The sequence below is a fragment of the Roseovarius sp. genome (genome assembly GCF_040223625.1).
Lineage (GTDB): Bacteria > Pseudomonadota > Alphaproteobacteria > Rhodobacterales > Rhodobacteraceae > Roseovarius.
Genome location: NZ_JAVKFX010000071.1, coordinates 1 through 111,951, shown reverse-complemented (window position 1 = coordinate 111,951; position 111,951 = coordinate 1). Strand labels below are relative to the sequence as shown.

Here is a 111,951-nt window from a genome sequence, read left to right as displayed (position 1 = left end):
CCTGGGCCACCGCGCCCGAGGCCACGGCCGAGGATATCGACCGGGCGGTGCGGGCGGCGCATGCGGCCTGTTACGAGGGCCCCTGGTCGCGCATGACCCCCACCGAGCGGGGCCGCTGCCTGCGCAAGCTGGGCGACCTGCTGGCCGACCGTTCCGAAGAGCTGGGCGAGATCGAGACGCGCGACAGCGGCAAGATGTTCAAGGAAACCCGCTGGCAGGCCAAGTACATCGCCGAGTTCTTCCACTTCTACGCCGGCGCCGCCGACAAGATCGGCGGAGAGACCCTGCCCATCGACAAGCCCGATCTCTTCGTCTTCACCAACCGCGAACCGCTTGGCGTCGTCGCCGCCGTGGTGCCGTGGAACAGCCAGCTGTTCCTGACCGCGGTCAAGATCGGCCCGGCGCTGGCGGCGGGCAACAGCGTGGTGCTGAAGGTCTCGGAACAGGCGCCCGCCGCGATCCTCGCCTTCGGCCGGCTGATCGCCGAGGCGGGCATTCCCGACGGGGTGGTCAACATCGTCTCGGGCCATGGCGACCCCTGCGGCAAGGCGCTGACCTCGCACCCGCTGGTGGCGCGGATCAGCTTCACCGGCGGGCCAGTGGCGGCGCGGCATGTCGTCATGAACTCGGCCAGCAACTTTGCCGAGGTGAGCCTGGAACTGGGCGGCAAGTCGCCCTTCATCGTCTTCGATGACGCGGATCTGGAAAGCGCCGTGAACGGCTCCGTGGCCGGGATTTTCGGCGCCTCGGGGCAAAGCTGTGTCGCCGGTTCCCGCCTGATCGTGCACGAGGATGTGGCGGACGACTTCATCGCCCGGATGAAAGGGATCGCCGAGGGCATCCGTATCGGCGACCCGATGGCGGAGGAGACCGAGATGGGCCCGCTCTGCACGAAGGGCCAGATCGAGACCATCGAGCGCGAGATCGCCGGCGCGGTCGGGGAAGGCGCGACCGTGGTTTGCGGCGGCCAGCGGGCCGAGGCGGGGGAGATGTTCTTTCAGCCCACGATCATCGACTGCCCGTCGCCCGACCTGAAGATCGTTGATACCGAGCTTTTCGGCCCGGTCCTTTGTGTCCTGCGCTTCCGCACGGAAGAGGAGGCGCTGCGCCTTGCCAACGACACCGAGCATGGGCTGGCCGCCGGCATCTTCACCCGCGACAGCGCCCGCGCCCTGAGGATGAGCCGCGCCGTGCGCGCCGGGATCGTCTGGGTGAACACCTACCGGGCCATCTCGCCCGTGGCCGCGTTCGGCGGCGTGAAGGCCTCCGGCTATGGCCGGGAAAGCGGGTTCCAGGCGGTCTACGACTACACCCGCCCCAAGACCGTGTGGATGAACATGTCGGACGCGCCGGTCGGCAACCCGTTCCAGATGCGATGAGAAGGAGAGAGTGATGAAGTTCCATTTGGCAATCAACCTCGAACGCATGAGCCCCGAGACGGACATGCGCGAGGTGCGCGACCACACGCTCGAGATGGTGAAGATGGCCGACGCGGCGGGGTTCGAGATCGCCTGGGCGGCCGAGCACCACGCGCTCGAGATGACCATTGCGCCCAACCCGTTCCAGATCCTCACATGGTGGGGCGAGCACGCCAAGAACATCCGGCTGGGCATCGGCGTGGTGAACGCCGCCTACTGGCACCCGATCAACCTGGCCGGCGAGGCGGCGTTGCTGGATCTGCTGAGCGACGGACGGCTGGAATTCGGCATCGGATCAGGCGCCTACCAGCGGGAGTTCGACCGGATGAAGCCCGGCCTCGACCAGAAGGACAGCTGGCGCTACATGCAGGAAATGCTGCCCGTGGTGCAGAAGCTCTGGGCGGGCGACTATGCCCATGACGGGGAGTTCTGGCAGTTCCCCACCGCCACGTCCTGCCCCAAGCCGGTGCAGCAGAAAGTGCCGGTCTGGGTCGCGGCGCGGGCGCCCATCACCTTCGACTACGCGGTCGAACATGACTGTGACATCCTGAGCTGGCCGCTGACCATGCCGCTGTCGGAGGTGCAGACCTATCGCCGCCGGCTTGACGAGGCGGTCGAGAAGGCGGGCAAGCCGTTCAAGGGCACATGGGCGGTGATGCGCCATACCGCGATCTACGAGACGGAGGAGGACCGGCAGGCGGCGATGGGGGCCATCCGCCACGTGCTGGGGCAGTTCGGCAACCTGATGATGAAGAAGGGCGAGGTCACCAACGGCTTCCCCGACCAGGTGCCGCTGGCCGAGCTTGACGGTAACGCCCGGGTCGATCCCGCGATGCTGGAGGAGAACCTGATGTTCGGGTCGCCGGAACAGGTGATCGGGAAACTGAAGGCGCACGAGGCCGTGGGCGCCGATGCCTTCGTCTACTACGCCTCGATGGGCATGGACATGGCGCAACAGAAACGCTCGCTGAAGCTTTTCATCGACAAGGTGATGCCCGAATTCGCGGAAAAGGAGGTGGCCCATGCCGGTTGAGATCAGGCGCACGCTTCTGCAGGTGCAGACCACCTACAAGGAAGGCTGGAAGGAGGTGGCGACGCCCACCAAGCTGGTCGCCGCACTGGCGGTGATCCGCAACCCGTGGTTCGGGCAGGAGCATGTGGAAGACCTGAGCCCCGAGGTGCAGGATATCTGCCCGCAGATCGGCAGGCTGCTGACCGGAATGCTGCTCGACGTGACCGGCGAAACGCTGGAAGGCTGCGGCAAGGCCGCGGTCGTGGGCATGGGCGGCGAGGTCGAACATGCGCAGGCGCTGACCCATTCGCTGTGGTTCGGCAACCAGCTGCGCGATGCGATCAAGGCGAAGTCCTACCTCGCCTTCACCAATGGCCGGGGCGGGGCAGGGCAGCCGATCATGATCCCGCTGATGCACAAGGACGATGCCGGCATGCGCTCGCACTACCAGACCATCCATCTCGACATCCCCGACGCGCCGGCCCCCGACGAGGTTGTCATCGCGCTCGGCGCCTCGGTGGGCGGCCATCCGAACCACCGGATCGGCGACCGCTATGCCGATCTGCGGGCGATGGGGCATGATGTCGACAACCCGGCTGGTGTCTGACGGCGGCGGCGGGGCGCGGGTATATTGCCATTCCTTGCAAATGGCCGGTATATAATCCCGCGCTCCGCCTCTTCCGCCCGGCGGCGGCCGGGCGCCGGAGAGACGATTGTACGGGACGAGTATGAGCCAGACTTCACTGCCGCAGGCGGCGATGCAGGACCACGCCGCATTCCTTGCGCAGCGGCATGATTTCCAAACCGATATCGACCGGATCGCCGGCAGCGATACCGTCGGCACCATCCTCGAGACGGTGATGCTGGCGACGAACATGCGCTTTGCCGCCATCGCCCGGGTCACCGCCGATCGCTGGGTGGCCTGCCGGACGGTGGACGAGGTGAATTTCGGGCTGGCCGAGGGCGACGAGATCGACATCGAGTCGACCTTCTGCCAGATCGTCCGGACCAGCGCGGAAAAGGTGCTGTTCAATGACAGCGGCACCGATCACATCTACAAGGACCATCCGATCGCGCGGAAGTTCGGCATCGTCAGCTATGCCTCTATCCCGATCTATCGCAGCGACGGCAGCTTCTTCGGCACGCTCTGCGCCATCGACACCGAGCCGCGCGACGTGAAGGATGCGCGCGTGGTGGCGATGCTGGAGATGTTCGCAGACGTCATCGGCCGCAGCCTCGAGACCGAGGAGCGGCTGGAGGCGCAGGAGCACAACCTCGCCCATGAAAAGGAACTGGCCCGCCTGCAGGACGAGCTGGTGGCGGTGCTGGGGCACGACCTGCGCAACCCCGTCGCGGCCTTCTCGGCCGGCATCCGCCAGCTCGAGCGTGAGCCGCTGAATGACAAGGCGCGCATGATCCTGCCGCTGATGCGGTCGTCGCTCTTCCGCATGAACGACCTGATCTCGAACATCATGCTGCACGCCCGCGCCCGGCTGGGCGGCGGCATCCGCGTGACCGCAACCCCCGACGCGCCGCTGGACGAGGCCGTGCACCAGGTGGTCGAGGAGATCCGCGCGGCCGAGCCGGAAACCACGATCAATCTCGACCTCACCTTTACCCGTCCGGTCGCCTGTGACGCGCCGCGGGTCGCGCAGGCGGTGTCGAACCTGCTGTCGAACGCGGTGCGCCACGGCACCCCCGGCTCACCGGTCGAGGTTCGGGGCACGACGGACGATCACGAGGTGTCGATCACCGTCAGCAACCGCGGGCTCGCCGTGCCCGGCGACCTGCGCGACAAGCTGTTCCACCCGTTCGAGCGGGGCACCCATGCCCAGGGCGAGGGGCTTGGCCTTGGCCTCTATATCGCCGCAACGATCGCCGAGGCGCATAACGGCCGGATCGGTGTGACCTGCGAGGGTGGCACCACCACGTTCGCCTTCACGCTGCCGCTGTCGGAGGCTGCGGCCTGACAATTGCCCGCGCGGGCGCCGTCGCGATGAGCCGGCATGCAGAAGGCGCCGCTGCGGGGCAGGGCGCCTTTCCATGATGACCCCGAAAGGTCTTTCGCCGGCGGGCCGGTTCAGCCCTTGGCGGCTTCCTGAACCTGCTGGGGCTTCTGCTGGTTCTGCTGACCCTGCTGGCCGCCACCGCCGCCCTGCTGCTGCTGGTTCTTGGCCTTCGAGTTGAGCGGGTCGTCCTGCCGCTGCACCGAGCCTTCGAAATGCGCGCCGGATTCGATGGCGATGGTTTTGTGGATGATGTCGCCTTCGACCCGCGCGGTCGAGGTCAGGCGCACTTTCAGGCCACGGACCCGGCCGACGATGCGGCCGTTGATCACCACGTCATCGGCAATCACCTCGCCCTTGATCGTGGCGCCTTCGCCGATGGTCAGCAGGTGGGCGCGGATGTCCCCCTCGACCGTGCCTTCGACCTGGATATCGCCGGTGGTCTTCAGGTTGCCGGTCACGTGCAGGTCGGAGGACAGCACCGATGCGGGCGGCTTGGCCTTGGGAGCGGTCGCCTTGAACTCGTTCGACGGTGAGTCGTTGCGCGCGGTGTCGGGCTTTTCCGGGATTGCCGGTTTGGCCGCGGCATCTTGCTTGGGGGCGGGATCGTTGATTTTGCTCTTAGAAAACATTTCTCGCAGCCTTGATGTAGATCATGGGGTTGACGGCCTTGCCGCCGACACGGACCTCGTAGTGTAGATGCGTGCCCGTGGAACGTCCAGTGCTCCCCATATCACCAATACGTTCCCCGCGCGAGACCCTTTGACCTTTTTCGACCCGAATGCGCGACATATGGGCGTATCGCGTCTCGATGCCGAACTCGTGCTGGATCTTCACGAGCCGGCCATAGCCCGACAGCCACTCCGCATGGGTGACGATCCCGTCGGCGGTGGCATAGATCGGCGTGCCGTGCTTCGACGCGAAATCGGTGCCCGAATGCATCCGCCCCCAGCGCATGCCGAAGCCCGAGGTATAGCGGAAGGTCGACTTCACCGGAAGGGCGAAGGGCGCCTTTTGGGCGGCGATGCGGTAGAGGTTCAGCCGGTCGAGCTGGTTCAGGATGCGGTTGGCGCGCATGGCGTCCGGAGTAGGCTCCTCGCCCCGGGTCGAGAACGACAGCGGCATCAGCGGCCCGCCCTGGCCCGAATAGCCGCGGCGCACGGTGTCGAGCATGTTGTCGGTGTCCATGCCGGCGGCGGTGAACATCTTGTCGAGCGGTTCGACCGAGATCGTCATCGCGTCTTCGAGCTGGCGGAAGATCTGGTCGTTCTGGTCCTTCATGAGCTGGATCTGCGCGGCCATCTCGTCGGCCTCGAGCAGGGCCAGCTCGGCGTCGTTGCTGATCTTGTCGCGCTGGCGGGCGGTTTCGGACAAGGCAGCGGTCAGGGTTTCCAGCGTCGCCTCGGTGCCCATGCCCTCCTCGTCGGCCAGGGTGCCGGGGGCGGTGTCCTTCAGCGCCAGCGTCAGCTCCTCGCTCTCGGCGCGGGCGGCGTCGCGTTCCTTCATGGTGCGGCGCAGGGTCGACTGGATGACCTCGATCCCGGTCTCGAGCTCGCGCCGGCGCGTTTCCGAGGCCAGCAGGTCGGATTGCATGGTCGAAATCTGCTTCAGGGCCGAGTTGAACCGTTCCTGCGCGGCCGCCGCTTCCTCGGCCCGGTTGTTGCGCTCGGCCTCGAGCGCATTGAGCCGCGCCTCGTAGGTCCGCTGGTCGCGCTTGGCCTGTTCGCGGAAGTTGCCCGAACCGATCGAGTCCATCAGCAGCACGGCGGTGGCGATGATCGTCCAGGCGACCACGGCCGAAACGCCAACGAAGGCAAGCAGTTGAGAGCCGGGTTTCAGGCGGATGAACCGCGTGTCGTTATCTGACCGGAGGAAAACCCTGCGTTCCGGGAAATATCTTTCCAGAAGCGCATGAAACTTGATTGCGAGTCGTGTTCGCACGAATACCCCGTCCCTGTTGCCCCATCCCCAAGGCGGCATCGCCGTTCACTTTTTCTTTCACCGATGCCTCCGGTGTGATTATCGGCTGGCGTTCCGATGAGCAAGGTTTTTGGACAACACCGTCCAGAAATCCGGCAATTTACCGCACAGACGGCAAAAAATTGCCGATCTCAATGGGTTGGCGCTAACAACAGGGCAAGAATCAGCCGGTTGTTTCCGTCAGCGGCCAGTAGAAGTCCGGCGGCAAACCGGCCTCGGCGCGCTTTTCCTCGTTGAAGGGCGGCTTCAGCAACCCGTGGAAATAGCGGCGCACAAGGGTATGGAACGCCTCTTTCGGGTCCTGCTCGTGGCGGCCGCAGAGGAAATGAAACCACTTTGAGCCATAGGCCACGTGGTGCACCTCCTCGGCATAGATTACCTTCATAGCCTCGACCGCGCCGGTCTCGCCGGCCTTCTCGAAGAGCGCGATCATCCCCGGCGTCACGTCGAGCCCGCGCGCCTCGAGCACCATGGGCACCACGGCGAGCCGGCCCATGAAATCCTCCGCCGTGTCCGAGGCCGCGCGCCACATGCCGGCATGGGCGGGCATCGCGCCGTAGTAACTGCCCTGCGCTTCAAGGCAGTCGCATATCAGGTTGAAATGCTTCGACTCCTCGTCCGCCGATTTCACCCAGTCGTCGTAGAAGCCCACGGGCATGGGGACATCCGCAAACCGGGCGATGATGTCCCAGTGCAGGTCCACCGCGTTCAGCTCGATATGCGCCACCGCATGCAGCATCGCCAGCCGCCCCTTGGGAGAACCGGGACGGCGGCGCGGCACGTCGCGCGGGTCGAGAAGCTCGGGCTTGTCGGGCCTTGCGGGGAAATCGGGCGGCGCGGCGCGGCCCAGCGGGATCGTCTCGCCCGCCTCGCGTGCGGCAAACCACGCCGCCGCGTGCCGGCGTGACAGGGCCGTCTTCTCGCGCCCGTCGGCGGTGGTCAGAACCTCCACCGCCATCCGTGACAGCGTCTGTTCCGTCAAAGCGCCTTCACCGCCTCGAGCACCACCTCGGCATGGCCCGGCACCTTCACCTTGGGCCAGACCTGCACGACCTTGCCGTCGCCGCCGATCAGCACGGTGGTCCGCTCGATCCCCATGAATTTCCTGCCGTACATGCTCTTTTCCTTCCAGACGCCGTATTGCTCGCACACGTCGGACTCGGCATCGGACAGCAGCGGAATGCCAAGCTCGTGCTTGTCGCGGAACTTGTCGTGCTTGGCGACGGTATCCTTCGAGATGCCGAACACCTTCGCGCCGGCCGCCTCGAACTCCTGGCCCAGCCCGGTAAAGGCGATGGCCTCCTTGGTGCAGCCCGAGGTGTCGTCCTTGGGATAGAAGAACAGGACGACGGGCGCAGGGCGGAGATCGGACAGGGTCACATCCCCGCCGCCATCGCGGGGCAGGGTGAAATCGGGGGCGACGTCGGCGGGTTTCAGCATGGGGATTCTCCTTCCACAAAGAATTGAGTTTCATATTAGGACGCGAGCCGCCAGAATAAACAACCAGAGGCAGGTCACCGTTTGAAGACAAGAATGACCGATGAAAAACAGGAACGGCCGCGCGCCCGACGCCTGAAAAGGGCCGGGTTATGGAGCGGCGGGCTGTTGGTCGCGCTCGTCGTGGCCGCTGCCGTTACTGTCATGTCATTGGTCGGAACGCGGCTGTCGGCGCCCGACTGGCTGCGCACGCGGATCACCGAAAGGATCAACAGCGACGTTCAGGGCCTTTCGATCGGCTTTGCCGACGTGTCGATCGTGCTGGAGAACGACTGGGTGCCGCGGCTGGCGCTGCAGCGGGTGACGATCCGCGACGAGGCCGGCACGCCGGTGGCGCAACTGTCGGAGGTGCATGGCGCCGTGGCGCTGGGGCCGCTCCTGAAGGGCCAGTTGCAGCCGGGGCGGATATCGCTGAACGGGGCCCGCGTCACGCTGCGGCGCGCGGATGACGGGGCGGTGGGCGTCAGCGTGGGCGACACGCCCGACCCGGTGCAGGAGGCCGAGACGGTGACCGCGCTGATCAAGCGGGCGGATACCTTCTTTCAACGCCCGCATTTCTCGGCCCTGACGGAAGTGTCGGCCGACAACCTGACCCTGCGCTTCGAGGATGCCCGCGCCGGCAAGGCCTGGACGGTCGATGGCGGGCGCATCCAGATGCAGCGCGACGGGCAGGAGCTTTTGATCCGCTCCGATTTCGCGCTTCTGGGCGCGCGCGACTATGCCACGACGCTGGCCGTCGCCTATTCCAGCCGGATCGGCGAGACCGCGGCCGAGTTCGCGATCGATTTCGAGGACATGCCAGCCGGCGACATCGCCGGGCAGTCGCCGGCGCTGACATGGCTGACCGCGCTCGACGCGCCGATATCGGGCTCCGTCCGCGCCGCGGTCGACGAGGAGGGCCAGCTCGGCCCGCTCGACACCAAGCTCGAGATCGGCAAGGGCGTGCTGCACCCGAACGAGGCCGCCCGGCCGGTGGCCTTTGACCACGCCAGCACGCATTTCACCTTCGACCCGGCCGACGACCTGATCCGCTTCCACGCGCTCGATGTGCAAAGCAAATGGGTCAGCGCCCGGATCGAGGGCCAGACCTACCTGGCAGGGATGGAGGACGGCTGGCCCAACGCGCTGGTCTCGCAGTTCCAGGTGCGCGACCTCTCGGCCAACCCGCTCGAGATCTACGACGCGCCGGTCGCCTTCGAGGGCGCGACGATGGACATGCGGCTGACGCTCGATCCGTTCCGCATCACGCTGGGCGAGCTGAGCCTGTCGGATCAGGGCCGCAACCTCGTCGTCTCGGGCGATGTGCAGGCCCGGTCCGATGGCTGGTATGTCAGTGTCGACGGCCGCCTGCCGGGGATCGAGCCCGACCGGCTGATGGCGCTCTGGCCCGAGGGCCTCGAGCCCAAGACGCGGACCTGGATCGAGGAGAATATCGTCACCGCCAGGCTGAGCGACATCCAGATGGCGCTGCGCTCGGTTCCCGGGCACAAGCCCGACGTGTTTCTCGGCTTCGACTTTTCCGAACTGACCTCGCGCTTCATCAAGAACGTGCCGGTGATCGAGGACGGGCGCGGCCATGCCACCATCTATGACAACCGCTTCGTGATCGCCGCGCACGAGGGGTACGTGACCGCCGCGCAGGGCGGCAAGATCGACATTTCCGGGTCGAGCTTCGACATCCCCGACATCGGCATCAAGCGGGGGCCCGGCACGGTGCGTCTGAAGACGCGCAGCACGATCACCGCGGCCCTGTCGCTCTTGAACGAAGAGCCGTTCCGCTTTCTCGACAAGGCCGGGCGCCCGGTCACGCTGGCCGACGGGATGGCGGAGCTGGAAGGGCAGCTCGATTTCCTCGTCGTCGACGACCTGCAGCCCGAGGACGTGGCCTTCCGGCTGACCGGGACGATGGAGGACGTGCGCAGCGAAACGCTGGTCGACAACCGGGTGCTGGCCGCCTCCGAGCTGAAGATCGATGCGACCAGCGAGGGGCTGAACATCTTCGGAGAGGGCCGCGTCGGTCGGGTGCCTTTCGGGGGCACGTGGTCGATGCCGCTGGTGGAGGGCAGCAACGGGCGGTCGCATGTGGATGGCTGGATCGAGCTGTCGGAACGCTTCGCCGACGAGTTTCGCATCGGCCTGCCGCCGGGCAGCATTTCCGGGGCCGGGCGCGGGCAGATCGAGATCGATTTCGAGAATGAAAAGCCGCCCGTGTTCAGCATGTCGTCGGACCTGTCCGGCGTCGCCTTGCGCCTGCGTCCGCTGGACTGGGCCATCGGAGCCGACGCGACCGGCCTGCTGGAAGTCGACGGCGCCCTCGGCCAGCCGCCGCGGATCGACCGTATCCGGCTTGACGCCGCCGGTTTGCGGGCCACCGGCTCGGTCACTCTCAACGATGACGGCACGCTGCAACAGGCCAATTTCGGGCGGGTGCAGCTTGGCTCCTGGATCGATGCGCCGGTCGATCTTGTGGGGCTGGGGCCGAACACGCCCCCGCTGGTGCGGGTGACGGGCGGCGAGATCGACCTGCGCCAGACCTCCCTGGCCGCCAAGGGCGACGGGCCGCGCGGCGAACAGGGGCCCGTGTCGCTTCGGCTCGACCGGCTGCAGATCTCCGACAAGATCGCCCTGACCGATTTCAACGCCGAGCTCGACATGTCCCGCGGCGCGGACGGAAAGTTCACCGGCAAGGTCAACGGGGGCACCCCCATCGTCGGCCGGGTGGTGCCCCGCGACGGGCGCAGCGCCTTCCGCATCACCTCGCAGGATGCGGGCGGTGTACTGCGGTCGGCCAATGCGCTGAAACAGGCGCGCGACGGATCGCTGACGCTGGTGCTGGTGCCGGGGCAGGGGGAAGGCACCTATGACGGCAAGCTCACCGTCGACAACCTGCGGGTCAAGGACGCGCCCGCGATGGCTGCCCTGCTCAACGCGCTGAGCGTGGTGGGCATCCTCGAGCAGCTTGCCGGCGAAGGGCTGCATTTCAACCGTGTCGAGGCGGAGTTCCAGTTGAGCCCCGACCGGGTGACGCTTTACAGCGGCAGCGCCGTCGGCGCCTCGCTCGGGATCTCGATGGAAGGCTATTACTGGCTCGAAGCCGCGCAGATGGATATCGAGGGGGTGATTTCCCCCGTCTACGCGGTCAACATGCTGGGTGGCCTGTTCTCGCGCCAGGGCGAGGGGCTGCTGGGGTTCCAGTATTCGCTGAAGGGGCCCACCAGCGACCCGAGGGTGCACGTCAACCCGCTGTCGGTTCTGACGCCGGGGATGTTCCGCGAAATCTTCCGCCGCGCTCCGCCCCAGCGTTCGGGTGTTGCGTCCAACGAAGAGGAAAGCGAAACACGCGAGGATACGACCAGGACCCAGGACCGCTAGGCATGAAGCTTTCCGATTTCGATTTCGATCTGCCCGACCGGCTGATCGCCACCCGGCCTGCGCGGCCCCGAACCTCGGCCCGCCTGCTGGTGGCCGAGGGCGACGCGATCACCGACGCCACGGTGGCCGAGCTTGGCCAGTGGCTGCGCCCGGGCGACCGGCTGGTGCTGAACGACACCAAGGTGATCCCGGCGCGGCTGTCGGGGGTTCGGCCGCGCGCCGGTGCGGCCGGCGAGACCGAGGCGCGGATCGAGGTGACGCTGCTTGACCCGGCGCCGGGCGGGGGGTGGCGGGCGATGGTCAAGCCGCTGAAGAAACTGCGCGAGGGCGAGGTCGTGCGCTTCGGCGCGGGGCTCGAGGCGACCTGTCTCGCGAAGGAAGACGGCCACGCGGTGCTGGGTTTCAACCTCGAGGGAGACGCGTTCGACGCGGCGCTCAACGAGGCGGGCGCGATGCCGCTGCCGCCCTACATCGCCGCGCGCCGGGCGGCGGACGCGCAGGACCGCGAGGATTACCAGACCGTCTGGGCCCGCAACGCGGGCGCCGTCGCCGCACCGACCGCCTCGCTGCATTTCGACGAGGCGCTGCTGACATCCCTTGCGGAAATGGGCGTGGCCTTCACCCATGTCACCCTGCATGTTGGGGCGGGCACCTTCCTGCCAGTCAAGGTCGAGGACGTGACCACCCACAAGATGCATGCCGAATGGGGCGAGGTGAGCGAGGCGGCCGCCGCCGAGATTGCCGCCACCAAGGCGGCGGGCCATCGGGTCATTCCCGTCGGCACCACCGCGCTTCGCCTGATCGAGAGCGCCGCGCAGGAAGGCGGGCAAATCGCGCCGTGGCGGGGCGAGACCGACATCTTCATCTATCCCGGGTTCACCTTCCGGGTCACCGACGCGTTGATGACCAATTTCCACCTGCCGCGCTCGACCCTGATGATGCTGGTCTCGGCGCTGATGGGGCCGGCATGTATCCGCACGATCTATGAGCACGCGATTGCCGAGGAGTACCGTTTCTTCTCGTACGGCGACGCTTCGCTGTTGATCCCCGGCTGAAAGGCTGTCAGGGCGGCGCGGGCAGACCAGCGCGAGTCGGCTTTGGCCCTGACACCTGTGTCGTGCTAAGGCACTCTTGCCGGGTCTGTACGGGAGGCACAGTTCATGTTTTCGGTCTTGTCCAGCGCATGGGCGCTGCTTCTTGGAATGATGCTCTTGCAGGTCGGCAATGGCATGCAGGGCACGCTCCTTGGCATCCGTGGCGAAATCGAAGGCTTCTCGACGCTCGAGATGTCGCTGGTGATGTCGGGCTACTTCGTGGGCTTCCTGTTCGGATCGCGCATGGCACCCGATATGATCCGCCGCGTGGGGCATGTGCGGGTCTTCGCTGCGCTGGCCTCGCTCATCTCGGCGGTCATGATCCTCTACCCTACCTTCGCCGACCCTTTCGCATGGGGCTTCGGGCGCATCCTGATCGGTTTCTGCTTCTCGGGCGTCTACGTGACCGCCGAAAGCTGGCTCAACGAGGCCGCCAGCAACGAAAACCGCGGCAAGGCGCTGTCGCTCTACATGATCGTGCAGATGGTGGGGATCGTGTCGGCGCAGGCGCTGATGCTGGTGGCCGACCCGGGCGGGTTCGTCCTGTTTATCATTCCCTCGGTGCTGATCTCGCTGGCCTTTGCGCCCATTCTCCTGTCGATCAGCCCGACGCCGGCCTTCGATACCGCCAAGCCCCTCAGCCTGCGCCAGATCATGAAGATCTCGCCGCTGGGCTGTGTCGGCATGTTCCTGCTGGGCGGCGTCTTTTCGGCCCAGTTCGGCATGGCGCCGGTCTATGGCGCCGAGGTGGGGCTGTCGGTGGCGCAGATCTCGACCTTCGTGTCGGCCTTCTTCGTGGGCGCCCTGGTGCTGCAATTCCCCATCGGCTGGCTGTCGGACCGGATGGACCGGCGGCTTCTGATCCTGATCGCCGCCGCGGTCTGCGGGGCAGGCGGCATCGTGGGCGCGCTGTTCGGCGGGTATTTCCCGGCGCTGCTTCTGGCGGGGCTGATGGTGGGGGGCATGTCGAACCCGCTCTACTCGCTGCTGATCGCCTATACCAACGACTTCCTGAGCCACGAGGACATGGCCGCCGCCGCCGGCGGGATGGTGTTCATCAACGGTCTGGGCGCCGTTGCCGGGCCGGTCGTGACCGGCTGGCTGATGGGACAGCTTGGCGCATGGGCGTTCTTCCTGGTGATCGCGGTGCTGTGTTTCGCGGTCACGGGCTATGCCGCCTACCGTATGACGCAACGCGCGGCACCGTCGCCGGACGAGACCGACAGCTTCACCATGGTGTCGATGTCCGCCTCGCCGCTGGCCGTGAACTTTGCCGCCGAGTACGACTATGAAACCGCACAGGACGAACAGGAGGATGGATAGCGCTAACGAGTTATCCACAGTCACGGACTGTTGCCGATGTTACAATTTTTTACTGTCCATGAAAGAGGATATGGGAATAATCGTTCCTATATCGGGTGTGGGAAAATGAGGAGGCACCAATGACGACCCCTGAGGAGGTCCTGCAGTTCTGGCTCGATGAGGTCGGACCTCAGGGTTGGTACGAGGCGTCGGACGAGCTTGACGCCAAGATTAGCGACAGGTTCCGGGATACATGGGATCGGGCGAGAGAGGGCACCTACGGCCTCTGGCTGACCTACCCGAGTGGCACGCTGGCCTATATCATCGTCATGGACCAGTTCTCGCGCAACATGTTCCGGGGCGAGGCGCAGGCTTTTTCCACCGACAAGCACGCCGTGGCCGCCGCCAAGGCGGCGATCCACCGGAAATGGGACCTGCGCATCGACGAACCCGCGCGGCAGTTCTTCTACCTCCCCCTGATGCATTCCGAGAACCTCTGCGACCAGGAACGCTGTATCCGGCTGGTGATGGAGCGCATGCCGAAGGGGGGCGCGGACACGCTGCTGCATGCCCGTGCGCATCGCGAGGTGATCCGCATGTTCGGCCGTTTCCCCTACCGCAACGACGCGCTGAGCCGCAATTCCACCGAACCGGAGCTCGATTATGTCGAGCAGGGCGGCTACGGCTCGACGCTTCAGGCGCTGCAGAAAGCCGATGCCGCCTGAAAGGGGGCGGCAAAATAACCTGTTCCGTGAAGCTTTTACAGGCGCCCCCGTGACATTGCGCTGCGGGGTGCGTTTGGCGCGTTGAATGGGGGCGGCAGATAGTTTAATATCAAACTAAATCCCGGGACACACCCAGACGGAGATGGAAATGGCGGCAAAATCCTTTGACATGATCGTTATCGGCGCGGGCCCGGGGGGCTATGTGGCCGCCATTCGCGGGGCGCAGCTTGGCCTGAACGTCGCCATCGTCGAGCGCGAGCACATGGGCGGCATCTGTCTCAACTGGGGCTGCATTCCCACCAAGGCGATGCTGCGCAGTTCGGAAGTGTTCCACCTGATGCACCGCGCCAAGGAGTTCGGGTTGAAGGCCGACGGGATCGATTACGATCTCGACGCCGTGGTGAAACGCTCTCGCGGGGTGGCCAAGCAACTCGCCTCGGGCGTGGGCCACCTGATGAAGAAGAACAAGATCACCACCGTGATGGGCGAGGCGACGCTTCCGGCCAAGGGCAAGGTGTCGGTCAAGACCGACAAGGGCACCGAGGAGCTTGAGTCGAAGGCGATCGTGCTGGCCACCGGCGCCCGGGCGCGCGAATTGCCGGGGCTCGAGGCCGATGGCGATCTCGTCTGGACCTACAAGCACGCGCTGGTGCCGCCGCGGATGCCGAAGAAGCTTTTGGTCATCGGATCGGGCGCCATAGGGATCGAATTTGCCAGCTTCTACAACACGCTGGGGGCCGACACGACCGTGGTCGAGGTGATGGACCGCATCCTGCCGGTCGAGGATGCCGAGATTTCCGCCTTCGCCAAGAAGGCGTTCCAGAAGCAGAAGATGAAGATCATGGAGAAGGCGACGGTCAAGAAGCTGGACCGCGCCAAGGGCAAGGTGACCGCCCATATCGAGACCGGCGGCAAGACCGAGAAACTCGAATTCGACACCGTGATCTCGGCCGTCGGCATCGTCGGGAACGTCGAGGGGCTGGGGCTGGAAGAGCTGGGCGTCAAGGTCGACCGCACCCACGTGCTTGTCGATGAGTATTGCCGTACCGGGGTGGATGGGCTCTATGCCATCGGTGACGTGGCCGGCGCCCCGTGGCTGGCGCACAAGGCGTCGCACGAGGGCGTCATGGTGGCCGAACTCATTGCCGGCGGGCACCCGCATCCCGTGCGCCCTGACAGCATCGCCGGCTGCACCTATTGCCATCCGCAGATCGCCAGCGTCGGCATGACCGAGGCGCAGGCCCAGGAGAAGGGCTACAAGATCAAGGTCGGCCGCTTCCCCTTCATCGGCAACGGCAAGGCCATCGCCCTGGGTGAGGCGGAAGGCATGATGAAAACCGTCTTCGACGAGAAGACCGGCGAATTGCTGGGCGCCCACATGGTCGGCGCGGAGGTGACCGAGCTGATCCAGGGCTACGTGGTCGGCCGGCAGCTCGAGACGACCGAAGAAGACCTGATGCACGCCGTCTTCCCGCATCCGACGCTCAGCGAGATGATGCACGAGACGGTGCTGGATGCCTATGACAGGGTGATCCATATCTGAAACGCCGGGAAGCAGGCCACAGATCGGCAGGTTTTCGAGCATGGCGGGAAAAGAATCGCCGTCCTGACAGAGGTTGTCAGGCGTTCTCTATATGTTCGCAGTTTGGGCTTGGAAGATCGACCCTGCTCCACTATCTCTTAACCAGTGTGAACGGGGGACCGGATGGCCGAGCTCAAGCATATCGAAGTGCGCGGCGCGCGGGAGCATAACCTGCGCAATATCGACGTGGATATTCCGCGTAACGAGCTGGTGGTGATCACCGGCCTGTCCGGCTCGGGCAAGTCGTCGCTGGCCTTCGACACGATCTATGCCGAGGGGCAGCGGCGCTATGTCGAAAGCCTGTCGGCCTATGCGAGGCAGTTCCTCGACATGATGGAAAAGCCGGATGTGGACCATATCAGCGGTCTTTCCCCGGCGATCTCCATCGAGCAGAAGACGACCAGCAAGAACCCGCGCTCGACCGTCGGCACGGTCACGGAGATCTACGATTACCTGCGTCTGCTTTTCGCGCGTGTGGGTACACCCTATTCGCCCGCGACGGGCCTGCCCATCGAGGCGCAGCAGGTGCAGGATATGGTCGATCGCGTGCTGGGCATGGAAGAGGGCACGCGCGCCTATCTTCTGGCGCCCATCGTGCGCGACCGGAAAGGGGAATATCGCAAGGAATTCCTCGAGTTACGCAAGCAGGGGTTACAGCGGGTCAAGGTCGACGGCGAGTTTCACGAGCTCGACGATCCGCCCAAGCTCGACAAGAAGTTCCGGCACGATATCGACGTGGTGGTCGACCGGCTGGTGGTGAAGGAGGGGATCGGCACGCGGCTGGCCGACAGTTTCCGCACCGCCCTGGACCTGGCCGACGGGATTGCCGTTCTCGAAACCGCGCCGAAGGAGGGGGAGCCGGAGCGGTTCACCTTCTCCGAGAACTTCGCCTGTCCGGTCAGCGGGTTCACCATTCCCGAGATCGAACCGCGGCTGTTTTCGTTCAACGCTCCTTTCGGGGCCTGCCCGGAATGCGGCGGGCTCGGCGCCGAGCTGTTCTTTGACGAGCGGCTGGTGGTGCCGGACGAGCAGTTGCGCATTGCCGATGGCGCCCTGGCGCCGTGGCGGAAGGGGAAAAGCCCTTATTTCCTTCAGACGATCGAGGCTATCGCGCGGCATTACGAGTTCGACCGGAAGGCGCGGTGGAAGGACCTGGACCCCCATGTGCAGCAGGTGTTCCTGTATGGTTCGGGCGACGAGGAGATCCAGTTCCGCTATGACGAGGGCGGGCGCGTCTACCAGGTGAGCCGGGTCTTCGAGGGGGTGATCCCCAACATGGAACGCCGGTATCGTGAGACGGACAGCGCCTGGATCCGCGAGGAATTCGAGCGGTATCAGAACAACCGGCCATGCGGCGCCTGTGGTGGCTATCGCCTGCGGGACGAGGCGCTGGCGGTGAAGATCGCCGGGCTGCACGTGGGGCAGGTGGTCGAGATGTCGATCCGCGAGGCTTACGCTTGGTGCGAGACGGTGCCGGACAGCCTGACCGCGCAGAAGAACGAGATTGCGCGGGCGATCCTGAAGGAAATCCGCGAACGTCTTGGATTCCTTAACAATGTCGGGCTCGACTACCTGACGCTGTCGCGCAGTGCCGGCACGCTTTCGGGCGGTGAGAGCCAGAGGATCAGGCTGGCGAGCCAGATCGGGTCGGGGCTGACCGGGGTGCTTTACGTGCTGGACGAGCCGTCGATCGGGTTGCACCAAAGGGACAACGGGCGGCTGTTGCAGACACTGCAGAACCTGCGGGACCAGGGCAATACCGTGATCGTGGTGGAGCATGACGAGGAGGCGATCCGGACGGCGGATTATGTATTCGACATTGGTCCGGGGGCCGGGGTGCATGGCGGGCAGGTGGTCAGCCACGGCACGCCAGAACAGATCGCGGCCGACCCGAACTCCGTTACCGGGCAGTACCTGTCGGGCCAGCGGGAGATTTCCATCCCGGCGGAAAGGCGCAAGGGGAATGGGAAATCTGTCAAGGTTATCAAGGCGGAAGGCAACAACCTTAAAGCCGTCGATGCGGAGTTTCCGCTGGGCCGGTTCGTCTGCGTGACAGGCGTTTCGGGGGGTGGCAAGTCGACCCTGACGATCGAGACGCTGTTCAAGACCGCGTCGATGCGGCTCAACGGGGCAAGGCAGACGCCGGCGCCGTGCGAGACGATCAAGGGGCTGGAGCATCTGGACAAGGTGATCGACATCGACCAGCGGCCCATCGGGCGGACTCCGCGTTCGAATCCGGCCACTTACACCGGGGCTTTCACGCCGATCCGCGACTGGTTCGCCGGGCTGCCGGAGGCGAAGGCGCGGGGGTACAAGCCGGGAAGGTTCTCGTTCAACGTGAAAGGCGGGCGGTGTGAGGCCTGTCAGGGGGACGGGCTGATCAAGATCGAAATGCACTTTCTGCCCGATGTCTATGTCACCTGCGAGACCTGCAATGGCGCGCGGTACAATCGTGAGACGCTGGAAATCACGTGGAAAGGCAAGAGCATAGCCGACGTTCTTGAGATGACCGTGGAGGATGCGCAGGAGTTCTTCAAGGCGGTGCCGTCGATCCGGGAGAAGATGGATGCGTTGGCGCGCGTCGGCCTGGGCTATATCAAGGTCGGGCAGCAGGCGACGACGCTGTCGGGCGGCGAGGCGCAGAGGGTGAAGCTGTCGAAGGAATTGTCGAAACGTTCGACGGGTCGGACGCTGTACATCCTCGACGAGCCGACCACGGGGCTGCATTTCGAGGACGTGAAGAAACTGCTGGAAGTCCTTCATCAGCTTGTGGAAACCGGCAATACGGTTGTGGTGATCGAGCATAATCTCGACGTGATCAAGACCGCAGACTGGCTGATCGATATCGGCCCGGAGGGCGGCGATGGCGGCGGTGAGATCGTGGCCGTGGGCACGCCCGAAGATGTGGCCGAGGAGCCGCGGAGCCATACCGGACGCTACCTGAAGGAGATGCTGGCGGCACGGAAGGTGGCGGCCGAATAGGGCCGGATTTCAACGTCGGTACAACGTCGGTATTTTGTCGGTATTTCGTCGGTGCGGGTGGCGGTGTCCGCCACCCGGGTCACGACCGGCAGGCAATATTCTGGCCTGATAGCAAGGTGCCGGCCCGCCGCGGGCAGGCCGGGCCGGCGCGCCGATTGCTGCCTAGCTGTGGCCGCGCTTTTCGAGGCGGGGAAGCATGGCGGAGAAGTCCTTGCCGGCGCCGTCCTCATTCTCGACGAACTGCTCGTAGAGCTTCATCGCCGCCTTGCCGAGCGTGGTGTCGGCATCGGCGGTCTCGGCCGCCTGCATGGCGAGGCGCAGGTCCTTGAGCATCAGGTCGGCGGCGAAGCCCGGCTTGTAGTCGTTGTCGGAGGGCGATTTCGGGCCGACGCCGGGGGCGGGGCAGTAGGCGTTCATCGACCACGAGTAGCCCGAGGAGGTGGAGACCACGTCGAACATCGCCTGCCGGTCGAGGCCCAGCTTGTCGGCGAGCGCGAAGGCCTCGCACGTCACGATCATGGTGGCGCCGAGGATCATGTTGTTGCAGATCTTGGCGGCCTGGCCATTGCCGGAGGGGCCGCAATGGACGGCCTTCTGGCCCATGATGTCGAAGAGCTCTTTCGCGGTGGCAAAGCCCGCCTCGTCGCCGCCGACCATGAAGGTGAGCGTGCCGCCGGCGGCGCCGGCAATGCCGCCGGAGACCGGCGCGTCGAGCGCGGAGAGGCCGGCGGCCTGCGCGGCCTCGGCCACGGCGCGGGCGCTGTCGACATCGACGGTCGAGCAGTCGAGATGCACGGCGCCCTTGTCCATCGCCGGGTGGATTTCCTCGGCGACGGCGCGAAGGATCTTGCCGTTGGGCAGCATGGTGATGACCACGTCGGCCCCCTTGGCGGCCTCGGCCGCGGAGGCGACGGTGGTGACGCCCTCGATGCTGACCTCGGCGGTGTCGAAGCCGGTCACGTCATGGCCGGCCTTGGCGAGGTTGGCGGCCATCGGCCCGCCCATGTTTCCAAGTCCGATGAATCCGATCTTCATGGCGTTATCCTTCCTTTTCGAATGTCAGGGCGTCGGCCCCGAGGGGCGTCAGCATCGCGTCGGCCGCCTGTTGGGGCGGGGCGTCGAGATCGTGCTGCCATTTGGGCGAGCGGTCCTTGTCGATCACCGCGGCGCGGATGCCTTCGAGGAAATCGCCCTGTTCCATGGCGCGATGGGTGAAGCGGTATTCGAGGTCGAGCGCCTGCCGGATATCGGTGCCGGGCCCTTCGAGACGGTGCAGCATCTCGATGGTGCAGGCCATCGAGAGCGGCGAGCCGCGGGAGAGGGCCTTGAGCGTGGCGGCGGCGAATTCGCTGTCGGAGGATTTGAGGGAGGCGACGATGTCGCCGAGGGTGTCGCCGCTGAAATGGGTGTCGATCTCGGCGGCCTGCGCGCTGACCGTGCCTTCGGGCGGGGTGGCGCTGGCTTGTTCGATCAGGGAGAGGTCGCCGGTTTCGGAGAGCTTCGCGATTAGGTCGGCCCATTTTTCCTGGGGGATGAAATGGTCGGCGAAGCCCGCGTGGATGGCGTCGCCCGCGTTCATCCGGGTGCCGGTGGTGCCGAGATATTCGCCCAGCCGCCCCGGCGCCTTGGCCAGCAGGTAAGTGCCGCCCACGTCGGGCACCAGGCCGATGCCGCATTCGGGCATGGCGATCTGGCTCGACTCGCAGACGATGCGGGGGTGGCCGTGGCAGGAGATGCCGACGCCGCCGCCCATGACGAAGCCCTGCATGAACGCGACGTAGGGTTTGGGATATTCGGAGATCTTGGCGTTGAGGCGGTACTCGTCGCGCCAGAAGCGGCGGGCGTATTCATAGTCGCCCTTGGTGCCGGTCTCGTAGAGCGCGGCGATGTCGCCGCCGGCGCAGAACGCCTTGTCCCCTTCGGCGTCGATGATGATCAGTTCGACCGTGTCGTCATCGGCCCAGGCATCGACCGCGTCCTCGATGGCGATGCACATCTCGTAGGTCATGGCGTTGAGCGCCTTGGGGCGGGTGAGGGTGATGCGGCCCGCCTTGCCGTCTTTCCGGATCGATATGTCTGTCATTTCTCCGCCAGCATGTGCCGCGCCACGATCAGGCGCATGATTTCGTTGGTCCCTTCGAGGATTTCATGAACGCGCAGGTCACGCACGAGTTTTTCGATGCCGTAATCGGCGAGGTAGCCGTAGCCGCCATGGAGCTGCAGGCAGTCGTTGCAGATCTTGGAACCCGCTTCGGTCACGAGTTTCTTGGCCATGGCGCAGAACTTGGTGGCGTCGGGCGCCTCGGTGTCGAGTTTCCACGCCGCTTGCCGCAGGAAGGTGCGGGCGGCCTGAAGCTCGATTTCCATTTCCGCGAGGCGGAACTGGAGGGCCTGGAACTGGTCGATGGACTGGCCGAAGGCCTTGCGCTCGGCCATGTAGTCGCGGGTGAGGTTCATGGCGGTCTGGGCCGCGCCGAGCGAGCAGGCCGAGATGTTGAGGCGGCCGCCGTCGAGGCCGGCCATGGCGTAGGAGAAGCCGCGGCCTTCCTCGCCGACGAGGTTCTCGGCGGGGATCTTGCAGTCGTCGAACTGGACCTGGCGGGTGGGTTGCGAGCGCCAGCCCATCTTGTCCTCGAGCCCGCCGAAGGAGAGGCCGGGCGTGCCATCCTCGACATAGACGGTCGAGATGCCCTTGGGGCTGTTGTCGCCGGTGCGGACCATGACGACATAGGCGTCGGAATAGCCGCCGCCGGAGATGAACGCCTTGGTGCCGTTGAGGGTGTAGCCCTCGTTGGATTTCTCGGCGCGGGTCTTGAGCGCCGCCGCGTCGGAGCCGGAGCCGGGCTCGGTGAGGCAGTAGGAGAGGACGGTTTCGAGCGAGATGACCTTGGGCAGGACGCGCGCCTTCATGTCGTCGGAGGCGAACTTGTCGATCATCTTGGCGCACATGTTGTGGATCGACAGGAAGGCCGCGACGGAGGGGCAGGCCATGCTGAGGGCTTCGAAGACGAGGGTGGCATCGAGGCGGGAGAGGCCGGCGCCGCCCGCTTCTTCCGAGACGTAGAGGCCGCCGAAGCCCAGCTCGCCCACCCGGGGCCAGAGCTCTTTCGGGATGGTGCCTTCCTTTTCCCAGTCGCGGGCGTGGGGGGCGATCTGTTCCTGCCCGAAAGCGTGGGCCATGTCGAAGATGGCCGACTGTTCCTCTGTGAGGGCGAAATCCATTTGGGTGCCTCCTCCTCCTGGCGTTCGTCTAATTGAACGTGTGTTTAATTAACGGAGGGGAAGGGGGAAATGCAAGGTGGATTTGCGCAGGACGGTTTTGCAGGGATGGGGGAGGTGGGTTGACAAAGATTGCCAAGGGGACAAGATATCAGACATGGCCACGATGAACATATCGCTTCCCGATCACATGAAATCCTCGGTCGAGGCGCGCGCCAGGGGCGGGCAATACAGCAATGTCAGCGATTACGTGCGCGACCTGATCCGCAAGGACCTGGAGCGGCAGCGGGCGATCGGCGAGATGCAGGGGCTGATCGACGAGGGGCTTCGGAGCGGAGAGCCGAGGGCGGTCGACATGGCCGAATTCATCGAGAGAAAGACGCGCGGGCAGGGCGGGTGAGCCGGCAGGTATTGTGGCGCCCGAGGGCCGAGGCCGATCTGGACGATATCTGGCGATACACGGTCGAGACGTGGTCGGAGGGGCAGGCGGTGGCCTACCTGACCGGGTTGGAGCGGACGTTGCGGCTGTTGGCGGAGTTTCCGGAGACGGCAAGGCTAAGGGAGGAATTCGTGCCGCCGGTGCGGGTGCATCCCTATCGCGCTCATCTCGTCATCTTCCAGAGCGATGAGGCCGTGCTGGACGTGGTGCGGGTGGTGCATGCGCGGGCGAACTGGCAGGCGTTCCTGGCGGAGTGAGGGGGGCGTGCTCGTCAGCCTTTGCAGGCTGCCTCGCCGGGGAGGGTGAGCGCTCACTCTTCCCGCCCGTGGGCCTTGAGGCGGGCGTGGAGGGTGGCGGCCTCGGCGGCGCCTGCCTCCAGCGCGAAGATATAGGCGTAGGTGAGGAAGAAGCAGGCCGCGTTGACATCGTTGGTGATGTCGGCGGCCTGGGTGTAGAGCCGGATCAGGGCGAAGCGGTCGTCGCCGTCATGCGCGGCGAGGAGCTGCGCGTCGAGCGTATCGACCATGCCGATGCCCTGATCCGGCAGGGCGGTCATTCGGCGGCGCGGGCCTGGCCGCGATGCGCCTCGACCTTGGCGGCCACCCAGTCGTGGAAGCAGTGGGTCGGGCTGTCCATCACCGGCGAGAAGCGGCCGCCGTCGAAGCTGCTGGCGTGGCGGCCTTTCTGCATGCCCTCGACCACGAAGATATCTTCCTCGAACACGGTCTTCCAGAGCTGGGTATTGCGCATGCGCAGACCCTCGTCGCTGTCGGGGACGGAATAGTAGAGGTGGATATGCTCGACCGTGCGGTCGTGGCCGCGGGGCTCGAGGATGATGGCGAAGGCGTGGTCGCGGTGGACGCCGAGCAGGACGTTGGGGTAGACGGCGATGTATTCCGCCTGTTCGTTCCATTTCGAACCGACATCGGCGAAATCGGGGAAGGTCTCGCCGTTCTCGTTGGTGAGCTGGCGATAGACCATGGTGCCCTGGCCGGAGAATTCGCCGGGTTTCTCGATGTGATAGTGGTCTTCCAGCTTGGAATAGCTGTTGAGGCCGGGATGGACCCAGGGCAGGTGGTAGCTTTCGCAGTAATTCTCGACCGCGAGTTTCCAGTTGGTCTTTACCTCCAGCGTGATCCGGCTGTCATGGCCGCCGTGGTAGAGGGGCAGGTCGAACTCGGACCAGCGGGCGATGATGTCGCGCATGGCCTCTTCGAAGGCGGGGGCGTCGCCGGAGACGTTGATCCAGACCACGTCGCGCCAGATATGGGAGCGGACCTCGATCAGGCCGAGATCGTCGCGCTTGATGGTCTCGTGCGTGTTGTGCCCGGGGCCGCCCACATGGGGGGTCGAGACCAGCTTGCCCTTGGTCGAGTAGCACCAGGAATGGTAGGGGCAGCGGATCGCGCCCTCGATCTTGCGGGGCTCCTCGACCAGGATCATGCCGCGGTGGCGGCAGATGTTCTGGAAGACGCGCACGTCCCCTTCCTTGTCGCGGATGAGCAGGAGGGGCATGCCGAGGAAGTCCATCGGCACGGCGTCGCCCGGTTCGGGCACGTCGGCGGCCACCGCGAGGCCCGCCCATTGCGAGAAGAGCAGGGCCTGGCGTTCCTCGGCAAAGACGGCCGGGTCGATGTAATGCGCGTTGGGCAGGCCGTGCGCCTTTTCGACGGGCTGGCGGACGTGGCTGAGATCGGTCAGGGTGGCGGACATCGCGGGTCTCCATGCGTTGGCTGGAAAGAGCTACGCATGAAAAGGCCCGCCGCGGCCGACCGGCAGCGACGCGGATTATCTCAGGGCGACAAATTGCGGGGCGGCGCGGGTTAGCGGAAATCCTCGTCCGGGCGCAGCAGGTGGCGGTAGAAGCGCGGCACCTTGTCGATCGGCACGACCCCGGTTTCGCGGGCGGCCTGCAGGATGCGGGTGGTGGAATTGCCCAAGTGTTCGTAGACCATCCGGGTGGCGCGGTTGCCCGACACCTTCTCGCGCACGGTGCGGGAGGCGTAGCCCTCCCACAGGTTCGACTGGAACGAGGTTTCCGGTGTCAGGAAGTTGAACGAGCAGGAGAGCGAGGCGCGGTGGGTGACCACGGCCATGATCCCCTCTTCCTGGCGCATGACGATGCCGCGGTATTCGCGGGTGTGCGGATCGGTCGAGAGGCCCTGTTCGCGCACGCCCTGGCGCGGCTCGAACCCGCGCAGGAAGGTGTAGCCGTCGCCGCGCTTGATCAGCACCAGCCCCAGCACGAAGCGCGAGGCGTCGACGAAGCTCTTGCGGGCAAAGCGGTAGAAGCCGCTGGGGAAGACATCGGTGGAGACATCGACCGTGGGCTTGCCGAAGAAGTCGGCGAGGAAGGGGTGGTTGAGGAGGTCGTTCGGCGCCGGGGCGAGGGCATCGACCGGTTCCAGCAGGATGCGGGCATCGGTGCCGAAGAAGGCGCAGATGCGGTGCAGCACGTCGGGGCGGGGAAAGCTTTCGCCGGACATGTAGCGGTTGAACTGGGTGCGGTTGATGCCAAGCTCGCGGCAAAGTTCGGACACGGAGGGGTAGCGCGCGCAGAGGCGGCGCAGGTTATCGCCGAAGACTTCTCGGAGCGCTGCCGGGTCGCTGTCGCGCTTCCGCGAGTCGGCTGTGCGTTGTTGTGTCAAGGAAGGACATGCTTTATAGTTGCAAAGGTGGGGATATCATCACGCTATCGGAGATTCCCGGGCGTTTCCACAAGAATCGACGCTAATCAGGGTCAACCGTGACGCGACTTGGCGTCAGCTTTGCCCCGGCTTGTCACAAATTGCCGGCGGTGCAGGGTCAATCACCCCATTCACTTTTATTCAAACTCTTTCAAAATCAGAGGTGAGCAAGAAGATTGGGGTCACCATGTACGGCGTAGTTCTTTGGAGTGATAAAAAGCATAACCGGGCGGTCATCTGGTGCGAGGATCACCGCAACCTGGCCTTTTACAAGGACGAGGAAAACCTGTCGGAGGCGAGCTGTTTCGTGCCCGGCGACCTGGTCGAGTTCGACCTGCGCGAGGTGGATGACATGCGCCTTGCGGTCGACCCGAGCATCGTGTCGAAGCACGAGTTCGCCAGTCTGCCGGGGGATCTGAAGATGGCCAAGGCGAACCTGCGCCGCAACAAGATCGCCCCGCCGAAGACGGGTTCGGGCCGGCAGAACGTTGTGGTGCTGCATCCGCGCGGCACGCCCGGGGCACACCGCGCGGCGGAGCCTTCCTACCGCTGATCAGGCGCCGCGCGAGAGCGCGGCGATGCCTGTCCGGGCGATCTCGGTCAGGCCGAGGGGCCGCATGAGATCGGCGAAGGCGTCGATCTTCTGCGGCGTTCCGGTGATCTCGAAGACGAAGCTGTTGAGCGTGCTGTCGACCGCGTTGGCGCGGAAGATGTCGGCAAGGCGCAGCGCCTCGACCCGTTTTTCCCCCTCTCCCGCCACTTTCAGCAGCGCCAGTTCGCGTTCGACGGAATGCCCCTCGACCGTGAGGTCGTGGACGTCGTGGACGACGACGATGCGGCCCAGCTGTGCCTTGATCTGTTCGATCACCTGCGGCGTGCCGGTGGTGACGATGGTGATGCGCGACATGTGGCCGGTATGGTCGACCTCGGCCACGGTGAGGCTGTCGATGTTGTAGCCGCGGCCCGAGAAGAGGCCGATCACCCGGGCCAGCACGCCGGGTTCGTTGTCGACGATCACCGCCAGCGTGTGCGTCTCGGCCTTGTCGGAGAAGGTCGGGCGCAGGTTGTAGGCGGAATGCTTGGTCGAGCCTTTCTTGATCTTGAGCGCTGACATTGGGTCTTTCCTTCAGTGGGTTTCTTCGGGGGTGGCCGGGGCGGCCGCAGGGCGGGGCCTGAGCAGGGCGTGCCACAGGCAGGTGAGAAGCGCGGCGAGGGCGAGGGGCAGGAAGACCGGGCGGAAGACATCGGCCGCGCCGGACTTGAGCAGGACGAGGGCCGAGGGGCCAAGGCTGAGCCACATGGCGAGGCCGAGGAACACGGTCAGCGGGCGCCCGGGCATGACGATGCCGGCGCGGGTGAGGAAGAGGGCGGCGGGGGCGAGGAGCGCGGATTCGTAGTGCCACAGGTAGGGCGAGGCGAGCGGGATGGCGCAGAGCAAAGTGGCTGCGCGCAGGTCGAAGGAGGTGGAGGGCGCGCGCCAGGTCAGGAAGACGGCGGCGGCGCAGAGGGCGGTGAGGGCCCATTGGGCGGCCAGCGCGGTGGCTTCGGCGAGGCCGAGGAAGGTGAGGGTGGCGTAGGCGCTGATCATCAGGTTGAGATCGGCGATGGCGTTGCGGACGGTGTCGCCGTGCTCGCGCATCATGGCGAGCATCTCGGGCCAGTATGCGGTGCCGAAGAGCGCGGTGGGAACGGCGGCGAGGAGGAGGGTGGTCACGGCGGCCGAGGCAATCGCGCGCCACTGGCCGGCGGCGATGAGGGCGAAGGGGATGAGCAGGCCGAGCTGGGGCTTCAGAGTCAGGAGGCCGATGAAGACGCCGGCGAGGATCGGTCTTTCGGCGCGCAGCGCGGCCAGCGCCGCCATCAGCCCGGCGAGCCAGAGGATGGTGGTCTGGCCCACCAGCAGGCAGGGCAGGATGGCCGGCGCCAGCGCGGTGCCAAGGAGGACCTGCGTGCGCCCGGCGGTGAAGGGGCGGGTGGCCAGAAGGAGGGCGGCGCAGGAGAGGGCCATGAACACCGCCCAGGCGGGCGCGAAGGGCAGGAGGCCCAGTGGCATCACCAGCAGCAGGAAGCCGGGCGGGTAGGCCCAGGGCATCCAGTCGTCATGGGTGACGGCGGCCATCTCGGCGATGCGGGTGACGTCGAAGGCGTCGAGGGGCAGGCCCTGAAGGGCGAGCTTGGCGGCGGCCCAGAAGACGTAGAAATCGACCGAGACCGAGATCAGGTCGGTATTGTTGACCTCGACGATGCCGCCGATGATGAAGATCGCCCCCAGCATCACCGTCACGAGCGCGCCGAGGAGGCCGAGCTGCCAACCGCGGCGGCTGTCGAAGATCGCGAGACGGGCGTCTGCGGCGGCGTGGGGCGTCATGCGGCGGGTCCTTGCGGGGCGCGAAGGCGAGAGGGGGTGTGTTTCACCCACCCTGCGGGGCGGGGGGCGTGGTGGGTTTCACCCACCCTACGGCAGGGTGGGTGAGAGAAGGTCATCAGACCAGAACCGCGCCGGAGGTGCTGATCGCGTCCTTGGTGGAGGCGTTCTCGCCCAGCAGCATCTTGTTGTGCGGCTCGCCCGACGGGATCATGGGGAAGCAGTTCTCGTGCTTCTCGACCAGGCAGTCGAAGATCACCGGCCCGTCATGCTCGAGCATCTCCATGATCGCGTCGTCGAGCTCGGTCGGGTCCTTGCACTGGATGCCCTTGGCGCCGAAGGCCTCGGCGAGTTTCACGAAATCGGGCAGGGCCTCGGACCAGGAATGCGAATAGCGCTCGCCGTGCAGAAGCTCCTGCCACTGGCGGACCATGCCGAGGCGTTCGTTGTTCATGATGAACTGCTTGACCGGCAGGCGGAACTGCACCGCGGTACCCATCTCCTGCATGTTCATCAGCCACGACGCCTCGCCCGCGACGTTGATCACCAGCGCGTCGGGGTGCGCCATCTGCACGCCGATGGAGGCCGGGAAGCCATAGCCCATGGTGCCCAGGCCCCCGGAGGTCATCCAGCGGTTGGGATCATTGAAGCCAAGGTACTGCGCCGCCCACATCTGGTGCTGGCCGACCTCGGTGCAGATATAGCGGTCGTGATCCTTGGTCAGCTCTTCAAGACGCTGGAGGGCGTATTGCGGCTTGATGGTCGGGCCAGCCTGTGTGAAGGCGAGGCAGTTGACCTTCTTCCAGTTGTTGATCTTCTTCCACCATTTCGCGATCCCCTCGCTGTTGGTCTTGCGGCCGCGCGATTTCCAGATCTTCAGCACGTCTTCCAGCACGTGGGCGATGTCGCCGACGATGGGGATGTCGGTCTTGATGACCTTGTTGATCGAGGAGGGGTCGATGTCGATATGCACCCGCTTGGAATTGGGGCTGAAGGCGTCGACGCGGCCGGTGATCCGGTCGTCGAACCGGGCGCACACGTTGATCAGCAGGTCGCAGTCATGCATCGCCATGTTGGCCTCGTAGAGACCGTGCATTCCGAGCATCCCGAGCCAGTTGTCGCCCTTGGCCGGGTAGGCGCCGAGCCCCATGAGCGTCGAGGTGATCGGCACGCCCGTGGCGTCGACCAGCTCGCGCAGGAGCTGGCTGGCGGCGGGGCCCGAGTTGATCACGCCGCCGCCGGTGTAGAAGACCGGGCGTTCGGCCTGTTCGAGCGCCTCGACCAGTTCGGTGATCGCTTCCATGTCGCCCTTGACCTGCGGCTGGTAATGCGAGGTCTTGGCCTTCTGCGGAGGCGTGTATTCGGCGCTGGCGAACTGCACGTCCTTGGGGATGTCGACCAGAACCGGGCCGGGCCGGCCGGAGGTGGCGACGTGGAAGGCCTGGTGCAGGACGTTGGAGAGGTCCTTGGTGTCGCTCACCAGCCAGTTGTGCTTGGTGCAGGGGCGGGTGATGCCGACGGTGTCGGCCTCCTGAAAGGCGTCGTTGCCGATCATGAAGGTGGGCACCTGCCCGGAAAGGACGATGAGCGGGATCGAATCCATCAGCGCGTCGGTGATGCCGGTGACCGCATTGGTGGCGCCGGGGCCCGAGGTGACGAGGCAGACGCCGGGCTTGCCGGTCGAGCGGGCATAGCCTTCGGCCGCGTGCACCGCGCCCTGTTCGTGGCGGACGAGGACGTGGCGAATGTCATTCTGCTGAAAGACCTCGTCATAAATCGGTAGCACGGCCCCGCCGGGGTATCCGAATACGACGTCCACACCCTGATCCTTGAGGGCCTGAACCACCATTTTCGCTCCGGTCATGTGACGTGTCATCTTGATTTGCTCCGTTTATGACGTGTCTGTCGCTGCGCATAAAAAAGCCCCCGATTTTCGGGGGCGCATGGGGTACCGTTATGGTGTCCGTTACCGGCCCATGCGCCATTTACCTACCAGAATTACGATCGAACCGATCATCGGAAGCTCCTGTCTGCGTGCGCGGGACATTATGGCGGGGGACGGGACCCGTCAACCGGTGACATCGGCGTTTGGTGAAAAAAATGTCGCAGGCCGGCAGGTTTGCTTTCCGGATGTTGCGCGGGAGCGGGGGTTGCCGACAATGCTTGTCAGGCCGTGGGGGTAGGAGAGGGGGCGAGATGGCCTGAAGCGGAGGAAAGCGGCATGATCAAGTATTATTATCCCAGCGGCGACCATTGTTACCGGGCGCTGCACACGGCGCATGCGGTCTATCATGACGCCGAGGGCCGGCTGATCGCGCGGGCGATGCGGGCGGATAACAGCGCGCTCTATGAGTTCGAGATCGTGGCGTTCGAGCTGGTGGAGGCGGGGGTGCGCTGTACCTGAGGCGGCGCCGATCCGCGCAAGGCGGGTATTTTGCCGGTCAGGGGCGGTTTTTGCGGAAAGGGACACATGGATTTTACAGGAATCACCCAATGCAGGGGCGACAGTCTTGTAAGCAAGGGAGATGCCAGCCATGAAAGACGCGCAGGGAAACCGGATATCCGCCGACGATTGGGACGAGCTGAACGATCCGCGCCCCGAGGGGTGCGAGTTCGACGAGGTGGTCGAGCGCGCGCTGTCGCGGCGCGGCTTCCTTGGCGGGGTGATGGCCTTCGGCTCGGGTGCCGCGGCGATGGGCACGGCGCAGCTGTTCGGTTCGGCCGCCGAGGCGATGGAGGTCTCGCGCTTTGCCTTCACGCCGATCGGGGCGCAGACCGATGCCACGGTGCATGTGCCCGAGGGCTACAGCTGGGACGTGCTGGTGCGCTGGGGCGATCCGCTGTTTTCAGACGCGCCGGCGTTCGATCACGCGACCGGCGGCGATGCCGAGAGCGCCGACCGGGTGTTCGGCGAGAACACCGACGGGATGGAGACATTCGTGCATGACGGGCACGAGCTGATCGCGGTGAACCTCGAATACACCAACCAGGATATCAACCTGCCGCAGGCCGAGGAGGGGGTTCCGGCCGGTCTCGACGACGTGCGCAAGCTGCAGAAGCTGCAGGGTGTGGCGGTGATCGAGATCGAGAAGGGCGAGGGCGGCTGGGGCGTCGTGGTCGACAGCCCCTATAACCGGCGGATCACGCATCTCACGCCGATGACGATTGCCGGGCCGGCGGCGGGGCATGAGCTGCTGAAGACCGAGGCCGACCCGAGCGGGGCCGAGAGCCTTGGCACGTTCAACAATTGCGGCTCGGGCAAGACGCCGTGGGGGACGTACCTGACCTGCGAGGAGAACTTCAACGGGTATTTCGGTGCCACCTCCGAGGGGGATGTGCCGGAGGCGGTACAGGCCGGGTACGAGCGCTACGGGATCGGGGCCGATGGCTGGGGCTATGATTACCACAAGTGGGATGACCGGTTCGACACGGCGAAAAACCCCAACGAGCCGCATCGCGCCGGCTGGGTGGTCGAGATCGACCCGGCCGATCCGGAGAGCACGCCGGTCAAGCATACCGGGCTGGGCCGCTTCAAGCACGAGAATGCCGCCGTGGTGCTGGCGCCCGACGGGCGCGTGGTGGTCTACATGGGCGACGACGAGCGGGGCGAATTCATGTACCGCTTCGTGTCGGACGCGGCCTATGCGCCGGGCGGGTCGACCGAGGGGCTGCTGGACGAGGGCACGCTTTTTGCCGCGAAGTTCAACGATGACGGCACCGGCGAGTGGCTGGCGCTGACGCCGGAGAGCACCGGCATGGAAAGCCTGGCCGAAGTGCTGATCTTTGCCCGGATGGCGGCCTCGGCCGTCGGTGCCACGACGATGGACCGGCCGGAATGGATCGCGGCCAACCCGCATGCCGTGGAGGCCTATTGCTGCCTGACCAACAACAAGAACCGCGGCGTCAAGCCCAATGCGGGCGGCGACGAGACGCCGGTGAACGGGCCCAACCCGCGCGAGACCAACAATTACGGCCAGATCGTGCGCTGGCGGCCGCATGAGGACGATCATGCCGCCGATGCGTTCGACTGGGATCTCTACGTGATGGCGGGCAACCCGGACGTGTACCAGAACGTCTATGGCGGCTCGGAGAACGTGACGAACGGCAACATGTTCAACTCGCCCGACGGGATGGCCTTCGACAGCGCCGGGCTGGTCTGGATTCAGACCGACGGCGACGACAGCAACGAGGGCGAGTTCGCGGGCATGGGCAACAACCAGATGCTGGCGGGCGACCCGGTCACGGGCGAGATCGCGCGGTTCCTGACGGGGCCCAAGGGGTCGGAGGTGACGGGGCTTGCGTGGTCGGCGGACCGGACGGCGATGTTCGTGGGCATCCAGCACCCGGATGCGCCCTTCCCCGATGGCGAGGGCAAGCTGCCGCGGTCGTCGGTGATCGTGGTCCGGCGCGAGGATGGCGGGCTGGTCGGCTGAGCCCGGGAAAAAGACGGCCCCGGTGTTTCGCGACGCCGGGGCTTCTTCTGGCCCGAAATATCCCGGGGGAGACGTTGAAATTCCAAGGGAATTTCGACGTCGGGGGCTGGCCCCCCGCCACGCCCACTAAAGCGACACGCCTGTTCCCTGAAGCATGCCGTGTTCCATGGCATAGCGGGTGAGGCCGGCGGTCGAACTGATGCCGAGCTTGCTTTTTATGTTCTTGCGGTGGGTTTCGACCGTGCGGATCGAGATGTCGAGATCGAGCGCGACCTCGCGGTTCGACCGGCCCTGGGCCAGTTGCAGCAGGATGGTCTGTTCGCGGTTGGTAAGCTGTTCGCGCCCGCCCCCCTCGCGCGGGGCGAGGGAGCCCTGCGCGCCGGTGCAGAGGTAGCGGCGCCCGGCCATGACCGCGTCGATGGCGCGCTTGATTTCCTCGGTGGGCACGTCCTTCAGCACGTAGCCCACGGCGCCGTGGCTGAGCGCGGAGGAAATGTATTCCGGGCTGTCATGCATCGACAGGATCAGGATGCGCGTCTCGGGGCGGCGTTCGAGGATGATCTCGGTGGTCGAGAGCCCGCCGATGCCGGGCATGTTGAGGTCGAGCAGGATCACGTCGGGCTGCAGCATCTCGACATTGTCGATGATCTGCTGGCCGGTCGAGAGCGTGGCGATTACCTCGACGTCGTCGTAGCTTTCGAGGATCGACTGGATGCCTTCGGCGACCATCGGATGATCGTCGACGATGACGATGCGGGTGGGCGTGTCGGTCATGCACTGGCCTTGGTACTGGTGTCGGTGCGTTCCTGCGGCGGCAGGAGGTGGGTGAGGGGGACGGAGGCCTCGATCGCGGTGCCGGACTTGCTGGACAATATTCTGAGCGTGCCGTCAAGCTGTTCGATGCGTTCCTGCATGTTGCGCAGGCCGAGCCCGCCATTGCCGGTGCTGTCGGGGCGGCCCGACTGATCGAGCCCGCGGCCGTTGTCGGTGATCCTGAGGGTGGCGCCGCGGGCGTGGCCGCGCAGGTCCATCGAGACGCGGGTCGCGCCGGAATGGCGCTCGACATTGGTCAGCGCCTCCTGCGCGACGCGGTAGAGGGCGATCTTGGCGTCGCCGTCGAGCCGGTTGCGGAAGACCACGGTGTCGAACTCGATCTCGACGCCGGTGCGCTGGCCGAAATCCTCGATCAGCGCCTTCAGCGCCGGCCCGAGGCCGAGATCGTCGAGCACGCCCGGGCGCAGGTCGCGGCTGATGCGGCGCACCTCCTGGATGGCGCCGGAGAGGTAGGCGATGCCCTTGTCGAGGTTCTCGGCGGCGCGGGTGTCGCCCGCCGCCATCCGCCGGCGGGTGGTGTCGAGCGCGTAGCGGACGCCGACGAGGATCTGGCTGATCCCGTCATGCAGCTCACGCGCGACGCGGCCGCGTTCTTCCTCCTGGGCGTCGAAGACCCGCTGGGTCAGTTTCTTGAGCTTGGCGTCGGCGAGGCGGCGTTCGCGGATGTTGATGAAGAGGCCGGTGACGAAGACCAGCAGCAGGGCGGCGAGGGTGATGGCGCCGATCCAGAGGAAGGTGCGCTGGATGCGGGCCTCGACCCCGGCGCGGGCGGCGTTGACGGTGGAGACCACGTCATCGACGAAGACCCCGGTGCCGACGGCCCAGCGCCAGTCCTGCAGGCCGATCACGTAGGTGACCATCGTCGCCGTCTCGCCGGTGGAGGGTTTCGGCCATTCGAAGCTGTGATATCCGCCGCCGGTGCGGGCGAGGCGGATCAGCTCGTCGGTGACGGGCGTGCCATGCTCGTCCTCGAGCCCGGCCCAGTTGCGGGTGATGAGCTCGGTCCGGCGCGGGGCGACGAGATTGGTGCCGTCATAGTCGAAGACGAAGAAGTAACCGTCCTGCCCGTAGAGCATGGCCGAGAGGATCTGTGTGACGGCCAGTTTCGCCGCCTCGTCATCCGGCGCGGCGCGGCCGTAGATGTTGACGAAGGCGGTCCGGGCGATGGACATGTAGTTCTTGAGCTCGTCGCGCTTGGCGGCGATGAGCTGGTCCTCGAGATTGCGGATCTCGCGTTCGGCGAGCTGCCGGGATTCGAGCGTGACGATGACCGAGATGAGGACCGCCGCGACGACGAGCGGCAGGGTGGCGACGAGGAACAGTTTCTGCCCGTAATTGAGACGGAGTCTGCTGTGTAAAGCCTGCATGGCGAATCGATATAGCGAATCGCTGCGGTTGCACAGACTCATATCGTCGCGGGGCACCAAAGCCTGATTATTAAGCGCAAAATCCGGGGCCGGGGCGGGTTTCTACGCAGAACTTGGTATTCCCATGTTACCGCGCGCACGCTAGGGTCGTGCCACTTGAAACGATCCGCGCGCGGGACGCCAAGAGCCCGCGGCGCTCAAATTGTATCGGGAGGAAACACCACATGGATCGTCGTTCATTTTTGAAAAATTGCGCACTCGGCGGTGGCGCAGCCGCCGCGTCGGCGCTGGCCGCGCCGGCCTATGCGCAGGGCAACCGCACGCTGACCATGGTCACCACGTGGGGCCGGGGCCTTGCCGGGGTGCATGACAGCGCCCAGTACTGTGCCGATGCCATCACCGCGATGAGCGACGGCCAGCTGACCATCGATCTCAAGGCCGCGGGCGAGCTTGTCGGCGCGTTCGAGGTGTTCGACGCGGTGTCGTCGGGCCAGGCCGACCTGTATCACGGTGTCGACTATTACTTCATGGGCCAGCACCCGGCGCTGTCGTTCTTCAGCCAGGTGCCGTTCGGCATGAACTTCCAGGAATTCAACAACTGGTACTACCATGACGGTGGCGCCGAGATGGCCGACGAGCTGTACGGCATCTTCGGCATGAAATCCTTCCCCGCCGGCAACACCGGCCCGCAGTCGGGTGGCTGGTTCAGCAAGGAAATCAACAGCCCCGAGGATTTCCAGGGTCTGCGGTTCCGGATGCCGGGCCAGGGCGGCCAGGTGCTGGGCAAGCTGGGCGCGAGCGTGCAGAACCTGCCGGGCGCGGAAGTGTACCAGGCGCTGGCCTCGGGCGCGATCGACGGGACCGAGTGGATCGGGCCGTGGGCCGACGAGAAGGCGGGCTTCCAGGAAATCACCAAGATGTACTATACCGCCGGTTTCCACGAGCCGGGCCCGAACCTGAACCTGAACATCAACCTCGACATCTACGATGACCTGACCGCCGCGCAGAAAGAGATCATCAGCCAGGCCGCGCGGGCGTCGAACCTCTGGACGATGTCGCTGTTCATGGCCAACAACTCGGCCGCGCTGCAGCGTCTGCAGTCGGGCGGCGTTCAGATCCGCCACTTCCCGGACTCGGTCTGGGATGCGTTCGGCACCGCCGCCGAGGAAGTCGTGCAGGAGCCGATGGGCGACGAGATGTACGCGCGTTTCCACGACAGCTACATGGAATCGCTGCGCAGCTCGGCCGAATGGATCAGCCGTTCGGAAGACGAGTTCACGCGCCAGCGTAACCGCGTCGTCGGTATCTGATCGGGCCTCGGCCTGACAAGACAGGCGGGTCCCCCGGCGGGGCCCGCCGCCATTTGGGCCAGCGGCCCGTATAACAGTCCCGGGGGGAGCGATGCTGGATGCAGTCGCCTGGTTCTTCCAGAATATCGGCCTGGCCTTTTACAACTTTTTCTACGCGATCAGCCATCCGACGCTCTGGCTGGACTGGTCGGACAAGGAAGCGATCATGCGTTTCGTCTACTACGGCGGGTCGATCGAGTTCTTCTTTGTCGTCTTCACCGCGATCCTGATCCTGACCGCCGTCGGCCTGTGGAAGAACAGCGTCATGTGGGGCTGTGTCCGGGTGCTGGAGGGCTTTGCCAACGTCGTCGGCCGGTTCTTTGCCTGGGCGGGGCTGATCATGGTGCTGCAACAGGTGATCATCGTCTTCGTGCAGCGCATCTTTGCCCGGCCCGACATCTCGATCGGGTTCGGCATCCCGCTGGAGATGGACATAAGCTGGTGGTCGGAGGAGCTGAAGCTCTACAACGCGCTGGTGGTGGCGCTGTGCTGTACCTACACCTTCGTGCAGGGCGGGCATGTGCGGGTCGACCTGATCTATGCCACGGTCAGCCACCGCAGCAAGCGGATGATCGACATGGTGGGCAGCCTGCTGTTCATGATGCCGATGGCGATCCTGATCTGGATGTATGGCTGGTACTTCCTTTGGCGGCACCTGATCACGCCCAAGCCCTCGGCCTCGGACACGCTGGATCGGCTGCTGATGAAGGCCCGGGCGGTGCGCTGGAATGTCGAGACGATCGGCTTCAGCCCGAACGGGTTCAACGGCTACTTCCTGTTCAAGATCCTGATGGTGGCCTTTGCGGGCATGATCTTCATCCATGCCATCGCGTTCTTCTACCGATCCTACCTGGAGTGGAAGGAAGGGCCGGAGAGCGAAGACAAGTACCTCGACAAGGATACGCTTGGCGATGGCGAAGAAGCCTTTGAAGGCACGCATTAAGGGGACAGGGGATAATGTTATTCGGACTTGATGGCGTCGAGATCGGCCTGATCATCGTGTTCCTGTGCCTCTTCGGGGGCATTCTGTCGGGCTTTCCGGTGGCGTTCGCCATCGGCGGGGCCGGGGTGATCTCGTTCGCGATCATCGCCGCGCTCGACAGTGCGGGGCTGCTTATTCACCAGGCCATCGACACCTCGTCGCAGGCCTACCGGGACCTCGTGCAAAGCGGGGTGAAATCCGAGAGCATATCGGTCTTCCGATACCCGGACCTGCCACGCATCGGCATGCCGGTCTTCGACCGCGGCTGGGAGATGGCGCTGGACAGGAACATCTCGTTCATCGTCAACCGGATCAACGAGCGCGTGCTGGCCGGCCAGTCGATCGAGACGCTGCTGGCGGTGCTGATGTTCGTGATGATGGGCATCACGCTGGAGCGGTCGAAGATCGCCAACGACCTGCTGACCACGATGGCCCGGGTCTTTGGCCCGCTGCCGGGCGGGCTGGCCGTGTCGGTGGTGGTCGTGGGGGCCTTCCTGGCCGCATCGACCGGGATCGTGGGCGCGACGGTGGTGACGATGGGGCTTCTGAGCCTGCCCACCATGCTCAGGCACAATTACAGCCCCGAGATCGCCACCGGCGTGATTGCCGCGTCTGGTACGCTGGGGCAGATCATTCCGCCGTCGATCGTGATCGTTCTGCTGGGCACGCTGGCGGGCGACCTGTATTCGGTGGCGCAGGAGAACCGGGCGATCGAGGCCGGGTGTTCCGACGCGCTGACTTACCTGGGCGAGCCGGCGGTGGTATCGGTTGGCACGCTGTTCCAGGCGGCGCTGCTGCCGGGGATCCTGCTGGCGCTGCTCTACGCGCTGTATGCCTTCGGTTACGCGCTGTTCAACCCGAAGAAGGCGCCGGCGGTCGATGACCTTGGCCGGACCAATGCCGAGCCGATCACGCGGGGCGAGAGCTTTACGTGGTTCATCGGCGTGCCGGTGGCGTTGGTGGCCGGGATGCTGGTGCTGTCGGAATTCGGGGTGATCGGGTCGCAGAACCTGAATGTCGCCCGCTATTCCGACCGCGGAGAGGCGGCGAGCCTGCGGACCAATGTCAGCCCCGATTGCCAGGAGGCGATGATCGAGCTGCACGGGCAGGCGGCCTGGGACCAGGCCGTGGCCGAGCAGGCCGCGATCGACGAGTCCGGCGGGATGACCGAGGCGCAAAAGCTGACGGACGAGCAAATCGCCGAGCGACGCGCGGCCAAGATCGCCAACGCGGCCCCCATCGGGACCGGGGTGGCGACGATCCTGCTGCTGTTCGGGCTGGTGCTGGCGGTGGCGCGGGGGATCATGCCCTCGGCCAGCCCGGCGCCGCTGCTGGTGGGGGGCGTCGGCGTGGTGCTGGGCCTCTTGGTCGATTTCCTGCTGATCGGGCCGCAATGGAGCGCGGGCGGATCGCTGATGGTGCTGCTCATCCCCTATGCGCTGGCGTTCTATGGCTGTGTTCATGCCGCCATCAGGATGTCGAAGAACGAGCTGATCCGCGTGGTCTTTCCGCCGCTGATCCTGATCGTGGCGGTGCTGGGCTCGATCCTTGGCGGGATCACCAACCCGACGCCGGCGGCCGCGCTTGGCGCGGCGGGCGCGATCATGTTGGCGGCCTATCGCAAGCTGCGTGACGAGGAACGCTCGGGCAGGATCATCATCTTCGCCACGCTGGCCATCGTCGTCGCCATCCTGATCGGCATCAACTTCGACCTGCGGATCAACAATGCCGACGTGAGCTTTGACACCTGGGTGGCGTTCTTCTTCGCCTATGCCGCCTATATCTATGCGGCGTTCGGGTTGTTCTTCGCCTGCTGGGTGCTGTTCACGGGCGGGGTTCTGACGCCGGTGGTGCGGGAGACCGCGAAGGTGACCTCGATGGTGTTCACCATCCTGATCGGGTCGCAACTGCTGAACCTGGTGGTGATCTCCTTCGGGGGCGAGCATTACATCCAGCAGTTCCTGCGCAGCTACGACAACGAGTTCACGGTCTTCCTGATCGTGATGCTGGTGCTGTTCATCCTGGGCTTCGTGCTGGATTTCCTCGAGATCATCTACATCGTGATCCCGATCGTGGGGCCGGTGATCTATGGCGGCACGTTCGACCCGAAATGGGTGACGATCATGATCGCGGTGAACCTGCAGACCTCGTTCCTGACGCCGCCATTCGGCTTTGCGCTGTTCTACCTTCGGGGCGTGGCGCCGAGGGAGGTGACGACGGGGCATATCTATCGCGGGGTGGCGCCCTTCGTGCTGATCCAGGTGGTGGGGATCGCGATATTGTGGTTCTTCCCGTGGATCGTGACAATCGTGCCGCAGCTGATCGGCTGATAAGGGGCGCCCCGGCCGCCGCGGAAACAGGTGTTTTCCGCGGCGGCCGGGGCGCTGTCATTGCGATGATACTGGAGGTGGCGGACGCCCGGCGAAGCCTGATCAACCGGTTTGGCGGCCGTGTCTTTCCTGAAATGACGTCCGGAGCGTTCGGGGCCTCAGCCCCGCTGCGGCCCGCGGAGGGGGCGGCTGTCGGGCAGCGAGATGTTGGCCACCTGCTCGGCGATCGGGTCGTTCGAGAGGGGGTGGCGCTTGGCGTGGTAGTCGGCCGGGTCGCGCATCTTTTGCCATTCGCCGGAGGAATAGACCTCGAGCCCCGAGAAGGCGGCCTTGTAGCCCATCTTGGCGCTGCCGGGCACCCAGTAGCCGAGATAGACATTGGGCAGCCCCGCCTCGCGGGCGATGTCGATATGGTCGAGGATGATATAGGTGCCGAGCGACTGGCGCGGCAGGTCGGGTTCGTAGAAGGAATAGACCATGCTGACCCCGTCATCGAGCACGTCGGTCAGGCAGACCGCCACCAGCTCGCCCGTCTCGCGGTCGGCATATTCGACGACGCGGGTGCGGATCGGGGTTTCCTCGATCATGGCGGCGAATTCGAAGGCGTCCATGTCGGCCATGCCGCCCTGGGCGTGGCGCTCCTCAAGGTAGCGGCGGAAGAGCTCGTACTGTTCTTCCGTGGCCCAGGCCGAGGTGGCGCGGCGCTCGAGATGGCGGTTGCGGTTGAGCGTGCGCTTCTGGCTTTTCGACGGCGTGAACTCGGCCACGTTGATGCGGGCCGAGAGGCAGGCCGCGCAATCGGCGCAGGAGGGCCGGTAGAGCACGTTCTGCGAGCGGCGGAAGCCCTGCTTGGACAGGCTGTCATTGAGACGTTGCGCCGATTCGCCCTGAAGGGCGGTGAACAGCTTCCGCTCCATCCGGCCCTCGAGATAGGGGCAGGGCTGCGGGGCCGTCACGTAGAACTGCGGCGCGATGGGTAGCGTATGGCGCATGAAGGCTCGTTATTCATCGGGTCTGTTACAGAAACGATAACAACGAACCCGGCAGGCGCCAAGTGCGAAACCTTGACGCGTCCCTAGGCCGCGCGGCGGTTGATCGCCACCGTGCCGAGCAGGTGGTCGGTGATGCCCTGAGCGCGGGGGGTGGTCAGCATGAAGATCATCGAGGCGATCTGGACCAGGAAAAAGGCGCAGGAGAGCGAGAAGCCCAGCGTGTGCAGGAACGCCATGGGCAGGTCGAAGCGCTGGCCCGACCCGGTGCGGAACTCGATGGCGACGAGGCGCATCCCCCACGTGGCAGAGCCGCCCGCGATGGTCAGCACGCGGTAGACGAAGCCCACGACGAGCATCAGGAACGGAAAGAAGAAAATGCCGGTGAAGGCCGTGAAGGGCAGGATCACCAGGCAGAGGACGACCACGAGGATCGTGTCGATCACCCACGCGATCAGCCGTTTCACCGGCACGTCGGCGTAGAATTCCGGCTGTGTCACCGGGTCGGGGGTATGCCATGTGTAATCAGTCATCCGGGTGCCTTCTATCAACGGGGAACCGGCCCGGGAAGTTCCGGGCCGGTCAGGGGGGAGAGGTGGCTTACGCCTCTTTCGGGGTGCCTTCGTCGCGGTCCGACTGGGCCGCGCGGGCGCGTTCTTCCATGAACTGGTCGAACTCGGCCTTGTCGCGGGCATCGCGGAGGCGCTGCAGGAAGGCTTCGAAGTTGTCCTGCTCGCGTTCCAGCCGTTCCAGCGTGTCGGCCTTGTAGGCGTCGAAGGCGGCGTTGCCGGTCGAGCGGCTGATGTTCATGCGGCCATAGCCCTTGTGGCGGCGTTGCGAAACTGAACAGGTCATTTTCTTGCTCCAGATCATGTAGGCGAGAAGGGCGAGGCCAACCGGCCAGAAGAGGATGAAGGCGAGCACCATGGCTGCGATCCATGCGCCCTTGCCCTTGTCATCCAGCCAGGCCTCGGCCCGGTGAAGCCAGCCGATGGGTCCGGTGGCGTGGGTGGATGTAGCGACGGTGGTCATTCGGCGTGTCCTTTCGGGTCAGCGTTGCTTTTCAATGTGAATTTCCTTCACATCCCCTAGATCGGGATTGCGGGCGGGGGTTGCAAGGGGGATGTGAAGGTTTTTTACATTATTGGAGGATGGCGCTTGTTTTTATGGCGGAAATTGGGGGCCAGCCCCGCCGCCATGGGGCTTGAACCAATGGCGCACAATGCCGGCCCCCAGGATATTTTTGGCCAGAAGAAGCACGGGGTTGGCGCAAAGATGAGATGTGCAGGCTATGCCGTGAAGTCGGCTTCCTGGGCGTCGGAGAGGCGGAGGAGGTCGGCGGGGGCGATGGGGAAGACGTGGCGCGGGGTGCCGGCGGCGGCCCAGACCTGGTCGAAGGCGTGAAGGCGCGGGTCGAAGAAGGCGCGGGGCGGCGTGAGGTGGCCCAGGGGCGAGACGCCGCCGATGGCGAAACCGGTCTGGGCGCGGATGAGGGCGGCGTCGGCCTTGCCGAGCGGCTCGCCCGCCAGCGCGCTGGCCTTGGCGTCGTCGACCCGGTTGCCGCCGGCGGTGATGAAGAGGATGGCCGTGCCGCTTTCCTCGCCGCGGAAGATGATCGACTTGGCGATCTGGTCGGTGGTGCAGCCGACGAGATCGGCGGCCATCTGCGCGGTGGTGGCCTGGCCCACCTCGACGGGCCCGGTGTCGATGCCGCCCTCCTGCAGGGCAAGGGTGACGCGTTTGAGGGATTTGGACATGGGGCGCGTGCTCCGTCTGGGGACGGGGCGGAGATAGATCAGCCGCGCGGCATTGACCAGACCCGGCGGCGCTGTATCACTGGCGCCATGAGTTTTACCGACCGCATGACCCGTTGCCCGCGCCCGTTTGAACCAGACCAGGGGGCGGAGACGCGTGCCCGGTTTCCGGATGTGGCGCCCGAGCTGGGGGAGCTGATCGAGGGGGCGGCGGGGTGCAGCCCCTATTTGCGGACGCTGTGCGAGAAGAAGGCGGGATGGCTGCCCGGCGCGCTGGAGGCGCCTGAAGAGGCGCTGGAGGCGGTGCTGGCGGAGGTCAGGGAGGCCGCGCCGGACACGGTGGCCGACGCGCTCAGGCAGGCCAAGCGGCGGGTGGCGCTGTTGACGGGGCTGGCGGACCTGGCCGGGGTCTGGGCGCTGGAGGAGGTGACGGGGCACCTGACGGCGTTTGCCGATGCGGCGGTGCAGGTGGCTCTGCGGGCCGCCATCGGCGTGGAGATCCGGCGCGGGAAGCTGCCGGGGATGGGCGAGGACGAGCTGGAGATCGCGGGCGGCATGGTGGTGCTGGCGATGGGCAAGATGGGGGCGGGGGAGCTGAACTACAGCTCGGATATCGACCTGATCTGCCTGTTCGACGAGACCCGGTTCGACAAGGACGACTATCACGATGCGCGCGCGGCCTTCGTGCGGGCGACGCGGAAGATGGCGGCGACGCTGAATGACAAGACGGCGGAGGGGTACGTCTTCCGCACCGATTTGCGGCTGCGGCCCGACCCGTCGGTCACGCCGGTCTGCATGGCGATGGCGGCCGCGGAGACCTATTACGAAAGCCTCGGCCGGACATGGGAGCGGGCGGCCTATATCAAGGCGCGGGCCTGTGCGGGGGACGTGGCGGCGGGGGAGAGTTTCCTGGCGACGCTGAAGCCCTTTGTCTGGCGCAAGCACCTGGATTTTGCGGCGATCGAGGACGCGCATAACATGCGGCTGCGGATACGCGAGCACAAGGGCCTGGGCGGGCGGCTGAGCCTGCCGGGGCACAACATGAAACTGGGGCGGGGCGGTATTCGGGAGATCGAGTTCTTCACCCAGACGCGGCAGTTGATTTCCGGCGGGCGGGATCCGGACCTGCGGGTGCGTGGCACGGTGGACGGGCTGGCGCGGCTGGCCGAGAAGGGCTGGGTGCCCAAGGACGCGGCGGAGATGCTGACGGGCCATTACCGGGCGCATCGCGAGGTGGAGCACCGGTTGCAGATGCTGCGGGATCAGCAGACCCATGACCTGCCGACGAGCGGGGAGGAGTTCGAGCGGCTGGCGGCCTTCATGGATTGCGACCGGGCGGAGATGGAGGAAGAGCTGCACCGGCGGCTGACCGAGGTGCACGAGACGATCGAGAGCTTCTTTGCGCCGGAGGATGCGGGGGCCTGTGACGAGGTCGGGGCGGAGCTGGACCAGGATGTCATCGCCGGCTGGCCGAGTTACCCCGCGCTGAGGTCGAGCCGGGCGGTGGAGATCTTCAACCGGCTGAAGCCGGAGCTGCTGGCGAAGCTGGCGAAATCGGTGGAGCCGAACGAGGCGTTGCTGGCGTTTGACGGGTTTCTGAAGGGGTTGCCGGCGGGGGTGCAGGTGTTTTCGCTGTTCGAGGCGAACCCGCAATTGGTCGATCTGCTGGTGGATATCGTCGGCACCTCGCCCTCTCTGGCGGCGCACCTGTCGCGGAATGCGGGCGTTTTCGATGCCGTCATTGCCGGGGATTTCTTTGCCAAGTGGCCGGGGCGCGAGGCGCTGGAGGTGGAGCTTGTCGGTCGGTTCGAGGCGGACGAGGATTACGAGCGCCGGCTGGATGCCGCGCGGCGGTGGAGCAAGGAATGGCATTTCCGGATCGGGGTGCATCACCTGCGGGGGCTGATCGACGCGGACGAGGCGGGCACGCAATATGCCGAACTGGCCGAGGCGGTGATCGGGGCGCTCTGGCCGGTGGTGGTGGACCAGTTTGCGGGCAAGCACGGGCCACCGCCGGGGCGGGGGGCGGTGGTGCTGGGCATGGGCTCGCTTGGCGCGGCGAAGCTGAACGCGACGTCGGACCTGGACCTGATCGTGATCTACGACGCGGCGGGCGAAGAGGGATCGGACGGGCGGCGGCCGCTGGCGTCGCGGACCTATTATGCACGGCTGACGCAGGCGCTGATCACCGCGTTGACCGCGCCGATGGCGGAGGGGCGGCTTTACGAGGTGGATATGCGGTTGCGCCCCTCGGGGAACCAGGGGCCGGTGGCGACGGGGTGGCCGTCGTTCCGGGAGTATCAGAAGGGCGAGGCGTGGGTTTGGGAGCATCTGACGCTGACGCGGGCGCGGGTGATCGCGGGGCCCGAGGCGCTGGCCGGCGATTTCGAGGCGTTCCGGTGCGAGTTGCTGAAGAAGAAGGGCGCAAGGGAGCGGGTGTTGCCCGGCGTGGCCGACATGCGCCGGCGGGTCGCCGAGGCGAAGAGCCCGGCGGGGGCGTGGGACACCAAGCTCGGGCCGGGCCGGATGCAGGAGATCGAGCTGGCAGCGCAGGCCGGGGCGCTGATGGCGGCCGAGCCGGGACGCGACGTGGCGGCGGGCCTGAAGGCCTGTGTCGCAATCGGCTGGCTGGATGACGCGGACCGGGCAGCGCTGGCCGAGGCTTATGGGCTTTGCTGGTGCGTGTTGCAGGCGGCGCGGCTGCTGACGGACAAGCCGCTCGACCCGGAGACGCTGGGCGAGGGGGCGGTGGCCTTCCTGCTGCGGGAAACCGGGGCGGAGACGCTGGACGAGGTGCAGGCGCGGCTGGTGGAGGTGACGGGCCGGGCGGCGGAGATCATCGATGCCGCGCTGGCGGACGAGGGAAAGGACGAGGCATGAGCAGGGAGCGTGACCCGCTGGACCCGAAGGGGCTGATCCGGGAATCCTATCGCATCGAGGGGATCACCGAGGGGGAGTGCCGTTCGGTTTTCCTGGACTGGGCGCTGTCGCTGCCCGAGGGGCAGGAGACGAAGCCGGCAATCGAGACGCATCTTTCGCGGCGGGAGGGGGAGTATCCCGACCACCCGATGACCCATGTGCTGCGGCAGGGGCTGGAGACGGTGGCCAAGCCGCGGCGGCGCGGGGGGTGGCGGTCTCGGGAACGGGACTGAACGGGGCACCCGCTTGACGTGCACAAGGTCTTGGTAAAGGTCCGCTTTCGTCCTAAATGCGCCCGATTTCAACGACATCCTGATTTCCAGGCAAAACGAGCAAGGCCTGCGTGCGGAGAAGACCGGGGAGACCGGCGAGACATCCCGGACGCGGCCGACTGGAGGACAGGATGAAAAGATTTGGAGTTATCGCGGCCGTGGCGGCGGGTTTGGCGCTGTCGGGCTGTGGCGGCGCGCCGATGGAGACGGCGACGCGCAATGCGCCTGCGGATTTCGCGACACCGCAGGTGGCCCGGACGGCAGCATCGGTGAAGGTCACGTCGGTCAAGGTCAGCGTCCCGCGGACGCTGGAGGTATCGGAGGCGAACCGGTTCTACCCGGGCGGCGATATCGTCTGGCGCGAAGACCCGCCGGGGGATCGCCATGCGCAGGTGCAGGCCATCGTCGAGGCCGCCATGCTGAAGGGCGTGCGCGCGGTCGAGGGCGAGGGGCGGCCTGTCGTGCTCGATATCGAGGTGACACGGTTTCATGCGCTGACCGAGAAGACGCGGAACACGGTGGGCGGCGTCCATGCGCTGCAGTTCATCATGCAGTATCGCGATCCGGAGACCGGCGTGGCGCTGAGCGCGCCGAGAGTCGTGAAGGCCGATTTCAAGGGATTCGGCGGCAAGGCCGCGAAGGCGGCCGAGCGGGCCGGGCAGACCCAGAAGGTGCGGATTACCGATCACCTGGCCGGGGTGATCCGGCAGCAGTTGACCGATCCGGCGCATTACCAGGCCGAGCGGCTGGGGCTGATGAGCGCCTTCGACTGACTTCTGATCTTTCCCAGGCGCCGGAAAGGGCTTAAGGGGACGGCATGACGCCGTCCCCTTTTCCCGTGATCCGCCTGAAACCCAAGGCCAATACCCGCGCCATCCGGCACGGGGCGCCGTGGGTGTTCGACAACGAACTCGTGACCGACCGCCGCACGAAGGCGATCGCGCCGGGCAGCATTGCCGTGCTGGAGGATGCCGGGCGCGAGCCGCTGGCGCTGGTGGCGGTGAACCCCAATTCGCGGATCATGGCGCGGGTGCTGGACCTCGATACCGGGGCGGAGATCGGGGCGGACTGGCTGCGCAAGCGGCTGGCGGCGGCCTTGGCCTTGCGGGAGAGGCTGTACGACGCGCCGTTTTACCGGCTGATCCATGCCGAGGGCGACGGGCTTCCGGGCGTGGTGATCGACCGGTTCGGGGATGTGGCCGTGATCCAGCCGAACGCGGCCTGGGCGGAGAGGCTGTTGCCGGAGCTGGTGGCGGCGCTGCGCGAGGTGACCGGGGTTTCGACGGTTCTGAAGAATGCCGGGGGCCGGGCGCGCGGGCTGGAAGGGCTCGATGACGTGAGCGCGGTTCTGGAGGGCGCGGCGCCGGAGGGGCCGGTCGAGGTGCCGATGAACGGGGCGGTCTACATGGCCGACCTGACGGGCGGGCAGAAGACCGGGTTGTTCTATGACCAGCGGCCGAACCATGCTTTCGCGGCGGGCATGGCGAAGGGCGCGCGGGTGCTGGACGTTTTTGCCCATGTCGGCGGGTTCTCCCTTGCGGCGCTGGCCGCGGGGGCGGAGACCGCGCTGGCGGTGGACGGGTCGGAGCCGGCGCTGGAGCTGGCGCGGGACGGGGCCGGGAGGATGGGCGCGGGCGAGCGGTTCGAGACCCGCAAGGCGGATGCGTTCGAGGCGCTGGCGGCACTGGCCGAGGAGGGAGCGCGGTTCGACATGGTGATCTGCGACCCGCCGGCCTTTGCGCCGTCGAAGCAGGCTCTGGAGGCGGGGCTCAGGGCCTATGAGCGGGTGGCGCGGCTGGCAGCACCCCTGGTGGAAGAGGGCGGGATATTGGCTTTGTGTTCCTGTTCGCACGCGGCGGACCTGGCGAAGTTCCGGTCGGCCTGTTTGCGGGGGATCGGGCGGGCCGGGCGTGCGGGGCCGTTGATCTATACGGGCTTTGCGGGGCCGGACCATCCGCAGCATCCCAACCTGGCGGAGACGGCGTATCTGAAGGCGCTGTTCTTCCGGCTGTGAGGGGGCGGTGCTCGTCAGCCCTTGCGGGCTGCCTCGCATGAAGGCGGTTCTGGATACTTGCGTGATCTATCCCACGGTGATGCGGCAGATGCTTCTGCGGGTCGCGGAGCGGGGGGCGTTCACGCCGCTCTGGTCGGCGCGGATCATCGAGGAATGGCAGCGGGCCGCGGCGAAGCTGGGGCCGGACGGGGTGGCGCAGGCGGGAGCGGAGGCGGCGCTGCTTGGCGTCGCATGGCCGGAGGCGGAGGTGACATGGCCGCCCTCGCTGGAGAGCCGGTTGTGGCTGCCTGACCCCGCGGATGTGCATGTGCTGGCGGCGGCGGTGGCGGGGTCGGCGGACCTGATCCTGACGCTGAACGTCAAGGATTTCCCGCGCAACGTGCTGGCCGAGGAAGGCGTGGCAAGGGCCGATCCGGACGGATTCCTGCTGGGTCTGTGGAAGGCCGGGCCGGGGCTGGTGGAAGAGGCTGCCGAAAGCGTGCTGGCCGATGCGAACCGGCTTTCGGGCCGGACGTGGGAGATGCGGCAGCTTCTGAAGAAGGCGAAGCTGCCGCGGCTGGGCAAGGCGCTTACCGCTTCATGATCGAGATCAGGTTGGCGTAATCGTCCGTCCAGACGCGCCCGCCATCGCTTTCCAGTACGGTCCAGCGGGGGTCGGCGGACAGCTCGCCGAAGGTGGCCGGGTCGCGGGCGAGCATGACCACGCTCGAGGAACTGTCGCCGGGGTCTTCGCTGGCGTTGCCCTTGTAGTGCTGCACCCGGGCCGCGAGGCCCAGATCGGCGGCGGAGCGGGCGAGCGGCACGTCGATGTCGTAGTAGCGGTTCGAGATGTGGTAGATGAGCAGCCCGCCGGGTGAGAGCCGGTCGAGGTAGAGCTGCATCGCCTCGTTGGTGGTCAGGTGCACCGGCACGGCATCGGAGCTGTAGGCGTCGATCACCAGGATGTCGAAGCGCAGGTCGCGCTGGCGGTCGAGGACCATGCGGCCGTCGCCCATGTGGGTGGGGGCGTCGGGCGTGCAGGCCGAGAGGAAGCGGAAATGCTCCGGGCTGCGGGCGATGCGGTCGACGAGAGGGTCGATCTCGTAGAAATGCCAGTTCTGCCCCGGCTGGCTGTAGCAGGCGAGCGAGCCCACGCCGAGGCCCAGCACGCCGACGTTGCCGGCGGTGCGGCCCTGGACAGAGGTCATCACCTGCCCCAGCGGGCCGTTGCGGTGGTAGTAGTAGAGCGGCTCGGGCCGGGCGGCGGTGTCGTCGGCGATGCGCTGGGCGCCGTGCACGGTGGTGCCGTTGCCGTAGATGCGCAGGCCTTCCACCTCGGTGATCACGTGGGTGCCGAAGAAGCTGCGGTCGCGCCAGAGGGCGTGGTCGGGGACGAAGAGCGTGCCGACCAGCAGCAGCACGATGCCCGCCGCGAAGGCCCCCAGCGGGGTGCGGCGGAGCCATGCGAGGCAGAGCACGCCGCCGATCAGCAGGATCAGCAGCACCGCCGCCCAGTGCCCGTCGCCCGAGGAGGTGAGGCCGGTGAGCAGGGCCGGCGCGGAGACCACGCAGCCGATCAGGGCGCCGCGGCTGAGGCTGGTGATCGTCTCCCGCGGGTTCCGACCGAAGGGCACGAAGAGGAGCACGGCGAGCACGGCGGTGATCGCCGCCTCCTGCAGGCCGGGGAAGATCGCGGGGGCGAGGATCGAGTTGAAGAGCCCGCCCACCGCGCCGCCCACCGACATGGTCAGGTAGAAGCCCGTGAGGTTGTGGCCGGCGGGCCGCGCGGCATAGAGCCGGCGGTGGGCGAAGAGCGCGATGCAGAAGAAGCAGAAGAGCAGGATGCCGACCGAGGACCAGTCGAGGTAGTTGCCGTGGAGGCCGAAGACGAAGAGGCCCAGCACCGCGAGCGCCAGCGCGGCGATGATCTTCAGCGACCGGTCGGAAACGAGGCGGCGGTTGGAGAAGGCCAGCACGAAGCTGAGCAGGTAGAGCGCCAGCGGCACGACCCAGACCAGCGGGAAGGAGCCCATGTCGATGCTGATCTTGAGCGTGACCGACAGCATGAGCGAGGAGGGGATGAAGGCGAGGAATCCCCAGAGGAGGTAATGCGAGGCGGTCGGGCGGTCGGCGACGGGGCCGTGCCGGGCCGGGGTGGTTGCGGCGGGGCCGTGGGTGAAGCGGCCGCTCAGCGCCAGCGCGCCGCCCAGCGCCACGAAGCCCGCGGCCCAGCCGAGCCCGATGGCGCCGGCGCCGAAGACCGGCTCGGCGGCCAGCGGGAAAGCCAGAAGGGCGATTAGCGAGCCGAGATTGGACGCGCCGTAGAGGAAATAGGGATCATGCGCCGAGGGTCCGCTGCTGCGGCTGTACCAGAACTGGATCAGCGGCGCGTTGGCCGAGAGCGCGAGGAAGGGCAGGCCGACGCCCGCCGCGAAGACGAGCAGCGTCTGCCACGCGGTCGAGCGGTTGGCGTCGAGCTGCCAGCCCTCGGGCACGCCCAGCGGCAGGCTGAGCAGCGCCGCCGCCCAGAGGCCCAGGTGCACCAGCACCTGGCCGCGCACCGGCAGGACCCGGGTCAGCAGGTGGGCATAGAGGTAGCCGGCGATCAGCACGGTCTGGAAGAACAGCATCGCCGTCGTCCAGACGGCGGGCGAGCCGCCCACATGGGGCAGCACGAGGCGTGCGAAGAGCGGCTGCACAAAGAACAGCAGCGACGCGCTGAGAAACATGGTGGCGATGAATATGGCCGGTGCGACGCGTGGCGAGACGCCCGTGGCTGGCGTATCGGAAACCTGCATGTTGATCCTCTTTGGCCCCCCGGGCGCCTAGTTACATGCAGGATCTTGCGGAATTATGATCGGTTTGTGGCGGAAGGACGGTCTTAGGGGGCCGAGATTCCGGCAGGGCTTACCGGGCCCACTTCGCCTCGAGCTTCTCGATGGCGGCGATGCGTTCGCCGGTTTTCGGGTGGCTCATCAGCCAGGCCGGCATGGCGCCGGAGCGGGACTGGGTGAGGTCCTCGAGCTTGGTGAAGAGCGCCTTCTGCGGCCCGGTGCCGATGCCGGCCTTGGTCAGCAGGGCGGCGGCGTATTCGTCGGCCTCGTACTCGTCGCTGCGCGACAGGCGGGCGGCGAGCAGGGTGGTCAGGCCGCTGGCGATCATCGCGCCGATGCCGGGCAGGAAGCGCGACAGGATCATCGCCAGCGCCGTGCGGAGCGCGTTCTGGCCGGAAAAGTCGATCATCCGGCGGCGGGAATGGCCGAGCGCCACGTGGCCCAGCTCGTGCGCGATGACGCTGGACATCTCCTCGGCGGAAAGCTCGCCGTTCTGGAACTTGCGGTAGAAGCCGCGCGTGATGAAGATCCGCCCGTCGGGGGCGGCCAGCCCGTTGACCGGGTCGATCTCGTAGATGTGGACCTTGATGCGCGGCAGGTCGAGCGCGGCGGCCAGCCGGTCGGTGAGTTTCTTCAGGCGCGGGTCGGCCAGCTCGGACGAGCGCGCGTCTAGCTCGCGCCGGGTGCGCCAGACCGAGAAGCGGTACATCGCCACGGCATAGAGAATCGCCAGCAGGATCGGGGTGAACTTCAGCATGATCCGAATATGGGGTGCGGCGCGGGGCCGGGCAAGCGCGGGGTGGCCCGCGCCTGCGGCACGCGGCACGTCAGAACGGGAAGAACCACGGGATGACCAGCACCGCCACCACAGCGAAGACGATGTTGAGCGGCATGCCCACGACCACGAAGTCGCGGAACCGGTAGCCGCCGGCGCCGTAGACGAAGGTGTTGGTCTGGTAGCCGATCGGCGTGGCGAAGCTGGCCGAGGCCGCGAACATCACCGCCATGATGAAGGGGCGGGGGTCGTAGCCCAGTTGCACCGCCATCCCGATGACGAGGGGCCCCACCAGCACGGCCACGGCGTTGTTGCTGATCATCTCGGTCAGCAGGCTGGTGAAGATGTAGACCGCCGCCAGCGCCGCGAGCGGGCCGAGCCCGCCGGTCAGCCCCACGATGGCCTCCACCACCGTGGCGGCCGCGCCGGTGTTTTCCAGCCCCATGCTGAGGCCGAGCATCCCGAAGATCAGGAAGAGGATGCGCCAGTCGATCGCGTCGAAGGCCTCCTCGGGGTCGACGCAGCCGGTGAGCATCACCACCACCGCGCCGATCACCGCCAGCCCGGCGATGGGCATGATCCCGAACGAGGCCAGCACCATGACGGCGAGGATGGTGGCGATGGCGATGGGCGCCTTGGCGCGGCGCACCGGGCGGTCGGAGGGCATGGAAAGGTTCACGATGCCGCCATCGGCCACCAGCCGCTGCAGCCCGTCGGCGGGGCCTTCCAGCAGCAGCGTATCGGCGAAGCGCAGGCGCAGGTTGTCGGTGCGTTCGGTGATGTTGCGGTCGTCGCGGTGGACGGCGATGACGTAGACGCCGTAGGTACGGCGCAGGCGCAGATCGCCCAGCGTGCGGCCGCGCAGCATCGACTTGGGCCCGATGCTGCCTTCCATCATCATGGTGCTTTCGGCGGTCACCGGCTCGAACCCGGTGTCGTGCATCTCGTTGAAGGCGACGCTGCCGTCTTCGCGGAGGCCCAGAAGCTCGCCCGCGTCGGTCTTGATGACGCCGCGGTCGCCGGGTTGGAGGGTGAGGCTCGAAAGCTGCGCGCGCTGCGAGCGTTCGCCACGGATCACGTCGAGGATGCGGGCCTGGGCGGTGTTGAAGGGCAGGTCGGCCAGCGCCTTGCCGACATGGGCCGAGCCCGCCGGGATCAGCAGGCGGGCGATGAACTTGCGCTTGCGTTCCTGCCCGAGGGCGGAGGCGAGCGAGGCGCGGTCGGGCAGCAGGTAGCGGCCGGCGAAGAGCATGTAGATCATGCCCGTCACGGCCAGGATCAGCCCCGGCAGGGTCATCTCGAACATGGTGATCCGGGGCTGGCCGGCGGCGAGGGCGACGTCGCTCATCAGGATGTTGGTGGAGGTGCCGATCAGCGTCAGCGTGCCGCCGAAGATCGCCGCGTAGGAGAGCGGGATCAGCACCTTGGAGGGCGCCGCGCCCACGTTGGCCGCGACCGAGATCATCACCGGGGTCAGCAGAACTACCACGGGGGTGTTGTTCATGAAGGCCGAGGCGGCGATGGCGGCGGCCATCATGATCATCACCGCGCGAGAGAGGGAGCCGCGCGCCTTTCTCTGCAGGATTTCCCCCAGCAGCGAGAGTACGCCGGTGCGTTCCAGCGCGGCGGAGATGATGAACATCATGGCGATGGTGATCGGCGCCCCGGAGCTGAAGACGGTGAGGAAGTCGTCGGTGCCGAGGATGCCGGTGGCCAGCAGGATGGCGGAGGCCGCGAGGGCGGTCACCTCGGGCGGGTAGATCTCGAAGACGAAGCCCGCGAAGACGACGCCCAGCAGGAGGAGCACGAAAATCTGGTCGATTGGCATGGGGGGAAGACCCGGACAGGAGGAGGTGGACCGGAGGTGGAGTTTCGGGCAACGCGGTGACGCTGGCAACAGGATATTGCGGCGGGCCGGCGCCCTTCCGCCCGCGGCCTGCCTAGCGGATAGCCAGATCGAGCGGCTGGCGCGAGAGGCGTTCGACGCCGGTCTCGGTGACCAGCACGGAATGGCCGGGGCACATGGCGAGCCCGGCTTCGGCATCCATCAGGATCATGTGGAGGAAGAAGACCTGGCCCGCCTGCATGGGCAGCGGATTGCCCTCGTAGAACATGGGGAAATCCACCCAGATCGGGTTGTAGACCGCGCCCATGCCGTAACCGCAGGCCTGCATCCTTGCATGGCCGAGGCCGTATTCGTCGAGCGTGCGGGCATGGGCGTCGTAGACCTCGCTCATCGGGCGGCCGGGGCGGATCGCCGCTTCGCAGGCTTCGAGCGCGGCGGTGGCGGCCTCGTGCATGTGGCGCTGTTTGTCGCAGGGCTTGCCGATGATCACCGTGCGCATCATGGCGGCGTGGTAGCGGGCATGGGCGCCGGCCCATTCCCAGGTCATCTGGTCCTGCGCCTGAAGGTGGCGGCGGCCGGAATGGTAGCGGCAGAGCAGCGCCTGCGGGCCGGAACCGAGGATGAACTCGTTGCCCGCATAGTCGCCGCCGCCGCGGAAGACGGCGCCCTGCATGGCGGCGAGGATGTCGCCCTCGAAGGCGCCGGCGCGGGTCTCGGCCAGGCCCGCGTCCATGGCGTCATCGGCCAGCTGCCCGGCGCGCCGGTGCATGGCGATCTCGGCCGGTGACTTGACCCGGCGCAGGGCGCGGATGAGGTCGGAGTGATCCTCGGCCCCGGGCAGGGCGGTGCGGGTGAGTTGGCCGTTGCGGTCGGTGAGGCCGGCAGTGTCGGATTCGAAGCCGAGGCGGCCGGATGCGACTCCCAGATCGGTGAGCAGGTTCTTCAGGTGCTCGGCCGGGTTCGATCCCTCGTATTGCGGCCAGACGTGGATCTCGTCTTCGGTGAGCACCGAGGTGCGCAGGGCCTGGATACGGTCGGGCATGCGGGTCATCAGGTGCAGCTCGCCCTTCGCGGTCAGCACCATCGCCTGGTATATGGCGAAGCCGAACGTGTCGTAGCCGCTGATCCAGTACTGGCTTTCCGGCGCGAAGAGGATCAGCGCGTCGAGCCCGGCATCCCTGACCGCCTGAGTGGCGCGGGCGCGGCGGGCGGCGTATTCGGCTTCGTCGAAGTGGAAGGGCATGGGCGGCTCCGTCAGGGGGTCGTGGCACTGGAGCCGCTTCCGGGCGGGCGTGCGCGTCTGGTTGCGACCTCGGGAGCCTCCGGCGGGGATATTTTTGGCCAGAAGAAGCGGTGGGGGGCGCGCCGTCTTCGGCGTGGGGACGAGGGGGCGCCTCAGCCCGAGCAGCTTGCCCCGCCGAGGACGCAGAACTTGGCGCAGTGGGGGTGGTTGAGGGAGACGTCGCGCTCGGCCTCTTCCAGGGTTTCGCCCATCTCGAACTGCGGATCGTAGGGCAGGAGGGTGCAGGACAGCACCGTGGGGCGCGGTGCGTCCTTGCGCTTGACCACCATCCGGGAGGAGGCGCACATCACCTCGTTGGGCGACTTGCCGAGAATGCCCCAGCAGGCGGTGGTGATCTCGGGCACCTCGACCGTCATGTCCATTTCCGGGAAGAGCACGGTTTCGCCCGGATCGTCGGCGTCGATGGCGAAGCCGTGGCGGGCATAGAGGGCGCGGTAGCCGTCGCGGGCCTCGGCCTCGGTCTCGTGCCAGAGGGTGCGGCCGGCGACGGCCATGCGGGCGCCCGCGTCGCGGAGCCAGGCCATGCCGCGCACCGTCTTGTCGAAGGCGCCGCGGCCGCGCTCCTCGTCATGGTAGTCTGCCGACCAGTGATCGACGGAGATCCGCAGGGTGAGGCGGTCGCCGTATGCCTCGACCAGCGCGCGGAGCTCGTCCTGGACGCGGGGCCGCATCATCGGGCGCATGGCGTTGGTGAGGATCAGCACCTCGAAGCCGCGTTCCAGCGCGGTGCGGGCCATGGCGCACATCTCGGGGTTCATGAAGGGTTCGCCGCCGGTGAAGCCGATTTCGCGCACCGGCCAGCCGCGCGCGTCGAGCTGGTCGAGATAGTCGCGCATCTCGGCCTCGGTGATGTAGACCAGCTGGTCGTTCTCGGGCGAGCTTTCGATATAGCAGTTCACGCAGGTGATGTTGCAGAGCGTGCCGGTGTTGAACCAGAGCGTCTGCGGATTCGACAGGGGCACATGCGCGCGGGCCTGCCCGTCGGCTGTCACCTGCGGGTCGCGGAACTTGCCGTCATTGGCCGGGGCTGTGGCGGCGTCTTTCATCACTTCACCTGATTTTGGTTTGCATTTCCGGCGTAACCTGTCCTTTTTGTCGTGAAAAGTCATGACCGGGCTGGTGACGGGTTTGTGATACGGGCATAAAGGCCCGGTGAACGCCGCGCGGCAGTCGGGTATCGCGGCGGGACAGGAGAGGTCTGATGGTTTCGCGTGTCATTCCGGTGGATCCCTTCGACCTGGTGATTTTCGGCGGCACGGGGGATCTCGCGCGGCGGAAGATCCTGCCGGGGCTGTTCCGGCGTTACTGTGCGGGCCAGATCGAGGGCGACGTGCGCATCATCGGTGCCGCCCGGGGCGAGATGGATACCGAGGGCTACCGGCAGTTCGCCGCGGACGCGATCGTGGCTTCGGACGAGGGGGCGGGGGCGAACCGCGGCAACCTCGAGGCGTTCCTGCAGATGCTGCATTACGTGATGGTCGACGCCATGGGCGACGATGGCTGGGAGGAGCTGGCCGGGATCATCCGGTCGGACCGGATCCGGGCCTTCTATTTCTCGGTCGCGCCGCGGCTTTTCGGGCCGCTGGCCGAGCGGTTGCACCAGCACGGGCTGGCCGACGGGCAGACGCGGATCGTGGTGGAAAAACCGTTCGGTCGGGACCTTGCCACGGCGAAGGACCTCAACCGCGTGCTGGCCGAGCATTTCGACGAAGGCCAGATCTACCGGATCGACCATTACTTGGGCAAGGAGACGGTGCAGAACCTGATGGCGATCCGGTTCGGCAACATGCTGTTCGAGCCGCTGTGGAACAGCCAGTACGTCGATCACATCCAGATCACCGTGGCCGAGGAGGTGGGTGTCGGCGGGCGCGGCGATTACTACGATCGCGCGGGCGCCATGCGGGACATGCTGCAGAACCACCTGATGCAGCTTCTGTGCCTGATCGCGATGGAGCCGCCGGCGAAGTTCAACCCCGACGCGGTGCGCGACGAGAAGCTGAAGGTGATCCGCGCGCTCGACCCGGTGCCGCCGCAGGACGTGGTGCGGGGGCAGTATGACGGCTCGGGCGGGCGGCCGAGCTATCGCAACCAGGTCGGCAACCGCGACAGCACCACCGAAAGCTTCGTGGCGCTGCGCGCCCGGGTCAGCAACTGGCGCTGGGCCGGCACGCCCTTCTACCTGCGTACCGGCAAGCGGCTGAAGGAGCGGGCGAGCGAGATCGCCGTGGTCTTCAAGGATGCGCCGCATTCGATCTTCGGCGACGAGGCCGGGCGGCACCGCAACATCCTGACCATCAAGCTGCAGCCCAACGAGGGGATCGAGCTGGGCGTGACCATCAAGGAGCCGGGGCCGGGGGGCATGCGGCTGGTCGACGTGCCGCTCGACATGACCTTTGCCGAGGCGCTGGGCCCGGAGGAGGCGGATTTCCCGGACGCCTACGAGCGGCTGATCATGGACGTGATCCGGGGCAACCAGACGCTCTTCATGCGCGGTGACGAGGTCGAGGCGGCCTGGGCCTGGACGGACGGGATCATCGCCGGGTGGGAGGAGCGCGGCGAGGATCCGCTGCCCTATTCCACCGGCAGTTCAGGGCCCGATGACGCGCTGATGCTGATGCACCGCGACGGGCGCCGCTGGCGGGAGATCAAGGCATGAATTTCGTGGACTACCCCGATGACGAGCTGATGGCGGTGCACCTGGCCAACACCATGGCCGGGGAGCTGACGGCGGCGCTGGAGCACAAGGACCGGGTGCTGTTCGTTGTGCCCGGCGGCACGACGCCGGGGCCGGTCTTCGACAGCCTGTGCGACGCCGATCTCGACTGGGCAAGGGTCGACGTGCTGCCGAGCGACGAGCGCTGGCTGCCGGAGGTGCATGTGCGCTCGAACAGCCGGCTTATCCGGGAGCGTCTGCTGACCGGGCGGGCGGCGAGGGCGAATTTCCTGCCGCTCTACCGGCAATCCGAGACGCCCGAGCCGGTGCTGGAAGAGCTGGAGGCCGCCATCAGCCCGGCGCTGCCGATCAACGTCTGCCTGCTGGGGATGGGGGCCGACATGCACACCGCCTCGCTCTTTCCCGGCGCGGACAACCTTGAGAAGGCGCTCGACCGTTACGCGCCGGTGCTGGTGCCGATGCGGGCGGAGGATGTGCCGGAGCCGCGGGTGACGCTGTCGGCGCGAGTGCTGCGCGATGCGCTGGCGCTGCACGTGGTGATCACCGGACAGGCGAAGAAGGCGGCGCTCGACCGGGCCAGGTCGCTGGACCCGGCGCAGGCGCCGGTGGCGGCGGTGCTGGAAGAGGCGACGGTGCACTGGGCGCCGTGAGCGCGGCGGGGGGCGCTGCCCCCGACGTCGAAATCCCGTGGGATTTCAACATCTCCCCCGGAGTATTTTTGGAACGGTGAAACCTATAGGCAGGAGTTGACGGCATGTGGGAGGCCTTGAAAGCCGATACCGGCGCGCGGATATCGGAGCTTTTGTCCGAGGAGGGCCGGGCGGCGGATTTCTCGGTGCGGTTCGACGGGATGCTGTTCGATTACTCGAAGACCGCGATGAACAAGGAGGCGCGGGCGCTGCTGCTGTCGATCCTGCGGTCGCACCATGTCGAGGAGCGGCGCGACGCGATGTTCGCGGGCGAGGCGATCAACGAGACCGAGGGGCGGGCGGTGCTGCACACGGCGCTGCGCAACCTTGGCGGCGGGCCGGTTGAGGTGGAAGGCCGCGACGTGATGCCGGGGGTGCGGGAGACGCTGGCGCGGATGGAGAGTTTTGCCGAAGAGGTGCGCGGCGGCGGGTTCCGGGGCGCGGGCGGGCCGATCACCGACGTGATCAATATCGGCATCGGCGGCTCTCACCTTGGCCCCGAAATGGCGACACGGGCGCTGTCGCCCTATCATGACGGGCCGCGGTGCCATTTCGTGTCGAACGTGGACGGGGCGGATATCGCCGATTGCCTGGCCGGGCTGGACCCGAGGACGACGCTGGTGATCGTGGCGTCGAAGACCTTCACCACGATCGAGACGATGACCAACGCCGAGACCGCGCGGGCCTGGATGGCGAAGACGGTGGAGGACCCGGCCGCGCAGTTCGCCGCCGTCTCGACCGCCGAGGAGAAGACCGCCGCCTTCGGGATCGCGCCCGAGCGGGTTTTCGGGTTCGAGGACTGGGTCGGCGGGCGCTATTCCATGTGGGGGCCGATCGGCCTGCCCCTGATGCTGGCCATCGGGTCGCAGGATTTTCGCGCCTTCCTGCAGGGCGGGGAGGCGATGGACGGGCATTTCCGCGAGGCCCCGGCAGAGGAGAACATGCCCGTCATGCTCGCGCTGACCGGGTTGTGGCACAGCCATGCCTGCGGGTTTCCGACGCGCGCCGTGCTTCCCTATGACCAGCGGCTGGCGCGGCTGCCCGCCTATTTCCAGCAGCTCGAGATGGAGAGCAACGGCAAGCGGGTGACGATGGAGGGGGACACGCTTGACGTGCAGAGCGGCCCCGTCGTCTGGGGCGAGCCGGGGACGAACGGGCAGCATGCCTTCTACCAGCTCATTCACCAGGGCACGCAGGTTGTCCCCTGTGAATTCATGGTGGCGGCCAAGGGCCACGAGCCGGAGCTGGCGCATCATCATCACCTGCTGGTGGCCAATTGCCTTGCGCAGTCGGAGGCGCTGATGCGCGGGCGCACGGTGGAGGAGGCGCGCGACCTGATGGCGGAGGCCGGGTTCGAGGGCGCCGAGCTGGAGCGGCAGGCGGCGCACCGGGTGTTTCCGGGCAACCGGCCGTCGACCACGCTGATCTATGACCGGCTGACGCCCCGCCGGCTGGGCCAGATCGTGGCGCTTTACGAGCATCGGGTGTTCGTCGAGGGGGTGATCCTTGGGATCAACTCCTACGACCAGTGGGGCGTGGAGCTGGGCAAGGTGCTGGCCAAGGAAATGGCGCCGATCCTGTCGGGCGAGCGGGACGGGTCCGGGAAGGACGGCTCGACCCGGCAGCTCGTGGGTTTCGTGCGCGGCGTGGTGGAATAAGGACGGCCCGGAGAGCGTTTCCGCTTTCCGGGCCGATGCCGCAACCGGACTGCTCGTATCACCCCGTGACCGGGATCAATAGCACCACTTGTAACCGCGATCCGGCGGCGTGTGTCCGGGATGCACGCGGGCACCCCGGACCAGAACCGACGCCGATCTTGCCCGAAGGCAAAGAAAACGCTCACACTCATACGCGGCGCCGGTCCTGTCTGTCGGGGCAAAGGGCGGGCCCCGACAAACTCGGCCTCGGGCGCGGTGGGGATTGCTGCGGGCAACGCCCTGATGCAGCACCGTGGGTGTACGGGAGTCGGGAAAAGACCCCACGGCGTCCACGCCGTCTGGCTGAGTTCACTGGAGAGACACGCGGGGGGCGGGGGAAAGTTTCAGGCCGGACGATATTTTGTTGAAGAATGCCGGAGAAATTTATCAAGCTGTTGCTTTTTATCCGGAAAAACGGCTCTGAAGCCTGCGTCAGCCGCCGTCGGGAATGTCGAACCCGTCATCTGCAAGGGTAAAGCCCTCGAAGCGGAAGCCCGGCGAAACGGTGCAGCCGACGAGCGTAAAGGCGCCGGTGCATTCGGCGCGTTGCCAGTGATGGGGCGGGATGATGACCTGGGGGCGCTGTCCCGTGGCGAGGTCGGGGCCGAGCAGGTGGCGTCCGGCCGGGCCGGTATCGGTGGCGGAAAGGCGCAGCAGCAGCGGATCGCCGGCGTAGAAATGCCAGATCTCGGTGGCGTCGACCCGGTGCCAGCGGTTTTCCTCGCCGCCCTTGAGCAGGAAATAGATGCAGGTCCCGGTGGGCCGGCCGTCATTGTCGGCCACCCATGTCTCGCGGTAATGGCCGCCTTCGGGATGGGGCTGGAGGTCGAGCTGGCGGATGATGTCGTCTGCTGTCATGGGCGCACGCTAGACGGTCGGGCCGGAAGGGGAAAGGGGAAGCGGCAGGTTTCCCGGGTCAGCGGGCCGGTGGTTCCGGCCCGCCGCGGGAGCCGTTCAGCCGCGCAGGATCGAGCGGCCGGCATATTCGGCGCTGTCGCCCAGGGCTTCCTCGATCCGGATGAGCTGGTTGTACTTGGCCAGCCGGTCGGAGCGCGCCAGCGAGCCGGTCTTGATCTGCCCGCAATTGGTGGCGACGGCGAGGTCGGCGATGGTGGCGTCCTCGGTCTCGCCCGAGCGGTGGGACATGACGTTGGTCATGCGCGCGCGGTGGGCCATGTCGACGGCCTTGAGGGTCTCGGTCAGGGTGCCGATCTGGTTGACCTTCACCAGCATGGAGTTGGCGGCGCCTTTCTCTATGCCCTCGGCCAGACGCACGGGATTGGTGACGAAGAGGTCGTCGCCCACGAGCTGCACCTTGTCGCCGATCATGTCGGTCAGGGCTTTCCAGCCGTCCCAGTCATCCTCGCTCATGCCGTCCTCGATCGAGATGATCGGGTAGTCGCCGACCAGCGCCTTGAGGTAGTCGGCGTTTTCCTCGGAGGTGAGCGAGAGGCCCTCGCCCTTGAGCTCGTACTTGCCGTTCTTGAAATACTCGGTCGCGGCGCAGTCGAGGGCGAGGTAGATGTCTTCGCCCGGCTTGTATCCGGCCTTCTCGATGGATTTCAGGATGAAATCGAGCGCCTCGCGGGTTGAGGAGAGGTTTGGGGCAAAGCCGCCCTCGTCGCCGATGCCGGTGGAGAGGCCGGCGGCGGAGAGTTCCTTCTTCAGGGTGTGGAACACCTCGGCGCCCATGCGCACCGCCTCGCGGATGTCGCTGGCGGCGACGGGCATGATCATGAATTCCTGGACGTCGATCGGGTTGTCGGCATGTTCTCCGCCGTTGATGATGTTCATCATCGGCACGGGCAGGACACGGGCCGAGGTGCCGCCGACATAGCGGAAGAGCGGCTGGGTGGTGAAATCGGCGGCGGCCTTGGCGACGGCGAGCGAGACGCCGAGGATGGCGTTGGCGCCGAGCCGGGCCTTGTTGGGGGTGCCGTCGAGCTCGATCATCGCCGCGTCGACCGAGACCTGCTCGGTGGCGTCGAAGCCAAGCAGCAGGTCGGCGATCTCGCCATTGACCGAAGCCGCGGCTTCCAGAACGCCCTTGCCGAGGTAGCGGGACTTGTCGCCATCACGTTTCTCGACCGCCTCATGCGCGCCGGTGGAGGCGCCCGAGGGCACCGCCGCTCGGCCCATGGTACCGTCTTCGAGGACGACGTCGACCTCGATCGTGGGGTTGCCCCGGCTGTCGAGAATTTCGCGGGCGTGAATGTCGATGATGGTGCTCATGTTCCTGTCCCTCGGAAGGCTGAATTGGCTGGCTGTCCCATACCAAGTTTGGCGTCGAATGCAACTGGGCGGTGTTAGCGCTAACTAGATGTTGGGGTTCCCGGCAAGGTCGCGGCGCTGTCGGCGGGCGAGGCGTTGTTCGCGCACGAAGGTGTAGAGGCCGGTGGCGATGATGAGCGCGGCGCCGGCGAGCGTCATGGTGTCGGGATGCTCGCCGAAGCCGGTGACGCCGACGACGAGCGAGAAGAGAAGGCGGGTGTAACGGAACGGCGTGACGGCGGCGGCCTCGCCCAGGCGCATGGCCTGCACGATGCCGTAATAGGAGAGTGCGCCGACGACGACCGCCCCCAGCATCATGGCGCCGTGGGCGGGGGTCATTGCCGTCGGGCCGTCACCCGAGAGCGCCAGCAGGAGGAAGCCCGCGGGGATCGCCACGCCGAAGCCCTGGAAGGAGATCACGAAGGAGGAGACGTTCGCGTCGATCCGCCGGGTGATCAGGTCGCGCGCGGCGATGGCGCAGACCGAGATCAGCACGATCAGCGCGGCCGGCTCGAACCCGGCCACGCCGGGGCGGATGATCATCAGCACGCCCACGAAACCCAGGCCGATGGCGGTCCAGCGGCGCCAGCCGACGTCTTCGCCGAGGAAGAGCGCCGCGCCCATGGTGATGACGAGGGGTGTCGCCTGGAAGACGGCCGCCACGACCGAGATGTCGACCAGCGAGAGCGAGGTGACAAAGGCCATCGCGGCCGTCGCCTCGGCCAGCGCGCGCCACAGGAACATCGGCCGCCACGCGGCACGGGCAAAGATGTCGTGGCCGCGGACGCGGGCGATCAGGGCGAAGATCACCGTGCTGGCAAGCCCGAGGATGATCAGAAGTTGGCCCACGGGAATGTCCTGCGACATCCGCTTGATCAGCGTGTCCTCGATGGTGAAGCCGGCCATGGCGGCGATCACGAGCAGGATGCCGTGGATGTTCTGCATGGGAGTGCCTTTCGGTGCTGCGGCGGGAGGCCGCACGGGATCGGCTATAGTGGCCATTGGCACGAGCGGCAACACCGGGCGTGAGGGCCGGGCGCTGTTGCGTCGAAAGGGGCTGATCGGAGGGTGTGTTCCGGGTTGGACGGTGGGTTGGCACCCACCCTACGGCGCGCGGGGGTGAGGGGCCGGACGGCTCAGTTTTTCTTGAGCGGCACGCCGTAAAGCTCGAGCTTGTGGCCCTTGAGCTTGTAGCCCAGCTTGTTGGCGATCTTTTCCTGCAGCGCCTCGATCTCGGCGTCGACGAACTCGATCACCTCGCCGGAATGCAGGTCTATGAGGTGGTCGTGGTGGTCGCGCTCGGCATCTTCATAGCGGGCGCGGCCGTCGCCGAATTCGACCTTTTCGAGGATGCCGGCCTCCTCGAACAGCTTCACGGTCCGGTAGACGGTGGCGATGGAGATGTTCGGATCGCGGCCCGAGGCGCGGGCGTAGAGCTCCTCGACATCGGGGTGATCGTCGGAATCCTCCAGCACGGCGGCAATGGTGCGGCGCTGGCCGGTCATCCGCAGGCCCTTGGCCTCGCAACGCTCGGTGATGGTCTCGGTCATCGGCTCGATCTTTTGCGACTCGTGGGCCCGTTGGATAGCCGGTTCGCGGCGTGTTGGCCAGATTTTATCGGCGGGTCAGAGCAGGCGGCCTTCCATGACTTTCACGGCCCCGCCCGACACGGTCACACGGGTGCGGTCGGTTTGCAGGGTGATGCGGCTGGGGCGGCCCATATCCTCGCCCTGGTGGACGGTGAGGGAGAGGTCTTTTCCCAGGGTCTTGGCGAGGAGGGCCGCAAGGGTGGCGCAGGCGCTGCCGGTGGCCGGGTCTTCGGGGATGTTGTCGAGCGGGGCGAACATGCGGGCGTGGACGGTGTCGCCTTCGCGGACATAGCCGAATTGCGCGAAGTCGAGCCCGCCGGGATGGGCGCGGGCGCCGTCGCGGAAGGCGGCGATATCGGTCTGGCAGGCGGAGAGGGCGGCACGGCTGGCGAGCTGGGTGATGGTGAAGGGCAGGCCCAGCGTGGCCATGGTGGGCGGGTGGGTTTCGGTGGTGATATCAGAGGGTTGCAGGCCGAGCGCACGGGCGACGAGGGCGGGGTCTGGCGTGGCCAGAACCTCGAGCGTCGCCTCGGTGGTGAAGGCGGCGATGCCATCTTCCACGCGACAGGAGAGGGGCCCGACGCCGAGTTCCAGCACCATCTCCGGCCCGTGGCCCGCATCGGAAAGCGCGATGGCGGTGCCGATCACCGGGTGGCCGGCAAAGGGGATCTCCATGGTAGGCGTGAAGATGCGGACGCGGGCGGTGTGGGCCGTGTCCTCGGGCGGGAAGACGAAGGTGACCTCGGAGAAGTTGAACTCGGCCGCGATGGCTTGCAGGTCGGCCTCGGGCAGGGGGGTGGCGTCGGGGAAGACGGCCAGTTGGTTGCCGCCGAAGCGGGTGTCGGTGAAGACGTCGTAGACGACATAGTGGGACATGCGGGCCTCCTCAGACCAGGTCGGGCGATCGGCCCACGCGGTTGGCAAGTTTGCTGACGGTCAGGCCCTGTATGATGATCGAGAAGATCACGACCACATAGGTGGTTGCCAGGATCAGCGGCTTCCATTCGCTGTCGGGCAGCGACAGCGCCAGGGCGACGGAAATACCGCCCTTGAGGCCGCCCCATGTCATGATCGGCACCACGCCGGGGGAGAAGGTGCGGAAGGGGCGCAGGATGAGCACGGGCACCGCCACGGCGGCCAGCCGGCCGATGAGGGCCAGGCCGATGGAGAGGACGCCGGCGATCAGGAAATCGACCTCGAAGGCGACGGCGAAGACCTCGAAGCCGATCATCAGGAAGAGGACGGCGTTGAGGATCTCGTCGATCAGTTTCCAGAAGGCATCGACATAGTCGCGGGTTTCCTCGCTCATGCCGTGCTTGGCGCCGACCTCGCCGATCAGGAGCCCGGCGCAGACCGCCATGATGGGGGCGGAGACGTGGAGGAAAACGGCCAGTTCGTAGCCGCCGAAGGCGAGGCCGAGGGTGAGCAGCACCTCGAGCGAATAGTCGTCGATCAGGCGCATGACGCGGAAGGTGAGCCAGCCGAGGACGAGGCCGAGGACGGCGCCGCCGAGGGCTTCCTGCACGAAAAGGAGGGCGGCGCCCTGCAGGCCGCTGGCGTGGTGGTCGTCGCCGGGGAAGGCGAGGCCGACGAGCACGAGGAAGACCACGTAGCCCACCCCGTCATTGAAGAGGGATTCGCCGGCGATCTTTGTTTCCAAGGACTTGCGCAGGTTCGCCTCGCGCAGGACGCCCAGCACGGCGACCGGATCGGTGGGCGATATGAGCGCGCCGAAAACCAGTGCTACGATGAGCGGCATGCCGGTCATCCAGTGAAAGCCCGTGCCGATGACGATGGTCGAAAGCGCCACGCCCATGGTGGCCATCAGGAAGACCGCCCGCCATTCTGCGCGCAGGTCTTTCAGCTTGACATGCAGCGCGCCGGCGAAGAGCAGCAGGCCCAGCATGCCTTCGAGCAGGGCGTCGGAGAAATGGAGCGAGGTGATCAGGTCGCGGGCGGTGTCGGCGATGAGGAGTTGGGGCCAGACGAGGTCGACCAGCAGCACGCCGAAGGAGGCCAGCAGCGCCACGACGAGGATGCCGATGGCCGAAGGAAGCTTTAGAAACAGGTAGTTGATGGCGCCGAAGACGCCGGCCAGCACGATGAGAAGCGAGGTGATCTGGAGAATGGTCATGAAAAGCGTCCATCAATGGCGGGTCGGCGGGCCAGCGCCTATCACGGTGCCCCGGGGCGCGCCAGATGTCTAGCGCGGCGCGGGTTCGAGATCGGCCCAGACGGGAAGGTGGTCGGAGGCGATATGGGCGGGTTTGGCGGCATATGTGCCGGAGGCCCGGGCCACGAGCGCGTCGCAGGTGGCGATCCGGTCGAGCCGGGCCACGGGGCGGGGGGCCGGGTAGCTGGGGGGCGTGGGGGCGAAGCGCTTGTCGTCGACCGCCGCCGCCAGCGCCGCGGCGCTGCCCCATTCGTTGAAATCGCCCGCCAGCACGGTGGGCATCGGCGGCATCCGGCGGAGGCGGCGCTGGATCCGGGCGAGTTGCAGAAGCCGGTCGCGGCGGACCAGCCCGAGATGCAGGCCGATGACCCGCAAGGGGCCGATGACGGTGTCGATCTCGGCCATGATGGCGCCGCGCGGCTCTAACCCCGGAAGGACCATATGCCAGGTATTACAGACGGTTACGCGGGGAAGTGCAAGCATGGTGTTGCCGTGCCAGCCCAGCGATCCGCCGGGCGCGCCGAAGGGCAGGATGCGCCAGCCATCCTGTTCGGCCATGTCGTGCGGCAGGGCGGCGGGCCGGGGGGGCAGGCGCTTGTCGGCCTCCTGCAGGACCACGAGATCGGCGTCGAGCGCGGCGATCACCGACAGGCTGCGATCGGGGCGGCGACGCATGTCGAGGCCCACGCATTTCTGCAGGTTGTAGGTTGCAATCCGGAAGCTTTGACCATTCATATCCTTCAGATAGTACTTGAGACGGAAAGAGACATCACCGGTGTTCGCAGATCAGACATGGCTGGCTCGGGCGATCTGGCTGGCGCTGGCCGGGGTGGTGCTGTTCGCGCTGGTGGAATTGCGGCTGGAACTGGCCTTCGTGGCGCTGGGGACGCTGGCGCTGTCCTTTGCCCCGGTGGTGGTGGCGAAGTGGACGGATGTGCATGTGCCGCCGAGTTTCATCGCCGTGGTGGTGATCTTTGTCGGCGCCACGCTGTTCCTTGGCGAAGTCTATGATTTCTATGAACGTTTCTGGTGGTGGGACATGGTGATGCACGCCGCCTCGGCGGTGGGATTCGGGCTGATCGGCTTCGTGCTGGTCTTCATGATGTTCCAGGGCGACCGCTATGCCGCGCCGCCGATTGCGGTGGCCTTCTTCGCCTTCTGCTTTGCCATGACGATCGGCGCGGTCTGGGAGATTTTCGAGTTCTTCATGGACCAGGTGTTCGGCTTCAACATGCAGAAATCCGGGCTGAGGGACACGATGGGCGACATCATCCTGAACGCGGTCGGGGCGCTGATCGGGGCGGCGACGGGGTTCGGGTACCTGAAGGGGCAGGCGCGGGGCGGGCTGGCGGTGCTGATCGACGAGTTCGTGACGCGCAACCCGCGGTTTTTTCGGCGGCTGCGGCGGAAGTAGGCGGCGCGCTGTCGACAGGGTTTCGGCGCGAATCAGGTTAATGGGCTTGTTTTGCAGGGCGGCCGGTGTCGGTATCGCGTCGGTAACACGTCGGTATCGCGTCGGTATTCCGGTCTGTTCGGGCAGGGGTTGATGCGCCGTACCGGGCGCAACACGCGAGATGTTGGGGCGGGCGCAACAGGGGGCGCAGCGGCTCAGGTGCCGCAAAAGGTCTGCTGGACCACCTCCGACGGCTCCGGCGGGCGGGTGAGGTCGGCGGCGTCGGGCTGATCCTCGTAAGGTTTGGCCAGCACGTTCAGCAGCCGCTCGAACGGGGCGAAATCGCCCTCGACGGCGGCTTGGATCATCTGTTCGACGCGGTGGTTGCGGGGAATGAAAGCCGGGTTGGCGGCCAGCATCCGGGCCTCGGCATTCTCCTCGGCCTCGAGCCGTTTCTGCCAGAGCGGTTCCCATGCGTCGAAGGCTTTCGGGTCGAGGAACTGGTCGCGTGGCTTGCCCGTCGCGAGGGCACGGAAGGTGTTGGTGAAATCGGCGCGGTTCTCGGCCATGGCGCGCAGGAGGCCGGTGATCAGCTCCTCGTCGCCCGGATCCTCGGTGGCGAGCCCCAGCTTGGCGCGGAAGCGGGCCAGCCATTCGGCATGGATCTGCTCGGGCATGGCGTGGACGGATTGGGTGAAGGTCTCGATAGCCGCATCCTGCTCGGGCATGAGCGGCACGAGGGCGGTGGCCAGTTGCGCCATGTTCCAGACGATCACGTTGGGCTGGTTCGAATAGGCGTAGCGGCCATGCGCGTCGATCGAGGAATAGACGGTATCGGGGTGGTAGGTATCCATGAAGGCGCAGGGGCCATAGTCGATGGTCTCGCCCGACAGCGTGGTGTTGTCGGTGTTCATGACGCCGTGGATGAAGCCCACGGACATCCATTGGGCGATGAGCGACGCCTGCCGGGCGATGGCGGCGTTCAGCAGGTCGGTGGGGGTTTCCACGCCGGGATAGTGGCGCTCGACCGTGTGCTCGAAGAGGGCCTGCAGCCCTTCGGTGTCGCGGCGGGCGGCGAAGAACTGGAACGTGCCCACGCGGATATGGCTGGAGGCGACGCGGGTCAGCACGGCGCCGGGCATGCCGCCGTTCTCGCGGTAGACGCGTTCGCCGGTGGCGACGGCCGCCAGCGCGCGGGTGGTGGGGACGCCGAGGGCGTGCATCGCCTCGGAGACCACGTATTCGCGCAGGACGGGGCCCATCCAGGCGCGGCCGTCGCCCATGCGGGAATAGGGGGTGGGGCCGGAGCCCTTGAGCTGGATGTCGAAGCGCTTGCCGTTCGCCACCGTCTCGCCCAGCAGGTTGGCACGGCCGTCGCCCAGCTGGGGCGAGAAGCCGCCGAACTGGTGCCCGGCATAGGCCTGGGCCAGCGGGTCGGCGCCCTCGGGGGGCGTGTTGCCGGAGAAGGCGAGCGCGATCTCCTCGTCCGTGCCGGGGGTGATGCCCATTTCGGCCGCGAGCGGGTGGTTGAAGCGGATGAGTTGGGGCGTCTTCACCGGCATGGGGTTCAGCCGGGTGAAGAAGCGGTCGGGCAGGCGGGCGTAGGAGTTGTCGAACGGAATCGAAAGGGTCATGGGCGAAAGATAAGCGTTCCGCGGCGAATGGCTAGGGGGCCGGGCGGCTTACAGCTCTCGCGTCATCATGGCGTAGCCCTCGCGGGCGCGGAAGCCGAGTTTCTCGTAGAGCTTGCGGGCGCGGGGGTTCTCGTTGCCCACTTCGAGGTGGATGGCCTTCATGCCGGCCTTGGCAAGTGCCTTGGGCAGGGTGTGGAGGACTTCGGTGCCGATGCCGCGGCCACGCACGGCGGGGCGGACGTAGATCTCGTCGACGAAGCCGTCCATGCCGCCGAACTCGATCGACCAGCCGAAGCAGACGACGACATAGCCGATGGGGGCGCGGGCGGGGCCCATCAGGTAGATGACCCCGTGCGGCGAACCTTCGAGCAGGGGCAGGATGGCGTTGCGGCGGGTGTCCGGCGATTGGTCGATGCCTTCCTCGCCGTGGTAGTCGGCGACGAGGCGCATCAGGCGGTCGAGGTCGTCCGTCTTGGCGATGGTCAGAGCGGTCACAGCCGGGCCAGCCTTTCGGTCAGCAGGTCGAAGAAGCCGTCGGCGTCGAGATCGCCGACGAAGAGCGCGTTGGGGGCGCGGCGGGTGACGCGCCACCAGTCGGCGACGGTCATGCCCATGGTGAGCGGCGAGGTGGTTTCGATTTCCACATTGATGTGGCGGCCGGAGAAGAGGTCGGGGTTGAGCAGGTAGGCCACGGTGCAGGGGTCGTGCAGCGGGGCGCCGGCGGAGCCGTACTTCTCCTTGTCGAAGCGTTCGAAGAAATCGGTCATCTCGGCCACGGCGATGCCGACCGGCGTGCCGAGGGCACGGAAGGCGTCGTTGCGGGGCTTGGTGACCAGCGCCTTGTGGGTGACGTCGAGCGGCATGACGGTGATCGGCGCGCCGGAGCGGAAGACGATATGGGCGGCGTCGGGGTCGACATAGATGTTGAACTCGGCCGCCGGGGTGATGTTGCCCACTTCGAAATAGGCGCCGCCCATGAGGACGATTTCCTCAACCTTTTCAACGATGTCCGGGGCGGCCTTGAAGGCGGCGGCGATGTTGGTGAGGGGCCCGATGGGCACGAGGGTGACGGTGCCCGCGGGTTCGGCGCGGAGCGTGTCGATGAGGAAGTCGACGCCGTGGTCGCCGGCCATGGGCATCGTCGGTTCGGGCAGGACGGGGCCGTCGAGGCCGGTCTTGCCGTGGACATGCTCGGCGGTGACGAGGTCGCGGCCGAGCGGGCGGTCGCAGCCAGCGTAGACGGGGATATCGGGGCGGCCGGCCAGTTCGCAGACCATGCGGGCGTTGCGGGTGGTCAGGTCGAGCGGCACGTTGCCGGCGACGCAGGTGAGGCCCAGAAGCTCGATCTCGTCGGGGCTGGCCAGTGCCAGCAGGATGGCGACGGCGTCGTCCTGCCCCGGGTCGGTGTCGATGATGATCTTGCGCGCGGTCATGGGTTGCCTGTCTCATGCCGGGGGGGATTTGTCTACTGGGACATGCAGACTGGGCGCACTCTTGCCCTTCATCTTGCTTCAAATATTCCGGGGGTCCGGGGGCTGGCCCCCGGCGCTCTCAACCTAGCGCCCCAGTTCCTTCATGCCCTGTTCGATCCCCGCCAGCGTCATCGGCACCATGCGGTCTTCGAAGATCTCGCGGATCATCTGGATGGACTGGGTGTAGGGCCAGTATTTCTCGGGCACGGGGTTGATCCAGAGGTGTTGGGGCCAGTGTTCGCGGGCGCGCTGGAGCCAGACTTGCCCCGCCTCGGCGTTCCAGTGTTCGTTGGCGCCGCCCGGGTAGGCGATTTCGTAGGGCGACATGGAGGCGTCGCCGACGAAGATGCATTTGTAGTCGGTGCCGTAGGTGCGCAGGATCTCGTCGGTGGGGGTTTGCGCGTCCCAGCGGCGGCGGTTGTCGCGCCAGACGCCTTCGTAGAGGCAGTTGTGGAAGTAGTAGTATTCGAGGTGCTTGAATTCGTTCCTTGCGGCGGAGAAGAGCTCCTCGACCACCTTGATATGGGGGTCCATGCTGCCGCCCACGTCGAGGAAGAGCAGGACCTTGACGGCGTTGTGGCGTTCGGGGCGCATCTTGACGTCGAGATAGCCGTGCTCGGCCGTGGCGCGGATGGTGCCGTTGAGGTCGAGCTCGTCCGCCGCGCCCTCGCGGGCCCAGTTGCGCAGGCGTTTGAGGGCCACCTTGATGTTGCGGGTGCCGATTTCGACCGAGTCGTCGAAGTTGCGGAATTCGCGCTTGTCCCAGACCTTGACCGCGCGCTGGTGGCGGCTTTCCTTCTGGCCGATGCGGACGCCTTCAGGGTTGTAGCCATAGGCGCCGAAGGGGGAGGTGCCGGCGGTGCCGATCCACTTGTTGCCGCCCTGGTGGCGGCCTTCCTGTTCCTTGAGGCGCTCTTTCAGCGTTTCCATCAGCTTGTCGAAGCCGCCCAATGCCTCGATCTCGGCCTTCTCCTTCGGCGAGAGGTGCTTCTCGGCCATCTTTTCCAGCCATTCCTGCGGCAGGTCGACGGCGTCGAGCACCTGTTGGGCGCTGATCTGTTCGAGGCCCTCGAAGCTGGCGGCGAAGGCCTGGTCGAAGCGGTCGATCAGGCGCTCGTCCTTCACCATGGCGGCGCGGGCGAGGTAGTAGAACCCCTCGATGTCGTAGGTGACGAGGTTGGCGGACATGGCTTCAAGGAAGGTCAGGTATTCGCGCAGCGAGACCGGCAGGCCGGATTTGCGCAGGTTCTCGAAGAAGGGAAGGAACATCGCGGCCGCCTTCAGCCCGAGGCGCGGAGGATGAAGATGGTGAGGAAGAGGCCGGCGAGCGCGAAGAGGATGGCGAAGACGGCCGCGTATTGCAGCATGTCCACCTTCGAGCCCTTGCGGTGGCGTGCGACGAGGGCGCCGAGGATCGCCCCGATGACGAGGCCTATCAAGGCTAGAAGCATGGTCAGGTTACCCGTTTGTTTCCATCCGCGGGCTGAGCGCGGAGATTTCGCTCATCTTCGCGCGCACCGCCCAGTCTGCCCCGAACCCGTATCGCGCCCAGCCGATACTGTCCAGCCGCACGGCCCGGGCCTCGGCCGCCCGGCCGGCGAGGTCGAGCGCCTCGGCCTGGAGCATCATCAGGGTGGCCAGAAGGGCCGCGTTCTCGTGCCGCTCGGCGATGCCCATGTGCGGCGCGATGAGCTGCAGCGCCTCGGCGCTGCGGCCCCGGCTGATGGCGTAGGCGGCGAGCTGCGAGGCCGAGTAGGCGCGGTGCAGCTCGGTGCCGGGGGTGCGGCTGTAGATCGCCTCGGCGGCCTGGAACTGGGCGAGGGCGAATTCGGGGTCGGTCATCTGGGTGAGGCGGCCGAGGGCGAAATGGCTGAAGGCGAGGCGGTGGTCGTTCCAGCCCTGCGACCGGGCGATCGACAGCGCCTCGAGCGCGGCGCGGCGGCGCTGGCCGGAGGTGGCGCCGGGGCCGAGCGCCGTCTGGATGGCGCGGACCCACGGGCGCGGCGTGGGGCCGAGGGCGCGGGGCGGCAGGCTGTCGCCGCCGGGGTTGAGGCGCGTGAGGATGGCGGGCAGGCGTGAGGCGACCTGCTGGCGGGTCATGCCCGATTGCAGTTCCGGCGCGTAATAGGCGCGCAGGATCAGCATGTCGAAGCCGGTCAGCACCGCGTGCACGTTGTCGTCGTTGAAGACGCTGTCGGGCAGGCGGTAGAGGTCGTTCAAGGGCCCCAGCGCCTGGGCCAGTTCCTCGTGCAGGCAGTCGCGCACCTCCTGCGGGGAGCTGTCGCCGGGCACGAAGATGGCGATGCGGTCGCGTTCGATCAGGTCGCTCCAGTTGGTCTGGCGCGAGTGGCGGGCGCTGCGGTATTCCTGCAGGCTGGAGACGTTGGGCACGACGAAACAGGCCGCTTTCGGCAGGAATTGCCGGATGTCGGCGCGGCTGACCGCCTCGATGGTGATGCTGGCATGGCCGCCGCGGGCGGGGACGCGGCCGATGTCGATGCCGGCCTCGGTGCGCAGGCGGCTGACGAGGCGGTTGAGGTCGGGCATGAGGCTGGGCGGCGGGCTGCCGGCGACGCGGATCGAGATCGGCCCCTCGAAGCGCGAGAAGCGCTCGAGCTGGCGGCCGGATTCGAGCTGGAAGCTGAGTTCGAGGAAGTCGCGGTAGATGTCGCGGTTCGACCGGGCCGGCGGCACCGGGTGGGCCACGGAAAACGCCTTCATCGGCGGCAGGTTCGACGCCTCGGGCATGGCGGCGCGGGAGGGGACATCCTCCTGCGGGGCGCCGGTGCAGGCGCCGATCGCGAGGCAGAGGGGCAGCAGGGCGCGGCGCAGCAGGGCGCCGGGCCCGGCAGGGCGAGGGCGATTCGGCGAAGGACGGCCCAGGGCGCCAAAACCGCGAAACAATCCCCTGAAATGACCGCCATTGTTTCCGCAAATCGCCGCGGGCGTCGGTGCGGCAGGGCCCGGCCGACCGGCCGCCCGGGGGCGGCGGTTGCTGTGCAAACTGGTGGTGTCGACTGGCACGGGCTCGGGGGCTTTCTGTCGGGTGTCCCGCAAAGGGGGAGGTCTTTGCCCGGCCAAGCCTACACGCTTTGCCGGGCCGGGGAAGGGCTTTCCTGCCGCCGGGCCGGATGGCCCGGTCAGCGTTGCCGTCGCGCCATGAAGGCGAGCCGTTCGAAGAGGTGCACGTCCTGCTCGTTCTTGAGAAGCGCGCCGTGCAGTTTCGGCAGGGCGTCGGCCCCGTCACGGCGCAGATCCTCGGCGGTCAGATCCTCGGCGAGGATGAGCTTGAGCCAGTCCAGCACCTCGGAGGTCGACGGCTTCTTCTTGAGCCCGCCCTGGTCGCGGATCTCGTAGAACTGGGTGAGGGCGGTGGTGAGAAGCTGTTCCTTGATGCCGGGGTGATGGACCTCGACGATCTGCTTCATGGTCTCGACATCGGGGAAGCGGATATAGTGGAAGAAGCAGCGGCGCAGGAAGGCGTCGGGCAGCTCTTTCTCGTTGTTCGACGTGATGATGACGATGGGGCGGTGCTTGGCGCGGATCGTCTCGCCGGTTTCGTAGACGTGGAATTCCATCTTGTCGAGCTCCTGCAGGAGGTCGTTGGGGAACTCGATATCGGCCTTGTCGATCTCGTCGATCAGCAGGACCAGCTTGCTGTCGGCCTCGAAGGCCTGCCAGAGCTTGCCCTTGCGGATGTAATTCCTGACGTCGTGCACCCGTTCGTCGCCCAGCTGGCTGTCGCGCAGACGGCTGACGGCGTCGTATTCGTAGAGCCCCTGCTGGGCCTTGGTGGTCGACTTGATGTTCCATTCGAGCATCTCGACCCCCAGCGCCTGGGCCACCTGGCGGGCCAGCTCGGTCTTGCCGGTGCCGGGTTCGCCCTTGACCAGCAGCGGACGCTCGAGCGTGACGGCGGCGTTCACGGCGACGGTCAGGTCCTCGGTGGCGACGTAGGATTCGGTGCCCTCGAACTTCATGAAATGTATATCCTTTTTGCATCTTTCCCCGGACGGTCGGGGCGCACCGTACTGCGCCGCAGAAAACACCGCAATGGCGCGTATTTGTGTAGTGACATTCCCCGGTCGGAAGTGTAAGTGCTCGGCCACGGGCTTGCCAAATGTCTGAGGAGAATATCATGCCAGACACTGGCTTTGATGAGGGAGTTGAAATGAAAGCCGAGGTCTTTCTTCCCGAGGACTACAGTCCCGCCGAAGATGAACCCTTCATGAATGAGCGTCAGCTTGAGTATTTCCGTCGCAAGCTGCTTCACTGGAAATCCGACCTGCTGGAGGACAGCCGGGACACGATCGAGGGGCTGCAGGATGGCACCCGCGCCATCCCCGACGTGGCCGACCGTGCCAGCGAGGAAACCGACCGGGCGCTGGAACTGCGGACCCGCGACCGGCAGCGCAAGCTGGTGGCCAAGATCGATTCCGCGCTGCGGCGTATCGATGACGGCGAGTACGGCTATTGCGAGGTGACCGGCGAGCCGATCAGCCTCAAGCGGCTGGACGCGCGGCCGATCGCGACCATGAGCCTCGAGGCGCAGGAACGCCACGAGCGGCGCGAGAAGGTTCACCGCGACGACTGACGCGGGCTTGGCCTGAGAATGAACAAGGCGCCGGGGTGAAAGCTCCGGCGTTTTTCGTCAGGGAAGGGCGTATGCATCTGGAAAGTATGAAGATCGTCGTGGTGGGCGGCGGCATCGGCGGGCTGGCCGCGGCGCGGGCGCTGGCGCTGCGCGGCGCCGAGGTGACGGTGTTCGAGCAGGCCGAGGCGATCCGCGAGGTGGGCGCCGGGCTGCAGGTGAGCCCGAACGGGTTCCGGGTGATCGACGCGCTGGGTCTGGCGGAGGCGCTGCGGGCGGTGTCGGTGCAGGGCCGGGCGGTGCGGCTGAAGGATTACCGGGGCGGGGAGGTTTTGCGACTCGACCTGGGCGGGCTGGAGAGCGCGGAGTACCATTTCGTGCACCGGGCCGACCTGATCGACGTGCTGGCCGCGGGGGCGCGGGAGGCGGGGGTGAAGATCCGGCTGTTGCAGCATGCCGAGCGGGTCAGCCCCGGCGAAAGGCCTAGCGTGGCGCTGGCGCGCGGGGTGGATGTGGAGGCGGATCTCGTGGTGGGGGCCGACGGGCTGCATTCGGTGGTGCGGCGGGCGCTGAACGGGACGGTGGCGCCGTTCTTCACGCGGCAGGTGGCGTGGCGGGCGGTGGTGCCGAACACCGAGGGCCGGGGCCCGGAGGTGCATGTGCATATGGGTCCGCACCGGCACGTGGTGAGCTATCCGCTGCGGGACGGGGCGGCGCTGAACCTTGTGGCGGTGCAGGAGCGGGCCGAGTGGCAGGAGGAGAGCTGGAGCCAGCGGGACGATCCCGAGGCCCTGCGGGCGGCGTTCGCCGATTTCGGGCCGGAGGTGCGGGAGATGCTGGGCCGGGTCGAGTCGGTGCACCTGTGGGGGCTGTTCCGGCACCCGGTGGCGCGGGCCTGGCACGGGGACGGGACGGTGCTACTGGGCGATGCGGCGCATCCGACGCTGCCGTTCATGGCGCAGGGGGCGTCGATGGCGCTGGAGGATGCCTGGGTCCTGGCCGAGGCGCTGGCGGGGCCGGGGGCGTTGGCGGACCGGCTGGCCGATTACCAGGCGCGGCGGGAGGGGCGTGTGCGCAAAGTGGTGGAGGCGGCGGGGTCAAACGCGTGGAAGTACCACCTGGCCTTTCCGCCGCTGCGGTGGGCGGCGCATGCGGCTTTGCGGGTTGGCGGGGCGATGGTGCCGGGGCGGATGCTGCACCAGTTCGACTGGATTTACGGGCATGACGTGGTGGGTGGTTAGGGTGTGTTCGCCTGCGGATGAGTGGCCGCCCCGGGCTTGATCCGGGGCCTCTGGTCGGGACGAGGTCCCGGCTCGGGGGCCGGGACGGGGAGAAATCGTTGTTACGGGGTGGCACACGCCCGGCGGCGGCTACGTCGAGGCTAGGGGGCGGGGTCGAAGGCCCCGGGTCAGGCCCGGGGCGGGTGGCTATGGGGGCGGCGGCGTTCTCCAAGCCTAAGCAAGGGCTTACGCGTCGAGGTTCACCCAGATGGGGACGTGGTCTGAGGGCTTTTCGCGGCCGCGGATGTCCTTGTCGATCTGGCAGTCGGTCATCAGGTCGGCGGCCTGGGGCGTCAGCAGGAAATGGTCGATGCGGATGCCGTCGTCGCGGTTCCAGGCGCCGGCCTGGTAATCCCAGAACGTGTAGTGGCCGGGGCCCTGGACGCGGGCGCGGAAGGCCTCGGTGAAGCCGAGATTGACCACCCGGCGGAAGGCGGCGCGGGTCTGCGGCAGGGCGAGGGCATCCTCGGCCCAGGCCTCGGGGCGCTTGGCGTCCTCGTCCTGGGGGATGACGTTGTAGTCGCCGGCCATCAGCGCCGGTTCCTCGGCGGCCATCAGCGCCTCGGCGCGGGCCTTCAGGCGTTCCATCCAGGCGAGCTTGTAGTCGTATTTCGGCCCCGGTGCCGGGTTGCCGTTGGGCAGGTAGAGGCCGCAGACGCGCACGGCGGTGCGCTCGCCCATGACGGTCGCCTCGATCCAGCGGGCGTGGTCGTCGGTATCGTCGCCGGGCAGGCCGCGGGTGACATCCTCGAGCGGGAGTTTCGACAGGATGGCGACGCCGTTGAAGCTTTTTTGGCCGTGGGTTTCGACGTTGTAGCCGCGCTCCTCGAACAGCTCGCGGGGGAAGTTCTCGTCGACCGACTTGATCTCCTGCAGGAGGGCGACATCGGGCTGCGCCTCGTCCAGCCAGTCGGTCAGGGCGGCCGCGCGGGCCTTGATGCCGTTGATGTTGAAACTGGCGATTTTCATCGGGCCCTCCGCGCTTGACTGGCCCCTTCTATCGCTCAGCCGCTGGCGGCTGACAAGGGAATCCCTTGGGGGAGCGAGCACAGGCCGATTGATTCGGGACACGCAACACACCCATAAGTTGAAAAGTGTTCAAAAAGAGACCTGTGGATAACTTTTTTTACTGTCTCTCAACCCGTCGAAAACCCGGCGGAGATTCAATCATTTGCCCGAATGGCGGTTTTCCGAACCGCCTGTGGATAACTCGTTATGAGGGAAATCTATATTGGCAAGACCCGTTTAACGTGCAAGCGTTTTCCGGCAACGTCATACACGGGAGTTACCAAATGTCTGCAATTCGTAAGTTTGATCAATCTGTTGAAACCACCACTTCGCGCGGCTTTGCCAGCCTTCACGACGGCGAGGCCGTGGGCGCATTCACCTCCTCCATGGGCCCCGTTGCCCAGGCCGATGCCGGGCGTGGCGAGGGTGTCGAGATGTTCACCTCCTCCATGGGTCCGCTGACCGTTGCCGAGGCCGGCGCGGGCGATGCGACCGGTCTTTTCACCTCGTCGATGGCGCCGGTGGCGTCGGCCCGGGCCGAAACCGGCGACGCGGTCGAGCTGTTCACCTCGTCCATGTCCCCCGTGACCGCCAGCGCCGCCGAGACCGGTGAGGCCGTCGGCGCCTTCACCTCGTCGATGGGCCCCCGGGCCGTGACCGCGGAAGAGGGCGACGGCTGCGAGATGTTCACCTCGAGCATGTAAGCCCGTGGGCACGAAACGGAATATCTGACGAAGCTTTGGGAAATCAATACGATGGCTAGCATACTTCATCTTGACGTTCCGTTTCGCCAGCGCACGCGCGCGGCACGGCAGGCAGCGCTTGTCGACCGTGTCGCGCGGGAGCGCCGGCCGCATGAAGACGTTTACTGGCTCAAGGAGAATGCCGAGCTGCTGAACGTGCTGGAGACCGCGGATGCCCGGCCGGGCGAGGCGGCGCTCGACCCCTATGCGGGGCTTTACGGGGAGATCGAGAAGCGGCTGGGGTTCTTTCCGCAATATTACCGGTTCTTCCTGTCGATCTGCCTTGACCTGGAAGGCCTGGGGATGCCCGGCAACAAGGGGGCCGCGCTGGCCGAGTGGGTGGCCCGGCAGGGCCTTGCCGGGGCCGAGCTGTCGGACCTGCAGCGGGCCGAGGCGCGGCGGCTGTGCCTGCGCCGCGGCGTCGACCCGGTGGGCGCGGATCACGAGCTGGACGACCGCCTGCGGGCCTTTGCGCGCCGGTCGGAGACCTTCACGCTGCCCAACAAGAAGGCGGCCTACGAGCTGACCCATATCGTTTTCTACCTCTCGGAATATGGCCGCAAGAACCCCTGCGCCGATCCGGAGATGATCGACAGCCTGTGTTATGCCGGCACGCTGGCGTTTCTCGAGCTGAACATCGACCTTCTGTCGGAGGTCTGCATCGCGCTGCGCTTTGCCGGGCGGACGCCGCCGCCGGTGTGGGAGCGGTGGCTGTCGGACCAGATGATGCGGTTCCAGGTGATGCCAGCCGACCGGCCGGGGGGGATGGACGACTATCACACCTGGCTGATGGTGAACTGGTTCATGGACCTGTCGGGGCGGGGCGGGTTTGCCCACGAGATGCCCGAGGGGGCCGTCGTGTTCGCCGCGCCGGAGCCCAATTCCGGCCCGCTGCGGGAGCTGTCGGACTGCATGTACAACATGACCGAGGCGCGCAGCCCCGACTGGGGCCAGATGCGCGACCGGGTGGGCGACCGGCTGTCGGACGAGGCGCGCACCGTGCTGGCCGCCGCCGAGCAGGCGGTTGATTTCGGGGCGTTTTTCAAGGGGTTTGCCAGGGCCGGCGGGCCGGGGGGCCTGACATGATCGGGTCGGTCGCGCGGAGCGCGTGCCTTGCGGGCGTGGGGCTGACGGCGCTTTACACGCTGCTGATTTCGACGGCGGACGCGATTACGAAGTTGTTCGCCACCTCCTATGCCGCACCGCAGCTGTTCGCGCTGTCGGGGGGCATCGTGGCGCTGCTGGCGCTGGTGTCGAACCGGAAGGCGGGGCAGTGGAGGGGGGTGCGGACCGCCTGTCCGAAGGCGATGGCGATAAGGGCGGGGGCGACGGTACTGGGCTCGATCGCGTTCTATTACGCGTTCCGGCTGTTGCCCTTTGCCGAGGTGTTCCTGTTCATCGCGCTCATTCCGCTGGTGGCGGCGCTGCTGTCGGGCCCGGTTCTGGGGGAGCCGGTGCGGCCGCAGGTCTGGGCGGCGCTGGTGGTGGGCACGGTGGGGGTGATGTGCCTCTTTCCCGGGGGTCTGAGCAGTGTCGGGCTGGGGCACCTGGTGGCGCTGGCGGCGGTGCTGCTGGGCACGGTGTCGATGGTGGCCTCGCGCTATATCGGGCAGCGGGACGACAATATCCTGTCGCAGGTGTTCTATCCGAACCTGGCGCTGATGGCGGTGATGGCCTGTGCGCTGCCCTTCGTGTTCCAGCCGATGGGGCTGGCCGATCTGGGCTGGGCGGTGGCCTATGCGGTGTTCCTGTTCGGGGCGCGCTGGGTGCTGGTGGCGGCGCTGCGGATGCTGCCGGCCTATGTGGTGACGCCGCTGATGAACCTGCAGTTCCTGTGGATGGTCGCGATCGGCTTCGTGGCCTTCGGCGAGGTGCCCTGGGCGGGGGTGTTCGTGGGGGCGGCGATTGTCATCGCGGCGGGAAGCTGGCTGGTCTGGGACCAGACGAGGCCACGGCCGCAAGACGCGCGGATCGTGCCGGCGGAATGACGGGAAGGGCGCTTCAACGGCGCCCTTCAACGCTTTGAATTACATGGCGAAAGATGTGCCGCAGCCGCAGGAGCTGCTGGCGTTGGGGTTCTCGATGGTGAACCGGGCGCCGATGATTTCCTCGGCGAAGTCGATGGTGGCGCCGTTGAGGAAGGGCAGCGAGATGCTGTCGACCACCACTTTCTGGCCCTGACCCTCGAGGATGAGGTCGTCATCGGCGGGTTGATCCAGCTTGATATCGTACTGGAATCCCGAGCATCCGCCGCCTTCGACGGCGATGCGCAGGGCCTGCCCCTGATCGCCGGCGCCGATTTCGGCCAGCCGGGCAAAGGCGCGGTCGGTGACTTTCGGTGGCAGTTCCATCTGTCGACAAACCCTCGTGGTTTCCTTGTTCGCTTGGCTGCAATATATGGGCTTGGGGAACAGGCGACAAGGACAGTGGTCATGCAGAAGCGATTTGCGGCGGACCCGGTGCGGACGCATGGCCGGCTGGTGGCCGAGGAGGAGAGTGCGTTCCGGTCCTGTTTCCAGCGGGATCGCGACCGGATCATCCATTCCAGCGCATTCCGGCGGTTGAAGCACAAGACGCAGGTCTTCGTGGAGCACGAGGGGGATTATTTCCGCACAAGGCTCACGCATTCCATCGAGGTGGCGCAGGTGGCGCGGACGATTTCCGGGGCGCTGGGGCTGAACGAGGAGCTGACCGAGGCGGTGGCGCTGGCCCATGACCTTGGGCATACGCCGTTCGGGCATACCGGGGAGGATGCGCTGGATGCACTGATGGCGCCGTATGGCGGGTTTGACCATAATGCGCAGGCGCTCAGGATCGTCACCGCGCTGGAGCGGCATTATGCGGGGTTCGACGGGCTGAACCTGACATGGGAAACGCTGGAGGGGATCGCCAAGCATAACGGGCCGGTGACGGGGGAGCTGCCCTGGGCGCTGGCCGAGTATGACGAGCGGCATGATCTGGAGCTTTACACCCATGCGAGTGCCGAGGCGCAGGTGGCGGCGTTGTCGGATGACATTGCCTATAACAACCACGATCTGCATGACGGGCTGCGCGCGAAGCTGTTCAGCGAGGCGGATATTCGCGGGTTGCCGATCGTGGGCGATTGTTACGACGAGGTGGACCGGACCTATCCGGGGCTGGATGACTACCGGCGGCGGCACGAGGCGCTCAGGCGGGTGTTCGGGGTGATGGTGGCGGATGTGATCGAGACCTCGCGGGGGGTGCTGGAGGAGGCGGATCCCGAGAGCGTGGAGGCTGTGCGGCACCTCGGGCGGCCGGCGATCGCGTTCTCGGACGATGTCTGGCGGCATATGAAGGAGATCAAGGCGTTCCTGTTCCGGCATATGTACCGGGCGCCCTCGGTCGTGGAGATGCGCAAGCAGGTGACGGCCGTGGTCGAAGAGCTGTTTCCGTTCTACATGGGCAAGCCCGAGTTCCTGCCCAAGCGCTGGCAGGAGGACGTGGCGCGGGCCGACAGCGAGACGGCGCTGGCACGGCTGGTCTGCGACTATATTGCCGGGATGACCGACCGGTTCGCGCTGGAAAGCCACGCGCGGCTGCTGGGCGGGCCGGGCGGTGCGGGGGAGCGCCGGGGGTGACGCACAGTCAGCCCGATTGACGCCAAGGATGGCGGTGGTAAACCGGCGCCAACGCTGGAAGGACGAAACGGATATGAACCTCTTCACCGATATCAGGGCCCTTGTGCTGGACGCGCTGCAGGCGATGCAGGAGGCGGGGGAGCTGCCCCATGGCCTCGATACCGCCAACGTGACGGTCGAGCCGCCGCGCGATGCGGCGCATGGCGACATGGCGACGAACGCGGCGATGGTTCTGGCCAAGCCCGCCGGGATGAAGCCGCGCGATATCGCGGGGGCGTTGGCGGAGCGGTTGTCGGACGAGAACTGGATCGAGAGCGCCGAGGTGGCGGGACCGGGGTTTTTGAACCTGCGGCTGTCGGCATCGGTCTGGCAGGGCGTGATCCGCAAGGCGCTGAGCGAAGGCGCGGCCTTCGGGCGCTCGGAGATGGGCGCGAACCAGAAGGTGAATGTCGAGTATGTCTCGGCCAACCCGACGGGGCCCTTGCACGTGGGCCATACGCGCGGCGCGGTCTTTGGCGATGCGCTGGCGAGCCTGCTGGATTACGCGGGCTATGACGTCACGCGGGAATATTACATCAACGATGGCGGCGCGCAGGTCGATGTGCTGGCGCGGTCGGTCTACCTCCGGTATTTGGAAGCGCACGGGCAGGCCGTGGCCTTCGAGGACGGCACCTATCCGGGCGATTACCTCGTGCCGGTGGGCGAGGCGCTGAAGGCGGAGGTGGGCGATGCCTATGTCGGCCAGCCGGAGGCGGTGTGGCTCGAGAAGGTGCGAGATTTCTCGACCGAGCGGATGATGGACCTGATCCGCGACGACCTGAAGGCGCTCGGCGTCGAGATGGACGTGTTCTATTCGGAGAAGTCGCTCTATGGCACGGGCCGGATCGAGGAGGCGCTGACCGCTCTGGAGGAGAAGGGCCTGCTTTACGAAGGCGTGCTCGAGCCGCCCAAGGGCAAGCTGCCCGAGGATTGGGAGGCGCGCGAGCAGACGCTGTTCCGCTCGACCGAGCATGGCGACGATGTCGACCGGCCGGTGAAGAAGTCGGACGGGAGCTGGACCTATTTCGCGCCGGACATCGCCTATCATTATGACAAGGTTTCCAGGGGGTTCGACGCGCTTATTGATGTGTTCGGCGCCGATCACGGCGGCTATGTCAAGCGGATGAAGGCCGCGGTGAGCGCGCTGACGGACGGGCGTGTGCCGCTCGATATCAAGCTGACCCAGCTTGTGAAGCTTTACAAGAACGGCGAGCCCTTCAAGATGTCGAAGCGGGCGGGCACGTTCGTGACCTTGCGCGACGTGGTCGACCAGGTCGGCTCGGACGTGACGCGCTTCGTGATGCTGACGCGGAAGAACGATGCGCCGCTCGATTTCGATTTCGACAAGGTGCTGGAGCAGTCGAAGGAAAACCCGGTTTTCTACGTGCAATATGCCCATGCGCGGGTCTGTTCGGTGCTGCGCAAGGCCGAGGGCGCGGGGATCGACGTGAGCGATGGCACGCTGTCGGTCACGGATATCAGCGGGCTGACCCACGAGGCGGAGCTGGCAGTGGCCAAGAAGCTGGCCGAGTGGCCGCGGCTGGTGGAGATCGCCGCGCGGACGCATGAGCCGCACCGGGTGGCCTTCTACCTCTACGACCTGGCGAGCGATCTGCACGCGCTGTGGAACCGGGGCAATGACGAGCCGTCGTTGCGTTTCCTGCAGGAGGACGACCCGGCGACCTCGCAGGCAAAAATCGCCCTCGCGCGGGCCGTAACCGTTGTTATTTCTGCCGGTCTTGGTATTCTCGGCGTAGTTCCGGCAGAGGAGATGCGCTGAGCCGCATCCGACACATAAAACAAACCGCCGGGCGCTAGAGGCAGATATCAGAAAGTCCGGCGGCGATGCATCGCCGGAAGTGGCGAGGCGAGACATGTCAGAGATGCAGCAGGGGCACCAGGACGGTGCCGAGAGGCAGCCCAGATCCATCACGAGGTTCGTCAATCTGCTTGGGGCAGTCACGTCGCTGGCCCTTGTGGTTGGCATGGGCGTGTGGGGATACAAGCTAGTGATGCGGGACGTGAGCGGCGTGCCGGTCATCCGCGCGGCCGAGGGGCCGATGCGGGTGGCGCCCGAGGATCCGGGCGGGCGGCAGGCGCTGCACCAGGGGCTGTCGGTGAATGACGTGGCGGCCGAAGGCACGGCGGCGCGGCCTGCCGACCGGCTGATCCTGGCGCCGGAGCCGCTGGATCTGACGCTGGAGGATACGCAGCTTGCCCGGCTGGAGCCGCGGGGCGGGACGGCCGAGCCGGTCACGATCGGCGCGGCCGAGCAGGGCGACCAGGGCGCGGAGGAGGAGGGCACCATGCGCTTTGCCTCGGTCGAGGCGCTGGCGGATTCGCTGGCCGAGGGGGTCGAGCCCCTGCAGGAGCTGCCCGCCGCCGAGCCGGTGGAGGAAGAGGAGATCGAGGAGCGCGACAGCCCGCCGGTGGAAGGCGGGATCGGGCGGTCCTTGCGGCCCAAGACGCGGCCGGCGAGCCTTGTGACGTCGCCCGAGGGCGTGGCGCTGGCGTCGATCGCCAATGCCTCGGCCCGCGATGTGGACCCGTCGAAAGTTCCCGTGGGCACGCGGCTGGCGCAGCTTGGCGCCTTTTCCAGCCACGAGATCGCGGTGCAGGAGTGGGACAAGCTGGCCGACCGGTTCGACGAGTATCTCGAGGACAAGGACCGGGTGATCGAGAAGGCGACGAGCGGCGGGCGGACCTTCTACCGGTTGCGGGCCATGGGCTTTGCCGACCTGTCGGAGGCGCGGCGGTTCTGTTCGGCGCTGGTGGCGGAACGGGCGGAATGCATCCCGGTGGTCACGCGGTGAGCCGGTTCGGCGCGACGATCCTCGACGCGGACGGGCTGCGGCTGTCGGAGGCGGAGAAGGCGCTGTTTGCCGAGGCCGATCCGTTCGGGTTCATCCTGTTTGCCCGGAATATCGACACGCCGGACCAGGTTTACGGGTTGTGCGAGGAGATGCGCGCGGCCGTGGGGCGCGAGGCGCCGATCCTGATCGACCAGGAAGGCGGGCGGGTGCAGCGGCTGCGGGGGCCCCGCTGGCGCGAATGGCTGCCGCCGCTGGAGCATGTGGAGGCCGCCGGGGACAGCGCGGAAGAGGCGATGTACCTGCGGTACCGGCTGATCGCGCAAGAGCTGCGCGAGGTCGGGGTGGACGGCAATTGCGCGCCGCTGGTGGACGTGGCGCGGGGCGAGACGCACGCGTTTCTGAAGAACCGCTGTTACGGGTTCGATGCCGATAGGGTGGCACGGCTGGGCCGGGCGGCGGCGGACGGGATGCTGGCCGGTGGCGTGCTGCCGGTGGTGAAGCATATCCCCGGGCATGGGCTGGCGCTGGTGGACAGCCACGAGGAACTGCCGGTGGCGGATGTCTCGCACGAGAAGCTGTCGGCGGTGGATTTCGCGCCGTTCCGGGCGCTCCGCGACCTGCCGATGGGGATGACCGCGCATGTGGTCTACAAGGCGCTGGACGAATTGCCGGCCACGACCTCGAACATCGTGATGAAATGCATCCGCGAGGAGATCGGGTTCGGCGGGCTGATCATGAGCGACGATATCTCGATGAAGGCGCTGGACGGGTCGCTGACGGAGATCGCCCGCGATACGCTGGCGGCGGGGTGTGACGTCGTCCTGCTGTGCAACGGCACGCTGGACGAGCGCCGGGCGGTGGCCGAGGCCGCGGGGCGGTTGTCGAACAAGGGGCAGGCGCGGGCGGAAAGCGCGCTGGCGGCGCGGCATGAGCCCGACGAGGTTGACATTCCGGCCATGGAGGCAAAGCTTGAGGCGCTGATGAATGGGCGCGTCTATGGCGGATGAGAGTTTCGAGGAGGCCGGACAGGTCGAACGGGTGGCCGACCGCATGGCGGCGGAGGCGCTTATCGTCGACGTGGACGGGTTCGAGGGGCCGCTGGACCTTCTGCTGACGCTGGGGCGGACGCAGAAGGTGGATCTGCGGCAGATCTCGGTTCTGCAACTGGCGCAGCAATACCTGGCCTTCGTGGAGAAGGCCAAGCAGCTTCGGATCGAGCTGGCGGCGGATTACCTTGTGATGGCGGCGTGGCTGGCGTTCCTGAAGTCGCGCCTGCTGCTGCCGCCCGATCCGGAGGACGAGGGGCCGTCGGGCGAGGAGCTGGCGGCGCACCTGGCGTTCCAGCTCGAGCGGTTGCAGGCGATGCGGGAGCGCGCGGCGCAGTTGATGGGGCGTGACCGGCTGGGGCGGGATTTCTTTGCCCGCGGTATTCCCGAGGACGTGACGCGGGTGAAGAAAGTGAATTACACCGCGACGCTTCTGGACCTGATGCAGGGTTACGCGCGCATCCGCACCAAGGACGAGTTCCGGCCCTACGCGATGGACCGCGACGCGCTCTTCACGCTGGAACAGGCGCTGGAGCGCATGCGCGGGCTGATCGGGTTTGCCGGCACGTGGACGGATATCGTGAGCTACCTGCCCGAGGGGTTCACCACAGATCCGGCGCGGCGGCGGTCGGCCACGGCGTCGACCTTCGCCGCCTCGCTGGAGCTGGTGAAGGAGGGGCGGGTGGAGATCCGCCAGTCGGAGCATTTCGCGCCGGTTCAGCTGCGGCGGAAGGATCAGTAGGATGGCGGGTGTCAAAATCTTGAAAAGATTTCGGTCCGATTTCTTTTCGAGAAATCGGCGCCGGGGCGTTGGGGCGAGGTCGTGACGGAAGAGACGGAACACAAGGAACACAAGGAGGAAAGCCTGTTCGCGGCCCCGCCCATGGCCGAGCAGGAGCGGATGTGCGAGGCGATCCTCTTTGCCACCGCCGAGCCCATCACCGTGCGCGAGATGGAGGCCCGGATGCCCCATGGCAGCGACGCGGCCGAGGCGCTGGTGCATCTGCGCAAGCGCTACGAGGGGCGCGGCGTGCATCTTGTGAAGGTGGGCGATGCCTGGGCGATGCGGACGGCGCCGGATCTCGGCTACCTGATGCAGAAGGAAACGGTCGAGACGCGCAAGCTGTCGCGGGCGGCGATCGAGACGCTGGCGATCATCGCCTATCACCAGCCCGTCACCCGCGCCGAGATCGAGGAGATCCGAGGCGTTTCCGTCAGCCGGGGGACGGTGGACCAGTTGCTCGAGATGGAGTGGATCCGGTTCGGGCGGCGCAAGATGACGCCGGGGCGGCCGGTGACCTTCGTGGTGACGCAGACCTTCCTGGATCATTTCGGGCTGGAAAGCGCGCGCGACCTGCCGGGGCTGAAGGAGCTGCGGGCCGCTGGTTTGCTGGAAAGCCGCGCGCCGCTGGGCGAGATGCCGACGGCGGGCGAGGGCGAGGACGAGGCCGAGCCCGGCGCCAAGGGGCAGGACGAGCTGTTCGACGACTGAGGGTCGGGCCGGGGAAATTTCGCGGGGGTGCCCTGAAATCTCCACGTTTTCCTGCTATATATGGATCAGCAGGCAGGATAGGAGGGCGTCATGAACGCCAATCGGATCATAAGCATGGTCGTGCGCATGGTGATGCGGCGCCTCATCCGCTCGGGCGTCGATGCCGGGGTGAATGCCTATGCCAACCGGCGCGATGCCAAGGCGGGCAAGGGTACGGGGCAGGGCACGGGTCAGGCCAAGGGCAAGGGCCCCGAAACGGCCAAGACCCAGAAGCGCATGCGCCAGGGCATGCGCATGGCGCGGCGCATGGGCCGCTTCTGATTCATCGGTGAACGGGGTGTCTTCCGACATCCTCGTGGTCGGCGCCGGGCCGACCGGGCTGACCGCCGCGCTGGAACTGGCGCGGCTGGGCATGGTGCCGACGGTGATCGACCGGCGCGAAGGCCCGTCGGGCCTGTCGCGGGCCGTGGGGATCATTCCACCCAGCATGGACATCCTGGCGCCCTCCGGCGCGGCACGGGCCATTCGCGACGAGGCGGTCGTGATCGGCCAGGCGCAGTTTCACGCCGGGCGGTTCCGCTTTGCCAGCCTGACCCTCGATCACGGGGAGGGGGCGCAACTGCTGGCCCTGCCGCAGGACCGGACGGAGCATCACCTGCGCGTGGCTTTGGAGCGGTATGGCGGGCGGGTGGATTATGGCCAGGCGCTGGAGGAGTTGACCGAGAGGCCGGATCACGTGGAGGTGCGGATCAATGGCGAGGCGCGCCGGTTCGGTCATGTGATCGGGGCGGATGGTGTCGGCAGCCGGGTCCGGGCGGCGATGGGCGTGGGGTTCGAGGGCTATGACCTGCCCGAGACATGGTCGATCGCCGATGTGGAGGCGCCGGGCTGGCGGGAGCCGGAGAATTTCCAGGGGTTTTTCGGGCGGCAGGGGAGGACGGTGATCGTCATCCCGCTGGCCGCGACGCGGTTCCGGCTGATCTCGAACACGCCGGATGCGCTGGCCACCCTGCCGGTGCCGATGGAGGTGGAGCGGGTGTACCGGGCGGGGACGTTCCGGATCTCGGTGCGGCAGGTGACGGCCTATGCGACGGCGCGGGTGTTCCTGGCCGGGGATGCGGCGCATTGCCATTCGCCGGTGGGCGGGCGGGGCATGAACCTCGGGATTGCAGATGCGGGTGACCTGGCGGCGCGGTTCGCCTCGGGCGGGCTGGCGGGGTATCACGCCGCGCGGCACGCCGAGGGGCGGCGGGTGATCGAGTTGAGCGAGCGGGCGCGGAAGGCTTTGATGCAGGGTGGGGCCCTGCGCCGGGGGATGTTCTACGGGCTGATGGCGGTGATGATGTCGCTGCCGATCCAGCGGCGGCTGGCGGGGCAGGTGCTGGACGTCTGAGGCAGGCCTCAGGCGCGGAAATGCTTGGAAAGCTTGAGGCCCTGGCCCTGGTAGTTCGAGGCGATGCCGGCGCCGTAGAGCTGGTCGGGCACCTGGTCCATTTTTTCGTAGACGAGGCGGCCGACGACCTGGCCGTGTTCGAGGACGAAGGGCGCCTCGTGACAGCGGACCTCGAGCACCCCGCGGGAGCCGGCGCCGCCCGCCGCGTCATGGCCGAAGCCGGGGTCGAAGAAGCCCGCGTAATGCACCCGGAATTCGCCCACCATGGCAAGGTAGGGCGCCATTTCGGCGGCGTAGGCGGGCGGGATGTGGACCGCTTCGCGGCTGACGAGGATGTAGAAGGCGCCCGGATCGAGGATGATGCGGCCGGTGTCGCTGTGGACCTCTTCCCAGTATTCGGAGGGGTCGTAATGGCCGATCAGGTCGAGGTCGATCACACCAGTATGGGGTTTGGCGCGGTAGCCCACGAGGGAGCCCTTAGCGGGTTCGAGGTCGACCGAGAAGCCGAGCCCGTCGGAGATGACCGCCTCGCCATCGACGAGCGGCGCCTCGGCGTGCAGCGCGGTCAGGGCGGCGTCGTCGAGCGCGGCCTGCCCGTCGCGGAAGCGGATCTGGTTGAGGCGCATGCCGGGGCGGACGAGGACGGAGAAGGAGCGCGGGCAGATCTCGGCGTAGAGCGGGCCGGTATAGCCCGGCGCGATGCGGTCGAACTCCTCGCCCTGGTCGGTGATGGTGCGGGTCAGCAGGTCGAGCCGGCCGGTGGAGGACTTGGCGTTGGCGACGGCAGTGACGTCTGACGGCAGGTCGAGCACCTCCATCAGCGGGACGACGTAGACGCAGCCCTTTTCCAGCACCGCGCCGTTCGTCAGGTCGATCCGGTGCATTTCCAACTCCTCCAGCCGTTCGGCCACGGTGCGCCCGGCGCCGGAGAGGAAGGAGGCCCGCACGCGGTAGGCGGTGTGCCCGAGGCGCAGGTCGAGGCTGGCCGGCTGGACCTGTTCGGGGAGGATGGCGGCGGGGGCCGAGATGCGCCCGTCGGCGATCATCGCTCTGAGTTGCTGGCTGGCGAGAACACCTGTCATTCAGCGGCTCCGTTGCGGCCGGGCGGCCCGTGGGCGGGGCGCCATGTGTTCCGGTTCTGCGGGGAGGGTGTTCATGGTCGGGCTAGCAGGATTCGAACCTGCGACCTCCCGTCCCCCAGACGGACGCGCTACCAGCCTGCGCTATAGCCCGACGATTGGGGTTACATACTGGATTTGCGCACGGGGACAAGGGGCAAATTCGAATTTTCCGGCTCAAGTTTCATCCGTTTCGTCAAGCTTGTTCCGGAGGCGTTTCACGATGGGCGGGATCAAGCGCATCATTGGCGCTGTAAAGGGGCGCGGCACGTCGGCGAGCATGGAGAGCGGGCCGGGGGTGACGAACTCGTCGTCGGCGGGATCGTCGGGGACGTCGACGCTGAGCGACGGGCGGTCGGGCGCGGGTTGTTCGGCTGTCGGGGGCGCGTCGGGGGTGGCGGTTTCCTCGGGAGCGCCGTCTTCGGGGGCGCGGCTGAGGAAGCCGGGGAGTTTCGGGTCGGCCTCGGCGGCGGGCGCAGGCGTTTCTTCGGCGGCGTCTTCGGTGCCGGCCTGGGCCTGATCCTCGTCGTCCTCGTCCTCTTCGACGCCGTCCCATTCCTCGACGGGGGAGGCGGTGGCCGCGTCGTCGTCGTCGGCAAAGAGGTTCCGGTCATGCGGGGAGGCGCTGTCGGGGTCGGCTGCCATGTCGGCCGGGGCGGGGTTCTGCGGAACGATGTGGGTCAGGGTCAGATCCCTTTGGGGCGGCACTGGCGGTTCTCCGTCAGGTTCGGTTTCGGTTGCGTCCGGCGACGCGGCCGCGGTGTCGTTGGAGCGGGGCCGGAAATCGAGCACCTGCGCCGGTGCCGGGGTCGCGAGCCCGGCGCCGTAGGTGTTCGCCGCATCCTCTTCCCCGTCGAGCGGCTGGGAGAGCGAGGAGACATGCTTGATGCCGTTCTCGCGCAGGAGCTTTTGCACGCCCTTGATGGTCATCCCGTCATCGTGGAGCAGCTTCTTGATGCCGCCCAGCAGGCGCATGTCCTGCGGCCGGTAATAGCGGCGCCCGCCGGCGCGCTTGACCGGCTTGACCTGGGTGAACTTGCTTTCCCAGAACCGCAGCACGTGTGCCGGCGTGTCCAGCCACTCGGCAACCTCGCTGATCGTGCGAAAGGCGTCTGCGGATTTGGCCATCGCGGCGGGCCTTCGTTACTTCCGGTTGCCGGCGGCGACGCGGTCTTTCATCAGGTGCGACGGGCGAAATGTCAGCACGCGGCGCGGGTTGATGGGCACTTCTTCACCGGTTTTCGGGTTGCGGCCCACGCGGGCCGATTTTTCGCGCACCGAGAAGGTGCCGAAGGAGGAAATCTTGACCTGCTCGCCGCGCACCAGCGCGTCGGAGACGTGATCCAGCACGCTTTCCACCAGCGTGGCCGAGTCGTTCCTGGAGAGGCCGACCTCGCGGAAAACGGCCTCGCTCAGATCCATCCTGGTCAATGTCTTGTCGCTCATCTCATCCCCTCGCTCTTTCCAAGACTTTAGGGCGGAAGGAATTTCCGAGTCAATGTCAATGACTTGGCAGGAGGAGTTTAAGCGCGGTTTCAGGCCAATCGGCGCCTTTTACCAGCGCAGCACGACCGAGCCCCAGGCCAGCCCGCCGCCGATCGCCTCGGACACCAAGAGGTCGCCGCGCTTGATCTTGCCCTGGGCCACGCCCTCGGACAGGGCCAGCGGAATCGACGCGGCGGAGGTGTTGCCATGCTCCTGCACGGTGATGATCACCCGGTCGAGCGGCACGCCCATCTTCTTGGCGGTGCCGGCGATGATGCGGATATTGGCCTGGTGCGGCACGATCCAGTCGATGTCGTCATGGCCGAGCCCGGCGGCCTGAAGCGCGGTCTCGGCGGTCGAGGTCAGTTTCTCCACCGCCTGCCGGAAGAGGGGGTTGCCCTGCATCCTGAGCTTGCCGGAGGTGCCGGTGGTGGAAACGCCGCCGTCGACATAGAGCATCTCGCGGTAGCGGCCGTCGGAGTTGAGGTCGGAGGCGAGAATGCCGCGGTCGGCCGACGTGCCGTCGCCCTCGGCCGCGCCGAGGACTAGGGCGCCGGCGCCGTCGCCGAAGAGCACGCAGGTCGAGCGGTCTTCCCAGTCCATGATCCGGCTGAACGTCTCGGCGCCGATGATCAGCAGGCGTTTCGCCTGGCCCGAGACGATCAGCGCGTTGGCATTGGCCAGCGCGTAGATGAAGCCCGCGCAGACCGCCTGCACGTCGAAGCCGAAGCCGCGGGTCATGCCCAGCCGGCTTTGCACCATGGTGGCGACGGAGGGGAAGGTCAGGTCGGGGGTCGAGGTGGCGACGAGCACGCCGTCGATGTCGTCGATGCCCAGGCCCGCCTTTTCCAGCGCGGCAGTGGCCGCGTGAACGGCGAGGTCGGAGGTGGTTTCGCCCTCGGCCGCGAAATGCCGCCGCTCGATCCCCGAGCGGGTGCGGATCCATTCATCGGAGGTGTCGAGGAACTCTTCGAACCACGTGTTCGGGACGATCCGTTCCGGCAGGTAGTGGCCGACGCCCTCTACAACGGCGCGTATTGTCATGCAGGGTCACCGCTGGCTTTCGACTCTTCGGTCGCGTCATCCTGATCAAGCATCGAGGCAGATGCAACCCGCGCCGCGAGTTTTTCGGTGAACCCGGTCTGGGCAAGCTGGAAGGCCAGCTTGACGGCAGACGAGACCCCCATCGCATCGGCCGCGCCGTGGGATTTCACCACCGTGCCGTTCAGCCCCAGGAACACGCCGCCATTGGCGCGGCGCGGGTCGATTCGCTTCTTGAGACGTTGAAGCGAGGCATAGGCGAGGATCGAGGCGAAGCGCGACAGCGGGGTGTAGCGGAACGCCTCCTTCAGCAGGTCGGAGACCAGCTTGGCCACGCCCTCGCCGGTCTTGAGCGCGATGTTGCCGGTGAAGCCGTCGGTGACGATCACGTCGCAGAGCGTGCCGGGCAGGTCGCGGCCCTCGACGAAGCCGACGAATTCGAAATCGGCCTTGCGGGCGTTGGCGGAGATCAGGTCATGCGCCTCGCGCAGCTCGGCCCGGCCCTTGTGTTCCTCGGTGCCGACATTGAGCAGGCCGACGCGCGGCCGTTTCAGGCCGAAGCCGTTGCGGGCATAGGAGGTGCCCATCAGCGCGTATTGCATGAGGTCCTTGGCGTCGGCCCGGATATCGGCGCCGCCGTCGAGCATGATGTTGAAGCCCTGCGGGTTGCGCGAGGGCCAGAGCACGGCGATGGCGGGGCGGTAGATGCTGGGCAGCTTGCGCAGGCGGACGACCGACATCAGCATCAGCGCGCCGGTATTGCCGCAGGAGACGCAGACCGTGGCCTCGCCCTTGCGCACCGATTCCAGCGCCGACCACATCGACGTTTCCTTGCCGTGGCGGATCACCTGGCTGGGCTTTTCGTCCATCGAGACGACGTCGGGCGCATCGCGGATCTCGCACCGCCCCTCGAGGTTCTTGCGCTTGGCGACGAGCGGTTCGAGCACGTCCTTGCGGCCATGCAGGATGAAGCCGATCTCGTCGTTCTTCTTGGCCGAACGCGAAATGCCGGCGACCACGGTCGCCGGCCCCAGATCGCCCCCCATCGCGTCGACGGAAATGATCGTGCGTTTCGGGCGTGCCCTGGTCTGATCCGAGTCTGCGGTCATCAGGACGCGCGCCCCCGACTGATTCAGGCTGCGTCGTCGTCCAGATCGACCTCGTCAACCATCGCCACGACTTCGCGGTCGGCATAGTGACCGCACGCCGCGCAGACGTGGTGCGGGCGCTTGAGCTCGCCGCAGTTGGGGCACTCGTTCGGGTTCGCCCCGGTCAGCGCGTCATGGGCGCGACGGTTGTTACGGCGCGATTTCGATACTTTGTTCTGTTGGACGGCCATGTCGCAACCTCAGTTTTCTGTGGGTCCTTGGAAAGACCCGTGTGTCACGGGTTGAGGCGGCTCTTAATCTGTCTCGAGCCGCCGGTTCAACCCCAAATTCCGGTGAGACGGCGAAAATACAGGGAATCGTTGCAGGAGCAAGCGGTTTTTTGGCGGTCAGCCGCCTTTATCCTCGAGCTTTTTCTTCAGGTCGGCCAGCGCGGCGAAGGGCTTGGTTTCCTCCTCCTCGATCGGGTCGGCGCCGGGGGGAATCGCGCTGTCGGTTTCCAGCTCGGCCTGATCGGCGCGGGGATAGGCGGGCAGGGCAAGCGCCAGCGCCTCGGTCATCACCGCCCAGAGGTCGATCTGTTCGCCCAGGGGGTCGATGGTCTCGTCCTCGGGCATCTCGACCTCCTCGCCCTTTTCCTCGGGCGGGGGCCAGTTGGCGAGGAAGCGGCGGGCGACGTCCTCCTCGATGCGGGTGTTGACCGGCTCGAGCGTGACGACGCAGGCCTGGGTGACGGTGGCGCCCAGGTGAGCGTCGAGGCGCCAGTCCTCCTTGCCCTCGGCGCTGAGTTCCCCGGTGAAGCGCAGTTTCTTCAGGCCGAGGATGCCCAGTTCGTCTGCCACCTGTTGCAGCGCCTCGGGGCCGGGGGCGATCTCGAAGGGCTGCGGCTTGCGCGGGGACAGGCCGCTCACGCGGTAAAGGGCGGATTTCCGGGGATGTTCCGGCATCGGGCCTCTCTCATCATTTCTTGAACATATAGCCTAGCTTGTTGTAAGCGGGTGTGAAAGCAATCGGGGCTGAGTTCAAGAGGACAGATGATGATGGGTATTCGCAACCGGTTGGCCAGCGCGCTGGCCGTGGTCTGTCTGATGGTTCTCGGGGCCTGCCAGTCGCAGTACCAGAACCACGGTTACGTGCCGCCGGCCCGCGATCTCAACAAGCTGAACGTCGGTGTCGATACCCGCGCCACGGTGGACGAGGTGATCGGTGCGCCCTCGGCCTCGGGCCTCTTGAGCGACGGGGATTACTATTACGTCAAGAGCCGGATGCGCAGCTATGGCATGCGCGCGCCGGAGGTGATCGAGCGGCAGGTGGTGGCGATCAGCTTCAACGAGAACGACACGATCCGGAATATCGAGAGCTTCGGGCTGGAGGACGGCAATGTCGTTCCGCTGACCCGCCGGGTGACGGATTCCTCGGTGATGGGCAACGGGCTGCTGCGGCAGATCTTCGGCAATTTCGGCAATATCGACCCCAGCCAGCTGTTCAACTGATCGGGCCCGCGCGTCACGGCCCTGTCACATCTTGAGTGTTAAAGCCCCCGCACCTACCTTTGAGAGCAGGTGGTCGGGCATGGGCAGGGCGATGTTCCGCAAAGGGCGCTACAGCACGAGGGTGGCCGAGACGGAGGCCGATATCCGCGCCGCGCAGCGGTTGCGCTTCGCTGCCTTCAAGCAGGGCGAGGACGTGCCCGGCATCGACGCCGACGAGTTCGACGACATCTGCACGCATATCCTTGTCGAGGAGAGCGGGACCGGCCGGCTGGTCTGCTGTTTCCGGATGCTGCCGCTGACCGGCGGGTCGGAGATCGGGCGGAGCTACTCGGCGCAGTTCTACGAGCTGTCGGCGCTGAAGGAGTTCGAGGGGCCGATGGTGGAGATGGGGCGGTTCTGCATCCATCCGGACGCGCGCGATCCCGATATCCTGCGGGTGGCATGGGGGGCGATGACGCGGTTCGTGGACGAGAACGGGGTCGAGATGCTGTTCGGCTGTTCGTCGTTCAAGGGGACCGATGCCGAGCTTTACGCCGATGCCTTCGCCATGCTGAAGGACCGCCACCTTGCGCCCCGTCGCTGGCTGCCGCGGGTGAAGGCGCCGTCGGTCTTCCGGTTTGCTCAGAAGCTGCGGCTGCGCAAGCCGGATGCGAAGCTGGCGATGCTGGGGATGCCGCCCCTGTTGCGGACCTACCTGCTGATGGGCGGCTGGGTGAGCGATCATGCGGTGGTCGACCGGCAGATGAACACGCTGCATGTCTTCACCGGGCTGGAGATTGCCGCCATCCCGCCGACGCGCAAGCGGCTGTTGCGGGCGACCGCGGGGTGAATCGGCGGGCTGAATCAGGCGGCCACCTGCACGGCCCCGCTTGACCATGACCGGGCGGCGGGATAGCTGCCGCCCATGGCCAAGGCACCGCTTCTCCAACTCTCCGACATCTCGCTGACCTTCGGGGGCGAGCCGCTGTATCGTGACGTATCGCTGACCGTCCAGCAGGGCGACCGCGTGGCGCTGGTCGGGCGCAACGGGTCGGGCAAATCGACGCTGATGAAGATCATGGCCGGGCTGGTCGAGGCGGATACCGGCACGCGCACCGTGCCGCCGGGCATTTCCGTGGGCTACATGGAGCAGCATCCGGACATTTCGGGCTTTGCCACGCTGGGCGAGTTCGCGGCGAGCGAGCTGGACGCGGGCGAGGAATACCGGGTCGAGATGGTGGCCGAGGGGCTGAAATTCGACCCCGGCCTGTCGCCCCAGACCGCCTCGGGCGGGGAGCGGCGGCGCGCGGCGCTGGCCAAGCTTCTGGCCGAGGGACCGGACCTGATGCTGCTGGACGAGCCGACGAACCACCTGGATATCCAGGCGATCGGCTGGCTGGAACAGCAGTTGAAGGAGACCCGCAAGGCGTTCGTGCTGATCAGCCACGACCGGGCCTTCCTGCGTGAACTGACGCGCGCAACCCTTTGGGTCGACCGGGGAATCACCCGCCGGCAGGAGCGCGGCTTCACCGATTTCGAGGCCTGGCGCGACAAGGTCTGGGAAGAGGAGGACGCCAGCCGCCACAAGCTCGACCAGAAGATCAAGGCCGAGGCGCGGTGGGCGGTCGAGGGCATTTCCGCCCGGCGCAAGCGCAACCAGGGCCGGGTGCGCGCGCTGCAGGACATGCGGGCCGAGCGGGCCGCCCAGATCAAGCGGCAGGGCACGGCGGCGATGGCGCTCGATTCGGGGCCGAAATCGGGCCGGAAGGTGATCGAGGCGGAAGGCATTTCAAAGGCTTACGGCGGGAACGTCATCCTGAGCGATTTCAGCCTGAAGGTGCTGCGCAAGGACCGGATCGCCTTTGTCGGGCCGAATGGCGTGGGCAAGACCACGCTGCTCAACATGCTGATGAAGCGGGAAGCGCCCGACAGCGGCACCGTCACCCACGGCACGAGTCTGGAGCCTGCGATCTTCGACCAGTCGCGCGCCGGGCTCGACCCGGACATGAGCCTTTGGGAGAACCTGACCGGCGACCGCGACATGCGGGTGTCGGGGCAGGCCGACCAGGTGCTGGTGCGGGGGCAGCCGAAGCATGTCGTGGGCTATCTCAAGGAGTTCCTGTTCGACGAGCGGCAGGTGCGCGCGCCGGTGCGGTCGCTGTCGGGGGGCGAAAAGGCGCGGCTTCTGCTGGCCAAGCTGATGGCGCGGGAGAGCAACCTGCTGGTGCTGGACGAGCCGACCAACGACCTGGACATCGAATCGCTCGACCTGTTGCAGGAGTTGCTGGACGATTTCGACGGCACCGTGCTGCTGGTCAGCCACGACCGCGATTTCCTCGACCGGGTGGCGACCACGACGATTGCGATGGAAGGCAACGGGCAGGCCACGGTCTATGCCGGCGGCTGGTCGGATTACCGCGCGCAGCGGGCCGAGGCGGCGCCGGAGGCGGCGGCGCCTGCGAAGCCCAAGGGGAAGCCCGCGCAGCCCGGCGCGCCCAAGCCCGCCGCGCCGAAATCGAAGCCCAGGCTGAGTTTCACCGAGAAGCACCGGCTGGAGGAGCTGCCCGGCCTGATCGAGCGGCTGGAGGGCGAGATTGCCAAGCTGGAGAGCCTGCTTTCGGACCCCGAGCTGTTCACCCGCGAGCCGGAGAAGTTCCGGAAGGCCACCGATGCCCTGACCAAGCGGCAGACGGCGCTTTCGGAGGCGGAAGAGGAATGGCTGGAACTGGCGGAGAAGGCGGAGGCGTGAGGGCTACTCGTTGACCGTCTTGACGGTCTTGGCCTTGTCCTTCTCGATCCATTTTTCGAGGGTCTGCTTCATCAGGTCGAGCCCGCGGGTTTCCAGCGCCTGGCGCAGCGACTGCAGCGCGTTGGCCATCTCGAGCTCCGACAGGCCGGTTTCCTGGGCGCGCAGGATCTTGGGGTGGGGCGTCGTCAGCATGTCGGAGCCGATCAGCAGCTCCTCGTGCAGCTTCTCGCCGGGGCGCAGGCCGGTGATCTTGATCTCGATATCGCCGGTGGGGTTCGACGCGTCCCTGACCGTGTAGCCCGCGCTTTCGATCATCTTGCGGGCCAGTTGCCGCACCGGCACGGGCTTGCCCATGTCGAGCACGAAGACATCGCCGCCGCGCGCGAAGGAACCCGCCAGCAGCACGAGGCGCACCGACTCGGGGATGGTCATGAAGTAGCGGGTGATCTCGGCATGGGTCAGGGTGACCGGGCCGCCGCGCGAGATCTGCTTCTGGAAGATCGGGATGACCGAGCCTGAAGAGCCCAGCACGTTGCCGAAGCGGACCATCGAGAAGCGGGTGGTCTTGCTGCGGGTGGCGAGATCCTGCACCAGCAGTTCGGCGAAGCGCTTGGAGGCGCCCATGATGCTGGCAGGGCGGACGGCCTTGTCGGTGGAGACGAGGATGAAGCGTTCCACGCCCGCGGCCCGTGCTGCCTCGGCCACGGTCTTGGTGCCGAAGACGTTGACGCGGATGCCTTCGAGCCCGTTCGCCTCGACCAGAGGCACGTGCTTGTAGGCGGCGGCGTGCAGGACGATGTCGACCTCGTTCTCGGCAATCGCGGCCTCGACCAGCGACTTGTCGCAGACCGAGCCCAGCACCGGGACGATCTCGACATTCTTGCAGTAGCTGCGGAGTTCGCGGTCGATCTCGAAGAGCGCCAGTTCGCTGTGATCGACGAGGATCAGCGAGGTCGGGCGGCAGGTGATGAGCTGGCGGCAGATTTCCGAGCCGATCGAGCCGCCGGCGCCGGTGACCATGATGCGGCGGCGCAGGTAGGTGTCGCTGACGCCGGGCAGCTCCTCTTCCATCTGATCGCGGCCGAGCAGTTCGTTGACGTTGACGGGCCGCGTGTCCGAGAGGTTGCGGGCGTTGTTGGCGACGAGATCGGCGAAGGAGGGCAGGGCGTGCACCTCGCAGCCGGTGCGCGAGAGGCGGCGGGTGATCTCGGCCCGCTTGTTGCGGTTGGCGCTGGGGATGGCCAGCACGATCCGCTTGACGCCGCGGCGCTTGACCACCTTCATCAGCTCGCTGGGCGGGTAGACGCGCAGGCCGGCGACGGTGAGGCCCTGAAGGCGGTGGTCGTCGTCGATGAAGGCCACGGGTTCGACCGCGTCGTCGGTGGCCAGCGCCATGGCGAGCTGTTGCCCGGTCTGGCCGGCGCCGAAGATGATCAGCGGCTTGCGGTGGGTGCCGTTGGCGTAGATCCGCAGCAGCACGCGCCGCATCAGCAGGCGGGTGGCGACCGACAGGATCAGGAAGGTCATGCCGACGACGATGAAGAGCTGCGGCGAGCCGCCTCTGATCGCGCCGAGATAGGAGAGCGTGGCGAGCCCGGTGACGCCGGGGCGGTTTTCCAGCACCCGGGCGTAGAGCTCGGGGCGCAGCTCGACATAGCGGCGCAGGGGCGGGCGCGGGCCGACGAAGCTCATGTCGCCCCGCAGGATGTTGAAAAGCTGGGGCAATTCGTCGAGGCGCTTGCCGCGCAGGACGCGCCCGGTGCGGGTGATCCGCGCCGATTTGTAGCCGCCCGAGACGCCGGTGTCGTTGCGGTCGGTGCGCATGGTGCGGAACTTCCATAAGGTGAAGGGCGTGTCGGGCGTCTTCATCCGTTCGGAGGGGTAGAAGACGGGGCGGCCGTCGACGATGAGCACCCAGAGCGCGATGACAAGGATCGGCCCGGCGAGGACGATCACCAGCAGCAGGGCCAGGCCGATATCCATCAGCCGCTTGGAGAGGGTCATTGCCCGGCCTCCAGCGCCGCCCAGTCGGCGACCATGGCCTCGGCCGTGTCGTGGCGGATCGCCCCTGGCAGAAGCGCCGAGAGGCGCGCGGTGTCGAGCGAGACCTCCTGCGTGGCGCCGGGCGGGGCGGGGCGCCAGTCGAGATCCAGCCCGCGGGCGCGCACGAGGGCGTCCATGCGGACGGGGGCGGGGGCGGCGATGTTGAGCGTCTCGGGCAGGCTGTCGGGCGGCAGGGAAGCCAGCCCGGCCAGCACGCGCAGGAGGTCGCCCGGCGCGATATAGCTGCGCAGCGGGCCGGTGCCGTCGTCGAACCGGTCCATGCCGACGGGGCCGCTGCCGCGCAGGCCCGGCGCCAGGCTGTCGGCGCCCACCACGTTGGCCAGCCGGAGGCAGCAATGGGCGATCCGGTCGGTCCGGGGCAGGCGGGCGATCTCCTGCTCCATCGCCTGCTTCGAGTGGCCGTAATCCGCCACGGGCGAGAGCGGTGCCCCCTCGGCCAGGTGCCGGCCGGGGCCGTAGACGGCGGCCGAGGACAGGTGGAACAGGCGGCGCGCGCCGGTGGCGAGGGCGACGGTATGGCCGAAGGCCACGAGGGCGGCATTCTCGGCCAGGGCCGCCGCGTCGCCGCTTGTCCGGCCCCAGAGGGCGACCACGGTATCGCAGTGCGGCAGGGCCGACAGCGGCTGCCCCGGGGCCCAGGTCAGCCCGGTGCCGGGCCGGCGCGACTGGAACGCCGGCCGCAGGCCGCCGGTGCCCTCGCGCGCCGCCGCGCGGCGCAGCAGCCGGCCCAGCCGCCCGCCGGCGCCGGTGATCAGAATATCGGCTGCTTGCGGGATATGTGTCACGAATGTGCCCAACTACCAGATGCGGCGAGATTTCCGTTGTCTAACATCCTTTCAATGGGGTAGTGAACTGCCAATACGAAGAAGTCGGGAGACCACGGTTTGACGCGAGTTTACAAGACGATCCTGCTGGTTGGCATCGCGATTTCCATCGGCGCCTGCTCCCTTCCCAGGGGTGCGGCGGTGCAACGGGAAGTGGTCAGCCAGGGCTCGTCCGAGAACCCCACCTTCTAGGTGGTGGAGGTGACCCGCGCGGCCACGCCGATGATCTCGACCTGGCCCTATACCGGCGACCAGGAGCATCACACCTGGTTCCACGCCGATCGCGGGCCGGATTCCTCGGTCATCCAGACCGGCGACCGGCTGGACGTGGTGGTCTGGGACAACCAGGAGAACTCGCTGATCTCGGACGGGACCAAGCAGACGCCGATCCCGCCGCTGACGGTGTCGTCCTCGGGGACGGTCTTCCTGCCCTATGTGGGCGACGTGCCGGTGCGCGGGCTGACCGCCGATACCGCCCGCGACCGCATCCAGCGGAAGATGGAGATGATCGTGCCCGCCGCGCAGGTGCAGGTGCAGGTCACGCCGGGGCGCAACAACTCGGTCGACGTGGCCAGCGGCGTGGGCGCGCCCGGCCGCTACCCGCTGGAGAACCGCAACACCCGCCTGATGAGCGTTCTGGCGCTGGCCGGGGGCGTGAACACCGCCTTGCGCCACCCGCGCGTGCGGCTGCAGCGGGGCGGGCGGGTCTACGAGACCCGCGTCGAATCCGTGCTGGCCGATCCGGCGATGAACATCACCGTTCATGGCGGCGACCAGATCGCCGTTCTCGAGGATTCCCGCAGCTTTACCGTGCTCGGCGCCTCGAAGACCCAGAAGCTGGTGTATTTCGAGAAGGAGCGGATGAACGCGCTTGACGCGCTGTCCGCCTCGGGCGGTCTGAACTCGGCGCGGGCCAATCCGCAGGGCATCCTGATCCTGCGCGAGTATCACCCCCGCCACCTGACGCCGGGGCCGCGCGGGCCGGACATGCAGCAGGTGATCTTCACCATCGACATGACCAGCGCCGACGGCCTGTTCGCGGCGCGCCAGTTCCAGGTGATGCCGAACGACACGCTGATGGCGACCGAATCCTCGGTGACGGCGGTTCAGACCATCATCGGCCTGTTCGGCACGGTGATCGGGGTCAGCTCTTCGGTGAGCAACCTGTCGGAGTGATCCGGCCCGGGCCGGGCCGGTTCGGCCCTCAGATATTCGAGAAGATGTTGTCGATATCGTCCTCGGCCTCGGCCGGGGGCGGGATCAGGCGCAGGCGGTTGGTCAGCTTCAGGGGTTTCTGCGGCTCGGCCCGGTCATTGGCCGGGACGGTGGCGCCGTTGAAGTCAGGGCGCGGGGTGACCGCCGGTTCGGGCCGCGCGATCGGGCCGGTGGGCGCGATCAGCGGGCGCAGCACGCGGTCGTAATCGGGCCCGTCGGGGCCCCGGCCCGTGGCCTTGCCGGCGGCGTCGGCGACGGATTTGTTGCGGACGGTCACGCGGCGCGGGGTCACGGTGGTGAACTTGCCGCGCTTGAGACGCGCCGCCCGGCGCCGCATGATCAGCGCCGCCTTGCGCAGCTCCTGCCGGCGCAGGGTCGAGTAGGACATCAGCACCGCGCAGACCAGCGCCAGGTCGCGCCAGAAGGACGACAGCGGCATGGGTTCGGGGCCGAGGAAGGTCTGGGCGACGCTGGAGCACAGGATGAAGAGCGCCAGCGTCAGCGCCGTGATCCGCAGGGCCACGCCCGACATGAACACCACCGACAGGATGAAAAGCACGGCCATGCCGGCCAGCCGGGCGGTCTGATCGTCCAGCAGCGGGGCGAACAGGGCCGCATGGTCGACCCCCTCGATCAGGCCGAGGGAGATCGCCATGAAATAGGACCCGATCACGATGCGGATCAGGTTGAGACCGGTATGGTCGAGCCAGCGTTCGTTCTTGGGCGTCACCACGTTTGTCCTGTACGTCCCGCGCCGTTGGTTCGCGAGAGAGGGTTGACCGCAAGGCGGACGCGCCCGGGTGGCTGGGCGCATGCGCATTTCGAACACGTTTTCTGGGCCTCAAATGTGGCAAAACTTGAGCGCAAAGACGGAAAATGCTGGCGGAACCGCTCGTGTTGCAGCGAATCCGCCGGAGGGCAATCAGGCGTCCGCGTCTTCCGCCTCGTCCTCGGCCTGCTCGGCGATCCAGGCGACGCTGACCACCTTTTCGCCCTTGCCTGTGTTGAACACCTTGACGCCGCCGGCTCCGCGCGAGCGGAACGAGATCCCCTCGACCGGCACGCGGATCGACTGGCCGCGCGAGGTGGCGAGCATGATCTGGTCTTCCGGCTGGACCGGGAAGGAGGCGACCAGCGCGCCGCCGCGCATGGCCTTGTCCATCGCCCGCACGCCCATGCCGCCACGGCCCCGGACAGGGTAGTCGTGGCTGGAGGAAAGCTTGCCCGAGCCGCCCTCGGTGATGGTCAGCAGCAGGTTCTCGGCCGCGCGCATCTCCTCGAACCGCTCGTCGGAAATGGTGGCGTCGGCATTGCCTTCGTCGTCGGAGGCGCCCTCGTCCTCGGCCCCGGCCATCTGGCGGCGCATCTTGAGATAGGCGGCGCGCTCGTCGGGCGTGGCCTCGAAATGGCGGATCACGGACATCGAGACGACCTTGTCGCCGTTCTGCAGGCGGATGCCGCGGACGCCGGTGGAATCACGGCCCTTGAAGACGCGCACCTCGGTGGTGGGGAAGCGGATGGCGCGGCCCGAGTCGGTGACCAGCATCACGTCGTCCTCTTCCGAGCAGATGCGGGCGTTGACCAGTTGCGTGCCGTCCTCGGGCAGCTTCATCGCGATCTTGCCGTTGGATTTGACATTCGTGAAGTCCGACAAGGCGTTACGGCGCACATCTCCGGCGGAGGTGGCGAAGAAGATCTGCAGGTTGTCCCATTCATCTTCCGGAACATCGACCGGCATGATCGCGGCGATCGAGACGCCCTGCGGGATGGGCAGGATGTTGACGATCGCCTTGCCCTTGGAGGTGCGCCCGCCCAGCGGCAGGCGCCATGTCTTGAGCTTGTAGGCCATCCCGTCGGTGGTGAAGAACAGAAGCTGGGTGTGGGTGTTGGCCACGAAGAGGGTGGTGACCACGTCCTCTTCCTTGGTCTGCATGCCCGACAGGCCCTTGCCGCCGCGTTTCTGGGCGCGGAAATCGGCGAGCGCGGTGCGCTTGATATAGCCGCCCTGGGTGACGGTGACGACCATGTCCTCGCGCTCGATCAGGTCCTCGTCTTCCATGTCGCCGGACCAGTCGACGATCTCGGTGCGGCGGGGGACGGCGAATTGCTCCTTCACCTCGGTCAGCTCGTCCGAGATGATCTGCATGATCCGCTCGCGGCTGGCGAGGATGGCGAGGTATTCCTTGATCTTGGCGGCGAGATCCTGAAGCTCGTCGGTGACCTCGCGGACGCCAAGCTGGGTCAGGCGTTGCAGGCGCAGTTCGAGGATGGCGCGGGCCTGGGTTTCCGACAGGTTGTAGGTGCCGTCCTCGTTCGCGGTGTGGGTCGGGTCGTCGATCAGTGCGATGTATTCGAGGATGTCCTGCGCCGGCCAGCGGCGGGTCATCAGCTTCTCGCGCGCTTCCGCCGCGTCGGCCGAGGCGCGGATGGTGGCGACCACCTCGTCGACGTTGGAGACGGCGACGGCGAGGCCGCAGAGCACGTGGCTGCGCTCGCGCGCCTTGCGCAGGTCATGGGCGGTGCGGCGTGCGACAACTTCTTCCCGGAAGCTTATGAAAGCGCTTAGGAATCCGTGGAGCGTGAGCTGTTCGGGCTTGCCGCCGTTGAGCGCCAGCATGTTGCAGCCGAAGGAGGTCTGCATCGGCGTGAAGCGGAAGAGCTGGTTCAGCACCACCTCGGGCGTCGCGTCGCGCTTCAATTCGACCACCACGCGCACGCCGGTACGGTCGCTTTCGTCCTGCACGTGGGCGATGCCCTCGATCCGCTTCTCGCGGGCGGTTTCGGCGATCTTCTCGATCATCGCCGCCTTGTTCACCTGATAGGGGATCTCGTCGATGACGATGGCGTAGCGGTCCTTGCGCAGCTCCTCGACCCGGGTTTTCGAGCGGATGATGACGCTGCCGCGCCCCTCGAGATAGGCCTTGCGCGCACCGGAGCGGCCGAGCATCAGACCGCCGGTGGGGAAATCGGGGCCGGGGACGTACTCGTTGAGCTGCGAGCTGTCGAGATCGGGGTTCTCGATCAGCGCGAGCGTGGCGTCGATCACCTCGCCCAGGTTGTGGGGCGGGATGTTGGTGGCCATGCCGACGGCGATGCCGCCGGCGCCGTTGACCAGCATGTTGGGGAAGCGCGCGGGCAGGACGGAAGGTTCGCGATCCTTGCCGTCGTAATTGTCCTGGAAGTCGACCGTGTCCTTCTCGATATCGGCGAGAAGCGACTGCGCCGGCTTGTCCATGCGCACCTCGGTGTAGCGCATGGCGGCCGGGTTGTCGCCGTCCATCGAGCCGAAATTGCCCTGGCCATCCAGCAGGGGCAGGGACATCGAGAAATCCTGCGCCATCCGCACCAGCGCGTCGTAGATCGCGCTGTCGCCGTGGGGGTGATACTTACCCATGACGTCGCCCACCGGGCGGGCGGACTTGCGATAGGGCTTGTCGTGGGTGTTTCCGGTTTCGTGCATTGCGTAAAGAATGCGCCGGTGCACAGGTTTCAGGCCGTCGCGCAGATCGGGGATCGCGCGGCTGACGATCACGCTCATGGCGTAGTCGAGATAGGAGGTCTTCATCTCCTCGGAGATGGAGATCGTCGGCCCGTCATAGGCCGGACGCTCGGGGCCGGAACCGCCGTTGGGCATTTCGTCTTCGTTTTCAGGTGTTTCCGGCGTATCGTTCACGTTTCTGCCCGCTCTGTCCTGCTGTCTTCTTATGATGTTGACAAGGGTATATCAGAGGGCTTGCAGGGGGTGCAATGCGCAATGGCCTCCCCATTTGGCGGGCATTTTGGCAGCCGGGGCGGATGGCTGCTAACATACTGTTTTTGTTGAAAAGTAAAAAATTCGCGGCATCCTTATTGGAACCAAAGGCAAAAAATCCGGGGTTTCAGCAGGAGTGTAACGAGATGACCGAAACGGAGATGATGCTCAAGGGGTATGGCCTGACCACGGCGGAGTTCTTCTACCACATGCCGGACTATGCCCATGTTCTCAACAGTTTCGTCTGGCAGGAGTACGATATCGCGCCCGATCATCCGCGGCTGTTCGAATTCGTCGAGTTCTGGCAGAAGGAGATCGAGGGGCCGCTGCATTCGGTGCAGTTCACCCATCGCAAGCTGATCTCGCCCGGCGAATGGCGGCAGGTGGTGGGCGAGTTCACGCTTCATTAACCTGGGTTAAGAAAACGTGAAGCCCCGGGCGTTTTCGGCCCGGGGCTCTGTCCGACCCTCCGCGAAAGGCGGGGGTCAGGGAATGATGCGGGTGTATTTCATGCCTTCGAGCGAGGCGCCGATCAGCGCGCCCGCCTGGCCGAAGACCACCGCGACGACCGGGGCCGTCGATGTCGTGGTATCGGCGCGCAGGTTGCCGCCCTGGTCGTTGAAGACGTATTCCACGTCCGCTCCCGCGACCCAGCCGGTGGCCCGGCGGAAGCGGCTGAGCGCATCCTCGGTCATGAAGAACAGGACATGGGCGAATTGCTGGGCGCCGATCTGAAGCCCGACGCTGCCCTTGGTGGCGGAGTAGTAATCGACCGTCACGCCGCCCACGCGGAGCGCGCCGCGGCCATAGCCGCCGCCGACGATGAAGCCGCCCTCGGTCACCAGCGGCATGATCAGCACGCCGGTGGATTTCTCGCCGATCTCGCGCGTGGCGGGGTAGCGGGTGTAGAGGTGGTTGAGGGTGGCATCGGCGCGGGCGTCGATTTCCGTGCTCTTGGTGCTGCCGACCCCGTTGCCGCACGCGGCGACGACGGGGGTGGTGGCCAGCATGCCGAGCGTGAAGCTGCGTCTGGATAGAGTGCTCATGTTAATTGCCTGTGACTGCCTGTGTTCCGCGTCGGCATGTACCTGCCGATCTGGGAGGGAGTATAGACACGCGACGGCAAAGTGTCACCCGCAAAGCGCCTTTTCGGCAGGATATTGCGACCCGGCGCAGAATGCCCTTGGCCGAAGCGATTCGCGGGGACCATTCCACAAGGCGATTAAGGTTTTGCTACCGGGTCTTCATCTGTCCCGGAATGCGCCCGCCGGAGGCGTCCGGCGGCGCGTTCCGGGGCCGCGGCCGATCATGCAAGGGCCCGGGCCATGTCGGGGGCAAAATAGGTCAGGATCCCGTCGCAGCCGGCGCGCTTGAAGGCCATCAGGCTTTCCGCCATCGCCCGGTCGCCGTCGATCCAGCCGTTCCGGGCGGCGGCCATGATCATCGCGTATTCGCCCGACACCTGGTAGGCGAAGGTGGGGGTGGCGAACTCGTCCTTCACCCGGCGGCAGATGTCGAGATAGGGCATGCCCGGCTTGACCATCACCATGTCGGCCCCCTCGGCGAGGTCGCGGGCGACGCAGCGCAGCGCCTCGTCGGTATTGGCGGCATCCATCTGGTAGGTCTTCTTGTCGCCCCTGAGCGCTCCGCTGGCGCCGACCGCGTCGCGGAAGGGCCCGTAGAAGGCCGAGGCGTACTTGGCGGCGTAGGAGAGCAGCATCACGTTGCGGTGGCCCGCGCTTTCCAACGCGGTACGGATGGCGCCGATGCGGCCATCCATCATGTCGGAGGGGCCGATGATGTCGACCCCGGCCTCGGCCTGGGACAGCGCCTGTTTGACCAGCGCCTCGACCGTTTCGTCGTTGACGATCTCGCCATCGACGACAAACCCGTCATGGCCGGTGTCGGAATAGGGGTCGAGCGCCACGTCGGTCATGATGGCGATCTCGGGCACGGCGGCCTTGATGGCGCGGGTGGCGCGGTTCGAGAGGTTCTCGGGGTTCCACGCCTCGGCACAATCGGAGGTGCGGTTGGCGGCCTCGGTATAGGGAAAGAGGCAGATGGCGGGAATGCCGAGGTCGGCGGCCTCGCGCGCGGCCTCGACCACGCGGTCGACGCTGCGGCGGACCACGCCGGGCATCGAGGGGACCGGCTCTTCCACGCCCTCGCCCTCGCGCACGAAGACCGGCCAGATCAGGTCGCCCGGGGTCAGCGTGTTCTCGGCCACCAGCGCGCGGATCGCGGGGCTTTGCCGCGCGCGGCGCAGGCGCGTGGCGGGAAAGGGGGCTTGGGTCGGGCGCATGGGTGTCAATCCTCGATTTGCACGCGCTTGTCACTGGCATGGAAAATTGACGATCTCAAGGGTAGGAATTGCCGCGTGGCGGCGCTATGAGGGGTGAACCCCCGCGGCCGGCCGGGCAAGAAACGTTACAGGCTCTATCTCGTGGACTGGTACGACAGCGTCTTCGAACTCATCGACATGCGCAGTTTCAGTAACCTCTGGTACTGGATCATTCTTGCCGTGATGTGGTCGTCGACCAGCCACTGGGTGCTGGGCGTGCCGTGGGACATGGTGATGCGCGCCCGCAAGGACGACACCGACGCGCGGATGCAGGACCTCGAGACGATCGTGCGGATCAACACCGACCGCATCCTGCTCATTGCCGAGGAGACGGGGCTTTTGCTGGCGGGGTTCACCTGTTTCATGCTGACGATGCTGATGCTGCTGGGCTTCGTCTATGGCAACGAGTTCTCGCAGGCGGTATTCCTGCTGCTGTTCCCGATGACCATCGTCGGGCTGCTGTCGGTGGCCACGGCGCACGTGATCCGGCGCGACGGGCTGTCGGGCGAGGCGCTTTACAGGATGATGCACAAGCACAGGGTGCTGACACAGGTGGTGGGGGTGATCTCGATCTTCGTTACTGCCATGTGGGGCATGCTGCAGAACATGACGATCGGGGCGCTCGGCTAGGGGTCAGGCCCGGCGAGGCGGATGGACATGAGTGAAGCGAAGCACATAATCGTGGGCGGCGCGCCCGAAGGGTTCGACGCGCGGCTGATCCTGAAGGAGGCCGAGCGCGACGGCGGCCCGGTCATTCACGTGGCGCGCGACGACAAGCGGCTGGCGCAGGTGGCCGAGGCGCTGGCCTTTTTCGCGCCCGACATGCCGGTGCTGCGCTTTCCGGGGTGGGATTGCCTGCCCTATGACCGGATTTCGCCCAATGCCGACATTTCCGCCGCCCGGATGGCGACGCTGGCGGGGCTGGTGCACGGGGCACCGAAGCAGTTCGTGCTGTTGACCACGCTGAACGCGGCGAGCCAGCGGGTGCCGCCGCGCGACGTGCTGAAGGAGGCGGCGTTTACGGCCGAGGTCGACCGGCAGATCGACGAGGAGGCGCTGAAGGCGTTCCTCGTGCGGATGGGCTTCGTGCAGAGCCCGACGGTGACCGAGCCGGGCGATTACGCCGTGCGGGGCGGGATCATCGACATCTTCCCGCCGGGCGAGGGCGGGCCGGTGCGGCTGGACCTCTTCGGCGACGTGCTGGATGGCGTGCGGCGGTTCGATCCGGGCAGCCAGCGGACGACCGAGAAGCTGTCGCGGGTCGAGCTGGCGCCGGTGAGCGAGGTGATCCTCGACGAGGCGGCGATCACCCGGTTCCGGCAGAATTATCGGATCGAGTTCGGCGCCGCCGGCACCGATGACCCGCTTTACGAGGCGGTGAGCGCGGGGCGCAAGCACGCCGGGATCGAGCATTGGCTGCCGTTCTTCCATGAGAAGCTCGAGACGCTCTTCGACTATCTGCCCGGCGCGCCGGTGACGATGGACGACCAGGTCGAGGCGGCGCGGCTGTCGCGCTGGGACACGGTACAGGACCAGTACGAGGCGCGGCGCCACGCGCTGGAGCAGAAGCAGCGGGCCGAGACGATCTACAAGCCGGTGCCGCCGGAGCAGCTCTATCTCGACGACGAGGCATGGGGCGCGGCGGTGGCCGACCGGCGGCGGCTGGCCTTCTCGCCGCTGGCGAAGAGCCCGGGGCCCAACATCATCGACGCGGGCGGGCGGATCGGGCGCAATTTCTCGCCCGAGCGGCAGCAGGAAAGCATCAGTCTTTTCGGGGCGTTGAAGGACCATATCGAAGCCAAGATGGGCGAGGGCCCGGTTCTACTGGCGAGCTATTCCGAAGGCGCGCGGGAGCGGCTTGAGGGCTTGCTGGAGGATGAGGGGCTGATTGGCGCGGTGACGGTGCGCGACGTGGGCGGCGTGGGCAAGCGCGGGCTGCACCTGGCGGTCTGGGGGCTGGAGCACGGGTTCGAGTCGCCCGGGCTGACGGTGATTGCCGAGCAGGATGTGCTGGGCGACAGGCTGATCCGGTCGCCGCGCAAACGGCGTCGGGCGGAGAATTTCCTGACCGAGGCACAATCGCTCAGCCCCGGCGACCTGGTGGTACATGTGGATCACGGGATCGGGCGGTATCACGGGCTGGAGGTGATCACGGCGGCGGGGGCGGCACATGAATGCCTGAGCCTCGAATATGCCGAGGGGGCAAGGCTGTACCTGCCGGTCGAGAATATCGAACTGCTGAGCCGGTATGGCCACGAGGAAGGGCTGCTCGACCGGCTGGGCGGCGGCGCGTGGCAGGCGAAGAAGGCCAAGCTCAAGGAACGCATCCGCGAGATGGCCGACCGGCTGATCCGGATCGCGGCGGAGCGGGCGCTGCGCAAAGGCGCGGTGATGGAGCCGGAGCATCACGCGTGGGAGGCGTTCTCGGCCCGGTTCCCGTACCAGGAGACCGATGACCAGCTGCGCGCCATCGAGGACGTGGTGAACGACCTGAGTTCCGGCACGCCGATGGACCGGCTGATCTGTGGCGACGTGGGGTTCGGCAAGACCGAGGTGGCGATGCGGGCGGCTTTCGTGGCGGCGCTGCAGGGCTACCAGGTGGCGGTGATCGCGCCGACGACACTGCTGGCGCGGCAGCATTACCAGAGCTTTGCCGAACGCTTCCGGGGTTTCCCGATTTCCGTGCGGCCCCTGTCGCGGTTCGTGTCGACGACCGAGGCCGCGAAGACGCGCGAGGCGCTGTCGCGGGGGCAGGTGGATATCGTGGTGGGCACCCATGCGCTTCTGGCCAAGGGGGTGCGGTTTGCCAATCTCGGGCTGTTGGTGATCGACGAGGAGCAGCGGTTCGGGGTGGCGCACAAGGAGCGGCTGAAGCAGCTGCGCAGTGACGTGCATGTGCTGACCCTGACGGCCACGCCCATTCCGCGGACACTTCAACTTTCGCTCTCAGGTGTCCGGGATCTCAGCATAATCGGCACGCCGCCGGTCGACCGGCTGTCGATCCGGACCTATGTGAGCGAGTTCGACACGGTGACGATCCGCGAGGCGCTGTTGCGCGAGCATTACCGGGGCGGGCAGAGCTTTTTCGTGGTCCCGCGGATCAAGGATTTGGCGGAGATCGAGGAGTTCCTCAAGGAGCAGGTGCCGGAGGTGTCCTATGTGGTGGCGCACGGGCAGATGGCGGCGGGCGATCTCGATAACCGGATGAACGCCTTCTACGACGGGAAGTTCGACGTTCTGCTGGCGACGACGATTGTCGAGTCGGGGCTGGATATTCCCACCGCCAACACCATGGTGATCCACCGGGCCGACATGTTCGGGCTGTCGCAACTCTATCAGATCCGGGGGCGTGTCGGGCGGTCGAAGCTGCGGGCCTATGCGTACCTGACCACCAAGCCGCGCGTGCCGCTGACCCCGGCGGCGGAGAAGCGGCTGCGGGTGCTGGGCAGCCTCGATACGCTGGGGGCGGGGTTCACGCTGGCGAGCCAGGATCTGGATATTCGCGGGGCGGGGAACCTGCTTGGCGAGGAACAGTCGGGGCAGATGCGCGACGTGGGCTACGAACTCTACCAGTCGATGCTGGAGGAGGCGATTGCCAAGATCAAGGCGGGCGAGCTGGAAGGGCTGACCGAGACGGACGAGCAATGGGCGCCGCAGATCAATCTCGGCGTGCCGGTTCTGATTCCCGAGGAGTATGTGCCGGACCTCGATGTGCGGCTGGGATTGTATCGCCGTCTCAGTGGGTTGCACACCAAAGTTGAACTGGAGGGTTTTGCCGCGGAGCTGATCGACCGGTTCGGGAAACTGCCCAAGGAAGTGAACACGCTGCTGCTGATCGTGCGGATCAAGGCGATGTGCAAACGGGCGGGGATTGCCAAGCTGGACGGGGGCCCGAAGGGGGCGACGATCCAGTTCCACAACGACAAGTTCGCGTCGCCTGAAGGGCTGGTGCAGTTCATGCAGGACCAGCGGGGGATGGCCAAGGTCAAGGACAACAAGATCGTCGTGCGGCGGGACTGGACCAAGGAGAGCGACAAGATCAAGGGGGCGTTCGCCATCGCCCGGGACCTGGCAGAGAAGGTCGTCGAGAAGAAGAAGGCGAATCGGGGTTAACGGGCTGAGTTTGTTGGGATTTGGTGGGTCGGTATAACGTCGGTTTTACGTCGGTATTTTGTCGGTGTTTTTGGCGGTGTTGAGCCGGGTTGATGTGGCGTGCGGTGGGGGGTGGTACCGGATGTTGTGCGGGGTGCAACGGCGGTGTGAGGTCCTGAGACGGGGGCCGGGACGGGTGTTGGGAGGTACGCGCCCGGAATCGGGCCAAAGGCGCCGGGCGAGCGTTGAAGAGTTGATTGAACCGGGAGGGGCGGTTGGCAAATTGCTTCAACCTTGGTTGCGAACAGTTGATGCCGGCGCGGCCTTCGGGCATGTCGAATAATTTCTCTATGCGGCGCGTGGTAAAGTGGTGGTTCCACCATATGAAAATGCGCTAGAGCGCCGTGGAACCGATAACGGATAGATGGGATACGGGAGGCGATGACCCAGCAAGCGGAAGCTGACGCCAATGGTGTGCATATCGGACGTGACGGGTACCTTTTTCTGAAAGGCGGACAGAAAGGGGTGTTTTCGTATTTCACCGGCGCCAAGAGCCCACGACGCAGTTCGACCAATGTCTTTCGCACCAGTGTCGAGGCGCGTGCCCGGTTCTGCGAGAGGACAGGACGGCGATTTCGCATGGTAATCTTTCCGGAGAAATGTATCGCGTTGCGCGAGAAGATCGATTTGCCGGACGAGTTCGTCTCGCTATACGAGCGGTCCTATCAGCCCGTCATGGCCGGCTCGGAGGCCGAGAAAAGCATTCTCTATCCTGTCGAGGCCTTGCGGGCCGAGCCCAGGGCAATATCCCGTACGGACACGCATTATGCCGCCCCCGGCGTACTCGGCATGACGGAGGCGTTGCTGGCGGACATGTTTCCCGACGAGATCGAACGGGGGATGTCCATGCTTCGGGCGCTGCTGACGGAAACCCCCGCATTCTTCGGTGACCTCGGACGCAAGTTTTCCGATCCGGTCGGGGAGTCGCAGCTTGTCATGAAAGGGCAGGCAGTGCCCATTACCATGGCGAGCAATGGTTTGAAAGGGAATGACGGTCTCATGTTCCTGGTCTCGTCACCGCAGGCGCTGAGTGACAAGACAGTGCTGGTCTTCGGGGATTCCTTCTTCCGGCAACTCTTGCAGACTTTGCCGGTATTCTATCAGCACGTGGTGTTTTGCCGGTCGCGGTATTTTCATTACGAGATGGTCAAGGCGGTCAAGCCGGACGATATCTTCTGCGGGCTTGCCGAGCGATACCTGTCGCATTGCAGAGCTGATACAAAGCGGCCGCATTTCCTTAAAGCGTTTCGATTTTAACCTGCGACATATCCGGCAGCCTTGAAGAAGTTCCAACATTCGTTGGGTGAGAACATATCGCAGATGTCTCCGAGGACTTCGAAGAGGTCTGTAAAGGTTCTGGCGCCGATCCTGCGCAGG

The 111,951-nt window shown here is 66.6% G+C and carries 102 protein-coding genes, 1 tRNA gene and 2 pseudogenes (1 of these 105 only partly in view); 49 read left to right on the top strand and 56 right to left on the bottom strand.

Going from position 1 to position 111,951, the window contains the following annotated elements; all coding sequences use genetic code 11:
* The 4 genes from RLN94_RS20065 to RLN94_RS20050 form a co-directional block, all read left to right on the top strand.
* Window positions 1–1,379, top strand: partial view of an aldehyde dehydrogenase gene (locus tag RLN94_RS20065; protein ID WP_350067321.1) — the 3' portion only. The gene continues 91 nt to the left of window position 1, outside the view; the window shows 1,379 of its 1,470 coding nt (coding positions 92–1,470); its start codon lies beyond the left edge, outside the window; the stop codon is at window positions 1,377–1,379.
* 13 nt (window positions 1,380–1,392) lie between these two features.
* Window positions 1,393–2,451: an LLM class flavin-dependent oxidoreductase gene (locus RLN94_RS20060; protein ID WP_350067319.1), complete on the top strand. Its 1,059-nt coding sequence runs from the start codon at window positions 1,393–1,395 to the stop codon at window positions 2,449–2,451.
* Window positions 2,441–3,037 (top strand): amino acid synthesis family protein, encoded by a 597-nt coding sequence (locus tag RLN94_RS20055; protein WP_350067317.1) that lies wholly within the window; start codon window positions 2,441–2,443, stop codon window positions 3,035–3,037. Before RLN94_RS20060 ends, RLN94_RS20055 begins: the two co-directional genes overlap by 11 nt.
* A 121-nt stretch (window positions 3,038–3,158) precedes the next feature.
* Window positions 3,159–4,400 carry a GAF domain-containing sensor histidine kinase gene (locus RLN94_RS20050; RefSeq protein WP_350067315.1) on the top strand — a complete coding sequence of 414 codons (1,242 nt, stop codon included), beginning with the start codon at window positions 3,159–3,161 and terminating at the stop codon, window positions 4,398–4,400.
* A gap of 110 nt (window positions 4,401–4,510) precedes the next feature.
* Here RLN94_RS20050 and RLN94_RS20045 read toward each other — a convergent pair whose 3' ends face one another.
* The 4 genes from RLN94_RS20045 to RLN94_RS20030 form a co-directional block, all read right to left on the bottom strand.
* Window positions 4,511–5,068, bottom strand: coding sequence for a bactofilin family protein (locus RLN94_RS20045; RefSeq protein ID WP_350067313.1), 558 nt, complete (start codon window positions 5,066–5,068; stop codon window positions 4,511–4,513).
* Window positions 5,058–6,377 (bottom strand): DUF5930 domain-containing protein, encoded by a 1,320-nt coding sequence (locus RLN94_RS20040; protein ID WP_350130846.1) that lies wholly within the window; start codon window positions 6,375–6,377, stop codon window positions 5,058–5,060. The genes RLN94_RS20045 and RLN94_RS20040 overlap by 11 nt, the downstream gene beginning before the upstream one ends.
* 202 nt (window positions 6,378–6,579) lie before the next feature.
* On the bottom strand, window positions 6,580–7,374 hold the full coding sequence (locus tag RLN94_RS20035) for a ferritin-like domain-containing protein (protein WP_350130848.1): 795 nt from the start codon (window positions 7,372–7,374) through the stop codon (window positions 6,580–6,582).
* A 20-nt stretch (window positions 7,375–7,394) separates the two neighbouring features.
* Window positions 7,395–7,856 (bottom strand): peroxiredoxin, encoded by a 462-nt coding sequence (locus RLN94_RS20030; protein ID WP_350067307.1) that lies wholly within the window; start codon window positions 7,854–7,856, stop codon window positions 7,395–7,397.
* A 201-nt stretch (window positions 7,857–8,057) separates the two neighbouring features.
* On the opposite strand from RLN94_RS20030, the gene RLN94_RS20025 reads away from it, so the two are divergent.
* The 6 genes from RLN94_RS20025 (at window position 8,058) to uvrA (ending at window position 18,970) form a co-directional block, all read left to right on the top strand.
* Complete coding sequence (locus RLN94_RS20025; protein ID WP_350130845.1) at window positions 8,058–11,285, top strand: YhdP family protein; 3,228 nt, start codon at window positions 8,058–8,060, stop codon at window positions 11,283–11,285.
* 2 nt (window positions 11,286–11,287) lie between these two features.
* Complete coding sequence (gene queA / locus RLN94_RS20020; protein WP_350067303.1) at window positions 11,288–12,340, top strand: tRNA preQ1(34) S-adenosylmethionine ribosyltransferase-isomerase QueA; 1,053 nt, start codon at window positions 11,288–11,290, stop codon at window positions 12,338–12,340.
* A 105-nt stretch (window positions 12,341–12,445) separates the two neighbouring features.
* Window positions 12,446–13,702, top strand: coding sequence for an MFS transporter (locus tag RLN94_RS20015; protein ID WP_350067301.1), 1,257 nt, complete (start codon window positions 12,446–12,448; stop codon window positions 13,700–13,702).
* 119 nt (window positions 13,703–13,821) lie between these two features.
* Entirely contained in the window at window positions 13,822–14,406 is a 585-nt protein-coding gene (locus RLN94_RS20010; protein ID WP_350067299.1) for a DUF924 family protein, read from the top strand.
* A 148-nt stretch (window positions 14,407–14,554) separates the two neighbouring features.
* The gene (lpdA, locus tag RLN94_RS20005) at window positions 14,555–15,949 is read left to right on the top strand and encodes a dihydrolipoyl dehydrogenase (RefSeq protein ID WP_350067297.1); all 1,395 of its coding nucleotides are present in this window, start codon (window positions 14,555–14,557) and stop codon (window positions 15,947–15,949) included.
* 162 nt (window positions 15,950–16,111) lie between these two features.
* Entirely contained in the window at window positions 16,112–18,970 is a 2,859-nt protein-coding gene (gene uvrA, locus RLN94_RS20000; protein WP_350130844.1) for an excinuclease ABC subunit UvrA, read from the top strand.
* Between the two features lie 162 nt (window positions 18,971–19,132).
* On the opposite strand, the gene mmsB is transcribed toward uvrA, so the two are convergent.
* The 3 genes from mmsB to RLN94_RS19985 are packed head-to-tail and all read right to left on the bottom strand — an operon-like array spanning window position 19,133 to window position 22,192.
* Window positions 19,133–20,005, bottom strand: a complete 873-nt coding sequence (gene mmsB / locus RLN94_RS19995) for a 3-hydroxyisobutyrate dehydrogenase (protein ID WP_350067293.1) — start codon at window positions 20,003–20,005, stop codon at window positions 19,133–19,135.
* Between the two features lie 4 nt (window positions 20,006–20,009).
* Window positions 20,010–21,053, bottom strand: a complete 1,044-nt coding sequence (locus RLN94_RS19990) for an enoyl-CoA hydratase/isomerase family protein (protein WP_350067291.1) — start codon at window positions 21,051–21,053, stop codon at window positions 20,010–20,012.
* Entirely contained in the window at window positions 21,050–22,192 is a 1,143-nt protein-coding gene (locus RLN94_RS19985) for an acyl-CoA dehydrogenase family protein (protein ID WP_350067289.1), read from the bottom strand. The genes RLN94_RS19990 and RLN94_RS19985 overlap by 4 nt, the downstream gene beginning before the upstream one ends.
* A gap of 154 nt (window positions 22,193–22,346) precedes the next feature.
* On the opposite strand from RLN94_RS19985, the gene RLN94_RS19980 reads away from it, so the two are divergent.
* Entirely contained in the window at window positions 22,347–22,589 is a 243-nt protein-coding gene (locus RLN94_RS19980) for a type II toxin-antitoxin system ParD family antitoxin (RefSeq protein ID WP_350067287.1), read from the top strand.
* Window positions 22,586–22,885 (top strand): type II toxin-antitoxin system RelE/ParE family toxin, encoded by a 300-nt coding sequence (locus RLN94_RS19975; RefSeq protein WP_350130843.1) that lies wholly within the window; start codon window positions 22,586–22,588, stop codon window positions 22,883–22,885. The genes RLN94_RS19980 and RLN94_RS19975 overlap by 4 nt, the downstream gene beginning before the upstream one ends.
* Before the next feature lie 53 nt (window positions 22,886–22,938).
* Here RLN94_RS19975 and RLN94_RS19970 read toward each other — a convergent pair whose 3' ends face one another.
* The 3 genes from RLN94_RS19970 to RLN94_RS19960 all read right to left on the bottom strand — a co-directional run bounded on the left by RLN94_RS19970 (window position 22,939) and on the right by RLN94_RS19960 (window position 25,276).
* The gene (locus RLN94_RS19970) at window positions 22,939–23,154 is read right to left on the bottom strand and encodes a hypothetical protein (RefSeq protein ID WP_350130847.1); all 216 of its coding nucleotides are present in this window, start codon (window positions 23,152–23,154) and stop codon (window positions 22,939–22,941) included.
* A gap of 26 nt (window positions 23,155–23,180) precedes the next feature.
* The gene (locus tag RLN94_RS19965) at window positions 23,181–24,341 is read right to left on the bottom strand and encodes an aromatic ring-hydroxylating oxygenase subunit alpha (protein ID WP_350067281.1); all 1,161 of its coding nucleotides are present in this window, start codon (window positions 24,339–24,341) and stop codon (window positions 23,181–23,183) included.
* A 110-nt stretch (window positions 24,342–24,451) separates the two neighbouring features.
* Window positions 24,452–25,276: a helix-turn-helix domain-containing protein gene (locus RLN94_RS19960; RefSeq protein ID WP_350067279.1), complete on the bottom strand. Its 825-nt coding sequence runs from the start codon at window positions 25,274–25,276 to the stop codon at window positions 24,452–24,454.
* Window positions 25,277–25,478: 202 nt separating this feature from the next.
* On the opposite strand from RLN94_RS19960, the gene RLN94_RS19955 reads away from it, so the two are divergent.
* Window positions 25,479–25,868 (top strand): hypothetical protein, encoded by a 390-nt coding sequence (locus tag RLN94_RS19955; RefSeq protein WP_350067277.1) that lies wholly within the window; start codon window positions 25,479–25,481, stop codon window positions 25,866–25,868.
* Here the strand turns inward: RLN94_RS19955 and ilvN are convergent, their stop codons facing one another.
* The 3 genes from ilvN to RLN94_RS19940 form a co-directional block, all read right to left on the bottom strand.
* Window positions 25,869–26,429: an acetolactate synthase small subunit gene (gene ilvN / locus RLN94_RS19950; RefSeq protein ID WP_300895956.1), complete on the bottom strand. Its 561-nt coding sequence runs from the start codon at window positions 26,427–26,429 to the stop codon at window positions 25,869–25,871.
* 12 nt (window positions 26,430–26,441) lie between these two features.
* Window positions 26,442–27,683 (bottom strand): glycosyltransferase family 87 protein, encoded by a 1,242-nt coding sequence (locus tag RLN94_RS19945; RefSeq protein ID WP_350067274.1) that lies wholly within the window; start codon window positions 27,681–27,683, stop codon window positions 26,442–26,444.
* Between the two features lie 115 nt (window positions 27,684–27,798).
* Window positions 27,799–29,556, bottom strand: coding sequence for an acetolactate synthase 3 large subunit (locus RLN94_RS19940; RefSeq protein WP_350169493.1), 1,758 nt, complete (start codon window positions 29,554–29,556; stop codon window positions 27,799–27,801).
* A gap of 345 nt (window positions 29,557–29,901) precedes the next feature.
* On the opposite strand from RLN94_RS19940, the gene RLN94_RS19935 reads away from it, so the two are divergent.
* Window positions 29,902–30,084 carry a hypothetical protein gene (locus RLN94_RS19935; protein ID WP_350067270.1) on the top strand — a complete coding sequence of 61 codons (183 nt, stop codon included), beginning with the start codon at window positions 29,902–29,904 and terminating at the stop codon, window positions 30,082–30,084.
* A 130-nt stretch (window positions 30,085–30,214) separates the two neighbouring features.
* The gene (locus RLN94_RS19930) at window positions 30,215–32,113 is read left to right on the top strand and encodes a PhoX family protein (RefSeq protein ID WP_350067268.1); all 1,899 of its coding nucleotides are present in this window, start codon (window positions 30,215–30,217) and stop codon (window positions 32,111–32,113) included.
* Window positions 32,114–32,239: 126 nt separating this feature from the next.
* Here the strand turns inward: RLN94_RS19930 and RLN94_RS19925 are convergent, their stop codons facing one another.
* Entirely contained in the window at window positions 32,240–32,887 is a 648-nt protein-coding gene (locus RLN94_RS19925) for a response regulator transcription factor (protein ID WP_350067266.1), read from the bottom strand.
* Window positions 32,884–34,314: a cache domain-containing protein gene (locus RLN94_RS19920; RefSeq protein ID WP_350067264.1), complete on the bottom strand. Its 1,431-nt coding sequence runs from the start codon at window positions 34,312–34,314 to the stop codon at window positions 32,884–32,886. Before RLN94_RS19920 ends, RLN94_RS19925 begins: the two co-directional genes overlap by 4 nt.
* Window positions 34,315–34,538: 224 nt before the next feature.
* On the opposite strand from RLN94_RS19920, the gene RLN94_RS19915 reads away from it, so the two are divergent.
* From RLN94_RS19915 to RLN94_RS19905, 3 genes are all read left to right on the top strand, one after another.
* Window positions 34,539–35,624, top strand: coding sequence for a TRAP transporter substrate-binding protein (locus RLN94_RS19915; protein ID WP_350130973.1), 1,086 nt, complete (start codon window positions 34,539–34,541; stop codon window positions 35,622–35,624).
* Between the two features lie 91 nt (window positions 35,625–35,715).
* On the top strand, window positions 35,716–36,606 hold the full coding sequence (locus RLN94_RS19910; RefSeq protein WP_350067260.1) for a TRAP transporter small permease subunit: 891 nt from the start codon (window positions 35,716–35,718) through the stop codon (window positions 36,604–36,606).
* 14 nt (window positions 36,607–36,620) lie between these two features.
* The gene (locus RLN94_RS19905; protein ID WP_350067258.1) at window positions 36,621–38,975 is read left to right on the top strand and encodes a TRAP transporter large permease; all 2,355 of its coding nucleotides are present in this window, start codon (window positions 36,621–36,623) and stop codon (window positions 38,973–38,975) included.
* A 158-nt stretch (window positions 38,976–39,133) separates the two neighbouring features.
* Here RLN94_RS19905 and RLN94_RS19900 read toward each other — a convergent pair whose 3' ends face one another.
* From RLN94_RS19900 to RLN94_RS19885, 4 genes are all read right to left on the bottom strand, one after another.
* The gene (locus RLN94_RS19900) at window positions 39,134–39,967 is read right to left on the bottom strand and encodes an arginyltransferase (RefSeq protein ID WP_350067256.1); all 834 of its coding nucleotides are present in this window, start codon (window positions 39,965–39,967) and stop codon (window positions 39,134–39,136) included.
* An 83-nt stretch (window positions 39,968–40,050) separates the two neighbouring features.
* Window positions 40,051–40,497 carry an RDD family protein gene (locus tag RLN94_RS19895; protein ID WP_350067254.1) on the bottom strand — a complete coding sequence of 149 codons (447 nt, stop codon included), beginning with the start codon at window positions 40,495–40,497 and terminating at the stop codon, window positions 40,051–40,053.
* Between the two features lie 67 nt (window positions 40,498–40,564).
* The gene (locus RLN94_RS19890) at window positions 40,565–40,996 is read right to left on the bottom strand and encodes a DUF2852 domain-containing protein (protein WP_350067252.1); all 432 of its coding nucleotides are present in this window, start codon (window positions 40,994–40,996) and stop codon (window positions 40,565–40,567) included.
* Window positions 40,997–41,253: 257 nt separating this feature from the next.
* Window positions 41,254–41,721: a YbaK/EbsC family protein gene (locus RLN94_RS19885; protein WP_350067250.1), complete on the bottom strand. Its 468-nt coding sequence runs from the start codon at window positions 41,719–41,721 to the stop codon at window positions 41,254–41,256.
* An 87-nt stretch (window positions 41,722–41,808) separates the two neighbouring features.
* Here RLN94_RS19885 and glnE point away from each other — a divergent pair, with 87 nt between their 5' ends.
* The 5 genes from glnE to RLN94_RS19860 all read left to right on the top strand — a co-directional run bounded on the left by glnE (window position 41,809) and on the right by RLN94_RS19860 (window position 47,506).
* Window positions 41,809–44,598 (top strand): bifunctional [glutamate--ammonia ligase]-adenylyl-L-tyrosine phosphorylase/[glutamate--ammonia-ligase] adenylyltransferase, encoded by a 2,790-nt coding sequence (gene glnE / locus RLN94_RS19880; RefSeq protein ID WP_350067248.1) that lies wholly within the window; start codon window positions 41,809–41,811, stop codon window positions 44,596–44,598.
* Window positions 44,595–44,870, top strand: coding sequence for a hypothetical protein (locus RLN94_RS19875; protein ID WP_350067246.1), 276 nt, complete (start codon window positions 44,595–44,597; stop codon window positions 44,868–44,870). The genes glnE and RLN94_RS19875 overlap by 4 nt, the downstream gene beginning before the upstream one ends.
* Window positions 44,871–45,040: 170 nt before the next feature.
* On the top strand, window positions 45,041–45,682 hold the full coding sequence (locus tag RLN94_RS19870) for a DUF6778 family protein (RefSeq protein ID WP_350126181.1): 642 nt from the start codon (window positions 45,041–45,043) through the stop codon (window positions 45,680–45,682).
* Between the two features lie 44 nt (window positions 45,683–45,726).
* Window positions 45,727–46,923 (top strand): RSP_2647 family RNA methyltransferase, encoded by a 1,197-nt coding sequence (locus RLN94_RS19865; protein ID WP_350067242.1) that lies wholly within the window; start codon window positions 45,727–45,729, stop codon window positions 46,921–46,923.
* A 37-nt stretch (window positions 46,924–46,960) separates the two neighbouring features.
* Window positions 46,961–47,506: an RSP_2648 family PIN domain-containing protein gene (locus RLN94_RS19860; RefSeq protein ID WP_350067240.1), complete on the top strand. Its 546-nt coding sequence runs from the start codon at window positions 46,961–46,963 to the stop codon at window positions 47,504–47,506.
* Here the strand turns inward: RLN94_RS19860 and RLN94_RS19855 are convergent.
* The 5 genes from RLN94_RS19855 to RLN94_RS19835 form a co-directional block, all read right to left on the bottom strand.
* The gene (locus tag RLN94_RS19855) at window positions 47,493–49,700 is read right to left on the bottom strand and encodes a fused MFS/spermidine synthase (protein ID WP_350067238.1); all 2,208 of its coding nucleotides are present in this window, start codon (window positions 49,698–49,700) and stop codon (window positions 47,493–47,495) included. The two genes, RLN94_RS19860 and RLN94_RS19855, sit on opposite strands and share 14 nt — an antisense overlap.
* A gap of 109 nt (window positions 49,701–49,809) precedes the next feature.
* Window positions 49,810–50,493, bottom strand: coding sequence for a M48 family metallopeptidase (locus RLN94_RS19850; protein ID WP_350067237.1), 684 nt, complete (start codon window positions 50,491–50,493; stop codon window positions 49,810–49,812).
* Between the two features lie 70 nt (window positions 50,494–50,563).
* Window positions 50,564–52,339, bottom strand: a complete 1,776-nt coding sequence (locus tag RLN94_RS19845; RefSeq protein WP_350169489.1) for an SLC13 family permease — start codon at window positions 52,337–52,339, stop codon at window positions 50,564–50,566.
* Window positions 52,340–52,451: 112 nt separating this feature from the next.
* Window positions 52,452–53,600, bottom strand: a complete 1,149-nt coding sequence (locus tag RLN94_RS19840; RefSeq protein ID WP_350067233.1) for a M24 family metallopeptidase — start codon at window positions 53,598–53,600, stop codon at window positions 52,452–52,454.
* Between the two features lie 152 nt (window positions 53,601–53,752).
* Window positions 53,753–54,706: a radical SAM protein gene (locus tag RLN94_RS19835; protein WP_350067231.1), complete on the bottom strand. Its 954-nt coding sequence runs from the start codon at window positions 54,704–54,706 to the stop codon at window positions 53,753–53,755.
* A 155-nt stretch (window positions 54,707–54,861) separates the two neighbouring features.
* On the opposite strand from RLN94_RS19835, the gene zwf reads away from it, so the two are divergent.
* The 3 genes from zwf (at window position 54,862) to pgi (ending at window position 58,681) form a co-directional block, all read left to right on the top strand.
* Window positions 54,862–56,316 carry a glucose-6-phosphate dehydrogenase gene (gene zwf, locus RLN94_RS19830; protein ID WP_350067229.1) on the top strand — a complete coding sequence of 485 codons (1,455 nt, stop codon included), beginning with the start codon at window positions 54,862–54,864 and terminating at the stop codon, window positions 56,314–56,316.
* Entirely contained in the window at window positions 56,313–56,984 is a 672-nt protein-coding gene (pgl, locus tag RLN94_RS19825) for a 6-phosphogluconolactonase (RefSeq protein ID WP_350067227.1), read from the top strand. The genes zwf and pgl overlap by 4 nt, the downstream gene beginning before the upstream one ends.
* Window positions 56,985–57,088: 104 nt before the next feature.
* Window positions 57,089–58,681 (top strand): glucose-6-phosphate isomerase, encoded by a 1,593-nt coding sequence (pgi, locus tag RLN94_RS19820; RefSeq protein ID WP_350067225.1) that lies wholly within the window; start codon window positions 57,089–57,091, stop codon window positions 58,679–58,681.
* Between the two features lie 471 nt (window positions 58,682–59,152).
* On the opposite strand, the gene RLN94_RS19815 is transcribed toward pgi, so the two are convergent.
* From RLN94_RS19815 to RLN94_RS19785, 7 genes are all read right to left on the bottom strand, one after another.
* Window positions 59,153–59,578: a cupin domain-containing protein gene (locus RLN94_RS19815; protein WP_350067223.1), complete on the bottom strand. Its 426-nt coding sequence runs from the start codon at window positions 59,576–59,578 to the stop codon at window positions 59,153–59,155.
* A 96-nt stretch (window positions 59,579–59,674) separates the two neighbouring features.
* On the bottom strand, window positions 59,675–60,952 hold the full coding sequence (gene eno, locus RLN94_RS19810) for a phosphopyruvate hydratase (protein ID WP_350126177.1): 1,278 nt from the start codon (window positions 60,950–60,952) through the stop codon (window positions 59,675–59,677).
* A gap of 84 nt (window positions 60,953–61,036) precedes the next feature.
* Complete coding sequence (locus tag RLN94_RS19805; protein WP_350126174.1) at window positions 61,037–61,936, bottom strand: DMT family transporter; 900 nt, start codon at window positions 61,934–61,936, stop codon at window positions 61,037–61,039.
* A gap of 191 nt (window positions 61,937–62,127) precedes the next feature.
* Entirely contained in the window at window positions 62,128–62,541 is a 414-nt protein-coding gene (locus RLN94_RS19800; RefSeq protein WP_350159256.1) for a Fur family transcriptional regulator, read from the bottom strand.
* Window positions 62,542–62,616: 75 nt separating this feature from the next.
* Window positions 62,617–63,456 carry a PhzF family phenazine biosynthesis protein gene (locus RLN94_RS19795; protein ID WP_350131670.1) on the bottom strand — a complete coding sequence of 280 codons (840 nt, stop codon included), beginning with the start codon at window positions 63,454–63,456 and terminating at the stop codon, window positions 62,617–62,619.
* Between the two features lie 10 nt (window positions 63,457–63,466).
* Complete coding sequence (locus RLN94_RS19790; protein ID WP_350131667.1) at window positions 63,467–64,714, bottom strand: cation:proton antiporter; 1,248 nt, start codon at window positions 64,712–64,714, stop codon at window positions 63,467–63,469.
* 69 nt (window positions 64,715–64,783) lie between these two features.
* Complete coding sequence (locus tag RLN94_RS19785; RefSeq protein WP_350131664.1) at window positions 64,784–65,488, bottom strand: endonuclease/exonuclease/phosphatase family protein; 705 nt, start codon at window positions 65,486–65,488, stop codon at window positions 64,784–64,786.
* Window positions 65,489–65,528: 40 nt separating this feature from the next.
* Between RLN94_RS19785 and RLN94_RS19780 the strand changes: the two genes are divergently transcribed.
* On the top strand, window positions 65,529–66,167 hold the full coding sequence (locus RLN94_RS19780; protein ID WP_350131661.1) for a DUF2238 domain-containing protein: 639 nt from the start codon (window positions 65,529–65,531) through the stop codon (window positions 66,165–66,167).
* Between the two features lie 194 nt (window positions 66,168–66,361).
* Here RLN94_RS19780 and RLN94_RS19775 read toward each other — a convergent pair whose 3' ends face one another.
* The 7 genes from RLN94_RS19775 to RLN94_RS19745 form a co-directional block, all read right to left on the bottom strand.
* On the bottom strand, window positions 66,362–67,780 hold the full coding sequence (locus tag RLN94_RS19775; RefSeq protein ID WP_350131658.1) for a protein adenylyltransferase SelO: 1,419 nt from the start codon (window positions 67,778–67,780) through the stop codon (window positions 66,362–66,364).
* Between the two features lie 48 nt (window positions 67,781–67,828).
* Window positions 67,829–68,275, bottom strand: coding sequence for a GNAT family N-acetyltransferase (locus tag RLN94_RS19770; RefSeq protein WP_350131655.1), 447 nt, complete (start codon window positions 68,273–68,275; stop codon window positions 67,829–67,831).
* Window positions 68,272–69,213, bottom strand: a complete 942-nt coding sequence (locus RLN94_RS19765; RefSeq protein ID WP_350131653.1) for a nucleoside hydrolase — start codon at window positions 69,211–69,213, stop codon at window positions 68,272–68,274. The genes RLN94_RS19770 and RLN94_RS19765 overlap by 4 nt, the downstream gene beginning before the upstream one ends.
* A gap of 123 nt (window positions 69,214–69,336) precedes the next feature.
* Window positions 69,337–70,521 carry a vWA domain-containing protein gene (locus RLN94_RS19760; RefSeq protein ID WP_350131650.1) on the bottom strand — a complete coding sequence of 395 codons (1,185 nt, stop codon included), beginning with the start codon at window positions 70,519–70,521 and terminating at the stop codon, window positions 69,337–69,339.
* Between the two features lie 11 nt (window positions 70,522–70,532).
* Window positions 70,533–70,703 (bottom strand): hypothetical protein, encoded by a 171-nt coding sequence (locus RLN94_RS19755; protein WP_350131647.1) that lies wholly within the window; start codon window positions 70,701–70,703, stop codon window positions 70,533–70,535.
* A 7-nt stretch (window positions 70,704–70,710) separates the two neighbouring features.
* Window positions 70,711–72,084: a DUF2927 domain-containing protein gene (locus tag RLN94_RS19750; RefSeq protein ID WP_350131679.1), complete on the bottom strand. Its 1,374-nt coding sequence runs from the start codon at window positions 72,082–72,084 to the stop codon at window positions 70,711–70,713.
* A 308-nt stretch (window positions 72,085–72,392) separates the two neighbouring features.
* A complete protein-coding gene (locus RLN94_RS19745) occupies window positions 72,393–73,232 on the bottom strand; it encodes an AAA family ATPase (protein ID WP_350131644.1) in 840 nt (279 codons plus the stop codon).
* A 191-nt stretch (window positions 73,233–73,423) separates the two neighbouring features.
* Here RLN94_RS19745 and dksA point away from each other — a divergent pair, with 191 nt between their 5' ends.
* Window positions 73,424–73,846 (top strand): RNA polymerase-binding protein DksA, encoded by a 423-nt coding sequence (dksA, locus tag RLN94_RS19740; RefSeq protein WP_350131676.1) that lies wholly within the window; start codon window positions 73,424–73,426, stop codon window positions 73,844–73,846.
* A 71-nt stretch (window positions 73,847–73,917) separates the two neighbouring features.
* Window positions 73,918–75,084, top strand: a complete 1,167-nt coding sequence (locus tag RLN94_RS19735) for an FAD-dependent monooxygenase (protein WP_350131641.1) — start codon at window positions 73,918–73,920, stop codon at window positions 75,082–75,084.
* Window positions 75,085–75,309: 225 nt separating this feature from the next.
* On the opposite strand, the gene xth is transcribed toward RLN94_RS19735, so the two are convergent.
* Window positions 75,310–76,092: an exodeoxyribonuclease III gene (xth, locus tag RLN94_RS19730; protein WP_350131638.1), complete on the bottom strand. Its 783-nt coding sequence runs from the start codon at window positions 76,090–76,092 to the stop codon at window positions 75,310–75,312.
* Window positions 76,093–76,415: 323 nt separating this feature from the next.
* Here xth and RLN94_RS19725 point away from each other — a divergent pair, with 323 nt between their 5' ends.
* Genes RLN94_RS19725 through RLN94_RS19715 form a run of 3 tightly spaced genes read left to right on the top strand, consistent with a single transcriptional unit; the run spans window position 76,416 to window position 78,862 of the window.
* The gene (locus RLN94_RS19725) at window positions 76,416–76,835 is read left to right on the top strand and encodes a hypothetical protein (RefSeq protein ID WP_350131635.1); all 420 of its coding nucleotides are present in this window, start codon (window positions 76,416–76,418) and stop codon (window positions 76,833–76,835) included.
* A gap of 51 nt (window positions 76,836–76,886) precedes the next feature.
* Window positions 76,887–77,960, top strand: coding sequence for a DUF6902 family protein (locus RLN94_RS19720; protein ID WP_350131632.1), 1,074 nt, complete (start codon window positions 76,887–76,889; stop codon window positions 77,958–77,960).
* Entirely contained in the window at window positions 77,957–78,862 is a 906-nt protein-coding gene (locus RLN94_RS19715; RefSeq protein WP_350131629.1) for a DMT family transporter, read from the top strand. The genes RLN94_RS19720 and RLN94_RS19715 overlap by 4 nt, the downstream gene beginning before the upstream one ends.
* 39 nt (window positions 78,863–78,901) lie before the next feature.
* Here the strand turns inward: RLN94_RS19715 and RLN94_RS19710 are convergent, their stop codons facing one another.
* On the bottom strand, window positions 78,902–79,225 hold the full coding sequence (locus RLN94_RS19710; protein ID WP_057815981.1) for a HesB/IscA family protein: 324 nt from the start codon (window positions 79,223–79,225) through the stop codon (window positions 78,902–78,904).
* An 81-nt stretch (window positions 79,226–79,306) separates the two neighbouring features.
* Between RLN94_RS19710 and RLN94_RS19705 the strand changes: the two genes are divergently transcribed.
* From RLN94_RS19705 to RLN94_RS19670, 8 genes are all read left to right on the top strand, one after another.
* Window positions 79,307–80,473, top strand: coding sequence for a deoxyguanosinetriphosphate triphosphohydrolase (locus RLN94_RS19705; protein ID WP_350131626.1), 1,167 nt, complete (start codon window positions 79,307–79,309; stop codon window positions 80,471–80,473).
* Between the two features lie 73 nt (window positions 80,474–80,546).
* A complete protein-coding gene (argS, locus tag RLN94_RS19700) occupies window positions 80,547–82,292 on the top strand; it encodes an arginine--tRNA ligase (protein ID WP_350131623.1) in 1,746 nt (581 codons plus the stop codon).
* Between the two features lie 232 nt (window positions 82,293–82,524).
* Window positions 82,525–83,325: an SPOR domain-containing protein gene (locus RLN94_RS19695; RefSeq protein ID WP_350131621.1), complete on the top strand. Its 801-nt coding sequence runs from the start codon at window positions 82,525–82,527 to the stop codon at window positions 83,323–83,325.
* Window positions 83,301–84,332 carry a beta-N-acetylhexosaminidase gene (gene nagZ / locus RLN94_RS19690; protein ID WP_350169480.1) on the top strand — a complete coding sequence of 344 codons (1,032 nt, stop codon included), beginning with the start codon at window positions 83,301–83,303 and terminating at the stop codon, window positions 84,330–84,332. Before RLN94_RS19695 ends, nagZ begins: the two co-directional genes overlap by 25 nt.
* Window positions 84,322–85,113 (top strand): segregation and condensation protein A, encoded by a 792-nt coding sequence (locus tag RLN94_RS19685; protein ID WP_350159255.1) that lies wholly within the window; start codon window positions 84,322–84,324, stop codon window positions 85,111–85,113. The genes nagZ and RLN94_RS19685 overlap by 11 nt, the downstream gene beginning before the upstream one ends.
* Window positions 85,114–85,254: 141 nt before the next feature.
* On the top strand, window positions 85,255–85,863 hold the full coding sequence (scpB, locus tag RLN94_RS19680) for an SMC-Scp complex subunit ScpB (RefSeq protein WP_350169504.1): 609 nt from the start codon (window positions 85,255–85,257) through the stop codon (window positions 85,861–85,863).
* Between the two features lie 90 nt (window positions 85,864–85,953).
* Window positions 85,954–86,184, top strand: coding sequence for a hypothetical protein (locus RLN94_RS19675; RefSeq protein ID WP_350131612.1), 231 nt, complete (start codon window positions 85,954–85,956; stop codon window positions 86,182–86,184).
* 16 nt (window positions 86,185–86,200) lie between these two features.
* On the top strand, window positions 86,201–87,256 hold the full coding sequence (locus tag RLN94_RS19670) for an FAD-dependent oxidoreductase (RefSeq protein WP_350131609.1): 1,056 nt from the start codon (window positions 86,201–86,203) through the stop codon (window positions 87,254–87,256).
* An 8-nt stretch (window positions 87,257–87,264) separates the two neighbouring features.
* Here the strand turns inward: RLN94_RS19670 and RLN94_RS19665 are convergent, their stop codons facing one another.
* The 8 genes from RLN94_RS19665 to RLN94_RS19630 form a co-directional block, all read right to left on the bottom strand.
* Entirely contained in the window at window positions 87,265–88,338 is a 1,074-nt protein-coding gene (locus RLN94_RS19665; RefSeq protein ID WP_350131607.1) for a 2'-deoxycytidine 5'-triphosphate deaminase, read from the bottom strand.
* A gap of 74 nt (window positions 88,339–88,412) precedes the next feature.
* Window positions 88,413–88,489 (bottom strand) — tRNA-Pro (locus tag RLN94_RS19660).
* A gap of 62 nt (window positions 88,490–88,551) precedes the next feature.
* Window positions 88,552–89,502, bottom strand: coding sequence for a MerR family transcriptional regulator (locus RLN94_RS19655; protein ID WP_350131605.1), 951 nt, complete (start codon window positions 89,500–89,502; stop codon window positions 88,552–88,554).
* Window positions 89,503–89,517: 15 nt separating this feature from the next.
* Window positions 89,518–89,820, bottom strand: coding sequence for an integration host factor subunit alpha (gene ihfA, locus RLN94_RS19650; protein ID WP_300895885.1), 303 nt, complete (start codon window positions 89,818–89,820; stop codon window positions 89,518–89,520).
* A 108-nt stretch (window positions 89,821–89,928) separates the two neighbouring features.
* Window positions 89,929–90,903, bottom strand: coding sequence for a beta-ketoacyl-ACP synthase III (locus RLN94_RS19645; protein WP_350131602.1), 975 nt, complete (start codon window positions 90,901–90,903; stop codon window positions 89,929–89,931).
* Complete coding sequence (plsX, locus tag RLN94_RS19640; RefSeq protein ID WP_350131599.1) at window positions 90,900–92,009, bottom strand: phosphate acyltransferase PlsX; 1,110 nt, start codon at window positions 92,007–92,009, stop codon at window positions 90,900–90,902. The genes RLN94_RS19645 and plsX overlap by 4 nt, the downstream gene beginning before the upstream one ends.
* Window positions 92,010–92,032: 23 nt before the next feature.
* On the bottom strand, window positions 92,033–92,239 hold the full coding sequence (gene rpmF, locus RLN94_RS19635) for a 50S ribosomal protein L32 (protein ID WP_350131596.1): 207 nt from the start codon (window positions 92,237–92,239) through the stop codon (window positions 92,033–92,035).
* A 156-nt stretch (window positions 92,240–92,395) separates the two neighbouring features.
* Window positions 92,396–92,953 (bottom strand): YceD family protein, encoded by a 558-nt coding sequence (locus tag RLN94_RS19630; protein WP_350127056.1) that lies wholly within the window; start codon window positions 92,951–92,953, stop codon window positions 92,396–92,398.
* Between the two features lie 90 nt (window positions 92,954–93,043).
* Between RLN94_RS19630 and RLN94_RS19625 the strand changes: the two genes are divergently transcribed.
* The 3 genes from RLN94_RS19625 to RLN94_RS19615 all read left to right on the top strand — a co-directional run bounded on the left by RLN94_RS19625 (window position 93,044) and on the right by RLN94_RS19615 (window position 96,227).
* Window positions 93,044–93,499 carry an outer membrane protein assembly factor BamE gene (locus tag RLN94_RS19625; RefSeq protein ID WP_502949451.1) on the top strand — a complete coding sequence of 152 codons (456 nt, stop codon included), beginning with the start codon at window positions 93,044–93,046 and terminating at the stop codon, window positions 93,497–93,499.
* Window positions 93,500–93,578: 79 nt separating this feature from the next.
* Window positions 93,579–94,328: a GNAT family N-acetyltransferase gene (locus RLN94_RS19620; RefSeq protein ID WP_502949449.1), complete on the top strand. Its 750-nt coding sequence runs from the start codon at window positions 93,579–93,581 to the stop codon at window positions 94,326–94,328.
* Window positions 94,329–94,403: 75 nt separating this feature from the next.
* A complete protein-coding gene (locus tag RLN94_RS19615) occupies window positions 94,404–96,227 on the top strand; it encodes an ABC-F family ATP-binding cassette domain-containing protein (protein WP_350127051.1) in 1,824 nt (607 codons plus the stop codon).
* Between the two features lie 3 nt (window positions 96,228–96,230).
* Here RLN94_RS19615 and RLN94_RS19610 read toward each other — a convergent pair whose 3' ends face one another.
* From RLN94_RS19610 to RLN94_RS19605, 3 genes and pseudogenes are all read right to left on the bottom strand, one after another.
* Window positions 96,231–97,766: a polysaccharide biosynthesis protein gene (locus RLN94_RS19610; RefSeq protein WP_502949450.1), complete on the bottom strand. Its 1,536-nt coding sequence runs from the start codon at window positions 97,764–97,766 to the stop codon at window positions 96,231–96,233.
* Window positions 97,767–97,802: 36 nt separating this feature from the next.
* Window positions 97,803–98,231: pseudogene (locus RLN94_RS22240) on the bottom strand (sugar transferase); the annotation flags it as partial.
* Window positions 98,228–99,076, bottom strand: coding sequence for an NAD-dependent epimerase/dehydratase family protein (locus RLN94_RS19605; protein ID WP_350127045.1), 849 nt, complete (start codon window positions 99,074–99,076; stop codon window positions 98,228–98,230). The pseudogene RLN94_RS22240 and the gene RLN94_RS19605, both read right to left, overlap by 4 nt.
* A gap of 99 nt (window positions 99,077–99,175) precedes the next feature.
* Between RLN94_RS19605 and RLN94_RS19600 the strand changes: the two genes are divergently transcribed.
* Both RLN94_RS19600 and RLN94_RS19595 read left to right on the top strand, forming a co-directional pair.
* Window positions 99,176–99,307 carry a hypothetical protein gene (locus tag RLN94_RS19600; protein WP_350127042.1) on the top strand — a complete coding sequence of 44 codons (132 nt, stop codon included), beginning with the start codon at window positions 99,176–99,178 and terminating at the stop codon, window positions 99,305–99,307.
* A 9-nt stretch (window positions 99,308–99,316) separates the two neighbouring features.
* Window positions 99,317–100,291 (top strand): polysaccharide biosynthesis/export family protein, encoded by a 975-nt coding sequence (locus tag RLN94_RS19595; protein WP_350127039.1) that lies wholly within the window; start codon window positions 99,317–99,319, stop codon window positions 100,289–100,291.
* 28 nt (window positions 100,292–100,319) lie between these two features.
* Here the strand turns inward: RLN94_RS19595 and RLN94_RS19590 are convergent, their stop codons facing one another.
* Together RLN94_RS19590 and gyrA are read right to left on the bottom strand one after the other, a co-directional pair.
* Entirely contained in the window at window positions 100,320–101,060 is a 741-nt protein-coding gene (locus tag RLN94_RS19590) for a hypothetical protein (protein WP_350127036.1), read from the bottom strand.
* A gap of 192 nt (window positions 101,061–101,252) precedes the next feature.
* Window positions 101,253–103,964, bottom strand: coding sequence for a DNA gyrase subunit A (gene gyrA / locus RLN94_RS19585; RefSeq protein ID WP_350127033.1), 2,712 nt, complete (start codon window positions 103,962–103,964; stop codon window positions 101,253–101,255).
* 263 nt (window positions 103,965–104,227) lie between these two features.
* Here gyrA and RLN94_RS19580 point away from each other — a divergent pair, with 263 nt between their 5' ends.
* Complete coding sequence (locus tag RLN94_RS19580) at window positions 104,228–104,491, top strand: usg protein (RefSeq protein ID WP_350127030.1); 264 nt, start codon at window positions 104,228–104,230, stop codon at window positions 104,489–104,491.
* A 75-nt stretch (window positions 104,492–104,566) separates the two neighbouring features.
* Here RLN94_RS19580 and RLN94_RS19575 read toward each other — a convergent pair whose 3' ends face one another.
* Together RLN94_RS19575 and hemB are read right to left on the bottom strand one after the other, a co-directional pair.
* Window positions 104,567–105,127, bottom strand: coding sequence for a lipid-binding SYLF domain-containing protein (locus tag RLN94_RS19575; protein WP_350127027.1), 561 nt, complete (start codon window positions 105,125–105,127; stop codon window positions 104,567–104,569).
* Window positions 105,128–105,387: 260 nt separating this feature from the next.
* Entirely contained in the window at window positions 105,388–106,383 is a 996-nt protein-coding gene (hemB, locus tag RLN94_RS19570; RefSeq protein WP_350127024.1) for a porphobilinogen synthase, read from the bottom strand.
* 141 nt (window positions 106,384–106,524) lie between these two features.
* Between hemB and RLN94_RS19565 the strand changes: the two genes are divergently transcribed.
* The 3 genes from RLN94_RS19565 (at window position 106,525) to RLN94_RS19555 (ending at window position 111,831) form a co-directional block, all read left to right on the top strand.
* Entirely contained in the window at window positions 106,525–107,052 is a 528-nt protein-coding gene (locus RLN94_RS19565) for a component of SufBCD complex (protein ID WP_350127059.1), read from the top strand.
* 27 nt (window positions 107,053–107,079) lie between these two features.
* On the top strand, window positions 107,080–110,535 hold the full coding sequence (gene mfd / locus RLN94_RS19560) for a transcription-repair coupling factor (protein ID WP_350127021.1): 3,456 nt from the start codon (window positions 107,080–107,082) through the stop codon (window positions 110,533–110,535).
* Between the two features lie 420 nt (window positions 110,536–110,955).
* Window positions 110,956–111,831 (top strand): alginate O-acetyltransferase AlgX-related protein, encoded by an 876-nt coding sequence (locus tag RLN94_RS19555; protein WP_350127018.1) that lies wholly within the window; start codon window positions 110,956–110,958, stop codon window positions 111,829–111,831.
* Here the strand turns inward: RLN94_RS19555 and RLN94_RS19550 are convergent.
* Window positions 111,828–111,951, bottom strand: a pseudogene (locus RLN94_RS19550) (IS630-like element ISSpo6 family transposase); the annotation flags it as partial. The gene RLN94_RS19555 and the pseudogene RLN94_RS19550 sit on opposite strands and share 4 nt — an antisense overlap.

Excerpts from the sequence above, each read along its gene's own strand:
- RLN94_RS20060 (WP_350067319.1), top strand. The coding sequence starts at position 1,393 with ATGAAGTTCCATTTGGCAATCAACCTCGAACGCATGAGCCCCGAGACG.
- RLN94_RS20055 (WP_350067317.1), top strand. The coding sequence starts at position 2,441 with ATGCCGGTTGAGATCAGGCGCACGCTTCTGCAGGTGCAGACCACCTAC.
- RLN94_RS20050 (WP_350067315.1), top strand. The coding sequence starts at position 3,159 with ATGAGCCAGACTTCACTGCCGCAGGCGGCGATGCAGGACCACGCCGCA.
- RLN94_RS20045 (WP_350067313.1), bottom strand. The coding sequence starts at position 5,068 with ATGTTTTCTAAGAGCAAAATCAACGATCCCGCCCCCAAGCAAGATGCC.
- RLN94_RS20035 (WP_350130848.1), bottom strand. The coding sequence starts at position 7,374 with ATGGCGGTGGAGGTTCTGACCACCGCCGACGGGCGCGAGAAGACGGCC.
- RLN94_RS20030 (WP_350067307.1), bottom strand. The coding sequence starts at position 7,856 with ATGCTGAAACCCGCCGACGTCGCCCCCGATTTCACCCTGCCCCGCGAT.
- RLN94_RS20025 (WP_350130845.1), top strand. The coding sequence starts at position 8,058 with ATGTCATTGGTCGGAACGCGGCTGTCGGCGCCCGACTGGCTGCGCACG.
- queA (WP_350067303.1), top strand. The coding sequence starts at position 11,288 with ATGAAGCTTTCCGATTTCGATTTCGATCTGCCCGACCGGCTGATCGCC.
- RLN94_RS20015 (WP_350067301.1), top strand. The coding sequence starts at position 12,446 with ATGTTTTCGGTCTTGTCCAGCGCATGGGCGCTGCTTCTTGGAATGATG.
- RLN94_RS20010 (WP_350067299.1), top strand. The coding sequence starts at position 13,822 with ATGACGACCCCTGAGGAGGTCCTGCAGTTCTGGCTCGATGAGGTCGGA.
- lpdA (WP_350067297.1), top strand. The coding sequence starts at position 14,555 with ATGGCGGCAAAATCCTTTGACATGATCGTTATCGGCGCGGGCCCGGGG.
- uvrA (WP_350130844.1), top strand. The coding sequence starts at position 16,112 with ATGGCCGAGCTCAAGCATATCGAAGTGCGCGGCGCGCGGGAGCATAAC.
- mmsB (WP_350067293.1), bottom strand. The coding sequence starts at position 20,005 with ATGAAGATCGGATTCATCGGACTTGGAAACATGGGCGGGCCGATGGCC.
- RLN94_RS19990 (WP_350067291.1), bottom strand. The coding sequence starts at position 21,053 with ATGACAGACATATCGATCCGGAAAGACGGCAAGGCGGGCCGCATCACC.
- RLN94_RS19985 (WP_350067289.1), bottom strand. The coding sequence starts at position 22,192 with ATGGATTTCGCCCTCACAGAGGAACAGTCGGCCATCTTCGACATGGCC.
- RLN94_RS19980 (WP_350067287.1), top strand. The coding sequence starts at position 22,347 with ATGGCCACGATGAACATATCGCTTCCCGATCACATGAAATCCTCGGTC.
- RLN94_RS19970 (WP_350130847.1), bottom strand. The coding sequence starts at position 23,154 with ATGGTCGATACGCTCGACGCGCAGCTCCTCGCCGCGCATGACGGCGAC.
- RLN94_RS19965 (WP_350067281.1), bottom strand. The coding sequence starts at position 24,341 with ATGTCCGCCACCCTGACCGATCTCAGCCACGTCCGCCAGCCCGTCGAA.
- ilvN (WP_300895956.1), bottom strand. The coding sequence starts at position 26,429 with ATGTCAGCGCTCAAGATCAAGAAAGGCTCGACCAAGCATTCCGCCTAC.
- RLN94_RS19945 (WP_350067274.1), bottom strand. The coding sequence starts at position 27,683 with ATGACGCCCCACGCCGCCGCAGACGCCCGTCTCGCGATCTTCGACAGC.
- RLN94_RS19940 (WP_350169493.1), bottom strand. The coding sequence starts at position 29,556 with ATGACACGTCACATGACCGGAGCGAAAATGGTGGTTCAGGCCCTCAAG.
- RLN94_RS19935 (WP_350067270.1), top strand. The coding sequence starts at position 29,902 with ATGATCAAGTATTATTATCCCAGCGGCGACCATTGTTACCGGGCGCTG.
- RLN94_RS19930 (WP_350067268.1), top strand. The coding sequence starts at position 30,215 with ATGAAAGACGCGCAGGGAAACCGGATATCCGCCGACGATTGGGACGAG.
- RLN94_RS19925 (WP_350067266.1), bottom strand. The coding sequence starts at position 32,887 with ATGACCGACACGCCCACCCGCATCGTCATCGTCGACGATCATCCGATG.
- RLN94_RS19920 (WP_350067264.1), bottom strand. The coding sequence starts at position 34,314 with ATGCAGGCTTTACACAGCAGACTCCGTCTCAATTACGGGCAGAAACTG.
- RLN94_RS19915 (WP_350130973.1), top strand. The coding sequence starts at position 34,539 with ATGGATCGTCGTTCATTTTTGAAAAATTGCGCACTCGGCGGTGGCGCA.
- RLN94_RS19910 (WP_350067260.1), top strand. The coding sequence starts at position 35,716 with ATGCTGGATGCAGTCGCCTGGTTCTTCCAGAATATCGGCCTGGCCTTT.
- RLN94_RS19905 (WP_350067258.1), top strand. The coding sequence starts at position 36,621 with ATGTTATTCGGACTTGATGGCGTCGAGATCGGCCTGATCATCGTGTTC.
- RLN94_RS19900 (WP_350067256.1), bottom strand. The coding sequence starts at position 39,967 with ATGCGCCATACGCTACCCATCGCGCCGCAGTTCTACGTGACGGCCCCG.
- RLN94_RS19895 (WP_350067254.1), bottom strand. The coding sequence starts at position 40,497 with ATGACTGATTACACATGGCATACCCCCGACCCGGTGACACAGCCGGAA.
- RLN94_RS19890 (WP_350067252.1), bottom strand. The coding sequence starts at position 40,996 with ATGACCACCGTCGCTACATCCACCCACGCCACCGGACCCATCGGCTGG.
- RLN94_RS19885 (WP_350067250.1), bottom strand. The coding sequence starts at position 41,721 with ATGTCCAAATCCCTCAAACGCGTCACCCTTGCCCTGCAGGAGGGCGGC.
- glnE (WP_350067248.1), top strand. The coding sequence starts at position 41,809 with ATGAGTTTTACCGACCGCATGACCCGTTGCCCGCGCCCGTTTGAACCA.
- RLN94_RS19875 (WP_350067246.1), top strand. The coding sequence starts at position 44,595 with ATGAGCAGGGAGCGTGACCCGCTGGACCCGAAGGGGCTGATCCGGGAA.
- RLN94_RS19870 (WP_350126181.1), top strand. The coding sequence starts at position 45,041 with ATGAAAAGATTTGGAGTTATCGCGGCCGTGGCGGCGGGTTTGGCGCTG.
- RLN94_RS19865 (WP_350067242.1), top strand. The coding sequence starts at position 45,727 with ATGACGCCGTCCCCTTTTCCCGTGATCCGCCTGAAACCCAAGGCCAAT.
- RLN94_RS19860 (WP_350067240.1), top strand. The coding sequence starts at position 46,961 with ATGAAGGCGGTTCTGGATACTTGCGTGATCTATCCCACGGTGATGCGG.
- RLN94_RS19855 (WP_350067238.1), bottom strand. The coding sequence starts at position 49,700 with ATGCAGGTTTCCGATACGCCAGCCACGGGCGTCTCGCCACGCGTCGCA.
- RLN94_RS19850 (WP_350067237.1), bottom strand. The coding sequence starts at position 50,493 with ATGCTGAAGTTCACCCCGATCCTGCTGGCGATTCTCTATGCCGTGGCG.
- RLN94_RS19845 (WP_350169489.1), bottom strand. The coding sequence starts at position 52,339 with ATGCCAATCGACCAGATTTTCGTGCTCCTCCTGCTGGGCGTCGTCTTC.
- RLN94_RS19840 (WP_350067233.1), bottom strand. The coding sequence starts at position 53,600 with ATGCCCTTCCACTTCGACGAAGCCGAATACGCCGCCCGCCGCGCCCGC.
- RLN94_RS19835 (WP_350067231.1), bottom strand. The coding sequence starts at position 54,706 with ATGAAAGACGCCGCCACAGCCCCGGCCAATGACGGCAAGTTCCGCGAC.
- zwf (WP_350067229.1), top strand. The coding sequence starts at position 54,862 with ATGGTTTCGCGTGTCATTCCGGTGGATCCCTTCGACCTGGTGATTTTC.
- pgl (WP_350067227.1), top strand. The coding sequence starts at position 56,313 with ATGAATTTCGTGGACTACCCCGATGACGAGCTGATGGCGGTGCACCTG.
- pgi (WP_350067225.1), top strand. The coding sequence starts at position 57,089 with ATGTGGGAGGCCTTGAAAGCCGATACCGGCGCGCGGATATCGGAGCTT.
- RLN94_RS19815 (WP_350067223.1), bottom strand. The coding sequence starts at position 59,578 with ATGACAGCAGACGACATCATCCGCCAGCTCGACCTCCAGCCCCATCCC.
- eno (WP_350126177.1), bottom strand. The coding sequence starts at position 60,952 with ATGAGCACCATCATCGACATTCACGCCCGCGAAATTCTCGACAGCCGG.
- RLN94_RS19805 (WP_350126174.1), bottom strand. The coding sequence starts at position 61,936 with ATGCAGAACATCCACGGCATCCTGCTCGTGATCGCCGCCATGGCCGGC.
- RLN94_RS19800 (WP_350159256.1), bottom strand. The coding sequence starts at position 62,541 with ATGACCGAGACCATCACCGAGCGTTGCGAGGCCAAGGGCCTGCGGATG.
- RLN94_RS19795 (WP_350131670.1), bottom strand. The coding sequence starts at position 63,456 with ATGTCCCACTATGTCGTCTACGACGTCTTCACCGACACCCGCTTCGGC.
- RLN94_RS19790 (WP_350131667.1), bottom strand. The coding sequence starts at position 64,714 with ATGACCATTCTCCAGATCACCTCGCTTCTCATCGTGCTGGCCGGCGTC.
- RLN94_RS19785 (WP_350131664.1), bottom strand. The coding sequence starts at position 65,488 with ATGAATGGTCAAAGCTTCCGGATTGCAACCTACAACCTGCAGAAATGC.
- RLN94_RS19775 (WP_350131658.1), bottom strand. The coding sequence starts at position 67,780 with ATGACCCTTTCGATTCCGTTCGACAACTCCTACGCCCGCCTGCCCGAC.
- RLN94_RS19765 (WP_350131653.1), bottom strand. The coding sequence starts at position 69,213 with ATGACCGCGCGCAAGATCATCATCGACACCGACCCGGGGCAGGACGAC.
- RLN94_RS19760 (WP_350131650.1), bottom strand. The coding sequence starts at position 70,521 with ATGTTCCTTCCCTTCTTCGAGAACCTGCGCAAATCCGGCCTGCCGGTC.
- RLN94_RS19755 (WP_350131647.1), bottom strand. The coding sequence starts at position 70,703 with ATGCTTCTAGCCTTGATAGGCCTCGTCATCGGGGCGATCCTCGGCGCC.
- RLN94_RS19745 (WP_350131644.1), bottom strand. The coding sequence starts at position 73,232 with ATGAAGTTCGAGGGCACCGAATCCTACGTCGCCACCGAGGACCTGACC.
- dksA (WP_350131676.1), top strand. The coding sequence starts at position 73,424 with ATGAAAGCCGAGGTCTTTCTTCCCGAGGACTACAGTCCCGCCGAAGAT.
- RLN94_RS19735 (WP_350131641.1), top strand. The coding sequence starts at position 73,918 with ATGCATCTGGAAAGTATGAAGATCGTCGTGGTGGGCGGCGGCATCGGC.
- xth (WP_350131638.1), bottom strand. The coding sequence starts at position 76,092 with ATGAAAATCGCCAGTTTCAACATCAACGGCATCAAGGCCCGCGCGGCC.
- RLN94_RS19725 (WP_350131635.1), top strand. The coding sequence starts at position 76,416 with ATGTCTGCAATTCGTAAGTTTGATCAATCTGTTGAAACCACCACTTCG.
- RLN94_RS19720 (WP_350131632.1), top strand. The coding sequence starts at position 76,887 with ATGGCTAGCATACTTCATCTTGACGTTCCGTTTCGCCAGCGCACGCGC.
- RLN94_RS19715 (WP_350131629.1), top strand. The coding sequence starts at position 77,957 with ATGATCGGGTCGGTCGCGCGGAGCGCGTGCCTTGCGGGCGTGGGGCTG.
- RLN94_RS19710 (WP_057815981.1), bottom strand. The coding sequence starts at position 79,225 with ATGGAACTGCCACCGAAAGTCACCGACCGCGCCTTTGCCCGGCTGGCC.
- RLN94_RS19705 (WP_350131626.1), top strand. The coding sequence starts at position 79,307 with ATGCAGAAGCGATTTGCGGCGGACCCGGTGCGGACGCATGGCCGGCTG.
- argS (WP_350131623.1), top strand. The coding sequence starts at position 80,547 with ATGAACCTCTTCACCGATATCAGGGCCCTTGTGCTGGACGCGCTGCAG.
- RLN94_RS19695 (WP_350131621.1), top strand. The coding sequence starts at position 82,525 with ATGCGGGACGTGAGCGGCGTGCCGGTCATCCGCGCGGCCGAGGGGCCG.
- nagZ (WP_350169480.1), top strand. The coding sequence starts at position 83,301 with ATGCATCCCGGTGGTCACGCGGTGAGCCGGTTCGGCGCGACGATCCTC.
- RLN94_RS19685 (WP_350159255.1), top strand. The coding sequence starts at position 84,322 with ATGGCGGATGAGAGTTTCGAGGAGGCCGGACAGGTCGAACGGGTGGCC.
- scpB (WP_350169504.1), top strand. The coding sequence starts at position 85,255 with ATGGCCGAGCAGGAGCGGATGTGCGAGGCGATCCTCTTTGCCACCGCC.
- RLN94_RS19675 (WP_350131612.1), top strand. The coding sequence starts at position 85,954 with ATGAACGCCAATCGGATCATAAGCATGGTCGTGCGCATGGTGATGCGG.
- RLN94_RS19665 (WP_350131607.1), bottom strand. The coding sequence starts at position 88,338 with ATGACAGGTGTTCTCGCCAGCCAGCAACTCAGAGCGATGATCGCCGAC.
- RLN94_RS19655 (WP_350131605.1), bottom strand. The coding sequence starts at position 89,502 with ATGGCCAAATCCGCAGACGCCTTTCGCACGATCAGCGAGGTTGCCGAG.
- ihfA (WP_300895885.1), bottom strand. The coding sequence starts at position 89,820 with ATGAGCGACAAGACATTGACCAGGATGGATCTGAGCGAGGCCGTTTTC.
- RLN94_RS19645 (WP_350131602.1), bottom strand. The coding sequence starts at position 90,903 with ATGACAATACGCGCCGTTGTAGAGGGCGTCGGCCACTACCTGCCGGAA.
- plsX (WP_350131599.1), bottom strand. The coding sequence starts at position 92,009 with ATGACCGCAGACTCGGATCAGACCAGGGCACGCCCGAAACGCACGATC.
- rpmF (WP_350131596.1), bottom strand. The coding sequence starts at position 92,239 with ATGGCCGTCCAACAGAACAAAGTATCGAAATCGCGCCGTAACAACCGT.
- RLN94_RS19630 (WP_350127056.1), bottom strand. The coding sequence starts at position 92,953 with ATGCCGGAACATCCCCGGAAATCCGCCCTTTACCGCGTGAGCGGCCTG.
- RLN94_RS19625 (WP_502949451.1), top strand. The coding sequence starts at position 93,044 with ATGATGGGTATTCGCAACCGGTTGGCCAGCGCGCTGGCCGTGGTCTGT.
- RLN94_RS19620 (WP_502949449.1), top strand. The coding sequence starts at position 93,579 with ATGGGCAGGGCGATGTTCCGCAAAGGGCGCTACAGCACGAGGGTGGCC.
- RLN94_RS19615 (WP_350127051.1), top strand. The coding sequence starts at position 94,404 with ATGGCCAAGGCACCGCTTCTCCAACTCTCCGACATCTCGCTGACCTTC.
- gyrA (WP_350127033.1), bottom strand. The coding sequence starts at position 103,964 with ATGCCCAACGGCGGTTCCGGCCCCGAGCGTCCGGCCTATGACGGGCCG.
- RLN94_RS19580 (WP_350127030.1), top strand. The coding sequence starts at position 104,228 with ATGACCGAAACGGAGATGATGCTCAAGGGGTATGGCCTGACCACGGCG.
- RLN94_RS19575 (WP_350127027.1), bottom strand. The coding sequence starts at position 105,127 with ATGAGCACTCTATCCAGACGCAGCTTCACGCTCGGCATGCTGGCCACC.
- hemB (WP_350127024.1), bottom strand. The coding sequence starts at position 106,383 with ATGCGCCCGACCCAAGCCCCCTTTCCCGCCACGCGCCTGCGCCGCGCG.
- mfd (WP_350127021.1), top strand. The coding sequence starts at position 107,080 with ATGAGTGAAGCGAAGCACATAATCGTGGGCGGCGCGCCCGAAGGGTTC.
- RLN94_RS19555 (WP_350127018.1), top strand. The coding sequence starts at position 110,956 with ATGACCCAGCAAGCGGAAGCTGACGCCAATGGTGTGCATATCGGACGT.